104 protein-coding genes (2 of these 104 running past the window's edge) are annotated in these 112653 nt (G+C 65.6%); 54 read left to right on the top strand and 50 right to left on the bottom strand.

The genetic code is table 11. The annotated features are described in order from the left end of the window. On the top strand, positions 1–876 hold the 3' portion of the coding sequence (locus AC1RQK_RS05570; protein WP_174422956.1) for a response regulator. 132 nt of this gene lie to the left of the window's left edge; only the last 876 of its 1008 coding nucleotides appear in the window; its start codon lies beyond the left edge, outside the window; the stop codon is at positions 874–876. Between the two features lie 99 nt (positions 877–975). Here AC1RQK_RS05570 and secF read toward each other — a convergent pair whose 3' ends face one another. The 5 genes from secF to queA form a co-directional block, all read right to left on the bottom strand. Continuing rightward, on the bottom strand, positions 976–1947 hold the full coding sequence (gene secF / locus AC1RQK_RS05565) for a protein translocase subunit SecF (protein ID WP_459371956.1): 972 nt from the start codon (positions 1945–1947) through the stop codon (positions 976–978). 91 nt (positions 1948–2038) lie between these two features. Next, the gene (secD, locus tag AC1RQK_RS05560; RefSeq protein WP_492372952.1) at positions 2039–3910 is read right to left on the bottom strand and encodes a protein translocase subunit SecD; all 1872 of its coding nucleotides are present in this window, start codon (positions 3908–3910) and stop codon (positions 2039–2041) included. A 237-nt stretch (positions 3911–4147) separates the two neighbouring features. Continuing rightward, positions 4148–4477: a preprotein translocase subunit YajC gene (yajC, locus tag AC1RQK_RS05555; RefSeq protein ID WP_441636490.1), complete on the bottom strand. Its 330-nt coding sequence runs from the start codon at positions 4475–4477 to the stop codon at positions 4148–4150. A gap of 173 nt (positions 4478–4650) precedes the next feature. Next, on the bottom strand, positions 4651–5802 hold the full coding sequence (tgt, locus tag AC1RQK_RS05550; RefSeq protein WP_492807975.1) for a tRNA guanosine(34) transglycosylase Tgt: 1152 nt from the start codon (positions 5800–5802) through the stop codon (positions 4651–4653). A 40-nt stretch (positions 5803–5842) separates the two neighbouring features. After that, entirely contained in the window at positions 5843–6883 is a 1041-nt protein-coding gene (gene queA / locus AC1RQK_RS05545) for a tRNA preQ1(34) S-adenosylmethionine ribosyltransferase-isomerase QueA (protein WP_492808109.1), read from the bottom strand. A 184-nt stretch (positions 6884–7067) separates the two neighbouring features. Here queA and recG point away from each other — a divergent pair, with 184 nt between their 5' ends. From recG to ubiA, 6 genes are all read left to right on the top strand, one after another. Beyond that, positions 7068–9269 carry an ATP-dependent DNA helicase RecG gene (gene recG / locus AC1RQK_RS05540; protein ID WP_492372953.1) on the top strand — a complete coding sequence of 734 codons (2202 nt, stop codon included), beginning with the start codon at positions 7068–7070 and terminating at the stop codon, positions 9267–9269. A 122-nt stretch (positions 9270–9391) separates the two neighbouring features. After that, positions 9392–10345 (top strand): LysR substrate-binding domain-containing protein, encoded by a 954-nt coding sequence (locus AC1RQK_RS05535; protein ID WP_043349480.1) that lies wholly within the window; start codon positions 9392–9394, stop codon positions 10343–10345. Positions 10346–10757: 412 nt separating this feature from the next. Then, positions 10758–12203, top strand: a complete 1446-nt coding sequence (locus AC1RQK_RS05530) for a catalase (RefSeq protein ID WP_492807974.1) — start codon at positions 10758–10760, stop codon at positions 12201–12203. Between the two features lie 78 nt (positions 12204–12281). Then, on the top strand, positions 12282–12476 hold the full coding sequence (locus AC1RQK_RS05525; protein ID WP_150985960.1) for a hypothetical protein: 195 nt from the start codon (positions 12282–12284) through the stop codon (positions 12474–12476). 77 nt (positions 12477–12553) lie between these two features. After that, on the top strand, positions 12554–13039 hold the full coding sequence (locus tag AC1RQK_RS05520) for a Dps family protein (protein ID WP_035867478.1): 486 nt from the start codon (positions 12554–12556) through the stop codon (positions 13037–13039). A 129-nt stretch (positions 13040–13168) separates the two neighbouring features. Further along, complete coding sequence (gene ubiA, locus AC1RQK_RS05515; protein ID WP_150985961.1) at positions 13169–14026, top strand: 4-hydroxybenzoate octaprenyltransferase; 858 nt, start codon at positions 13169–13171, stop codon at positions 14024–14026. Between the two features lie 65 nt (positions 14027–14091). On the opposite strand, the gene proC is transcribed toward ubiA, so the two are convergent. Further along, positions 14092–14916 carry a pyrroline-5-carboxylate reductase gene (gene proC, locus AC1RQK_RS05510; RefSeq protein ID WP_492807972.1) on the bottom strand — a complete coding sequence of 275 codons (825 nt, stop codon included), beginning with the start codon at positions 14914–14916 and terminating at the stop codon, positions 14092–14094. 45 nt (positions 14917–14961) lie between these two features. Next, complete coding sequence (locus tag AC1RQK_RS05505) at positions 14962–15690, bottom strand: YggS family pyridoxal phosphate-dependent enzyme (protein WP_492807970.1); 729 nt, start codon at positions 15688–15690, stop codon at positions 14962–14964. A gap of 63 nt (positions 15691–15753) precedes the next feature. Here AC1RQK_RS05505 and AC1RQK_RS05500 point away from each other — a divergent pair, with 63 nt between their 5' ends. From AC1RQK_RS05500 to AC1RQK_RS05490, 3 genes are all read left to right on the top strand, one after another. Beyond that, positions 15754–16797, top strand: a complete 1044-nt coding sequence (locus AC1RQK_RS05500) for a type IV pilus twitching motility protein PilT (protein WP_150985964.1) — start codon at positions 15754–15756, stop codon at positions 16795–16797. A 34-nt stretch (positions 16798–16831) separates the two neighbouring features. Continuing rightward, positions 16832–17971 carry a PilT/PilU family type 4a pilus ATPase gene (locus tag AC1RQK_RS05495; protein ID WP_492372959.1) on the top strand — a complete coding sequence of 380 codons (1140 nt, stop codon included), beginning with the start codon at positions 16832–16834 and terminating at the stop codon, positions 17969–17971. An 81-nt stretch (positions 17972–18052) separates the two neighbouring features. Continuing rightward, entirely contained in the window at positions 18053–18544 is a 492-nt protein-coding gene (locus tag AC1RQK_RS05490; RefSeq protein WP_492372960.1) for a glutathione peroxidase, read from the top strand. A gap of 37 nt (positions 18545–18581) precedes the next feature. Here the strand turns inward: AC1RQK_RS05490 and AC1RQK_RS05485 are convergent, their stop codons facing one another. The 11 genes from AC1RQK_RS05485 to AC1RQK_RS05435 all read right to left on the bottom strand — a co-directional run bounded on the left by AC1RQK_RS05485 (position 18582) and on the right by AC1RQK_RS05435 (position 29035). Further along, positions 18582–19271 (bottom strand): helix-turn-helix transcriptional regulator, encoded by a 690-nt coding sequence (locus tag AC1RQK_RS05485; RefSeq protein WP_492372961.1) that lies wholly within the window; start codon positions 19269–19271, stop codon positions 18582–18584. A 54-nt stretch (positions 19272–19325) separates the two neighbouring features. Further along, complete coding sequence (locus tag AC1RQK_RS05480) at positions 19326–19691, bottom strand: VOC family protein (protein ID WP_492372962.1); 366 nt, start codon at positions 19689–19691, stop codon at positions 19326–19328. Between the two features lie 80 nt (positions 19692–19771). Further along, on the bottom strand, positions 19772–20494 hold the full coding sequence (locus AC1RQK_RS05475; protein ID WP_043349437.1) for an LrgB family protein: 723 nt from the start codon (positions 20492–20494) through the stop codon (positions 19772–19774). Beyond that, on the bottom strand, positions 20491–20877 hold the full coding sequence (locus AC1RQK_RS05470) for a CidA/LrgA family protein (protein ID WP_492372963.1): 387 nt from the start codon (positions 20875–20877) through the stop codon (positions 20491–20493). Before AC1RQK_RS05470 ends, AC1RQK_RS05475 begins: the two co-directional genes overlap by 4 nt. A gap of 77 nt (positions 20878–20954) precedes the next feature. Continuing rightward, entirely contained in the window at positions 20955–22220 is a 1266-nt protein-coding gene (gene glcF, locus AC1RQK_RS05465; protein WP_492372964.1) for a glycolate oxidase subunit GlcF, read from the bottom strand. A gap of 65 nt (positions 22221–22285) precedes the next feature. Beyond that, positions 22286–23401, bottom strand: a complete 1116-nt coding sequence (gene glcE / locus AC1RQK_RS05460; protein WP_492807967.1) for a glycolate oxidase subunit GlcE — start codon at positions 23399–23401, stop codon at positions 22286–22288. A 30-nt stretch (positions 23402–23431) separates the two neighbouring features. After that, a complete protein-coding gene (locus AC1RQK_RS05455; protein ID WP_492372966.1) occupies positions 23432–24391 on the bottom strand; it encodes an ion transporter in 960 nt (319 codons plus the stop codon). A 2-nt stretch (positions 24392–24393) separates the two neighbouring features. Beyond that, positions 24394–25887 carry an FAD-linked oxidase C-terminal domain-containing protein gene (locus AC1RQK_RS05450; RefSeq protein ID WP_492807966.1) on the bottom strand — a complete coding sequence of 498 codons (1494 nt, stop codon included), beginning with the start codon at positions 25885–25887 and terminating at the stop codon, positions 24394–24396. Between the two features lie 253 nt (positions 25888–26140). Further along, entirely contained in the window at positions 26141–26668 is a 528-nt protein-coding gene (locus AC1RQK_RS05445) for a GNAT family N-acetyltransferase (RefSeq protein WP_492807964.1), read from the bottom strand. A gap of 44 nt (positions 26669–26712) precedes the next feature. Further along, entirely contained in the window at positions 26713–27603 is an 891-nt protein-coding gene (locus AC1RQK_RS05440) for a LysR substrate-binding domain-containing protein (protein ID WP_492807962.1), read from the bottom strand. Between the two features lie 13 nt (positions 27604–27616). After that, positions 27617–29035: an FAD-binding oxidoreductase gene (locus AC1RQK_RS05435; protein ID WP_492372970.1), complete on the bottom strand. Its 1419-nt coding sequence runs from the start codon at positions 29033–29035 to the stop codon at positions 27617–27619. 241 nt (positions 29036–29276) lie between these two features. Between AC1RQK_RS05435 and AC1RQK_RS05430 the strand changes: the two genes are divergently transcribed. The 4 genes from AC1RQK_RS05430 to pabB all read left to right on the top strand — a co-directional run bounded on the left by AC1RQK_RS05430 (position 29277) and on the right by pabB (position 35581). Then, on the top strand, positions 29277–29822 hold the full coding sequence (locus tag AC1RQK_RS05430; protein ID WP_492807959.1) for a cob(I)yrinic acid a,c-diamide adenosyltransferase: 546 nt from the start codon (positions 29277–29279) through the stop codon (positions 29820–29822). Between the two features lie 185 nt (positions 29823–30007). Next, complete coding sequence (gene dnaK, locus AC1RQK_RS05425; protein WP_367651384.1) at positions 30008–32014, top strand: molecular chaperone DnaK; 2007 nt, start codon at positions 30008–30010, stop codon at positions 32012–32014. 175 nt (positions 32015–32189) lie between these two features. After that, complete coding sequence (gene dnaJ, locus AC1RQK_RS05420; protein ID WP_150985979.1) at positions 32190–33338, top strand: molecular chaperone DnaJ; 1149 nt, start codon at positions 32190–32192, stop codon at positions 33336–33338. A gap of 320 nt (positions 33339–33658) precedes the next feature. Further along, positions 33659–35581 carry an aminodeoxychorismate synthase component I gene (pabB, locus tag AC1RQK_RS05415; RefSeq protein ID WP_492807957.1) on the top strand — a complete coding sequence of 641 codons (1923 nt, stop codon included), beginning with the start codon at positions 33659–33661 and terminating at the stop codon, positions 35579–35581. A gap of 9 nt (positions 35582–35590) precedes the next feature. On the opposite strand, the gene AC1RQK_RS05410 is transcribed toward pabB, so the two are convergent. The 8 genes from AC1RQK_RS05410 to hda form a co-directional block, all read right to left on the bottom strand. Then, positions 35591–36322 carry an ATP-binding cassette domain-containing protein gene (locus tag AC1RQK_RS05410; protein WP_492807956.1) on the bottom strand — a complete coding sequence of 244 codons (732 nt, stop codon included), beginning with the start codon at positions 36320–36322 and terminating at the stop codon, positions 35591–35593. After that, positions 36319–37017 carry an ABC transporter permease gene (locus AC1RQK_RS05405; protein WP_492372974.1) on the bottom strand — a complete coding sequence of 233 codons (699 nt, stop codon included), beginning with the start codon at positions 37015–37017 and terminating at the stop codon, positions 36319–36321. Before AC1RQK_RS05405 ends, AC1RQK_RS05410 begins: the two co-directional genes overlap by 4 nt. 13 nt (positions 37018–37030) lie before the next feature. Next, a complete protein-coding gene (gene panB / locus AC1RQK_RS05400; RefSeq protein WP_174422932.1) occupies positions 37031–37852 on the bottom strand; it encodes a 3-methyl-2-oxobutanoate hydroxymethyltransferase in 822 nt (273 codons plus the stop codon). Positions 37853–38063: 211 nt separating this feature from the next. Next, positions 38064–38705, bottom strand: coding sequence for a deoxynucleoside kinase (locus tag AC1RQK_RS05395; protein WP_492372975.1), 642 nt, complete (start codon positions 38703–38705; stop codon positions 38064–38066). Between the two features lie 81 nt (positions 38706–38786). Continuing rightward, complete coding sequence (gene folK, locus AC1RQK_RS05390) at positions 38787–39305, bottom strand: 2-amino-4-hydroxy-6-hydroxymethyldihydropteridine diphosphokinase (protein ID WP_492372976.1); 519 nt, start codon at positions 39303–39305, stop codon at positions 38787–38789. Next, positions 39305–40918 (bottom strand): polynucleotide adenylyltransferase PcnB, encoded by a 1614-nt coding sequence (pcnB, locus tag AC1RQK_RS05385; RefSeq protein ID WP_492807954.1) that lies wholly within the window; start codon positions 40916–40918, stop codon positions 39305–39307. Before pcnB ends, folK begins: the two co-directional genes overlap by 1 nt. A gap of 1 nt (position 40919) precedes the next feature. Next, positions 40920–41594: a histidinol-phosphatase gene (locus AC1RQK_RS05380; RefSeq protein ID WP_492372978.1), complete on the bottom strand. Its 675-nt coding sequence runs from the start codon at positions 41592–41594 to the stop codon at positions 40920–40922. 115 nt (positions 41595–41709) lie between these two features. Next, complete coding sequence (hda, locus tag AC1RQK_RS05375) at positions 41710–42417, bottom strand: DnaA regulatory inactivator Hda (protein WP_043349383.1); 708 nt, start codon at positions 42415–42417, stop codon at positions 41710–41712. A gap of 278 nt (positions 42418–42695) precedes the next feature. On the opposite strand from hda, the gene purM reads away from it, so the two are divergent. Then, positions 42696–43748, top strand: coding sequence for a phosphoribosylformylglycinamidine cyclo-ligase (gene purM, locus AC1RQK_RS05370; RefSeq protein WP_183035224.1), 1053 nt, complete (start codon positions 42696–42698; stop codon positions 43746–43748). Positions 43749–43873: 125 nt separating this feature from the next. On the opposite strand, the gene AC1RQK_RS05365 is transcribed toward purM, so the two are convergent. The 3 genes from AC1RQK_RS05365 to mutL form a co-directional block, all read right to left on the bottom strand. Beyond that, positions 43874–44377 carry a GNAT family N-acetyltransferase gene (locus AC1RQK_RS05365; protein ID WP_416049631.1) on the bottom strand — a complete coding sequence of 168 codons (504 nt, stop codon included), beginning with the start codon at positions 44375–44377 and terminating at the stop codon, positions 43874–43876. Positions 44378–44472: 95 nt separating this feature from the next. After that, positions 44473–45459: a tRNA (adenosine(37)-N6)-dimethylallyltransferase MiaA gene (gene miaA / locus AC1RQK_RS05360; protein WP_492807952.1), complete on the bottom strand. Its 987-nt coding sequence runs from the start codon at positions 45457–45459 to the stop codon at positions 44473–44475. A gap of 28 nt (positions 45460–45487) precedes the next feature. Next, the gene (gene mutL, locus AC1RQK_RS05355; protein WP_492807950.1) at positions 45488–47518 is read right to left on the bottom strand and encodes a DNA mismatch repair endonuclease MutL; all 2031 of its coding nucleotides are present in this window, start codon (positions 47516–47518) and stop codon (positions 45488–45490) included. 141 nt (positions 47519–47659) lie between these two features. Here mutL and AC1RQK_RS05350 point away from each other — a divergent pair, with 141 nt between their 5' ends. Beyond that, positions 47660–48301 carry a VTT domain-containing protein gene (locus AC1RQK_RS05350; protein ID WP_492808108.1) on the top strand — a complete coding sequence of 214 codons (642 nt, stop codon included), beginning with the start codon at positions 47660–47662 and terminating at the stop codon, positions 48299–48301. Between the two features lie 49 nt (positions 48302–48350). On the opposite strand, the gene AC1RQK_RS05345 is transcribed toward AC1RQK_RS05350, so the two are convergent. Continuing rightward, entirely contained in the window at positions 48351–49199 is an 849-nt protein-coding gene (locus tag AC1RQK_RS05345) for a SirB1 family protein (protein ID WP_150985991.1), read from the bottom strand. 236 nt (positions 49200–49435) lie between these two features. After that, on the bottom strand, positions 49436–50989 hold the full coding sequence (murJ, locus tag AC1RQK_RS05340; RefSeq protein WP_043349366.1) for a murein biosynthesis integral membrane protein MurJ: 1554 nt from the start codon (positions 50987–50989) through the stop codon (positions 49436–49438). 380 nt (positions 50990–51369) lie between these two features. Between murJ and rpsT the strand changes: the two genes are divergently transcribed. After that, positions 51370–51636 (top strand): 30S ribosomal protein S20, encoded by a 267-nt coding sequence (rpsT, locus tag AC1RQK_RS05335; protein ID WP_006157537.1) that lies wholly within the window; start codon positions 51370–51372, stop codon positions 51634–51636. A 256-nt stretch (positions 51637–51892) separates the two neighbouring features. On the opposite strand, the gene AC1RQK_RS05330 is transcribed toward rpsT, so the two are convergent. Beyond that, entirely contained in the window at positions 51893–52192 is a 300-nt protein-coding gene (locus AC1RQK_RS05330; RefSeq protein WP_043349364.1) for a DUF3579 domain-containing protein, read from the bottom strand. A 396-nt stretch (positions 52193–52588) separates the two neighbouring features. Between AC1RQK_RS05330 and argF the strand changes: the two genes are divergently transcribed. The 3 genes from argF (at position 52589) to ppnP (ending at position 55360) form a co-directional block, all read left to right on the top strand. Continuing rightward, a complete protein-coding gene (argF, locus tag AC1RQK_RS05325) occupies positions 52589–53512 on the top strand; it encodes an ornithine carbamoyltransferase (protein ID WP_043349360.1) in 924 nt (307 codons plus the stop codon). A gap of 189 nt (positions 53513–53701) precedes the next feature. Further along, positions 53702–54931, top strand: a complete 1230-nt coding sequence (locus tag AC1RQK_RS05320; RefSeq protein WP_035867543.1) for an argininosuccinate synthase — start codon at positions 53702–53704, stop codon at positions 54929–54931. Between the two features lie 117 nt (positions 54932–55048). Further along, positions 55049–55360: a pyrimidine/purine nucleoside phosphorylase gene (ppnP, locus tag AC1RQK_RS05315; protein ID WP_043349354.1), complete on the top strand. Its 312-nt coding sequence runs from the start codon at positions 55049–55051 to the stop codon at positions 55358–55360. Positions 55361–55379: 19 nt separating this feature from the next. Here the strand turns inward: ppnP and murB are convergent, their stop codons facing one another. After that, positions 55380–56396, bottom strand: coding sequence for a UDP-N-acetylmuramate dehydrogenase (gene murB / locus AC1RQK_RS05310; RefSeq protein ID WP_492373104.1), 1017 nt, complete (start codon positions 56394–56396; stop codon positions 55380–55382). A 140-nt stretch (positions 56397–56536) separates the two neighbouring features. Here murB and AC1RQK_RS05305 point away from each other — a divergent pair, with 140 nt between their 5' ends. Further along, positions 56537–57022 carry a YajQ family cyclic di-GMP-binding protein gene (locus AC1RQK_RS05305; protein ID WP_006157531.1) on the top strand — a complete coding sequence of 162 codons (486 nt, stop codon included), beginning with the start codon at positions 56537–56539 and terminating at the stop codon, positions 57020–57022. 58 nt (positions 57023–57080) lie between these two features. Here the strand turns inward: AC1RQK_RS05305 and AC1RQK_RS05300 are convergent, their stop codons facing one another. From AC1RQK_RS05300 to AC1RQK_RS05290, 3 genes are all read right to left on the bottom strand, one after another. Beyond that, complete coding sequence (locus tag AC1RQK_RS05300) at positions 57081–57530, bottom strand: DUF192 domain-containing protein (protein WP_492373103.1); 450 nt, start codon at positions 57528–57530, stop codon at positions 57081–57083. A gap of 187 nt (positions 57531–57717) precedes the next feature. Further along, positions 57718–57939 (bottom strand): hypothetical protein, encoded by a 222-nt coding sequence (locus AC1RQK_RS05295; protein WP_416049626.1) that lies wholly within the window; start codon positions 57937–57939, stop codon positions 57718–57720. A 103-nt stretch (positions 57940–58042) separates the two neighbouring features. Continuing rightward, positions 58043–58717 carry a pseudouridine synthase gene (locus AC1RQK_RS05290; protein ID WP_492373102.1) on the bottom strand — a complete coding sequence of 225 codons (675 nt, stop codon included), beginning with the start codon at positions 58715–58717 and terminating at the stop codon, positions 58043–58045. Between the two features lie 321 nt (positions 58718–59038). On the opposite strand from AC1RQK_RS05290, the gene icd reads away from it, so the two are divergent. The 4 genes from icd (at position 59039) to AC1RQK_RS05270 (ending at position 62764) form a co-directional block, all read left to right on the top strand. Next, positions 59039–60289 (top strand): NADP-dependent isocitrate dehydrogenase, encoded by a 1251-nt coding sequence (gene icd, locus AC1RQK_RS05285; protein WP_043349336.1) that lies wholly within the window; start codon positions 59039–59041, stop codon positions 60287–60289. A 291-nt stretch (positions 60290–60580) separates the two neighbouring features. Further along, entirely contained in the window at positions 60581–61150 is a 570-nt protein-coding gene (locus AC1RQK_RS05280) for a PAAR domain-containing protein (RefSeq protein ID WP_492373101.1), read from the top strand. After that, positions 61150–61845, top strand: coding sequence for a hypothetical protein (locus AC1RQK_RS05275; protein WP_492373100.1), 696 nt, complete (start codon positions 61150–61152; stop codon positions 61843–61845). The genes AC1RQK_RS05280 and AC1RQK_RS05275 overlap by 1 nt, the downstream gene beginning before the upstream one ends. A 229-nt stretch (positions 61846–62074) precedes the next feature. Then, entirely contained in the window at positions 62075–62764 is a 690-nt protein-coding gene (locus AC1RQK_RS05270) for a type II toxin-antitoxin system mRNA interferase toxin, RelE/StbE family (protein ID WP_492807946.1), read from the top strand. On the opposite strand, the gene AC1RQK_RS05265 is transcribed toward AC1RQK_RS05270, so the two are convergent. Beyond that, a complete protein-coding gene (locus AC1RQK_RS05265; RefSeq protein ID WP_150986000.1) occupies positions 62692–62898 on the bottom strand; it encodes a cold-shock protein in 207 nt (68 codons plus the stop codon). The genes AC1RQK_RS05270 and AC1RQK_RS05265 overlap by 73 nt on opposite strands. Before the next feature lie 513 nt (positions 62899–63411). Between AC1RQK_RS05265 and clpS the strand changes: the two genes are divergently transcribed. From clpS to AC1RQK_RS05245, 4 genes are all read left to right on the top strand, one after another. Then, positions 63412–63738 (top strand): ATP-dependent Clp protease adapter ClpS, encoded by a 327-nt coding sequence (gene clpS, locus AC1RQK_RS05260; protein ID WP_006157525.1) that lies wholly within the window; start codon positions 63412–63414, stop codon positions 63736–63738. After that, a complete protein-coding gene (gene clpA / locus AC1RQK_RS05255; RefSeq protein ID WP_043349328.1) occupies positions 63735–66029 on the top strand; it encodes an ATP-dependent Clp protease ATP-binding subunit ClpA in 2295 nt (764 codons plus the stop codon). The genes clpS and clpA overlap by 4 nt, the downstream gene beginning before the upstream one ends. Before the next feature lie 152 nt (positions 66030–66181). After that, positions 66182–67195: a Bug family tripartite tricarboxylate transporter substrate binding protein gene (locus AC1RQK_RS05250; protein WP_492373098.1), complete on the top strand. Its 1014-nt coding sequence runs from the start codon at positions 66182–66184 to the stop codon at positions 67193–67195. A 26-nt stretch (positions 67196–67221) separates the two neighbouring features. Next, positions 67222–68064 (top strand): VOC family protein, encoded by an 843-nt coding sequence (locus tag AC1RQK_RS05245; RefSeq protein ID WP_492807943.1) that lies wholly within the window; start codon positions 67222–67224, stop codon positions 68062–68064. A gap of 32 nt (positions 68065–68096) precedes the next feature. On the opposite strand, the gene dut is transcribed toward AC1RQK_RS05245, so the two are convergent. The 6 genes from dut to AC1RQK_RS05215 all read right to left on the bottom strand — a co-directional run bounded on the left by dut (position 68097) and on the right by AC1RQK_RS05215 (position 75778). Beyond that, on the bottom strand, positions 68097–68597 hold the full coding sequence (gene dut, locus AC1RQK_RS05240) for a dUTP diphosphatase (RefSeq protein WP_492807941.1): 501 nt from the start codon (positions 68595–68597) through the stop codon (positions 68097–68099). A gap of 106 nt (positions 68598–68703) precedes the next feature. Next, on the bottom strand, positions 68704–69726 hold the full coding sequence (locus tag AC1RQK_RS05235) for an LLM class flavin-dependent oxidoreductase (RefSeq protein WP_492807939.1): 1023 nt from the start codon (positions 69724–69726) through the stop codon (positions 68704–68706). A gap of 45 nt (positions 69727–69771) precedes the next feature. Further along, positions 69772–70968, bottom strand: a complete 1197-nt coding sequence (coaBC, locus tag AC1RQK_RS05230) for a bifunctional phosphopantothenoylcysteine decarboxylase/phosphopantothenate--cysteine ligase CoaBC (protein ID WP_492807937.1) — start codon at positions 70966–70968, stop codon at positions 69772–69774. Positions 70969–71182: 214 nt separating this feature from the next. After that, positions 71183–71731 (bottom strand): signal peptidase II, encoded by a 549-nt coding sequence (gene lspA, locus AC1RQK_RS05225; RefSeq protein WP_492807935.1) that lies wholly within the window; start codon positions 71729–71731, stop codon positions 71183–71185. Then, on the bottom strand, positions 71731–74622 hold the full coding sequence (gene ileS / locus AC1RQK_RS05220; protein ID WP_492373092.1) for an isoleucine--tRNA ligase: 2892 nt from the start codon (positions 74620–74622) through the stop codon (positions 71731–71733). Before ileS ends, lspA begins: the two co-directional genes overlap by 1 nt. Positions 74623–74770: 148 nt before the next feature. Then, a complete protein-coding gene (locus AC1RQK_RS05215) occupies positions 74771–75778 on the bottom strand; it encodes a bifunctional riboflavin kinase/FAD synthetase (RefSeq protein ID WP_492373091.1) in 1008 nt (335 codons plus the stop codon). A gap of 188 nt (positions 75779–75966) precedes the next feature. Between AC1RQK_RS05215 and AC1RQK_RS05210 the strand changes: the two genes are divergently transcribed. Continuing rightward, the gene (locus AC1RQK_RS05210) at positions 75967–77757 is read left to right on the top strand and encodes a hybrid sensor histidine kinase/response regulator (protein ID WP_309405990.1); all 1791 of its coding nucleotides are present in this window, start codon (positions 75967–75969) and stop codon (positions 77755–77757) included. Between the two features lie 98 nt (positions 77758–77855). Here AC1RQK_RS05210 and AC1RQK_RS05205 read toward each other — a convergent pair whose 3' ends face one another. Further along, positions 77856–78515, bottom strand: coding sequence for a response regulator (locus AC1RQK_RS05205; protein WP_043349302.1), 660 nt, complete (start codon positions 78513–78515; stop codon positions 77856–77858). Positions 78516–78756: 241 nt separating this feature from the next. Here AC1RQK_RS05205 and purN point away from each other — a divergent pair, with 241 nt between their 5' ends. From purN to nadC, 8 genes are all read left to right on the top strand, one after another. Further along, positions 78757–79413, top strand: a complete 657-nt coding sequence (purN, locus tag AC1RQK_RS05200; RefSeq protein WP_492373090.1) for a phosphoribosylglycinamide formyltransferase — start codon at positions 78757–78759, stop codon at positions 79411–79413. Then, complete coding sequence (locus AC1RQK_RS05195; RefSeq protein ID WP_043349297.1) at positions 79410–80816, top strand: RsmB/NOP family class I SAM-dependent RNA methyltransferase; 1407 nt, start codon at positions 79410–79412, stop codon at positions 80814–80816. Before purN ends, AC1RQK_RS05195 begins: the two co-directional genes overlap by 4 nt. Before the next feature lie 605 nt (positions 80817–81421). Beyond that, complete coding sequence (locus AC1RQK_RS05190; RefSeq protein ID WP_492807932.1) at positions 81422–83077, top strand: amino acid adenylation domain-containing protein; 1656 nt, start codon at positions 81422–81424, stop codon at positions 83075–83077. Next, on the top strand, positions 83074–84786 hold the full coding sequence (locus AC1RQK_RS05185; protein WP_492807931.1) for a serine aminopeptidase domain-containing protein: 1713 nt from the start codon (positions 83074–83076) through the stop codon (positions 84784–84786). The genes AC1RQK_RS05190 and AC1RQK_RS05185 overlap by 4 nt, the downstream gene beginning before the upstream one ends. A 169-nt stretch (positions 84787–84955) precedes the next feature. Continuing rightward, the gene (locus AC1RQK_RS05180; protein ID WP_492807930.1) at positions 84956–86359 is read left to right on the top strand and encodes a mechanosensitive ion channel family protein; all 1404 of its coding nucleotides are present in this window, start codon (positions 84956–84958) and stop codon (positions 86357–86359) included. Positions 86360–86757: 398 nt separating this feature from the next. Further along, the gene (locus tag AC1RQK_RS05175) at positions 86758–87948 is read left to right on the top strand and encodes a DesA family fatty acid desaturase (RefSeq protein WP_043349288.1); all 1191 of its coding nucleotides are present in this window, start codon (positions 86758–86760) and stop codon (positions 87946–87948) included. Between the two features lie 169 nt (positions 87949–88117). Then, a complete protein-coding gene (gene nadA / locus AC1RQK_RS05170) occupies positions 88118–89269 on the top strand; it encodes a quinolinate synthase NadA (RefSeq protein ID WP_492373086.1) in 1152 nt (383 codons plus the stop codon). Then, positions 89266–90162, top strand: coding sequence for a carboxylating nicotinate-nucleotide diphosphorylase (nadC, locus tag AC1RQK_RS05165; protein ID WP_492373085.1), 897 nt, complete (start codon positions 89266–89268; stop codon positions 90160–90162). The genes nadA and nadC overlap by 4 nt, the downstream gene beginning before the upstream one ends. A 73-nt stretch (positions 90163–90235) precedes the next feature. Here nadC and nadB read toward each other — a convergent pair whose 3' ends face one another. From nadB to radC, 4 genes are all read right to left on the bottom strand, one after another. Then, positions 90236–91834: an L-aspartate oxidase gene (gene nadB, locus AC1RQK_RS05160; RefSeq protein WP_183036764.1), complete on the bottom strand. Its 1599-nt coding sequence runs from the start codon at positions 91832–91834 to the stop codon at positions 90236–90238. A 218-nt stretch (positions 91835–92052) separates the two neighbouring features. Further along, positions 92053–92223 (bottom strand): 50S ribosomal protein L33, encoded by a 171-nt coding sequence (gene rpmG / locus AC1RQK_RS05155; RefSeq protein WP_006157508.1) that lies wholly within the window; start codon positions 92221–92223, stop codon positions 92053–92055. 13 nt (positions 92224–92236) lie between these two features. Further along, complete coding sequence (rpmB, locus tag AC1RQK_RS05150; RefSeq protein WP_006157507.1) at positions 92237–92470, bottom strand: 50S ribosomal protein L28; 234 nt, start codon at positions 92468–92470, stop codon at positions 92237–92239. Positions 92471–92670: 200 nt separating this feature from the next. After that, positions 92671–93345 carry a RadC family protein gene (gene radC / locus AC1RQK_RS05145; protein ID WP_492373084.1) on the bottom strand — a complete coding sequence of 225 codons (675 nt, stop codon included), beginning with the start codon at positions 93343–93345 and terminating at the stop codon, positions 92671–92673. Positions 93346–93435: 90 nt separating this feature from the next. On the opposite strand from radC, the gene AC1RQK_RS05140 reads away from it, so the two are divergent. From AC1RQK_RS05140 to AC1RQK_RS05110, 7 genes are all read left to right on the top strand, one after another. Beyond that, positions 93436–93933, top strand: a complete 498-nt coding sequence (locus tag AC1RQK_RS05140; RefSeq protein ID WP_492373083.1) for an FKBP-type peptidyl-prolyl cis-trans isomerase — start codon at positions 93436–93438, stop codon at positions 93931–93933. 51 nt (positions 93934–93984) lie between these two features. Further along, a complete protein-coding gene (gene ispH, locus AC1RQK_RS05135) occupies positions 93985–94947 on the top strand; it encodes a 4-hydroxy-3-methylbut-2-enyl diphosphate reductase (protein WP_492373082.1) in 963 nt (320 codons plus the stop codon). 641 nt (positions 94948–95588) lie between these two features. After that, the gene (locus AC1RQK_RS05130; protein ID WP_441636623.1) at positions 95589–96794 is read left to right on the top strand and encodes a branched-chain amino acid ABC transporter substrate-binding protein; all 1206 of its coding nucleotides are present in this window, start codon (positions 95589–95591) and stop codon (positions 96792–96794) included. A gap of 208 nt (positions 96795–97002) precedes the next feature. Further along, positions 97003–97938 carry a branched-chain amino acid ABC transporter permease gene (locus AC1RQK_RS05125; protein WP_043349266.1) on the top strand — a complete coding sequence of 312 codons (936 nt, stop codon included), beginning with the start codon at positions 97003–97005 and terminating at the stop codon, positions 97936–97938. A 13-nt stretch (positions 97939–97951) separates the two neighbouring features. Further along, positions 97952–99112: an ABC transporter permease subunit gene (locus tag AC1RQK_RS05120; protein WP_441636626.1), complete on the top strand. Its 1161-nt coding sequence runs from the start codon at positions 97952–97954 to the stop codon at positions 99110–99112. Positions 99113–99125: 13 nt separating this feature from the next. Further along, the gene (locus AC1RQK_RS05115) at positions 99126–99902 is read left to right on the top strand and encodes an ABC transporter ATP-binding protein (protein ID WP_043349258.1); all 777 of its coding nucleotides are present in this window, start codon (positions 99126–99128) and stop codon (positions 99900–99902) included. 15 nt (positions 99903–99917) lie between these two features. Further along, positions 99918–100634, top strand: coding sequence for an ABC transporter ATP-binding protein (locus tag AC1RQK_RS05110; protein ID WP_400092785.1), 717 nt, complete (start codon positions 99918–99920; stop codon positions 100632–100634). A 108-nt stretch (positions 100635–100742) separates the two neighbouring features. Here the strand turns inward: AC1RQK_RS05110 and AC1RQK_RS05105 are convergent, their stop codons facing one another. Together AC1RQK_RS05105 and AC1RQK_RS05100 are read right to left on the bottom strand one after the other, a co-directional pair. Further along, entirely contained in the window at positions 100743–101930 is a 1188-nt protein-coding gene (locus AC1RQK_RS05105; RefSeq protein WP_492807928.1) for an acetylornithine transaminase, read from the bottom strand. A 266-nt stretch (positions 101931–102196) separates the two neighbouring features. Continuing rightward, on the bottom strand, positions 102197–103270 hold the full coding sequence (locus tag AC1RQK_RS05100) for a CDP-6-deoxy-delta-3,4-glucoseen reductase (RefSeq protein WP_150986027.1): 1074 nt from the start codon (positions 103268–103270) through the stop codon (positions 102197–102199). A gap of 9 nt (positions 103271–103279) precedes the next feature. On the opposite strand from AC1RQK_RS05100, the gene AC1RQK_RS05095 reads away from it, so the two are divergent. From AC1RQK_RS05095 to hutI, 9 genes are all read left to right on the top strand, one after another. After that, positions 103280–104260, top strand: coding sequence for an NAD-dependent epimerase/dehydratase family protein (locus tag AC1RQK_RS05095; protein WP_492373080.1), 981 nt, complete (start codon positions 103280–103282; stop codon positions 104258–104260). Between the two features lie 466 nt (positions 104261–104726). Continuing rightward, positions 104727–105698: an ABC transporter substrate-binding protein gene (locus tag AC1RQK_RS05090; RefSeq protein ID WP_492807926.1), complete on the top strand. Its 972-nt coding sequence runs from the start codon at positions 104727–104729 to the stop codon at positions 105696–105698. Between the two features lie 13 nt (positions 105699–105711). After that, positions 105712–106584 (top strand): ABC transporter permease, encoded by an 873-nt coding sequence (locus AC1RQK_RS05085; protein WP_492373078.1) that lies wholly within the window; start codon positions 105712–105714, stop codon positions 106582–106584. Then, complete coding sequence (locus tag AC1RQK_RS05080; protein WP_183036756.1) at positions 106581–107360, top strand: ABC transporter ATP-binding protein; 780 nt, start codon at positions 106581–106583, stop codon at positions 107358–107360. The genes AC1RQK_RS05085 and AC1RQK_RS05080 overlap by 4 nt, the downstream gene beginning before the upstream one ends. Positions 107361–107375: 15 nt before the next feature. After that, positions 107376–108149 carry a histidine utilization transcriptional repressor HutC gene (gene hutC, locus AC1RQK_RS05075; RefSeq protein ID WP_492373077.1) on the top strand — a complete coding sequence of 258 codons (774 nt, stop codon included), beginning with the start codon at positions 107376–107378 and terminating at the stop codon, positions 108147–108149. Positions 108150–108225: 76 nt separating this feature from the next. Then, positions 108226–109806 carry a histidine ammonia-lyase gene (gene hutH / locus AC1RQK_RS05070; protein ID WP_492373076.1) on the top strand — a complete coding sequence of 527 codons (1581 nt, stop codon included), beginning with the start codon at positions 108226–108228 and terminating at the stop codon, positions 109804–109806. A gap of 277 nt (positions 109807–110083) precedes the next feature. Continuing rightward, on the top strand, positions 110084–111805 hold the full coding sequence (gene hutU / locus AC1RQK_RS05065) for a urocanate hydratase (RefSeq protein WP_492373075.1): 1722 nt from the start codon (positions 110084–110086) through the stop codon (positions 111803–111805). Then, positions 111802–112413, top strand: a complete 612-nt coding sequence (locus tag AC1RQK_RS05060; protein ID WP_492373074.1) for a HutD/Ves family protein — start codon at positions 111802–111804, stop codon at positions 112411–112413. The genes hutU and AC1RQK_RS05060 overlap by 4 nt, the downstream gene beginning before the upstream one ends. After that, positions 112410–112653, top strand: the beginning of a protein-coding gene (gene hutI / locus AC1RQK_RS05055; RefSeq protein ID WP_492807923.1) for an imidazolonepropionase. 1049 nt of this gene lie beyond the right edge of the window; only the first 244 of its 1293 coding nucleotides appear in the window; it begins with the start codon at positions 112410–112412; its stop codon lies off the right edge, out of view. The genes AC1RQK_RS05060 and hutI overlap by 4 nt, the downstream gene beginning before the upstream one ends.

Below are 112653 nucleotides of genomic sequence, written 5' to 3'. Positions count from 1 at the left end.
GAGGGCAAGGCGCTGCTGGATGCGCACGCGGACAGCCTTGCGGTCCTGGTCTCCGACCAGCGCATGCCGGGCGAGTACGGCAACGAGCTGCTGCGCTACGCGCGCGAGCGCTATCCGCATATCGTGCGGATCCTGACCACCGCTTACTCGGAGATCGAGCATACGGTCGCGGCCGTCAACGAGGGGCAGATCCATCGCTATATCAAGAAGCCGTGGGACATCACCTCGCTGCGCATGGAGCTCAAGCAGGCGCTTGAGATGGCCGGCCTGCGCAAGGAGCGCGACCAGTTGCTGCGCGAGAAGCTGAGCGTGCTGCAGCGGCAGACCATTGCCGCGCGCATCGGCCTGATCCGCACGCTGTCGGCCAGCCTGATCGGCCCGGAGCGCTTCCAGCCGGTGGACACCTACCTGGCCTCGGCCGCGCTGGTCGGCGTGCAGAATCCCGAGCCGGACTGGCTGTTGATGGACTACGCCGACCTGGTGGCGGCGGAAAGCCGCCGCAGCGGCACCTTCGGCCACGCCGTGGCGGCCAAGCTCGCCGCGCTGCGCACGCAGCTCGCCGGCCGTGGAGCGGGCGATGCGGTGGCGGCACTGGCCGAGACGCTGGCCGCGACGCAAGGCGCAGCCAACGTGCGCCGCGATGGGGATGCCCTGGTGTGGATCCAGGGTGCCGCGCTTGCCGAGTACCTGGGCGAGCCGGTGGATAAGGAGGTGTCCGCGCAGCATGCCACCTGGCTGGCCGGGCTGCTGTGGCTGGATGAAACCGGCGGCGCACTCAAGGCAGTGCGGGAGGGCGACTCCATCGTTTACCGCCCCACCGATCGCACTGCGGAGTTCGCCGCGGATCGCCTGGCGGTGTGGATCGAGCAGTTCTGAGCAAGTTCCAAGCGCGTTCCGAGTAGCAACGGCATAACAAGAAAGGGCACCCGAAGGTGCCCTTTTTTGCTGCCTTTGAAACTATCCGCGGCAGGCCCGTCAGGCCTGGGCGCCGAAGTTCGGGTCGTCGCGGTCGACGTCGCCCGGCTTCTTCTCGCCCTTGACCAGGTCCTCGCGCTTGACGCCCAGCCACATGGCCAGCGCCGCGGCGACGAACACCGAGGAGTAGATGCCGAACAAGATACCGACGGTCAGCGCCAGCGCGAAGTAGTGCAGGGTGGGGCCGCCGAAGAAGAACATCGACAGCACCATCATTTCGGTCGAGCCGTGGGTGATGATGGTCCGCGAGATGGTGCTGGTGATCGCGTTATCGATGATCTCGTGCGTGGTCATCTTGCGGTACTTGCGGAAGTTTTCGCGAATCCGGTCGAAAATCACCACCGATTCGTTCACCGAGTAACCCAGCACCGCCAGGATTGCCGCCAGCACCGACAGCGAGAATTCCCACTGGAAGAAGGCGAAGAAGCCCAGGATGATCACCACGTCGTGCAGGTTGGCGATGATGCCGGCCACTGCGAACTTCCACTCGAAGCGGAACGACAGGTAGATCACGATGCCGGCCACCACGCACAGCAGCGCCAGCAGACCGTCGGTGGCTAGTTCCTTGCCCACCTGCGGGCCGACGAACTCGACACGCTGGAGCTTGACGTCAGGCGCGGCAGTCTGCAGCGCCGTCATGACCTGCTCGCTCTGCTGGGCCGAGGTGGCGGGCTTGCCGTCCGGACCCTTTTGCAGCGGCAGGCGGATCATCACGTCGCGCGAGGTGCCGAAATTCTGCACCTGCACGTCGGTGTAGCCAAGCTTGCTGACCTGGCCGCGGATGCGCTCCAGGTCGGCCGTCTGCTGGTAGTTGACCTCCATCACCGTGCCGCCGGTGAACTCGATCGACAGGTGCAGGCCCTTGTGTGCCAGGAAGAATACGGCGGCGGCAAACGTCAGGAAGGAAATCACGTTGAAGATCAACGCGTGCTTCATGAACGGAATATCGCGCCGGATGCGGAAGAATTCCATGTTGAATCCTGTTTTGTACGGCAGCGCCTGCTGCCGTTCTATGCTGGTTGGATGTCCATGCGCGTTCTGTGCGCGCGGACATCCATGATGCTTACTTGGCGACGGTGCCCTGGCTGTCCGAGCCCGGCTTCCAGATCTGGCCGATCGCTACGCTTTGCAGCTTCTTCTTGCGGCCGTACCAGAGGTTCACCAGGCCGCGGTTGAAGAACACCGCCGAGAACATCGAGGTCATGATGCCCAGGCAGTGCACCACGGCAAAGCCGCGCACCGGGCCGGAGCCGAAGGCCAGCAGCGCCAGGCCCGCGATCAGGGTGGTCACGTTGGAGTCCAGGATGGTGGCCCAGGCGCGGTCGAAGCCGACGGCGATCGCCATCTGCGGCGAAGCGCCGGCGCGCAGTTCCTCGCGGATCCGCTCGTTGATCAGCACGTTGGCGTCAATGGCCATGCCGAGCACCAGCGCGATAGCGGCGATGCCGGGCAGCGTCAGCGTAGCCTGCAGCATCGACAGCACCGCCACCAGCAGCAGCAGGTTGATGGCCAGCGCGGCCACCGAGAACACGCCGAACAGCATGTAGTACAGCATCATGAAGACGGCGATGGCGCCAAAGCCGTAGGCCACCGAGTCAAAGCCCTTCTTGATGTTGTCCGCGCCCAGCGACGGGCCGATGGTGCGTTCTTCGATGATTTCCATCGGCGCGGCCAGCGAGCCGGCGCGCAGCAGCAGGGCCAGGTCGTTGGCGGCTTCGGTGGAGTACGAACCGGTGATCTGGAAGCTGGAGCCCAGTTCGGACTGGATCGTTGCCACCGTCAGCACTTCGCCCTTGCCCTTCTCGAACAGCACGATGCCCATCGGCTTGCCGATGTTCTCGCGCGAGACGTCGCGCAGCACGCGGCCACCCTGAGCGTCGAGCTTGATGTTGACCGAGGCGCGCTGGTTCTGGTCGAAGCCGGCCGAAGCGCTTTCAATGCGGTCGCCGGTGAAGATCACCTGCTTCTTGAGCACCACCGGGGCGCCGTTGCCTTGCGTGAACAGCTCGCTGCCGAAGGGGATCGGGTCGCCCGGGCGCGGGTTGCGCGGCGCGTCGGGGTCGGCCAGGCGGGCTTCCAGCGTGGCGGTGCGGCCGATGATGTCCTTGGCCTTTGCGGTGTCCTGCACGCCAGGCAACTGCACCACGATGCGGTCGGCGCCTTGTTGCTGGATCACCGGCTCGGCCACGCCGAGCTCGTTGACCCGGTTGTGCAGGGTGGTGATGTTCTGCTTGACCGCCGCATCCTGCACCGCCTTGCGGGCCGCATCGGTGAACACGCCGGAGATGTTGTTGCCATCCGGGGTGAACGCCAGCTCGCGCAGGTTGTCGGCCAGGATGCCGCGCGCCTTGGCGGCGTCGTCGGCATTGTTGAAGCGCACCGTCAGGCGGTCGCCGTCACGGTCGATGCCGCCATGGCGGATGCCCTTGTCGCGCAGCAGGGTGCGCGCGTCGCCGGCCAGGCTGTCGAGCTTCTTGTCGACCGCGCCCTTCATGTCCACTTGCAGCAGGAAGTGCACGCCGCCGCGCAAGTCCAGCCCCAGGTACATCGGCAGCGCGTGCATGGCGGTGAGCCAGCGCGGCGAGCCCGACAGCAGGTTCAGCGCGACCACGTAGGTGGCGTCATTGGGGTCGGGGTTGAGCGCGCGGGTCAGCACGTCCTTGGCCTTGAGCTGCTCGTCGGGCGTCTTGAAGCGCGCCTTGACCGAGCCGGACTGGCCGTTCAGGTCAAAGAACATGCCGTCGGGCTGCAGGTTGTTCTGCGCCAGCACCTGCTCGATCTGCTTTTGCATGGCCAGGTCGACCTTGACCGTGGCCTTGGCGGAGGAGACCTGCACGGCAGGCGCCTCGCCGAAGAAGTTCGGCAGCGTATAGGTGATGCCGATGGCCAGAGCCACCAGGATCACGAGGTATTTCCAAAGCGGATAACGATTCATCTTTGGCCAGTCGTTCTTCGGTTGGTGGCGCCGACGAGACCGTCAGCGGGCAGTTGGCACCACCGCACCGGTTGGCAAACAGCCGCCTGGCATCCACGGATAACCCGTGCTGGATCAGGCGGCTGCAGGGGCACGCGCGCTAAAGGCGTGCCGGGAAGGGCGAAAAAGCAGGCAGGCGGTGCGGGAGAAGCTGGGCGGCGCCTGAGTCAAGCAACGCCACGCCCGCGGCCGCGGTGCTCAGAGCGACTTCAGCGAGCCCTTGGGCAGCACCGTGGTAACCGCGCTCTTTTGCACCGTGATTTCGGTGCCCGCGGCGATTTCGATGGTCACGTATTGTTCGTTGACCTTGGTGACACGGCCGAGAATGCCGCCGGCGGTCACGACTTCATCGTTCTTGGCCAGGGCTTCCAGCATTGCCTTCGATTCTTTCTGGCGCTTCATCTGCGGGCGGATCATGATGAACCACAGCACCGCGAACATCAGGATAATAGGCAGGAAACTCATCAGGCCACCCGCCGCGCCGCCGGTGGCACCGGCAGTCTGGGCAAATGCGTTAGAAATCAGCACGTTGCTTCTCCGTCACAAAGTCAATCAGTTAGTCGATCATTCTACCACCCGCTTGCAACCGCATTCCATGCCCGATCCGGGCATTTACGGTGCAGTACGGGTTTGTTCGGGGCGCCTTGCGAGCCGCTTGGCAGCTGCAGGCACCGCTATTCGACCGGAGCTGTGCAGAAAGTTCACGCCGGGGCGGGCGTGGCCGACTGCGCCCCGCGCGCGCGATCGGCGGCGAACTGAAGGCGGAAGGCCTCGAAGCGGTGTTCCTCGATGGCTTCGCGCATCTCGCTCATCAGTTCCAGGTAGTAATGCAGGTTATGGATGGTGTTAAGGCGCGCACCCAGAATCTCGCCAACCCGGTGCAGGTGGTGCAGGTAGGAGCGCGAGAAGTTGCGGCAGGTATAGCAGCCGCAGGACTCGTCCAGCGGGCGGGTGTCGTTGCGGTGGACGGCATTCTTGATCTTGACGTCGCCAAAGCGCGTGAACAGCCAGCCGTTGCGGGCATTGCGGGTCGGCATCACGCAGTCGAACATGTCCACACCCGACGCCACGCCGGCCACCAGGTCTTCGGGCGTGCCCACGCCCATCAGGTAGTGCGGCTTGTGCGCGGGCAGGCGCGGGCCCACGTGCTCCAGCACGCGCATCATGTCTTCCTTGGGCTCGCCGACCGACAGGCCGCCGATGGCGTAGCCGTGGAAGTCCAGCTCCGACAGGCCGGCCAGCGACTCGTCGCGCAGGTCCTCGAACATGCCGCCCTGGACAATGCCGAACAGCGCGTTGGGGTTGCCCAGGCTGTTGAACTCGTCGATCGAGCGCTTGGCCCAGCGCAGGCTCATGCGCATGGAGGCGGCCGCTTCCGCGTGGGTGGCGGGGCGGCCGTCGATTTCGTACGGCGTGCATTCGTCGAACTGCATCACGATGTCGGAGTTCAGCGTGCGCTGGATCTGCATCGAGATCTCGGGCGACAGGAACAGCTTGTCGCCGTTGACCGGCGAGGCAAAGGTCACGCCATCCTCGGTGATCTTGCGCAGCGCGCCCAGCGAAAACACCTGGAAACCGCCCGAATCGGTCAGGATCGGCTTGTCCCAGCCCATGAAGCGGTGCAGGCCACCGTGCTTTTCCACCACGTCCAGCCCGGGGCGCAGCCACAGGTGGAAGGTATTGCCCAGGATGATCTGGGCGTTGATCTCACCGAGCTCGAGTGGCGACATCGCCTTGACCGAGCCGTAGGTGCCGACCGGCATGAAGATCGGGGTCTCGACCACGCCGTGGTTGAGGGTGACGCGGCCGCGGCGGGCGTTGCCGTCGGTGGTGAGCAGTTCGAAGTTGAGCATGGCGGGATTCGGGATTCAGGTTCGGGCTGGCGCGGCGCGCTCAGGGCTGGCGCGTCAGCAGCATGGCGTCGCCGTAGCTGAAGAAGCGGTAGCGCTCGGCCACCGCATGGCGGTAGGCGGCGCGGATGGGCTCCACCCCGGCCAGCGCCGACACCAGCATCAGCAAGGTCGACTTGGGCAGGTGGAAATTGGTGATCAGCGCATCGACCACGCGGAAACGGTAGCCAGGCGTGATGAAGATCTCGGTGTCGCCACGGCCGGCGGCCAGCGTGCCATCGGTGGCGCCGGCGGACTCCAGCGCACGCAGGGACGTGGTGCCGACCGCGATCACCCGGCCCCCGGCGGCGCGCGTGTCGAGCACGGCCTGGGCCAGCGCATCCGACACCTCGTACCACTCGGCGTGCATCTTGTGCTCGGCCAGGTTCTCGGTGCGCACCGGCTGGAAGGTGCCGGCGCCCACGTGCAGGGTCAGGAAGCCGCGGCGCACGCCCAGTGCGTCGAGCCGGGCGAACAGGGCCTCGTCGAAATGCAGTCCGGCGGTGGGTGCGGCCACCGCGCCGGGGGCGCGGGCGTAGACCGTCTGGTACCGGGTTTCGTCGAAGGCGTCGGGATCGTGGGTGATGTATGGCGGCAACGGCAGGCGGCCGTGGCGCTCGATCAGGTCCAGCGCCGGCTCGGGGAAGGTGAGCGTGAAGAACTGGTCCACGCGCGGGCCCACAGTGACGTCGAAGGCATCCGCCAGGCGCAGCAGGCTGCCCACGGGCGGCGTCTTTGAGGCACGCACCTGGGCCAGCACGGTGTGGCTGTCCAATACCCGCTCGACCAGCACCTCGACCTTGCCGCCGCTGCCCTTTTGCCCGAAGAAGCGCGCCTTGATGACGCGGGTGTCATTGAACACCAGCAAATCGTTGGGTCGCAGGTAGTCGACGATGTCGGTAAACGCGCGGTCTGTGAGGCGGGTGGTGCCCACCCGGGCGTCCGTATCCACCACCAGCAGACGGCTCGCGCCGCGCTCCGGCAAGGCGGTCTGGGCGATCAGTTCGGGCGGGAGGGCAAAGTCAAAATCGGACAGCGTCAGCATCATGGGGGCAAAAACGGCCGCAGACCGCGCGGTGGCGCGGCCGGCATAGGTACAATCGGTGAATCCGATATTGTAAGGCTTGGGGCGGCTGCGCCGCCCGGGCGTGCGTGATATCGCCTATTTGCGCCAACCAGCGCGTGCCACCTGGCGCGCGCCCCGACCCGAATCGCCAGCCACGCCCCAGATGCCAGGAACCGCTCCCGACCGAACCCCGGAAACCAACGACAGCCCGCCCGCGGCGCGCGCCGGGGACAAGCCGGGCCGTGCGGGCAAGGCGGCGGCCAAGGGCGCTGCCGCCGGCAAGCCGTCCTCGGCCATGGCCCGGCTGCACAAGCTCGGGCTCAAGCGCGACGTCGACCTGGTGCTGCACCTGCCCATGCGCTACGAGGACGAGACCACGCTGCTGCCGATCGCCGATGCCATCGGGCGCGCGGGCATGGGGCTGACGGTGCAGGTCGAGGGCGTGGTCACCTCCAACGAGGTCAGCCTGCGCCCGCGCCGCCAGATGGTGGTCAAGATCGCCGACGATACCGGCGAGCTGACGCTGCGGTTCATTAATTTCTACGGCAGCCAGACCCAGTTGATGGCCGAAGGCGCCTGCCTGCGGGTGCGCGGCGAGCTGCGCGGCGGCTTCTTCGGCGCGGAGATGGTCCATCCCACGGTGCGCGCGGTGACGCCCGGCGAGGCGCTGCCCGAGCGGCTGACCCCGGTCTACCCGAGCACCGCCGGCATCCCGCAGAGCTACTTGCGCAAGGCCATCGGCGGCGCGCTGTCACGCACGCCGCTGCCCGAGACCCTGCCAGCGCCCGTGCTGCAAGGCCCGCTGGCCCAGCTCAAGCTGCAAGCCTTGCCGGAGTGCCTGCGCCTGCTGCACACACCGCCCCAGGATGTGGACGAGCATGCGCTGGTTGAGCGCTCGCACCCGGCCTGGCAACGTATCAAGCTCGATGAGCTGCTGGCGCAGCAGCTCTCCCTCAAGCGCTCCCAGGCGGCGCGGCGCGACAAGAGCGCGCCACCCATGCCACGCCGCGCGGGCGGCCTGCTGACCGCCTTCCTGGCCGCGCTGCCGTTCAAGCTGACCGGCGCGCAGCAGCGCGTGGTGGAAGAGATCGCCAAGGACATGGGCGCGCCCCACCCGATGCACCGCCTGCTGCAGGGCGACGTCGGCAGCGGCAAGACCATCGTGGCGGCGCTGGCCGCCTGCCAGGCCATTGATGCCGGCTACCAGGCCGCGCTGATGGCACCCACCGAAATCCTGGCCGAGCAGCATTACCGCAAGCTCTCCGCCTGGCTGGAGCCGCTGGGCGTGCCGGTGGTGTGGTTGGCCGGCAGCCTGAAGACGCGCGCCAAGCGCGAGGCCGCGGCCAAGGTCGAGTCCGGCGAGGCCAAGCTGGCCATCGGCACCCACGCGCTGATCCAGGACAGCGTCAAGTTTGCCCGCCTGGGCTTGTCCGTGGTCGATGAGCAGCATCGCTTCGGCGTGGCCCAGCGGCTGGCGCTGCGCGGCAAGGCGGACCCCGATGCCGCCGCCGCGCCGGGCAAGGCTGGCAAGGCCGCGGAAACCGTACCGCACCAGCTGATGATGTCGGCCACGCCGATCCCGCGCACGCTGGCCATGACCTACTACGCCGACCTCGACGTCTCGGTGATCGACGAATTGCCGCCTGGACGCACTCCGGTGGTGACCCGGCTGGTCAACGACGCGCGCCGCGACGAGGTGATCGAGCGTGTGCACCACGCCGCCGCCGATGGCCGCCAGGTCTACTGGGTCTGCCCGCTGATCGAAGAGAGCGAGGCGCTGCAACTGCAGACCGCGGTGGAAACCTATGAAACCCTGGTCGCCGCCTTGCCCGAGCTCAAGGTTGGACTGGTGCACGGGCGCCTGCCGCCGGCGGAGAAGGCTGCGGTGATGGAAGACTTCACTGCCAACCGGCTGCAGGTGCTGGTAGCCACCACCGTGATCGAGGTGGGAGTGGACGTGCCCAACGCCTCGTTGATGGTGATCGAGCATGCCGAGCGCTTTGGCCTGGCGCAGTTGCACCAGTTGCGCGGCCGGGTAGGGCGGGGCAGCGCGGAATCGGTCTGCCTGCTGATGTACCAGGCACCGCTGTCGCCCACCGGGCGCGAGCGCCTGGCGACCATGCGCGAGACCACCGACGGCTTCGAGATTGCCCGGCGCGATCTGCAGATACGCGGTCCCGGCGAGTTCCTCGGCGCGCGCCAGTCCGGCGAGGCAATGCTGCGTTTCGCCGATCTGAACACCGACGCCTGGCTGGTCGATTATGCCCAGGAGGCCGCCGAGCTGATGCTGGCGCGCTTTCCGGAGGCGGTTGAAGCGCACCTGCTGCGCTGGCTGGGTGGCAGGGAGCATTACCTGAAGGCCTGATGTGACGAAGGGGACTCACCTGGCGCAAGCGGTCAGGTATCGCCTGCGCCGCTTTGCTTGTCATGTCTGACAGAACGTCGAATCGAAGGTAAAATCTATCGCTTAACGGAAATTGATAAGTCATGACGCTCACCGAACTCAAGTACATCGTCGCCGTAGCGCGCGAGCGCCATTTCGGCCGGGCGGCCGAAGCTTGCTTCGTGTCGCAGCCGACGCTGTCGGTGGCGATCAAGAAGCTGGAAGACGAACTCAATGTGCAGATCTTCGAGCGCGGCACGTCCGAAGTCTCGGTGACGCCGATCGGCGAGCAGATCGTGGCGCAGGCCCAGCGCGTGCTGGAGCAGACCATGGCCATCCGCGAGATCGCCAAGCAGGGCAAGGACCCGCTGGCCGGGCCGCTGCGGCTTGGCGTGATCTACACCATCGGGCCCTACCTGCTGCCCACGCTGGTCAAGGAAATGATCCAGACCGTGCCGCAGATGCCGCTGATGCTGCAGGAGAACTACACGGTCAAGCTGATCGAGCTGCTCAAGCAGGGCGAGATCGATTGCGCCATCATGGCCGAGCCCTTTGCCGATTCCGGGCTGACCGTGCAGCCGCTGTATGACGAGCCTTTCGTCGTGGCGGTGCCGCGTGGCCACCATCTGGAACATGCCGGGAAGGTGGATCCCGACGAACTCAAGCAGCAAACCATGCTGCTGCTGGGCAGTGGGCATTGCTTCCGCGACCAGGTGCTGGGCGTATGCCCGGAGCTGTCGCGCTTCTCGCAGGCGGCCGACGGCATCCAGAAGACCTTCGAAGGCTCCTCGCTCGAAACCATCCGCCATATGGTCGCAAGTGGCGTTGGCATCACGGTGCTGCCGCGGACTTCGGTGCCGGACCTGAAGCCCAACAAGAACGACCTGCTGGCCTACGTGCCCTTTACCGATCCCGTGCCCGACCGGCGCGTGGTGCTGGCCTGGCGCAAGAGCTTTACCCGCCTGCCGGCCATGGAAGCGTTGCGCCGCGCGGTGGCTGCCTGCGACTTGCCCGGCGTCAGCATGCTGGCCGCCAAGGAACTGGCTGAAGCCGCCTGAGCGCGCCCTGCCTGCCGGCGCTTTGCGCCGGCAGCACGCTTTGCCCTGCCTTGTTTTTTCTCCTCCCTCGATTTTTCTAAATTCACTGTGTCTTTGCCCTATGCCATGCTGGCGCGCGGGCAGGAATAGGCATGTTCTATTTCATAGTTAGAAATAATTGAATTTGAAATTCAATAGCCTTTCCGTAGACTTCCTCCATCGACGCATTGCGCGCTGTCATCCACAAGGAGTCGCACATGAAAGGCGAAAAACCCAGCTTGACCGCCGCCGGCGAGCTTCTGAGCGCACTGGCCGGCCGCATGGCCGACTGCCTGGCCTGTTACGCCACGGTGTACTGACATTTTGCCGCGGCTTTGCCGCAACCCGCCCTAGCCAGACTCCCCGTTCCACCCCCACGAAAAATGAGGCCAAGATGAGCAAGAACAAGGACACTCTCACCACCGCCGCTGGCGCGCCGGTAGCCGACAACCAGAATTCGCAGACCGCCGGCCCGCGCGGCCCGATGCTGCTGCAAGACGTGTGGTTCCTGGAGAAGCTCGCTCACTTCGACCGTGAAGTCATCCCCGAGCGGCGCGTGCACGCCAAGGGCTCGGGCGCGCACGGCAAGTTCACGGTGACCCACGACATCACGCGCTTTTCCAAGGCCTCGATCTTTGCCAGCGTTGGCAAGGAGACGCCGATGTTCATGCGCTTCTCCACGGTGGCGGGCGAGCGCGGCGCGGCGGATGCCGAGCGCGATGTGCGCGGGTTCTCGGTCAAGTTCTATACCGATGAAGGCAACTGGGACGTGGTGGGCAACAACACGCCGGTGTTCTTCGTGCGCGACCCGCTGAAATTCCCGGATTTCATCCACACGCAAAAACGCAATCCGCGCACCAACCTGCGCGACCCGATTGCCGTCTGGGATTTCTGGTCGCGCCATCCGGAATCGCTGCACCAGGTCACCATCCTGATGAGCGACCGTGGCCTGCCGCAGAACTATCGCCGGATCCATGGTTTCGGCTCGCATACCTTCTCGTTCATCAATGCGGCCAACGAGCGTTTCTGGGTGAAGTTCCACTTCAAGTCGCAGCAGGGCATCGCCAACTGGACCAACGAGGAAGCGGCCAAGGTGGTGGCGGGCGACCGCGAGAGCGCGCAGCGCGACCTGTTCGAGAACATCGAGCGCGGCAACTTCCCGCGCTGGAACGTGCGCGTGCAGGTCATGCCCGAAGCCGATGCGGCCAAGTACCACATCAACCCGTTCGACCTCACCAAGGTGTGGCCGCACAAGGACTATCCGCTGATCGACGTCGGCGTGATGGAGCTCAACCGCAACCCGGACAACTACTTTGCCGAGGTGGAGCAGGTGGCGATGAACCCTTCCAACATCGTGCCGGGTATTGGCTTCTCGCCCGACAAGATGCTGCAGGGCCGGCTGTTCTCGTACGGCGACACGCAGCGCTACCGCCTGGGCGTGAACCACAACCAGATCCCGGTGAACGCGCCCAAGTGCCCCTTCCACAATACCTTCCACCGCGATGGCGCGATGCGCGTGGACGGCAACCAGGGCGGCAAGCTCAACTACGAGCCGAACCGCGAGGGCGCCTACGCCGCCAGCGAGCGCGCCATCGAGCCGCCCCTGGCCCTGGATGGCGCGGCCGACCGCTTCGACCACCGTGTCGACAGCGATTACTACAGCCAGCCCGGCGCGCTGTTCCGCCTGTTCGACGAGGCCCAGCGCCAGCGTCTTTACGCGAACATTGCGGCAGCCATGCAGGGCGTGCCGGAAAACATCGTGCGGATGCAGCTGGAGCACTTCACCAAGGCCGATCCGGCTTATGGCGAGGGCGTCAAGCGCGCACTCAACCTGAAGTAATGCGCAAGCAATGAAGCAGGGCAGTGCGGGTGGCCCCTAGCCGGGGGCCACCTTGAATGCCCGGCACGGAGAACCATCATGGCCATGTTCAGACTGTTCGTCAGCGAATTTCAGCAGTTGCAGCAAGTTGCCCACGACCGCCCCCGCCGCGCAGACGCGGCGCGCCTGCAGCGCAAGCTGTGGCGCACGGAGATCGGGCTGGCGGCGGTCGCGCTGGGCGCGGTCGCGATGTTCCTGGACGCGGCCAAGGGTTTGTCTGCCTTTACCGGGTGATGCCATAATGTGCGGGTTGTGCCGCGTCCCGTGGCGCGGCAGTTGTCAGAGCCACCCCAGACTGGAGCGTACCTATCATGGCAAAGAAGAATGAGATGAGCGTGAACATCGGCATTTCCGACAAAGAACGCAAGAAGATCGCGGAAGGCCTGTCCAAGTTGCTGGCGGATACCTACACGCTCTATCTCAAGACCCATAACTTCCACTGGAACGTCACGGGTCCGATGTTCAACACCTTGCACCTGATGTTCGAGACGCAATACACCGAGCTGGCGCTCGCCGTGGATTCGATCGCCGAGCGTATCCGCGCGCTGGGCTACCCGGCGCCGGGCACCTACAAGGAATACGCCCGCTTGTCGTCGATCCCGGAGGAAGAGGGCGTGCCCGAAGCCACCGAGATGATCCGCAAGCTGGTCGAAGGCCAGGAAGCCGTGGTGCGCACCGCGCGCTCGCTGTTCCCGGTCATCGACGCCGCGGGCGACGAACCCTCCGCCGACCTGCTGACCCAGCGCATGCAGACGCACGAAAAAACCGCGTGGATGCTGCGCTCGATGCTGGCCTGATGCCCTGAGTCGACACCACCGGCGGCCTTGGTGTGCTGCCGGCCATGCGCGCCGCGCCCTGACCGGGTCGCGGCGCGTTTTTCGTTGAATGCCATTGCCTTGCCCGACCCCGTGCCGCGGCCCCTTGCCATGCTTGAACGCTTAGCCCTGTACGCGCGCCTGGTGCGCATCGACAAGCCCATCGGCACGCTGCTGCTGTTGTGGCCCACGCTGTGGGCACTGTGGATGGCCTCGGGCGGCCAGCCGGTGTGGAGCCTGTTCTGGATCTTCGTCATCGGCACCTTCCTGATGCGCTCTGCCGGCTGCGCCATGAACGACTGGGCCGACCGCGATTTCGACAAACACGTCAAGCGCACCAAGGAGCGGCCGCTGACCGCGGGCAAGATTGCCGCGTGGGAGGCCGTGGCGGTGGCGGTGGTGCTGGCGCTGGCAGCCTTCGCGCTGATCACGCCGCTCAATGGGTTTACCAAGTGGCTGGCGGTGGTCGGCGCCGTGCTTGCCGCCACCTATCCCTTCTTCAAGCGGTTCTTTGCCATCCCGCAGGCCTACCTTGGCATTGCTTTCGGCTTTGGCATCCCGATGACGTTCGCCGCGGTGCAGGACCATGTGCCGGTGGTGGCGTGGGTGATGCTGCTGGCCAATGTGTTCTGGGCGGTGGCCTACGATACCGCCTACGCCATGGTGGACCGCGACGATGACTTGCTGCTCGGCATGAAGACTTCGGCCATTACGTTCGGGCGGTTCGATGTCGCCGCCATCATGATCTGCTATGCGGTGTTCCTGGGGCTGATGGCCTGGGCCGGTACGCAGTTCGGGCTGGGCTGGCCGTACTGGATCGGGCTGGCGGCGGCGGCGGGATGCGCGGTGTATCACTACACGTTGATCCGCGAGCGGGATCGCATGAAGTGCTTTGCCGCGTTCCGGCACAACAACTGGCTGGGCGCTTGTGTGTTTGCCGGGGTGGCTGCGGCCTACGCGTTGCGCTGAGGCTGCGCTCGAGCGTCCTGACGGTTTGCGTCCTTTCCCGTGAGGCGGGAAAGGACGTACCTAACTCAGTCCTTGCCAAACTCCGCGCCCATTTCCGTCGCGCGTTCAGCGGCGGCGTGCATGGCCTTGACGAAGGCTTCGCCGATATCGGCGGCTTGCATGGCGGTGAGCGCGGCGTAGGTGGTGCCGCCCTTTGAGGTCACGCGCTCGCGCAGCAGGCTGACCGGCTCTTCCGACTGGGCAGCCAGGGCCGCGGCGCCGCGGAAGGTTTCCACTGCCAGCGCGCGCCCTTGCTGGGCGTTCAGGCCGAGCTCCACGGCCGCTTTCTCCATGGCTTCGATGAAGTAGAAGACGTAGGCCGGGCCGCTGCCGGAGATGGCCGTGACTGCGTCGATCTGCGCGTCGCCTTCCACCCACTCGCACTTGCCCACGGCTTGGGCCAGCGCGCTGGCGATGTCACGGTCTTGCTGCGCCAGTCCGGCTACCGCTGCCAGGCCGGTCATGCCCATGCCGGCCAGCGCCGGGGTGTTGGGCATGGCGCGCACCAGGCGGGTGCGCCCGCCAAACCAGCGCCGCATGTCGGCCAGGCGGATGCCGGCGGCCACGCTCACGATCAGGCTGTCGCCCAGGTGCGGCAGCAGCGCTGCCGCCGCTTCGCGGAACTGCTGCGGCTTGACCGCCAGCACAAGCACATCGCTCTTGCCAAAGGCGGCGTCGGGCGCGCCTGCCGCATGCACCCCGAGGTCGCGCCGCAGGCGCGCCTGCGCTTCATCGAACGGATCGACCACGCGGATCGAGGTGGCTGGCACGCCCCGGGCGATCAGGCCGCCGATCAGGGCGGTGGCCATATTGCCGCCGCCGAGGAAACCAAAGGTGAGAGTCTTGAGCATATCGGTCTCTTGCTGGGAATCGTCTGGGAAGAAGGGAGCCGGCGTTCAGGCCGGCTTGGCCTGTGTCGCCTCGGGTGCCGTGGCATGGTCGCGCGCGCCGAAAATGGCGGTGCCGATGCGCACCACGGTAGCGCCCTCGGCAATGGCGGCCTCCATGTCGGCGGACATGCCCATCGAGAGCGTGTCCACATCCAGCCCGGCGGCGCGCAAGGTGTCGACCAGGGTGCGCAGCGCGGCAAACGGCCTGCGCTGGGCCGCCATATCGCTCTGCGGCTCCGGAATGGCCATCAGGCCGCGCAGCCGCAGCCCGGGCAGCGCCGCCACGGCGCGTGCCAGCGCGGGCACTTCGTCTGGCGCGACGCCGCTCTTGCTGGCTTCGCCGCTGATATTGACCTGCAGGCAGACCTGCAACGGCGCCATGCCGGCGGGCCGCTGCGCCGACAGCCGCTCGGCGATGCGCAGGCGGTCGATGGCATGGACCCAGTCGAACTGCTCGGCCACGGCACGCGTCTTGTTGCTTTGCAGGGGGCCGATAAAGTGCCAGCTTATCTGGCCGCGCAAATCGCCAAGTTGCGTAATCTTGTCCACGCCTTCCTGCACGTAGTTCTCGCCAAAGGCGCGCTGGCCGGCGTCGAACGCAGCCTGCACCGCGGCGGCGGGGAAGGTCTTCGAAACCGCCAGAAGCGTGACTTCACCGGCCGGTCGCCCGGCCTGTTGTGCGGCTGCCGCGACACGCCGGTTGACGGCTTGCAAGTTGGCGGCGATTACAGACATAATCCGGCGAACATATCAAGAAGTACAACAATAAGTACGACAAAAAGGGTGGGGTCATTATAGATGGACATCGCGCAGCTATTAGCTTTCGCCGTCAAGAACAAGGCGTCCGATCTCCATCTCTCGGCAGACATGCCGCCGATGGTGCGTATCCACGGCGATATGCGCCGCATCAATGTGGCCGCGATGGGCCACAAGGATGTCCACGCCATGGTGTACGACATCATGAGCGACACCCAGCGCAAGCAATATGAGGAACGGCTGGAAATCGACTTTTCTTTCGAGATCGCCAGCCTCTCGCGTTTCCGGGTCAACGCTTACAACACGCAGCGCGGCGCCGCCGCCGTGTTCCGGACCATTCCTTCCAAGGTACTGACGCTGGAAGACCTGCGCGCGCCGGCGGTATTCGCTGACCTGTGCATGAAGCCGCGCGGCCTGGTGCTGGTGACCGGCCCGACCGGCTCGGGCAAGTCCACCACGCTGGCGGCGATGGTGGACCACCGCAACGATCACGACATGGGCCACATCCTCACGGTGGAGGACCCGATCGAGTTCGTGCACACGTCCAAGAAGAGCCTGATCAACCAGCGCGAGCTGGGGCCGCACACGCATTCTTTCGCCAACGCGCTGCGCTCCGCGCTGCGCGAGGATCCCGACGTGGTGCTGGTGGGTGAGCTGCGCGACCTGGAAACCATCCGCCTGGCGCTGACCGCGGCCGAAACCGGCCACCTGGTGTTCGCCACGCTGCACACGAGCTCGGCGGCCAAGACCATCGACCGGGTTGTCGACGTGTTTCCGCCCGAAGAAAAAGACATGGTGCGCACCATGTTGTCGGAGTCGCTGGAAGCGGTGATTTCGCAAACGCTGCTCAAGACGCGCGACGGCAACGGCCGTACGGCGGCGCACGAGATCATGATCGCCACGCCGGCGATCCGCCACCTGATCCGCGAGAACAAGATCGCGCAGATGTACTCGATGATGCAGACCAGCAGCGGCCTTGGCATGCAGACGCTGGATCAGTGCCTGTCGGACCTGATCAAGCGCGGCATCATCAACTACAACGATGCCCGCGCCATTGCCAAGAACCCCGACTCATTCACGGGCTGAGGCGAGTCCGCCGCATCCGAACCAGGACACCGCCATGCTCGATCGCGAATCCGCCGCCAAGTACATCAACGACCTGCTCGAGCTGATGGTGGGCAACCGCGGCTCGGACCTGTTCATCACCGCGGATTTTCCGCCGGCCATCAAGGTCGACGGCAAGATCACGCCAGTCTCGCAGCAGCCGCTCAACCCCACCCAGGCGCTCGGCCTGGTGCGCTCCATCATGAATGAGCGGCAGGCGGGCGAGTTCGACGGCAGCCGCGAGTGCAACTTCGCCATCTCCGTGCCCAACGCCGGGCGCTTTCGCGTCTCCGCGTTCATCCAGCAGGGCAAGGCGGGCATGGTGGTGCGTACCATCAATACGCGCATTCCTTCGGTGGAAGACCTCGACCTGCCGCCAGCACTGCATGACATCGTGATGTCAAAGCGCGGACTGGTGATCGTTACCGGCGCCACCGGCTCGGGCAAGTCGACCTCGCTTGCGGCCATGCTCGATCATCGCAATGCGCATTCGTATGGGCACATCATCACCATCGAGGACCCGATCGAATACGTGCACGCGCACCAGAACTGCATCGTCACGCAGCGCGAGGTCGGCATCGATACCGACTCCTGGCACGTGGCGTTGAAGAACACGTTGCGCCAGGCGCCCGACGTGATCCTGATCGGCGAAATCCGCGATCGGGAAACCATGGAATACGCGATGCAGTACGCGGAGACGGGCCACCTGTGCCTGGCCACGCTGCACGCCAACAATGCCAACCAGGCCATCGACCGCGTGGTCAACTTCTTCCCCGAGGAAAAGCGCCAGCAGTTGCTGATCGACCTGTCGCTCAACCTGAAGGCGATGGTGTCGCAGCGCCTGTTGCCGCGCAAAGGGCAGAAGGGCCGGGTGCCGGCAGTGGAGATCATGCTCGGCACGCCGCTGGTGGCCGACCTGATCTTCAAGGGCGAGATCCATGCGCTCAAGGAAGTCATCAAGAAATCGCGCGAGCAGGGCATGGTGTCGTTCGACCAGGCGCTCTTCGATCTCTACGAGGCCGGCAAGATCACCTACGAAGACGCGCTGCGCAATGCCGACTCGCTCAACGACCTGCGGCTGATGATCAAGCTGCACGGCACCCTGGACCGCGAGCCCGACCTGGGCGCCGGCACCGAACACCTGAACGTGATCTGAGCACGCACCGCATCGCCTAGTACACTGACCGGTACAGGACGCGCATCGCCGTGCGCCGCCGTGCCACCCGAGGATTCCGTCATGAGCAATGTCTACCAGTTCGAAGCCAGCTCCCTGGCTGGCCAGCCGGTGCCGCTGTCGCAATTCAGCGGCAAGGTGCTGCTGATCGTGAACACCGCCAGCGAGTGCGGCTTCACGCCCCAATACGCCGGCCTGCAGGCGCTGCAGGACCAGTACACCGCCAGTGGCCTTGCCGTGCTGGGTTTTCCCTGCAACCAGTTCGGCAAGCAGGAGCCGGGCGACGCCGCGCAGATCGGCCAGTTCTGCGAGTCGCGCTTCCACGTCACTTTCCCGATGTTCGGCAAGATCGACGTCAAGGGCGATAACGCGCATCCGCTGTATCGCTGGCTGACCTCGGAGAAGCCGGGCGTGCTTGGCCTGGAAGCGATCAAGTGGAACTTCACCAAGTTTCTGCTGCGCCGCAACGGGACGGTGTTCAAGCGCTACGCGCCCACCACCAAGCCCGAGGATATCAAGCGCGACATCGAGACGCTGCTGGCCGAGCCGGCGTAGGATGCGTCCCGAATCAGCCGATCACCCGAGCGGCCGGCTAGCCGCTGGTGTGCTGCACCGCACGCAGGAAGCCGTTGAGCGAGCGGTCGGGCGTTTCGTGGAAGCGGTCTTCCAGCATGACGATGCCGCGGCAGCGGTCCAGGCGGAAGCTGCGATAGTCGGTGCGCGTGGTGCACCAGGCGGCCAGCAGCCAGCTATTGCCCCAGAAGAACAGGCCCAGCGGCTGCACGATGCGGTCGGTGGCGCGCTGCTGCGCGTCGGTGTAGTCCAGGCGCAGCAGGCGTTGCGCGTTCATGGCGCCATGCACCACGTCAAAGGCGTCGCGCACCTGCGGCAGGTTGACGAATTCGGGGGCGAACACGCGGCTTTGCTGCGCCGCATGACGCCGCGCGGGCGGTAGCGCCGCCACCAGCTTCTCCAACGCGGGATCGGCCGCGGCGGCCAGCGCCCCGCCGCCCCAGGCCTTGAGCAGCCGCAGCCCGGCCACCAGCGCTTCGACTTCGATCGCGGTGAACATCAGCGGAGGGACGTCATAGTCGGCCCGCAACCGGTAGCCGATGCCCGCTTCGCCCTCCACCGGCACGCCCGACAGCGACAGCGCCTGGATATCCCGGTACACCGTGCGTTCGGACACCCCGAGCCGCTGCGCCAGCAGCGCCGCCGTGGTGAGGCGGCGCCCGCGCAGTACCTGGACGATCTGGAAAAGGCGGTCGGCGCGGCGGCTCATCGAGGCTTCATCTTGGTGCTATGCGGATGTTGGTAAAACGGTCGCGGTGGCTGACTATCCTACCAGTGGCTGGTGCAGGCCGACGCGATTGCCTTCGCTGTCGATGATATGCGCGATATGGCCGATATCGCCAGGCAACTGCAGCGGGCCGAACACGGTCTTGCCGCCGGCCGCGGTGACACGCGCCAGCAGCGCCGTGAGCTGCGGCGTGTGCAGGTAAGGCAGGCAGCCGTCGGCCGAGGGGCGGAAGCCCTCGCCGGCTACCAGTGCGCCGCCAGGCTCACGGTTGGCAAAGACAGCCATGTCGATCTGCGCCATGGTTTCGCGCTTGAGGGTGGTCTCGAAGGCCTGCTCGTAGAACCGGATGGCACGGGTCATGTCCACGACAGGAATTTCAAGCCAGTTGATCAGTCCGCTCATGATGGTCTCTCTCAGGGGTGATGGAGAGACGGATCATGCGCGGGGGCTCCTGACAACGTCCTGTCAGCAGGGATCAGGGATCAGCGTGGCATCCATGCCGCCAGCATCGGCACCATCACGGCGGTCAGCACGCCGTTCAGGCCCATGCCGAGCGCGGCGAAGGCGCCGGCCTCCTGGTTGACCTGGAAGGCGCGCGCCGTGCCGATGCCGTGCGCTGCCACGCCGGTGGCGAAGCCGCGCACGGTGTAGTCGGAAATGCGCAGCAGGTTCAGCAGCTTGGTGGCGCTGACCGCGCCGATGATGCCGGTGGCCATCACCAGCACGGCGGTCAGCGAGGGCAGGCCGCCGATCTTCTCGGCCACGCCCATGGCGATCGGGATGGTGACCGACTTGGGCGCGAGCGAGCGCATGGTCTCGGGCGAAGCGCCCAGCAGCCAGGCGATGCCAACGGCCGATACCACCGCCACCAGCGATCCCGCCAGCAGCCCGCCCAGCAGCGGGAACACATGCTTGCGCAACTTGGGCAGCTGCATGTAGAGCGGCACCGCCAGCGCGACGGTAGCGGGCCCGAGCAGGAAGTGGACGAACTGCGCGCCATCGAAATAGGTCTTGTACGGCGTGCCGGTCACCGTCAGCAGCGTGACCAGGATCGCGACCGCAATCATCACGGGATTGGCTAGCGGCGAGAAGCGCGCGCGCTCATAGACGCGGAACGCGAAGACATAGGCCAGCAAGGTAGCGGTCAGGCCGAGCAGCGGGCTGGCCGCCAGATAGACCCAGATCTCGTTCAGGCGCGGCGTCATGCTTGATCTCCCGAACCGGCTTGCGCGCCGGCATCCTCAGGCGGCCGGGGCTTGCCCATCAGCGCGCGCGCCACCAGCGCGGTGGTGGCGATCGCCAGCCAGGTGGACACCACCAGCGCCACCACGATCGGCAGCCATTCCCCGCCGATGCGGTGCGCGTGCACCATGATGCCGACGCCCGCCGGCACGAACAGCAGCGACAAGTGCTTGAGCAGCTCGGACGTGGTCCCCTGGATCACCGGCAGCAGCCGGTCGTCGAAGGTGAGCCAGCCGAACAGCAGGATCATGCCGATCACCGGCCCGGGCACGGGCAGGCTCAGGGAATAACTGAGCGCTTCCCCGACGGATTGGAAAACCAGCAGGATGGCAAAGGTCTGGAGCATGCGCGGGCGGGGCGAAAGGAGCGAAAGGCGGCAAGGGTGAATGCCATCGCATGGTAACCCGGCACCACGCGTCCAGCCTACCCCAGCATGCGATCCACCAGCTCGATCCAGTGCATCACCGGCGTGCCGGTGCCGCTTTGCAGGTGCGTGATGCAGCCGATATTCGCCGAGACGATGGCCTCGGGCTTCGAGGCCTGCAGATTGGCGAGCTTCTCGTCGCGCAACCGATAGGACAATTCGGGCTGCAGCACCGAGTACGTGCCTGCGGAGCCACAGCACAGGTGGCTGTCGGCACAGAGCTTGACGTCCACGCCCAGGCCTGCCAGCAGGGCTTCCACCTTGCCGCGGATCTGCTGGCCGTGCTGCAGCGTGCAGGGCGGATGATAGGCCACGCGCTGGCCATTGGTGCCGTTGGAGCCTTTGCTGCTTCTTGCCTCGGCGGCCGCGTCTTGCAGGGCGTCGGCGAAGTTCGGCAGCAGCTCCGACAGATCCTTGGTCAGCGCCGAGATCTGGCGCGCGCGATCCGCATAGCGGGCATCGTTGCGCAGCAGGTGGCCGTATTCCTTGACCATCACGCCGCAGCCCGACGCCGTCATCACGATGGCCTCCGCGCCGGCTTGCACCGCCGGCCACCAGGCGTCGATATTGCGCCGCATATTGTCGAGGCCGCCATCGTGGTCGCCGGTGTGATAGCGCACGGCGCCGCAACAACCGGCCTCGCGCGCCACCACCAGCTGCACGCCAAGACGGTCGAATACGCGTGCCGTGGCGGCATTGATGTTGGGCGACATCGAGGGCTGCACGCAGCCGTCGAGCAACAACATCTTGCGCGCGTGCGTGGTGCGCGGCCATGCGCCGGCGTTGACCGCCTGCGGCACCTTGTTGCGCAGCGCCTGCGGCAACAGCGCTCGCACGCGCTGCCCCAGGCGCATGGCCGTGCCGAACAGCGCCGGGCGCGTCATGCTTTCGCGCAGCGCCCACCGCGCGAAACGCTCGCGCGCCGGGCGCTGGATGCCTTCGGCCGCAAGGCGGTCGTCCACCACCTTGCGGCCGATGTCGACCAGACGGCCGTACTTCACGCCCGAGGGGCAGGTGGATTCGCAGTTGCGGCAGGTCAGGCAGCGGTCCAGGTGCAGGCGTGTGCTTTCCGTGACGGGCTGGCCCTCCAGCACCTGCTTCATCAGGTAGATGCGGCCACGCGGGCCGTCCAGCTCGTCGCCGAGCAACTGGTAGGTGGGGCAGGTCGCGGTACAGAAGCCGCAATGCACGCATTTGCCGACGATGGACTTGGCTTCTTCGCCGTCGGGCGTGTCGCGCAGGAATTCGGCCAGTGTGGTTTGCATGGTTCGGGGACTCTCCGGTGCCTTGGCTGGGGATCGATGCGGTGTGGTGCGGTGCCGCCCGTGGCTCAGAGGCCGGCGTACATGCGCTGCGGGTTGAAGATGCCGGCGGGGTCGAACGTCGCCTTGAGCCGCTGATGGATGGCAGCCACCGGTGCGGACAGCGGCGTGAACACGCCCACGGCTTTGTCGCCGTTGCGGAACAGCGTGGCGTGGCCGCCGGCCGCCTTGGCCGCGGCGCGCACGATGGCGCTGTCGGCCGCGCTGTCGCTGCCGCCCAGCCACCAGCGCTGGCCGCCGCCCCATTCGATCAGCTGCCCGCCGGGCAGCGCCAGCGGCGCGGCGGTGGTTGGCACGGCAATGCGCCACAGTGCCCGGCCAGCTTGCACCGGGGCAAAGAAGGCGTGGCTCTGCTCGCGCAGCGCGCGCCACAATGCATCGGCTTGCGCGGCGTCCACGGCTTCGCCGCCAAGCCGCTCGCGCGCGGCGCGCAGCGCGGCCGCCGCGCCCGACAGGCGCAGGTGCAGCACGCCGTCGTGCCAGGCCGAAGCGGCAATCGGCAGGGGCTGGCCGCCCCAGTCGTTGAGGCGATCGAGCGCCGCGGCCTCGTCCAGCGCAAAACGCAGCGTGGCGTCGTCGAAGGGCACCGGCAGCACCTTGAGCGAGACTTCCAGGATCAGCCCCAGCGTGCCGAGCGACCCGGACATCAGCCGCGAGACGTCATAGCCGGCTACGTTCTTCATGACCTGGCCGCCAAAGCTCAGGACGTCGCCACGGCCATCCATCACGCGTGTGCCCAGCACAAAGTCACGCAACGCGCCCACCGCCTGCCGGCGCGGGCCGGACAGGCCAGCGGCCACGGCGCCGCCGATCGTGGCCACGTCGCTGGCATTGGCGCCGGTGCTGAAGTGCGGCGGCTCGAACGCCAGCATCTGGCGCCGCTCGGCCAGCGCCGCCTCGATCTGCGCCAGCGGCGTGCCGCAGCGCGCGGTGATCACCAGCTCGGGCGGGTCGTAGTCGACGATGCCGCTGTAGGCGCGCGTGTCGAGCAGTGCCCCTTGCGCATGCTGGCCGTAGAAATCCTTGCTGCCGCCGCCGCGCAGGCGCAGCGGCGCGCGCGTGTCGGTGGCATGCCGGATGGCATCGCGAAAGGCGGTGAGGGTGGCTTGCGGATCTGCTGGCATGGTGGCGGGCGGGTGTCGGCGTGAGCTAGGTCAGGCGGAAGAAGTGGGACGGTGAGGTGGCGTCTCGGCGCTTGCGCGGGAGCCTGCCGGCTCGCGTTCGCTCTCGCCCTGGTAAGGCGGCAGCTCGCTGCCGCAGTGCTTGCAGTAGCCGGCGTCGGGATCGTGGCCTTCCGTCAGGCAATGGTTGCAGGTGCGCGTGGTCAGCGGCCGCTTCATGATGCTGGCGGCCAGCTCCGCGCCCACGATGCCGGTGGGGAAGGCGATGATGCCGTAGCCCAGCAGGATGGTCAGCGAGGTGATGAACTGGCCCAGCGGCGTCTTGGGCACCATGTCGCCGAAGCCGGTGGTGGTGAGCGTCACCACCGCCCAGTACATGCTCACGGGGATGCTGGTAAAGCCGTGCTGCGGGCCTTCCACCACATACATCACGGTGCCGAGGATCACGGTGATGATGAACACCGTGCCAAGGAAGACGAAGATCTTGCGCCGGCTGTTGGCCAGCGCGTGGTACAGGATCTGCGCTTCCTCGAAATACACCGTCAGCTTGAGGATCCGGAACACGCGCAGCAGCCGCAGCAGGCGCACGTCGATCAGGAAGGCCAGCTCGGGCACGAAGAAGGCGAGCCACGTGGGGATGATCGACAGGAAATCGACCACGCCGAAGAAGCTGAACACATAGCGCAAGGGGCGGCGCACCACCACGATGCGCATCAGGTATTCGGCGGTGAACAGCAGCGTGAACAGCCACTCCAGCACCGTGAACACGCGGCCCAGCCGCAGGTTTACCGCCGGCAGGCTGTCAAACATCACAATCAGCACGCTGGCCACGATGGCCAGCAGCAGAGTGATGTCGAACAGCTGTCCGTTGCGCGTGTCGGCCTCGAAGATGATGGTGTACCAGCGCTCGCGCCAGCCGGATTCGGGCTTGCCCAGGCGCTGGCGGGTTTGCGCGCTGCTGCGGTTGCGTTGCGTGGCGTTTTGAGCGGCCATGTTCAGAATCGCGGCAGGTCAGGGTGTGGCAGCAGGCCGCGCTTCACATGCATGCGGCCGTACTCGGCGCAGCGCGCCAGCGTGGGGATGGCCTTGTCGGGGTTGAGCAGGCGCGCCGGGTCGAAGGCCGCCTTGACGCCAAAAAACAGCTCGCGCTCTTGCGCGGAGAACTGCACGCACATGGAATTGAGCTTCTCCACGCCCACGCCGTGCTCGCCGGTCACCGTGCCGCCCAGCTCCACGCAGCTTTCCAGGATGTCGGATCCGAACAGCTCGGCGCGGTGCCATTCGTCCTGGTCCGCACCATCGAACAGGATCAGCGGGTGCATATTGCCGTCACCCGCATGGAACACGTTCATGCAGCGCAGGCCGTACTTGCCTTCCATCTCCTCGATGCGCTTGAGCAGCGTGCCGATATGCTTGCGCGGGATGGTGCCGTCCATGCAGTAGTAGTCCGGCGAGATGCGCCCGGCGGCGGGGAAAGCGTTCTTGCGCCCGCTCCAGAAGCGCAGCCGTTCGGCCTCGCTTTGCGACACCTGGATGCGGCTGGCGCCGGAAGCGCGCAGCACCTCGCTCATGCGCTCCACTTCCTCGGCCACTTCTTCCGGCGTGCCGTCGGACTCGCACAGCAGGATGGCGGCGGCGTCCAGGTCGTAGCCGGCGCGCACGAATTCCTCGACCGCGGCGGTGGCGGGCTTGTCCATCATCTCCAGCCCGGCCGGGATGATGCCGGCGCCGATCACATCGGCCACCGCGTTGCCGCCCTTGGCCACGTCATCGAAGCTGGCCATGATCACCTGCGCCAGCTGCGGCTTGGGGATCAGCTTGACGGTCACCTCGGTGACCACCGCCAGCATGCCTTCGGAGCCGATCACGGCGGCCAGCAGGTCCAGCCCCGGCGCGTCAGGCGCTTCCGAGCCGAACTCCACCACTTCGCCCTCCATCGTCACGGCGCGCACGCGCAGCACGTTGTGTACCGTCAGGCCGTACTTCAGGCAATGCACGCCGCCCGAGTTCTCGCTGACGTTGCCGCCGATGGTGCAAGCGATTTGCGAGGAAGGATCGGGGGCGTAATAGAGGTTGTACTGCGCGGCGGCCTCGGAGATGGCGAGATTGCGCACGCCGGGCTGGACCACCGCGGTGCGCGAGCGCACGTCCACGCTGACGATGCGCTTGAACTTGGCCAGCGACAGCACCAGGCCGGTGGCGATCGGCATGGCCCCGCCGGACAGGCTGGTGCCGGCGCCGCGCGGCACCACGGGCACCTGCAGCGAGTGGCACAGGCGCAGGATGGCGCAGACCTGTTCCTCGTTGTCGGGCAGTGCCACGGCCATCGGCACCTGGCCGTAGGCTGCCAAGCCGTCGCACTCGTAGGGCACGGTGTCTTCGGGTTTCCACAACAACGCCGCATCGGGCAGGATTTTCGCCAGGCCGGCGAGCAACGCGCTGCGGCGTGCGTCGTCGGCGACCAGTGAGACTTCGTGCGGGGCGTTCATGGCAACTCCTGTTATGGCCGCCGGCGCCCGCCATGGCAGGGCGGACGCGGGTGGGGAGCAAGGACTATAGCGCAGCCAGGTGGCTGCGCAGCCTCGTGGCAACGTGAATTCCGCATGGCAGGCCGATCAAAATCGCTCATGACGGCGTGGGCGCGGAACGTGCCATGCGGGCGGTGGCGAGGAGGATCCTCGCAGGCTGGCCGGTACCAATCCAGCTTAGCACCGGCGCGGCGCAAGGCGGCAATAGGCCGCTTTATTGTCCGCGCGGCGCCAGCATGTGTACCATTTCCAGCTTGTCGTGATAGTCCGGTGCCACATAGAGCGCCTGCGGCTCCACGCCGTAGCGCACGAAGCCCATGGCCTCATAGAGCGCGATCGCTGGCGCATTGATGACGTTGACGCAGAGCGTGACCTGGCGCAGCCCGGGCATGTCGGTGGCCACCGCCAACGCCTGTTCCATCAGCTGTCGCCCGAGGCGCCGGTCGCGATAGCCCGGCGCCACATACATGCCCCAGATAAACGCCTTATGCCGCTGCTTGGCCTTGTCCTCGCGCATCAGCCCGACCACGCCGGCCAGCGCGGTGCCGCCCTCGGTGGCTTCAAAGGCGCCGATCACGGCCTTTTCGGGCGTTGCCTCAAGGCGGCCGGCGACGGTGGCCAGCGGCAGGTCACGCTCTTCCTCGAAGCTGGAACCGAAGGCGGCGGGCGCCTCCAGCAGGCCTTCGAGGCGCAGTGCCTGGAAGGCTCCAGCGTCGGTGGGGGTGAGCAGCCGGATCTGCATGGTGGGGGTGTCTCCGAAAGGGGCTGCCGGACAATTAGCCAGTCTTACCAGTCCAGGCTGAGCAGCCAGTCGACAAAATACCGGGCCTCCGGCTTGAGGGGCGCCTGTTCGCGCTCGACGATGTAGTAGCCGTGCGGCGACACCGATTCGATGTCCAGCAGCCGCACCATCTGGCCCAGCGACAGCCAGTGCCGGGCCATGCGCTGGCGCACCAGCGCGACGCCCTGGTTGGAGGCGATGGCTTCGAGCATCAGGCCGATGTCGTTGAACTGCGGGCCGATCTGGGGCTCGGGCCAGTCCAGGCCGGCGGTCTCGAACCAGGGCTTCCAGGGTTCCAGCGGGCTGCGCAGCAGCACCAGGTTGTGCAGGTGCTCGGGTTTGGTGATGGCGCGGCCGTCGATGCGCTCATAGTACTCGCGCCCGCAGGCCGGGAACACGGGCTCGACCAGCAGCTTGGTGGTCTTCAGGTCGGGGTAGCGCCCGGTGCCGTAGCGGATCTCCACATCGGTGTCTTCCGCCTTCACGTCCAGGAAGGGGATGGCCAGGTGCAGCTCGGTGTCGATGTGCGGGTACAGCGCCGTGAACTCGGGCAGGCGCGGCACCAGGTGCTGGCGGCCGAAGGTGGGTGGGATCGCCACGCGCAGGCGGGTGCGCAGCTTGTTGTACTCGGGCCGGGCCAGTTCGTTGAGCGCCTTGAGGGCATCCTGCACATTGCGCAGGTAGCGCGTGCCAGCGGCCGTCAGCCGCAGCGCGGCGTTGGCGCGCACGAAGAGGTCCTCGCCCCACAGCTCCTCCAGGTTCTTGATGCGGTGCGACACCGCGCTGGGCGTGACCGACAGCTCCTCGGCCGCGCGTGCGAAGCTGCCCAGCCGGGCGGCGGCTTCGAACGCGATCAGCAGGTGCAGCGGCGGGACGCGGTTGAACACGGATGCCATGCCGCGCGATCCCTTAGCGTACCGGGCGGAAGATCTTGCCCGGGTTGAGGATGTGGTTGGGATCGAGCGCGTTCTTGATGGCGCGCATCAGGTCGAGCGCGTCTTCGCCGTGCTCGCTGACCAGGAAATCCATCTTGTGCAGCCCCACGCCGTGCTCGCCGGTGCAGGTGCCGCCCATGGCCAGCGCGCGCTCCACGATGCGCCGGTTGATGGTCTCGGCCTCGGCGAGCTCTTCAGGCTTTTCAGGGTCGGTGAGGATCGCGACGTGGAAATTGCCGTCGCCCACATGGCCCACGATGGGGCAGGGCAGGCTGGACGCGTTGAGGTCACGCTCGGTCTCGGTCACGCAATCGGCCAGGCGGGAAATCGGCACGCACACGTCGGTGGTGACCGCCTTGCAGCCCGGCTTGAGCTGCAGCATGGCGAAGTAAGCGGTATGGCGCGCGTTCCACAGGCGGCTGCGGTCTTCCGGCCGCGTGGCCCACTCGAAGCCCTGGCCACCATTGTCGGCGGCGATCTGCTGCACGGTCTCGGCCTGCTCCTTGACGCCGGCCTCGGTGCCATGGAATTCGAAGAACAGGTGCGGCGCCTCCGGCATGGACAGGTTGTCGTGCCGGTTGATGGCGCGGATGGCCAGCGCGTCGACGAACTCCACGCGCGCGACGGGCACGCCCAGCTGGATGGTCTCGATGGTTGCCCGCACCGCGCTGCCCATGCTGGGGAAGCTGCAGATGGCCGCCGAGATGGCTTCGGGCTGCGGGTACAGCCGCACCGTCACCTCGGTGATGATGCCCAGCGTGCCTTCGCTGCCGATCATCAGGCGGGTCAGGTCGTAGCCGGCGGAGGACTTGCGAGCGTGGGTGCCGGTCTTGATGATGCGGCCGTCGGCGGTGACCACCGTCAGCGCCAGCACGTTCTCGCGCATGGTGCCGTAGCGCACCGCGTTGGTCCCGGAGGCGCGCGTGGCGCACATGCCGCCCAGCGAGGCATCGGCGCCGGGGTCGATCGGGAAGAACAGGCCGGAGTCCTTGATTTCCTGGTTCAGCTGCTTGCGGGTCACGCCCGGTTGCACCGTCACGTTCAGGTCTTCGGGTTGCACCGACAGCACCTTGTTCATCTGCGACAAGTCCAGGCTGATGCCGCCAGCCACCGCCAGCAGGTGGCCTTCGAGCGAGGAACCGGCGCCGTAGGCAATCAGCGGCACACGGTGCTCGTTGCACAGCCGGGCCACTTCGGCCACTTCCTCGGTGGTGTGGGCGAAGACCACGCCGTCCGGCGCTGCCGGCGGGAAGGGGGACTCGTCGCGGCCGTGGTGGTCGCAGACGCCGGGGGAGGTGGAGAAGCGCTCGCCGAAGCGGGCCTGCAAGGCGTCACGCACGGCGGCGGGCAGGGGTTGGCGCACCAGCGCGGCGTGGGCAAGGGGTTGGTTCATGGCGTCTCCGGCGGGTCTGTGGGGACCGGGGACGCGCAGCGTCGGCCATGGCAAAAGGCCGCGCTGAACGGCGCCGGCAATCGCACCCGGTAGCGTATCAAGCGAATCCCGTTATTCTACGCCGCGCCCGGGGCGGCTCGTTGGGCGGGCGCCGCAACCGACACCCGGCGCCGGGCAGCGCGCTAACGCGAAGGGGCGGATGCGCGCCATAATGCGGGATTCGCCAACGCAGGAGACCCGCATGGGCCATCGCCTCTCCAAGATCGCCACCCGCACCGGAGATGCCGGCACCACCGGGCTTGGCGATGGCAGCCGCACCAGCAAGGACAGCCTGCGCATTGCCGCCATCGGCGATGTGGACGAACTCAACTCGAACCTTGGCGTGCTGCTCACCGAGACGCTGCCCGACGACGTCCGCACGGCCTTGCTGCATATCCAGCACGACCTGTTCGACCTTGGCGGTGAGCTCTCCATCCCCGGCTACGTGCTGGTCAAGCCAGAGCAGGTGCTGCAGCTGGACGCATGGCTGGATCACTACAATGCCAACCTGCCGCGCCTGGCCGAGTTCATCCTGCCGGGCGGCAGCCGGGCCGCGGCGGTGGCGCATGTGTGCCGCACGGTGTGCCGGCGCGCCGAGCGCGCGCTGGTGGCGCTGGGCGCGCAGGAAGCCCTGAACGAGGCGCCCCGCCAGTACCTGAACCGCCTGTCCGACCTGCTGTTCGTGTTGTCGCGCGTGCTCAACCGGGCCGGCGGGGGCAGTGATGTCCTGTGGCAGCGAGGCCGTTAGCCGATCCAGTTTTAAATGATGTAAGCAGCACAAAAACCACGCTTGGCGCGCAACGTCTCCTAACACCCTGCAACTTGGCCAGCCAGCCTGCCGTTGATCAGAAGGAGAAGCCGAGAAATTTAGTCGGAATTGCACTTCCGGCCCTTGAAATGGCCCCGGACGGCCACATTTCGGCCTCAGGATGAATTGCAGTCCCCGCGGATAGCGGGGCTCAAGAGGAGAGAATAATGGGTAAGATCATCGGTATCGACCTCGGTACCACCAATAGCTGCGTCGCGATCATGGAAGGCAATACGCCCAAGGTGATCGAAAATGCCGAAGGCACGCGTACCACCCCTTCGATCATCGCCTACATGGAAGACGGCGAGATCCTGGTGGGCGCGCCTGCCAAGCGCCAGGCGGTGACCAATCCGCGCAACACCCTGTATGCGGTGAAGCGCCTGATCGGCCGCAAGTTCGAAGAAAAGGAAGTGCAGAAGGACATCGGCCTGATGCCGTACACCATCGTCAAGGCCGACAACGGCGACGCATGGGTGTCCGTGCGCGACCAGAAGCTGGCACCGCCGCAGGTGTCCGCCGAAGTGCTGCGCAAGATGAAGAAGACCGCCGAAGACTACCTCGGCGAGCCGGTGACCGAAGCCGTGATCACCGTGCCGGCTTACTTCAACGACTCGCAGCGCCAGGCCACCAAGGACGCTGGCCGCATCGCAGGCCTGGACGTCAAGCGCATCATCAACGAGCCGACCGCGGCCGCGCTGGCCTTCGGCCTGGACAAGAACGAAAAGGGCGACCGCAAGATCGCCGTGTATGACCTGGGTGGCGGCACGTTCGACATCTCGATCATCGAGATCGCCGACGTTGACGGCGAGAAGCAGTTCGAAGTGCTGTCGACCAATGGCGACACCTTCCTGGGCGGCGAAGACTTCGACCAGCGCATCATCGACTACATCATCGGTGAGTTCAAGAAGGACCAGGGCGTCGACCTGTCCAAGGACGTACTCGCGCTGCAACGCCTGAAGGAAGCCGCTGAAAAGGCCAAGATCGAACTGTCGAGCTCGCAGCAGACCGAAATCAACCTGCCGTACATCACGGCGGATGCCTCCGGTCCGAAGCACTTGAACCTGAAGATGACCCGCGCCAAGCTGGAATCGCTGGTCGAGGAACTGATCCTGCGCACCATCGAGCCGTGCCGCATCGCCATCAAGGACGCCGGCGTCAAGGTCAGCGAAATCGATGACGTGATCCTGGTCGGCGGCATGACCCGCATGCCCAAGGTGCAGGAACAGGTCAAGGAATTCTTCGGCAAGGAAGCGCGCAAGGACGTGAACCCGGACGAAGCCGTCGCCGTTGGCGCCGCGATCCAGGGCTCCGTGCTGTCGGGCGACCGCAAGGACCTGCTGCTGCTGGACGTGACGCCGCTGTCGCTGGGCATCGAAACGCTGGGTGGCGTGATGACCAAGATGATCACCAAGAACACCACCATCCCGACCAAGCATGCGCAGGTGTTCTCGACCGCTGACGACAACCAGCCGGCCGTGACCATCAAGGTGTTCCAGGGCGAGCGTGAAATGGCCACCGGCAACAAGCTGCTGGGTGAGTTCAACCTCGAAGGCATCGCGCCGGCCGCACGCGGCACGCCGCAGATCGAAGTCTCGTTCGACATCGACGCCAATGGCATCTTGCACGTGGGCGCCAAGGACAAGGCGACCGGCAAGGAAAACCGCATCACCATCAAGGCGAACTCGGGCCTGTCGGAAGACGAGATCCAGCGCATGGTGAAGGACGCCGAGGCCAACGCCGAGGAAGACAAGAAGGCCCGTGAGCTGGCGGATGCCCGCAACCAGGCCGACGCGCTGATTCACTCGACCAAGAAGGCTGTCACCGAATACGGCGACAAGCTGGAAGCGGGCGAGAAGGAAAAGATCGAAGCCGCGATCAAGGAACTGGAAGACGCCGCACGCGGCGGCGACAAGGCCGAGATCGATGCCAAGGTCAGCGCGCTGTCCGAAGCCAGCCAGAAGCTGGGCGAGCGTGTCTATGCGGACATGCAGGCCCAGGCCGGCGAAGCAGGTGCGGCGGGCGCCGCGGGCGCGGCCGGTGCCGGTGCTGCCGGCGCGGGCCATCAGCAAGCCCATCCGCAGGACGATAACGTCGTGGACGCCGAGTTCAAGGAAGTCAACGACAAGAAGTAATGGAAGAGCGGGGCGGGGGCGCGGTGCGCAACACCAGCGCCAGCCCCCATCCCGACGCCGGGCGACGGACATTGGACCAAGCGGGTTACCGCCGTCGAATGCCTCGCTCGGCTTTTTTGCTATTTCGCCCGGGCGGGCTTTGGACGCTTCCGGGCCCATCAGGTAAGCAGCCACCATGGCAAAACGTGACTTTTACGAAGTGCTCGGGGTGGGCAAGAACGCCGGCGACGACGAGATCAAGAAGGCCTATCGCAAGCTGGCGATGAAGCACCACCCGGACCGCAATCCGGACAGCAAGGATTCCGAAGAGAAGTTCAAGGAGGTCAAAGAGGCCTACGAGATGCTTTCGGACCCTGAGAAGAAGGCAGCCTACGACCAGTACGGCCACGCCGGTGTCGACCCCAACATGGCGGGCGGCTTCGGCGGCGGCGGCCAGGCCTACGGCGGTTTCGCCGAAGCCTTCGGCGACATCTTCGGCGATATTTTTGGCCAGCAAGGCGGCCAGGCTGGCGGCGGACGCCGTGGCGGCGGCCCGCAGGTGTACCGCGGTGCTGACCTGCGCTACAGCATGGAAATCACGCTGGAGCAGGCCGCCCACGGCCACGACGCGCAGATCCGGGTGCCCCACTGGGACGAGTGCGAGCATTGCCACGGCAATGGCGCCGAGCCCGGCACCAACGTCGAAACCTGCCCGACCTGCCATGGCGCGGGCCAGGTGCGCGTGTCGCAAGGCTTCTTCTCGATGCAGCAGACTTGCCCCAAGTGCCACGGCACCGGCAAGCACATCCCCAAGCCGTGCACCAAGTGCCACGGTCAGGGCAAGCTGAAGTCGCAGAAGACGCTGGAAGTGAAGATTCCCGCCGGCATCGACGAGGGCATGCGCATCCGCTCCTCGGGCAATGGCGAGCCGGGCATCAACGGTGGCCCCCCGGGCGACCTGTATGTGGAAGTCCACATCAAGCAGCACGCGGTGTTCGAGCGCGACGGCGACGACCTGCACTGCCAGATGCCGATTTCCTTCGCCACCGCGGCGCTGGGCGGCGACCTGGAAGTGCCCACGCTGGGCGGCAAGGCCAGCTTCCCGGTGCCGGAAGGCACCCAGCCCGGCAAGACCTTCCGCCTGCGCGGCAAGGGCATCAAGGGCGTGCGCTCGGGCTACCCCGGCGACCTCTACGTGCACGTGAACGTGGAAACGCCGGTCAAGCTGACCGAGGCGCAGAAGGACATCCTGCGCCAGTTCGACCGCTCGGTGCATGAAGGCGGCTCGCGCCACAGCCCGCAGGAGCAATCCTGGCTCGACAAGGTGAAGAGCTTCTTCAGTTGATCCGGCTTGGGGCATGCGGCCGGCCACGCGTTGATGCGTGGCCGGCTTTTTTGTTTTGAGGGCGCCGAAAAAACCGTGGGCTTCGCTTGAACTGGCTCCTAGCTAAGCCACCCCTCTCCCCAGCCCTCTCCCCCTGAGGGGAGAGGGAGCGAAAGCCGTCGTCAGGGCGGGCGGTTTTGGCCCGCTCCGCGACTTCGGCCGGTGCCTCAGGTTTGCTCCCCTCTCCCACTTGTGGGAGAGGGGCCGGGGGAGAGGGCGGGCGCGCGATAATGCAATGTCGCCCGCTTTATGGCGACCTCAATTTATGCTGGTGATTTCCCGTGGCAGTCTCCCTGACCCGCTCGTCTTCTTCCTCAATCTCACAAGCGCCCGAATCCGGCTCTGCCGGCGCCGCCGAGCCCTTCGTCCTGCTTGACGACGCCACCGCCGCCCCCGGCGAGGCATCTTCGCGCCTGTACACCGGCTTCGCCCGTGAAGATGCGCTGCCCGACGCCTCCGAGCTCGGCGCGCTCGACGCCATGCTGGCCGAAGGCTGGCGCCAGGGCTGGCATGCCACGCTGTTCGCCCCCTACGAATTCGGCGGCCCGCTGGTCGGCGTGCCGGTCCATGTCGACCACGCGCTGCCTTTCCATGACGGCGCGCTGCGCCTGCTGTGGTTCCGGCAGATGCGCCGGCTGGACACGCGGGAGGTCGCGCAGTGGCTGGCGCCGTCCTCGGGCGAACCGGCCGGCGTGATGGACGTCACGGCCGACACGCCGGAAGCCGCCTTCCACGCGGCCATTGCCCGGATCCACCAGTGGATCGAGGCTGGCGATACCTACCAGGTCAACTTCACGCAGCGGCTGCGCTTTGCCGCTTTCGGCGATCCGCTGGCGCTGTATGCCGCGCTGCGCGCCGCTCAGCCGGTGCCCTACGCCGCGCTGGCGCGGCTGCCGGGCGATGGCTGGGTGCTGTCGCTGTCGCCGGAATTGTTCGTCCGGCATGACGGCCAGGGCCAGTTGCTCACCCGCCCGATGAAGGGCACGGCGCCGCGCACGGGTGACGACGCGCGCGATGCCGAGGCCGCGCTGGCGCTGGCGGCCGACCCGAAGAACCGCGCCGAGAACGTGATGATCGTCGACCTGCTGCGCAACGACCTGGGCCGCGTCGCGGTGCCGGGTACGGTGGCCGTGCCCGATCGCTTCGTGGTGCAGCCCTTCGGCCAGGTGCTGCAGATGACCTCCACCGTGACTGCCAAGGCGCGCGCCGGCACCAGCCTGGCGGATCTGATGCGCGCGCTGTTTCCCTGCGGCTCCATCACCGGCGCGCCCAAGCGGCGCACCATGGAGATCATCAGCGAGCTGGAGCGCGCGCCGCGCGGCCTTTACACCGGCTCGCTCGGCTGGATCGATGCGCCCGGCGAAGGGCAAGCGCAGGCATGGCCGGGTGCCTTTGCGCTGTCGGTCGCCATCCGCACGCTGGTATTAGGCGCGCAGGGCGCCGACGGACTGCGCGCGGGCGAGATGGGCGTGGGCGGTGGCATCGTGCATGACAGCGACGCCGCGGGCGAATTTGCCGAGTGCGGCTGGAAGGCGCGCTTCCTGACCGCGCACGATCCGGGCTTTACCTTGTTCGAAACCATGCGGGTGGAAGACGGGGCGTGCCAGCGCCTGGATCAGCATCTGGCGCGGCTGGCGGCTTCCGCTGCGTGCTTCGGCTTCGGGTTTGAGCGCGCTCGCGCGTTGGCGTTGGTGCAGGCGGCCGTGGCGGATCTCGGGGCCGGCACCTGGCGCCTGCGGCTGGCGCTGGACAAGGCAGGCAGCTTCACCGTTGCCCACGGCCCGATGGCGCCGCTCTCCGCGGCCCCGGTGCGCGTGGTGCTGGCCGCGCAGGCGCTGCCGGTCGCGGACGCGTTGCGCCGCCACAAGACCAGCGCGCGCGCCATCTATGACGCCGGCTGGCAAGCGGCCGAGCGCGCCGGCGCCTTCGACAGCCTGTTCTTCAACGCCCGCGGCGAGCTGCTCGAAGGCGGCCGCAGCTCGGTATTCGTCAAGGTGCAAGGCGAGTGGCTGACGCCGCCGCTGGCCGCCGATATCCTGCCCGGCGTGATGCGCGCTGCGGTGCTGGGCGATGGTGCACACCACCTCGGCGGGACGGTGCGCGAGGCGGTTGTCACGCGGGCCATGCTGCTGAGCGCGGAGGCACTAGCGCTGGCGAACTCGCTGCGGGGCGTGCTATTGGCGGAGTTACCGGCAACTGCCTGATCCAGGCGTTCAGGGGTGGCGCGTATCCAGCCGCCCGTCGCCAAGCTTCCAGCGCACCACGCCCGGCAGGTTGATCAGCTCGCGATCGTGGCAGACCATCACCACGCTGCGGCCTTCGGCGGCCAGCTCCTTCACCAGGCCGATCACCTGTTCGCGAGCGTGGCCGTCCAGGCTGGAGGTGGGCTCGTCCAGCAGCAGCAAATCGGGCTCCAGCACCTTGGCGCGGGCCAGTGCCACGCGCTGCACCTCGCCGCCGGACAGGCATTCGGGGGCGGTGTCCTGCACGTGCGTGATGCCGGCCCAGCCCAGCGCGGCTCCCACGCGCCGCCTGACTTCGTCGTCGGGCATGCCACGCGCCTTCAGGCCATAGGCGATGTTCTCGCGCACCGAGGTGCGAAACAGGTAGGGATGCTGGTGCAGGTAGGCAATGCGCTGGCGCAGCGCGGCGGGCAGCGGATCGAGTGCGGCGTTGTGCGGCGTGCCGTCCGCGCTGGTCCAGGCCACGGTCGCGCCGGGTGCGCGCTCCAGCCCCGCCACCATGCGCAGCAGCGTGCTCTTGCCCGCGCCATTGACACCGGTCAGCACCACCACAGCGGCGCGCGGGAAGGCAAGCTCGGCAATATCGAACAGCCCCCGCGCGCCTACCTGGCGCTGCAAGCCGCGCACCGTCAGCAGCGGCGGCAGCTGGGAGGGCGGCAACGCCTGCCCGTCAGGCGTGCGGCGCGCGGGCAGGGTGCTCATCGGCGAAATCCTCCCGCGCCTTGCAGCCACGCCAGCATCACATTGACGAGCACTGCCAGTGCGATCAGCACAACGCCCAGCGCAATACCCTGGGCGAATTCTCCTTTGCTGGTTTCCAGCGCGATGGCGGTGGTGATGGTCCGGGTGGCGCCTTCGATATTGCCGCCGATCATCAATGCCGAGCCGACTTCGGCGATGACCCGCCCAAAGCCCGCCACCAGTGCGGCCATCAGGCCGAAGCGCATCTCGCGCAGGACGGTGAAAAAGGTTCGCCAGCGCCCGGCACCCAGTACCCAGGCGGTTTCACGCAGCCGCGCATCCGCCCCCTGCAAGGTGGACAGGGCAAACGCCAGCACCACCGGGAAGCCGATCACCGCCTGCCCTAGCACCATGCCGCTGCGGGTAAACAGCAAGGAGAAGTTGCCCAGCGGCCCGTGGCGGGTGAACAGCAGGTAGAGGACCAGCCCGACCAGCACGGTCGGGAAGGAGAGGAAGGCCTGCGCCATCACCACCACCACACGCCGCCCGGGAAAATCGTGGGTGGCGATCAGGTAGGCCGCGCCGATGGCCGGCACGGCGGCCATCGCCAGCCCGAGCACGGCCACCACCAGCGAGGTCCAGACGATGAACCAGATGGCGCCGTCACCGCTGGCCAGAAGCGCAAAGGCCGCGGCGGTGGCGGCACCGATCTCCATTGCCGGCGCGCGCTCAGGCCGAGAAGGTGTGCTCGACGGCCGGGAAGCTGCCGTCCTTCACGGCCGCCACGTAGGCGCGCACGGCGGCCTCGATCGAGCCGGCGCCTTCCATGAAGTTGCGCACGAACTTGGCCTTGCGGCCCGGGTAGACGTTGATCATGTCCTGCAGCACCAGTACCTGGCCGGAGCAATCCGCGCCAGCGCCGATGCCGATGGTCGGGATCGTCAGCAGGCCGGTGACCACGCCGGCCACAGCCGCCGGCACCGCTTCCATCACGATCAGCTGGGCGCCCGCGGCTTGCAGTGCAAGCGCGTCGCGCTTGAGCTGCGCCGCGCTTTCGTCGGTCTTGCCCTGCACCTTGAAGCCGCCCAGCGCGTGCACCGACTGCGGCGTCAGGCCAATGTGGCCGCACACCGGAATGCTGCGCTCGACCAGGAACTTGACGGTGGGCGCGAGCCAGTCGCCGCCCTCCAGCTTGACCATTTGCGCGCCGGCCCGCATCAACGCCACGGCGCTGGTGAAGGTGGCTTCCGGGGTGGGATAGGTGCCGAATGGCAGGTCCGCCACCAGCAGCGCGCTCTGGTTGCCGCGTGCCACGCATTCGGTGTGATAGACAACCTGTTCGAGCGTCACGGGCAGCGTGGTCTGCTGGCCTTGCATGACATTGCCAAGGGAGTCGCCGACCAGCAGCACCTCGACCCCGCAGTAGTCGAGCAGCGCGGCGAAGCTGGAGTCGTAGGCGGTCAGCATGGCGATTTTTTCGCCGGCGGCGCGCATGGCTTGCAGCTTGGGGATGGTGACGGTCTTGCGGGAGGGGTCGAGGAGGTAACTCATGACGTTGGGCCGGTAGAGAGACGGGAGACGGGCCGGCCGCAATGCGGCAGTGCATTCATGATCGGTGCATCAACGCATCTGCATCCGTGCGGCAAGGCCTTTGCCCCTTTCAGTTCGTACTGCGCGAGGCGCTCGGCCCCAGGATGGGGCCACGGGATTCGCGGCAGCGACTGCTGTCGTTATGGTGAAGGCTGGCAGGCGGGAGAGCCTGTCAGGGCGCAGCGAGATTGAGAAAGGCCTTGCGGCCACGCATGTTTTCGATGCGCGACAGTAGTGTACGGAAATCGGCGTCGTTGTCTACCGGGCTGAAGTGGGCGGTGTCGACGATCATGACCGGTGCTTCATCGTAGCGATGGAACAGCTCGCCGTAGGCATCCGACAATCGCTCCAGATAGGCATCGTCGATGCTGGACTCGCCAGGCGCGTTGCGCCGGGCGATGCGCTCGCGCAGCAGGGCGGGTGAGGCCTGCAGCACGATGACGAGGTCTACACGCTGGCCTTGGGCCGGCAGGCGCGCGGCGAGGGCGTCGTACAGCGCCAGTTCGTCCTCGGGCAGGGTCAGCCCGGCGTAGAGGCGGTCCCGGGTGTGCAAGAAATCGCCTACCACGCGCTGGCCCGCCAGCAGTGCCGCCTGCCAGGCCTTGAGCTGCTGCGCGCGCTGGTTCATCAGCGACAGCTGCAGCGGCAGCGCGTATCGCGCGGGCTCGCGATAGTAGCGTTCCAGGAAGGGGTTTTCACGTGCGGCATCAAGCAATTCGCCGGTGCGCAGGGTTTGCGCCAGGCGTTGCGCGAGCGCGGTCTTGCCGGCTCCGATGGGGCCTTCCACCACAATGCGGCGCAGGTGTTCGAGCATGGGCGGGTCCGGTCGGCTAGGGGGGACTACACGGTACAGGGCGGACAAAGCGGGGCCGGCTTGCCGCTGCCGGCCATGGCTTCAGGAATCGCTGCGCGCGTCCAGTTGCCGCGTGCACTTGCAAAAGGAGACCTTCTCGACGCGCTGCGTGCTGACCGCGGCCAGGTAATCCGCCGCGCGGCCAAGGCCGGGGACAACCAGTTCGGCATCCAGCTCAAGCAGCGGCACCAGCGTGAAGGCGCGTTCGGCCAGGCGTGGATGCGGCACCACCAGCTTTTCGTCCTGGTGGATTTCGTCGCCAAAGACCAGCAGGTCCAGGTCGAGGGTGCGTGGTGCGTTGCGGAAAGGCCGCTCGCGGCCAAACTGATCCTCGATGTGGTGACAGATGCGCAATAGCTGGGCGGCGGTGAACGAGGTCTCCACCTTGACCACCGCGTTGTAATAGTCGTTGCCCGTCGCATCGACCGGGGCCGTGCGATAGAGCGACGATCTCGCCAGCACCGTGATGCCGACCTGCTGGGCCAGGCACACGATGGCATCTTTCAGAGCCTGCCGGGCGTCACCCAGGTTGGCTCCGATGCCGATAAAGGCAAGTGTCATTACGATTCCTCCGGCTGGACGCGTACCTTGCCGGTTTTCCGGTCTGCAGTGGAGCCGGATTCCTGGCTCGCGTCCATATCACTCCGCGGAGAAACTTTATCCGATTTCCGCGGACTGCGCCGGCGGCGCTTCTTGCGTGCCGGGCCGCCACTGTCGCCGCTATCGCCATCTCCGGCGGGCTCAAAGCCTTCGGCATCGCCCGCGCCGCCGCTGCCGCCGCCGCCTTGCTTGCCGGCGCCGCGCACCGGGCGCACTGCCTCGATCAGGTCCTCGCGGCCGTGGCTATCGGCATCCTGGAAGTCCTGCCACCATTTCGCCAGCTCGGCCGGCTGCTCGCCAGATTCGCAGCGCAGGTAGAGGAAATCGAAGCCGGCACGGAAGCGCGGCGATTCGATCAGGCGGAACGGCATGCGGCCCACGCGCTTCTCGAAGCGCGGCTGCATGCCCCAGATGTCCCGCATGTCGGTGACAAAGCGGCGCTGGATGGCGAGCTGGCCGGTCTGGCGTTCCAGCACGTCGTCCATGGCGATATTGAGCGCGGCGATGGCGTGTTCGCCTTGCTCGCGCAGCGTGGTCCAACGCTGCAGCACGTGGTGCCAAAGCAGCGCGGCAAACAGGAAGCCCGGCGAGACCGGCTTGCCTACCTGCACACGCTGGTCCGTGTTGTCCAGCGCCAGTTGCACGAAGCGCTGGCCCATCGGCTGCTCCAGCGCGACATCCAGCAGCGGCAGCAGGCCGCGGTGCAGGCCAGCCTTGCGCAGCTCCTGCAGCGACGCCCAGGCATGGCCTGACATCAGCAGCTTGAGCATCTCGTCGAACAGGCGCGCGCTGGGCACATTGTGGATCAGCGAGGCCAGGTCGGCGATCGGCTGGCGGGTGTCCTCGTCGATCGTGAACCCGGTCTTGGCGGCGAAGCGCACCACGCGCAGCATGCGGATGGGGTCTTCGCGGTAGCGTGTGACCGGATCGCCGATCATGCGCAGCGTGCGTGCGCGGATGTCCTCCATGCCCTGGTGGTAGTCGTACACCAGTTGCTGGGCGGGGTCGTAGTACATCGCGTTGATGGTGAAGTCGCGGCGTTCCGCGTCTTCGGCCTGCGAGCCCCACACGTTGTCGCGCAGCACGCGGCCAGAGGCATCGATCGCGTGGGTCTTGCTGTCGAGCTCGGAGCGCTTGAGGCGGCGCCCTTCGGGCAAGGTCTCGCTGGCGACCGCGTCGACCAGCGCGCGGAAGGTGGAGACTTCAATGATTTCCTGCTCGCGCCCGCCATAGAACGTCACGTGCACGATCTGGAAGCGCCGGCCGATGATGCGCGAGCGGCGGAACAGCGCCTGCACCTGGTCAGGCGTGGCGTTGGTGGCGACGTCGAAGTCCTTGGGCTTGATGCCCAGCAGCAGGTCGCGCACCGCGCCGCCGACGATAAACGCCTCGTAGCCCGCCTGCTGCAGCGTGGAGGTGACCTTGATGGCGTTGCGCGAGATCAGCGACTGGTCGATCTGGTGCTCGGCATGCGCAACGATATTCGGCGCATGGGCGCGCTGGCCGCGGCGTTTGACGGGGCGCTGCTGGGTGCCCGGCTTGCCTAGCAGCCGGTTGATTAGCTTTTTGATCACGTCAGAACAGGTCCATGATGCGCCAGCCTGACGCGGCGGCGTGGTGACGCAGGCGATCGTCCGGGTTGGCGGCGATCGGCTCGCTGACCTTCTCCAGCAGCGGCAGGTCGTTGGCCGAGTCGCTGTAGAAGGTGGTGTTTTCGAAGGCATCCCAATGGGTGCCCATGCTCTTTAGCCAGGCTTCCACCCGGGTTATCTTGCCCTCGCGGAAGCTGGGGATGCCATCCACTTCGCCGGTGAAGGCGCCGTCGGGCTTGCCGTTGGCGGTGGCCGGCTCGGTGGCGATCAGGTGCTTGATACCGAAAGCCGCCGTGATCGGGGCGGTGACGAAACTATTGGTAGCGGTGACCACGGCGCACAGGTCGCCGGCGTCGAGGTGCTTGTAGACCAGTGCGCGCGCCTGCGGCGTGATGACCGGATCGATCACTTCACGCATGAACTGGCTGCGCAACGCTTCCAGGCGGTCGCGCGGATTGGCCGCCAGCGGCGCCAGCGCGAAACGCAGGAAAGCCTGGATATCCAGGGTGCCAGCCTTGTAATGGCCGAAGAACTCGTCGTTCCTGCGGCGGTAGAATTCCTCGTCGACAACGCCCAGGCGCACCAGGAAGCGGCCCCATTCGTGGTCGCTGTCGGTCGGGAGCAAGGTGTGGTCGAGGTCGAACAATGCCAGATTCATGGGCGGCGATTTTACATTAACGTGACTGTGAGAGCTTTCTTAACGTCTCTGGATGCCAACAAAGGCAAGCACGGTGCATGCCATGGGTCACGCGCGCTGGCGCGCAGGCCCTGGCTCACTCGCGCAACTCGGCAAACATTTCCCGCAACAGGGGCAGCGTGACGGCGCGCTTGCGCTCCAGCGAATAGGTGTCCAGCGCGTCCAGCAGTGCCATCAGGCTGGGCATGTCGCGGTATTTGCGCGTGACCAGCCAGTGCGGGATTTCCGGCGAAAGCTGCAGCCCGCGCTCGCGCGCGGCCTGCACCAGCGCCGCCATCTTGTCCTCGTCCGACAGCGGTGCCAGCTGATAGACCAGGCCCCAGCCCAGCCGCGTGCGCAGGTCCTCGCGCACCGGCATGGCCAGCGGCGCCTGGCTGCCGGCCACCACGATGGCGGTGCGCACGTGAGCCCGGACCTCGTTGTACAGCGAGAACACGGCGATCTGGCGCGCTTCGTCGAGCAGTTCCACATCGTCCACGGTGTAGAGCTGGCAACTCGGGTCGAAGATGAAGTCCGACAAGGCGTGATGCGGGCTCAGGTAGCGGCAACGGATGCCGGCCTGGTAGCCACTGTCGCAGACCGCATGCAGCAGGTGGGTGCGGCCCGAGCCCACTTCGCCCCACAGGTAGATCAGGCGGTCGGCGGCCCGCTCCTGCGCTACTGCCGTGGCCAGGTCGCGCAGGCGCTGCACCGGCTCGCGGTTGACCGCAACGAAAAAATTCTCGAAGGTCGAGGGCGGCGGACTGCCAAGTTCAAGCGATAGCTGCTTGGGACGCTGAAACATGACTTATCGGTTACTTGTTGTGCGAATCATCTGTCAGGTAAACGCGTCGCGGCTGGCAGGCGCTGACCGCCTGTAGGGCGCGGGCAGAACGGCCGGTGGCTGCCGGAATCATCTTCATCGGGAATGGCTGCGGACAATACTTCATGACACGGAACACCGGAAACTGGAAGCCGGAAGCCCGTATCCGTTAAAATTGCAATTCTACTGGACTCGCGGCCGCAAATCGCCGTCGTGAGCGCCGCATTCCTCACTTCATACTCCAGGAAAAGCAGGTTCCCATGAGCGCATCCCCCACTTCCGGCCAGGCAGGCCTCTCCTACCGCGATGCCGGCGTCGATATCGACGCGGGCGACGCGCTCGTCGACCGCATCAAGCCGTTCGCCAAGCGCACCATGCGCGAAGGCGTGATGGCCGGCATCGGGGGCTTCGGCGCACTGTTCGAGTTGTCCAAGAAATACAAGGAACCGGTGCTCGTTTCCGGCACCGACGGCGTGGGCACCAAGCTCAAGCTGGCCTTCCAGCTGAACCGCCACGACACCGTGGGTCAGGACCTGGTCGCCATGAGCGTCAACGACATCCTGGTGCAGGGTGCTGAGCCGCTGTTCTTCCTCGACTACTTCGCCTGCGGCAAGCTCGACGTGGAAACCGCGGCGACCGTGATCAAGGGCATCGCCCATGGCTGCGAGCTGTCCGGCTGCGCGCTGATCGGTGGCGAAACCGCCGAAATGCCCAGCATGTACCCCGATGGCGAGTACGACCTGGCCGGCTTCGCGGTCGGCGCCGTGGAGAAGAGCCGCATCATCGACGGTACCACCATCGTGCCGGGCGACGTGGTGCTGGGCCTGGCTTCGTCGGGCGCGCACTCCAACGGCTACTCGCTGGTGCGCAAGATCATCGAAGTGGCCAAGCCGGACCTGAACGCAGACTTCCACGGCCAGCGCCTGCAGGACGCCATCATGGCGCCCACCCGCATCTACGTGAAGCCGCTGCTGTCGCTGATCGAGACCCTGCCGGTCAAGGGCATGGCCCACATCACCGGCGGCGGCCTGACCGAGAACGTGCCGCGCGTACTGGCGCAGAACGTGACCGCCGTGCTGCAGCGCGACGCCTGGACCCTGCCGCCGCTGTTCCAGTGGCTGCAAGCCCAGGGCAACGTTGCCGACGACGAAATGCACCGCGTGTTCAACTGCGGCATCGGCATGGTGGTGATCGTCGCCAAGGAAGACGCCGACCGCGCCATTCGCCATCTGCAAGCCGCTGGCGAAGCCGTCTGGCAGATCGGCGAGATCCGCGAGCGTGAAGAAGGCCAGGCGCAGACCATCGTGGTCTGAGCGGTCCCGCTCCAATAAAAAAACGGCGCATGCTCAGGCATGCGCCGTTTTTTTATGCCCGCCGGGCGCTGAACGAAGCCTGTGGGACAGGCCAAGACCGTTTGCAATGGCGACGGTCTGCGGAGTTACTCCGTCGCGCCCAGCTTCGCCAGCGCGTCCCCGGTCACCCGGCAAATTCGCCAGTCCGGCATCACGTCCGCACCCATTGCCCGGTAGAAATCAATGGAAGGCGTGTTCCAGTCCAGCACGCTCCATTCGAAGCGGCCGCAGCCGCGCTCCACCGCCAGCGCCGCAAGATGCTTGAGCAGGACCTTGCCCAGCCCATGGCCGCGCCAGGCGGGGTCGACATAGAGATCTTCCAGATACAGCCCGGGCTTGGCCAGGAAGGTCGAGAAATTGTGGAAGAACAAGGCGAACCCGACGGCCTGCGGACCCTGAGCGCCGGGGACCTCCACCAGCACAGCCTCGGCATGCGGGCGCGGGCCAAACAGTGCCTCGCGCAGTTTTTCCGGCGTGGCTTCGACCAGGTGGGTGAGTTTCTCGTATTCGGCCAGTCCCGTGATCAGCGCGAGCAAGGTTTCGCAATCGTCGGAAGTGGCGGGGCGCAGTACGAAATCGGTGGCAGGCATGGCGGGATTTGACGTCATCGGCAAGATATAAACGACGATTATCGCTTATCCGTCACACTCGTTCCCCATTCCCCATTCCCCATTCCCCATTGACGCTACGCTTGCCCGATCCGCGCCAGCCGCGCCACTTGTGCGACGTAGTCCGGCGCCAGGCAGTCCACAACCTCCCGCTCGGGCGTGCTGCGCAGCCAGGTCAGCTGGCGCTTGCAGAGCTGCCGGGTGGCGGCCAGGCCGCGCTCGCGCATGGTGTCGAAATCGGTCTCGCCGTCGAGGTATTCCCACACCTGCCGGTAGCCGACGCAGCGGATCGCGGGCAGCGCAGGCTGCAGGTCGCCGCGCGCGCGCAACCGTTGCACTTCCTCGATAAAGCCGCCGGCCAGCATGGCGTCATAGCGGGTGGCGATGCGCGCGTGCAGCACGGCGCGGTCCGACGGCTCCAGCGCGATCACGCGGTAGCGTCGGTCGGCCGCGCCGGCAAAGGCGCGCTCGTCGGCCTGCCGCGCCAGCAGCGCCGACATGGGCTGGCCGGACAGGCGGTGGATCTCCAGTGCGCGCTGGATGCGCTGGGCATCGTTGGGCGCGAGGCGCGCCGCGGTGACCGGGTCCACCTCGGCCAGCATGGCGTGCAGCGCCGGCCAGCCGCGCTCGGCGGCCAGCGCGTCCAGCTCGGCACGCAGGGCCGGATCGGCTTGTGGGAGGTCGTTCAGGCCCTGCGTTAGCGCCTTGTAGTACAGCATGGTGCCGCCGACGATCAGCGGTTCGCGGCCGCGCGCGCGGATCGCCACGATCAGCCGCTCGGCGTCGGTGACGAACTGGGCGGCCGAGTAGCTATCGGCCGGATCGATGATGTCGATCAGGTGGTGCGGCACCGTGGCCAGTTCGGCGGGCGAGGGCTTGGCGGTGCCGATGTCCATCTCGCGGTAGACCAGGGCCGAGTCCAGGCTGATGATCTCGATCGGCGTCTGCGCGGCCAGCGCCAGTGCCGCGGCGGTCTTGCCGGAGGCGGTGGGGCCGAGCAGGCAGACCACCGGCGCGTGGCCTGATGCGGGCGCGGCGGTGCCGCTGGGTGAGGCGGTTGTCATCGAGTCATCGAGTCGTCGGGCACGCGGCTTACTGCCCGCGCAGGAACAGGCGATCGAGTTCCGCCACGGTCAGCTGCACCCAGGTGGGCCGGCCGTGGTTGCACTGGTCGGCGCGCTCGGTCTGCTCCATCTGGCGCAGCAGCGCGTTCATTTCTTCCAGCGTGAGCTTGCGGTTGGCGCGCACCGCGCTGTGGCAAGCCAGCGTGGCCAGCAGTTCGTTCTGGCGCTCGACCAGCACGCGCGAGCCGCCGAAGGCTTGCAGGTCGCGCAGCACGTCGCGCGCCAGGGCTTCGGTGTCGGCCTGCTTGAGCAGAGCGGGAATCGCGCGGATTGCCAGCGTGGTGGGCGAGACCTGCGCGATGTCGAAGCCGAGCAAGGTGAGGGTTTCCTGATGCTCCTCGGCCGTGCCGATTTCCACGGGGCTGGCTGTGAGCGTGACCGGGATCAGCAGCGACTGCACCGCGAGCTCGCGCGCTTCGAGCGCGGTCTTGATCTGCTCGTAGAGGATGCGCTCGTGGGCGGCGTGCATATCCACCAGCACCAGGCCGCGCGCGTTCTGCGCCAGCACATAGATGCCGTGCAGCTGCGCGATGGCATAGCCCAGCGGGCTGGCCTCGTCTTCGGGAAGTTCCTGGCGGGCCAACTGGTCCAGCAGGCCGGGCGGGTCGTTCTCGCGCGCGGCTTGCGCATCGGCCAGCCAGGCCGGGGGTGTGGCGCCCGGGCCGGCCGGCGCGACATAGGTGGCCTGGCCGCGGGAAAACCCGCCGCCCGGCTGGATTGCGTCGCGCACCATGCCGAGGTAGGCCTGCCGGGGCTGGGCCACGCCGAGCTCGGTCTGCCGTGCGGCGGCCGTGTAGTCGACCCATGGGCGCGGGCTGGCGCCGCCGCCCATGCCGCCGCTTCTGCCCGATCCGGCGAAGCCACCGGAGCCGCTGGAGCCGCTGCCAAAGCTTCGCGCGCCCGGGAATCCGCCGGCGCCACCAATCGGCTCGGCCGCCGCCGGATCGGCTGCGTCGACCGACGTATGCAGGCTGTCACCCTGCTCGCCGGCCTGCCGCGCCAGGCAACGCTGCACGGCGTGGTAGACAAACTGGTGCACCGAGCGCGATTCGCGGAAACGCACTTCGATCTTGGACGGGTGCACGTTCACGTCCACCATCTCGGGCGGCAGGTCCATGCACAGCACGTAGGAGGGGAAGCGGTCGCCGTGCAGCACGTCCTGGTAAGCACTGCGCACCGCGTGGGTAAGCAGCTTGTCACGCACGTAGCGGCCGTTGACGAAGAAGAACTGCTGGTCCGGGCGCCCGCGCGAGGCGGTGGGCAGCCCGGCAAAGCCATACAGGTGCAAGCTGCCGGCCTCTTCGTCCAGTGGCAACCGGGCATTGGCGAAGTCGGCGCCCAGCACCTGGGCGGTGCGCGTGGCGACGTCGCCGGCGTTCCAGTGCTCCATCGGCTTGCCATTGTGATGGACCGAGATGGCCACGTCCGGGCGCGCTAGCGCCGCGCGCCGCACCATCTCCAGGCAGTGGCCAAACTCGGTTTGTTCGGATTTCAGGAACTTTCTGCGCGCTGGCGTGTTGAAGTAAAGGTGCTGCACGTCGACGGTGGTGCCCACGCCGCCGGATGCGGGCTGTACCACACCGGTGTCGGCGATCACCTGCATCGCGTGGGTATCGCTGGCGGTGCGGCTGGTCAGGGTCAGCTCGGACACCGAGGCGATCGAGGCCAGTGCTTCGCCGCGAAAACCGAGCGTCAGTACCGCTTCAAGCTCGTCCAGCGAGGCGATCTTGCTGGTGGCGTGGCGCTTGAGCGCGACCGGCAGCTCATCGGCGGGAATACCGCAGCCGTTGTCGGCAATCACGATGCGGCGCACGCCACCTTCCTCCAGGCGGAGGTTGAGCTGGGTGGCGCCGGCGTCCAGCGCGTTCTCCAGCAGTTCCTTGACCACGGAGGCGGGGCGCTCCACCACCTCGCCGGCCGCGATCTGGCTGATCAGCTGGTCGGGCAGGGGGCGGATGGGACGGAGCGGCTGGGCTGGGTGCGGGGCTTGGGCAGGCATGGGCGGAATTATACGTGGGTGCGCCGCCTGGCCCATGGGCGCGCGATGGATGAAAAGTGGCTGGGCAAGGTGACTTCGGCGCCTGTCCGGTCTTGTATGATGTCGGCAAATTATCGAACGGGGATCGAATTGGATATCGCATTGCAGTTCATCGACATGCTGCTGCACGTCGACAAATACCTAGGCACCGTCATCCAGAACTACGGTGCGTGGGTCTACGCCATCCTCTTTGCCATCGTGTTCGCGGAGACCGGGCTTGTGGTGCTGCCTTTTCTCCCGGGCGATTCCCTGTTGTTTATCGCCGGCGCCTTCTGCGCCACGCACGCCATGAACGAATGGGCGCTGGTCGGCCTGCTGCTGGTGGCGGCGATCGGCGGCAATACGGTCAACTACTTTGTCGGCAGCTGGGTCGGGCCGAAAGTGTTCGACGGCCATTGGCGCTTCCTGGACCAGCAGGCGCTGCGCAAGACGCACGATTTCTACGAGCGCCACGGCGGCAAGATGCTGGTGATGGCCCGTTTCCTGCCGATCGTGCGTACCTTCGCGCCGTTCGTGGCCGGCGTGTCGCAGATGACGTTCGCCAAGTTCCAGCTGTTCAACGTGATCGGCGCGGCGGCCTGGGTGCTGGGCCTGGTGTTTGCCGGCTACTTCTTCGGCAACCTGCCGTTCATCAAGCAGTACCTGAACCTGATCGTGCTGGCGGGCATCGGCGCGGCTGTGGTACCGCTGGTGCTGGGTGGCCTGTGGAAGCTCGTGCGGGGCGGCAAGCGCCGTCCTTCCTGAGCCAGCGGGGCAGGCCCCGGCCTGCCCCCGCCTGAGTCTCAGGTGACTTTCAGCTTACGCTGCGGCTCATCATGCGCAGCGCCGGCATGCGGTCGCGGATCTGCGTGGTGTCGGCCGCATCCGGGCGCGCCATCACATAGGCTTCCAGGTCGGCCAGCGCCGGGCGGAAGCACTCCAGGTTGGCATACGCAAGCCCGCGGTCGCGGACCTCCTCGATCGAGCCGGGCAGCAGGATCACCAGGCGGTTCTGCACCGCCAGCAAGCGCTGCCAGCGCGACTCCTGCAGATAAATCGACTTGAGATTGCGCAGCATGCGCGCCACGATCTCGCGGTGGCTGGCCACTTGCAGGAACAGGCCCAGCGGCACCTCGTTGGGATCCGCGATGCCCTCGCGCTCCAGGTGCGGGTCGAGCATCTCCTGCAACTGTTCCTTTGACAAGGTCTCGCCGGTGAGCGGGTCCACCACCACCTCACCGGCCGGGATCGACATCCGCACCAGGAAATGGTTAGGGAAGGACACGCCCTTGAGCGGCAGCCCAATGTGCTGGCCCAGTTCCATATAGAGTACCGCCAGCGAAATCGGGATGCCGCGCCGCTGCTTGAGCACGACGTTCAGGTACGAGTTGTCGGGGTCGTAGTAATCGTTCGCGTTGGCGCCGAAGCCCAGGTCGCGGTAGAAGAAATGATTGAGCAGACGCATGCGCTGGATGGCCGGCGTACCTTCGGCGACGCGGCGTTTCAGGCGTACCGCGAGCATGTCGAGCGCTGCGAGCTCGGCCTGCAGGTCCAGGTCCGGATAGGCATCCTGGGCGATCGAGAGCACGGTCTCTGTCAGCGGGATACCGTTCTCGTCTGCCACGAGACTGGCAAAGTATTCCAGGACTTTCGTGGTTGTCATTGCGGCGTTCCTGAATGCGGCCTGGCGGCTGTTCCAGATGAATGCTGGCGGCGTGGCGTGCGTTCCCGAACGGTAGGGTGTTGGTACCGTCCGCGGTCGCGCGCCTTGGCAGAACCGCTTCGTCTCATTCTGACACAACCTCAGTAGCCTTGACCCTGCACCGCGCGCTGCCGCGACCCCTGGCCCGGTGCCGTCTGGCACTGGCGACAAGGGCAGGTTTGGCAGGCGGGGGCTTGTTAGCCGGCTCTCCGCTTGAAAGCGGAGTATCTCAGCCCCATGAGCCACAGTGTACCGAAGTAGACGACTGCCGCAAGTACCAGGCACGAGGCCAGCAGGGCGATACGCAACAATGGCGTGGCACCCAGGGCGACCCAGTCGAAGTTGCGGGCGAACCACAACAGCATGCCCGCCAGCAGCGTTACGGCGGTCAGCAACTGGGCCAGGAACAACCACCAGCCCTTGGCCGGCGAGTAGAAGCCGCGCTTGCGCAGGCCCAGGAACAGCAGCAGCGCGTTGACGGTGGCGCCGAAGCTGATCGACAACGCCAGGCCCGCATGGCCAAAGCGCGGCACGAACACGTAGTTGGACAACTGCGTGATCACCAGCACCAGCAGGGCGATCTTGACCGGTGTGCGGATGTCCTGGCGGGCATAGAAGCCCGGCGCCAGGATCTTGATCAGGATCAGTCCCAGCAGGCCGATGCCGTAGGAGACCAGCGCCTGGCGGGTCATTTCCACCGCATGGGCGTCGAACTTGCCATAGTTGAACAGCACCGCCGTGAGCGGCGCGCCGAACACGAACAGCCCCACCGCGCATGGCACGGCCAGCAGGAAGGTCAGGCGCAGGCCCCAATCCAGCAGGCCGGAGTATTCGGCCCGGTTTTCCTCGGCGCTGGCTTTCGACAGGCTCGGCAGCAAGATGGTGCCCAGCGCCACGCCCAGCAGCGCGGTTGGGAATTCCATCAGGCGGTCGGCATAGGTCAGGTAAGACACACTGCCGGCGGCCAGGCGCGAGGCAATATTGGTATTGATGATCAGGCTGATCTGGGCCACCGAGACCGCCAGCAGCGCCGGCGCCATTTGCCGCATGACGCGGCGCACGCCGGGCTCTGCCCAGGCCGCGCGCAGGTTCAAGCGCAGGCGCGGCATCACGCCCAGGCGCCGGAGCGCCGGAATCTGCACCGCCAGCTGCAGGATGCCGCCCACCAGCACGCCCCAGGCCTGCGCGTAGATCGGCTGCGCCATATGGGGGCCGACAAACAGCGCGGCGATGATCAGGCAGATATTGAGCAGTACCGGGGTGAAGGCCGGCATGGCAAAGCGGCGCCAGGTGTTCAGGATGCCGGAGGCCAGCGCCACCAGTGAGATCAAGCCGATGTAGGGAAACATCACGCGTGTCATGAAGACCGCGGCGTCATAGGTTTCACCGCCATGCTGGCGAAAGCCCGTGGCGACGACCATCATGACCACCGGCGCGCCAATCACGCCAAGCAGCGAGACGCCCATCAGGACCCAGGTCATGACCGTGGCAACGGCATCGATCAGCGCGCGGGTATCGGTTTCGCCACGCTTGCTGTGGTATTCACCCAGGATCGGCACGAAGGCTTGCGAGAACGCGCCCTCGCCGAAGATCCGGCGCAGCAGGTTGGGGATGCGGAACGCCACGTTGAAGGCGTCGGTCATGTCCGAGGCGCCGAAGGCACGCGCGATCAGGATCTCGCGGATGAGGCCTGTGATGCGCGACAGCATCGTCAGGCTGCTGATGGTGGCGAGCGCTTTGAGCAGGTTCAAGATGGTTCGGCGGCAAGGGGTGGCGGCGGCAGCGTGGGTCGGACCGCCGGTGCGAACCGGGTTCAGACGCCGGGCGCGCGCCAAAGTTGCATCGAGGCCACGCGAGGGCGGGGCCGGTGTGGCGCGTATTATACGGTTTGGCCCCGCAGGCGCCCGGATATGCACGTATATCGGCCTTTGCTTCGCCCTGCTCGAGATGAGGTGCGGCTCGGCTTGCCAGCCGCTTTTTCTTGTGTGTATAATTGCCGATTCACAAGGCTAGTTGCGTTCCGGATTCGTGTGCCAGTGCATCCCGGGTCGCTTGATGTGCACTTAATTGTGTCCGCGGTTTGCTCCGTCCTCCCGTCGGGCACGCATCTGAATTCAGGAAATCTACTTAAATGGCAAATTCCGCACAAGCTCGCAAGCGCGCGCGCCAGGCCGTCGCCCAGAACGCCCACAACTCCAGCCTGCGTTCGCGTCTGCGTACCGCAGTGAAGGCTGTTCGCAAGGCGATCGAAGCCGGCGACAAGGCTGCTGCTGCCGAGATCTTCAAGAACTCGCAATCGATCATCGACGCTATTGCCGACAAGAAGATCGTGCACAAGAACAAGGCTGCGCGCCACAAGTCGCGCCTGTCGTCAGCTATCAAGTCGATGGCTGCCTGATATAGGCAATGGTGCCGGGCGCAAGCCAGGCACCTTCCGGCTGTTCGCCGGCCATTGCGTTGACCGCGCCGTTTCGGCGGCGTGTCACGGTCCTGGTCAGGTTGTCAGTCGGCAGGGTGGGTCTCCTACGGGGTATCCAGCCGATAAAAAAGCTCGTCATTTGACGAGCTTTTTTTGCTTTGTACTTTGGGCTGGCGCCGGTCCTGAGGGTGCGTGCGGCTAGCTGCGGCCATGCCGCAGCTTCTTCGGTGTGGACTCACTCCAGCGAGCAGGCCTCGACCAGCTGCAGGTTGTTGTCGCGCGCGAAGTTGAGCACGAAGTCGAGCGCCTTGGGCTCAATGTCGCGCAGCCGCGCATCGACCACCACGCTCTTCAGCCCGCCGGCTATCACTGGCCGCACGTAAGGTGAGTAAGTGATGCGGGGGTCGCCGGTGTCGCCCTCGGGGCGGAATTGCGCCATCACGCCACACAGTCGTTCAGCCCAGTCGCTTGGGCGGAAGGTCTTGCCTTCCTTGGTGATGCCTTGGATGAAGTATTCGCGAACTGTGGGATTCATGGGACTGCGGGGATAAGACGGGTGACTCGACGGTAAACCCGCCAGACTGACCAAACGGAAGCCCGTTTGACGCGGCCAGGAAACGATTAGTTCGTTTCATTCCGGCCGTGGCGGCGGGGGCGTCGGTGTCGGCGGGGGCACTTTTGATGCCGGCAGCGGGCGGTGGCATGGGTATGCCGGGCCCCGCGTGAATCAGCCAGTATTATATCTTATATAAGACTCGCGCATAAGCCTCCGTACCGAGCGAGGTGCCGTGCGTGCTCGCCAAAGCCACAATAATCCCTTATGATTCTTACAGTTAAATTGCGTAAGCGACGCGAAAGGCGGCTCCGCGGCATGGCCAGGTCATGAACCCTTCATGGCGGCGTGCCACCACCGAGCCGCCTTCTTTGTTTTATGAGCCCAACTTCGATCAAGCATTACCTCCAGTTCAGCGACCTGACTCCCGACGAGTACGAGTACCTGCTGGACCGCGCACGGATTCTGAAGACCAAGTTCAAGAACTACGAGACATGGCATCCGCTGCACGACCGCACGCTGTCCATGATCTTCGAGAAAAACTCGACTCGTACGCGCTTGTCGTTCGAGGCCGGCATCCACCAGCTCGGTGGCCATGCCGTCTTCCTCAACACCCGCGACTCCCAGCTGGGGCGCGGCGAGCCGATCGAGGATGCGGCGCAGGTGATCTCGCGCATGGTTGACATCATCATGATCCGCACCTTCGGCCAGGAAATCATCGAGCGTTTCGCCGCGCATTCGCGCGTGCCGGTGATCAACGGGCTGACCAACGAATACCATCCTTGCCAGGTGCTGGCCGATGTCTTCACGTACATCGAGCAGCGTGGCAGCATCCGCGGCAAGACCGTCGCATGGATCGGTGACGCCAACAATATGGCCTACACCTGGATCCAGGCGGCTGAGCGCCTCGGCTTCACGTTCCATTTCTCCGCGCCTCCCGGCTATCAGCTCGATCCGGCCATGGTGCCGGCAACGGCTGCTCATCTGGTCAAGGTGTTCGACGATCCGCTGACCGCCTGCCAGGGTGCCGACCTGGTCACCACCGACGTGTGGACCAGCATGGGCTACGAGGCCGAGAACGACGCGCGCAAGCGCGCCTTCCAGAACTGGATGGTGACTACCGCCATGATGGATCGCGCTGGAGACGATGCCCTGTTCATGCACTGCCTGCCTGCCCATCGCGGCGAGGAAGTTGAGGCCGCCGTGATCGACGGCCCCAAGAGTGTGGTCTGGGAAGAGGCTGAGAACCGCCTGCATGTGCAGAAGGCGCTGATGGAATACCTGCTCTGCGGGCGTTACTGACCGCTGGCGGGCCGGCGCCACGATTGACGCACATGCGGTGCGCCAATCCGGTGCCCGCATGCTCGCCCGGCTCGCCAAGTGCCGCCCAAGCCGGGGCGGACGTGTCAAAATAGCGGTTTTTCCGCATCCCTTTTTCTCGCGTGACTGGCTTTGTGGCCGGCCGCGCTTACTTTTCGCATCGAGTCGAACATGAGCGATATCAAGAAAGTCGTGCTCGCCTACTCCGGCGGGCTGGACACTTCGGTGATCCTGAAGTGGCTGCAAGACACCTATCAGTGCGAGGTGGTCACCTTTACCGCCGACATCGGCCAGGGTGAGGAACTCGAACCTGCACGCCAGAAGGCGCTCAAGTTCGGCATCAAGCCGGAAAACATCTTCATCGACGACCTGCGTGAAGAGTTCGTGCGCGATTTCGTCTTCCCGATGTTCCGCGCCAACGCCGTCTATGAAGGCGAGTACCTGCTCGGCACCTCGATCGCGCGTCCGCTGATCGCCAAGCGCCAGATCGAGATCCTGCGCAGCACTGGCGCCGACGCCGTGTCGCACGGCGCTACCGGCAAGGGCAACGACCAGGTTCGCTTCGAGCTGGGCTACTACGGCCTCGAGCCGGGCGTGAAGGTCATCGCCCCATGGCGCGAATGGGACCTGTTGTCGCGCGAGAAGCTGCTGGCCTACGCTGAAAAGGCCGGCATCGAAATCGACATGAAGCACAAGAAGGGCGGCGCCCCGTACTCGATGGACGCCAACCTGCTGCACATCTCCTTCGAAGGCCGCCACCTGGAAGACCCCAAGGCCGAGGCCGAGGAAGACATGTGGCGCTGGACCGTGTCGCCGGAGAACGCACCGGACGCGGCCGAGTACCTGGACGTCGAGTTCGAGGGCGGCGACATCGTTGGCCTGAACGGCAAGCGCATGACCCCGGCTGAAGTGCTGACCGAGCTGAACCGCCTGGGCGGCAAGCACGGCATCGGCCGCCTTGACCTGGTGGAAAACCGCTACGTCGGCATGAAGAGCCGTGGCTGCTACGAAACCCCTGGCGGCACCATCATCCTGAAGGCCCACCGCGCTATCGAGTCGATCACGCTCGACCGCGAAGTGGCTCACCTGAAGGACGACCTGATGCCGCGCTACGCCAGCCTGATCTACAACGGCTACTGGTGGAGCCCGGAGCGCCGCGCGCTGCAAGTGCTGATCGACCACACCCAGGCCAAGGTCAATGGCTGGGTCCGCGTCAAGCTGTACAAGGGCAATGTGATCGTGGTCGCCCGCGACTCCAAGGACACGCTGTTCGACAAGACCATCGCGACCTTCGACGATGACGGCGGCGCCTACAACCAGGCCGACGCCGGCGGCTTCATCAAGCTGAACGCGCTGCGCATGCGCATCGCCGAAAACGCTCGCCGCCAGCGCGGCGAGTAAGCCAGACCGCAGGCATGCAACAGAAGAGGGGCCGTCATGGCCCCTTTTTTGCGCCGCCTTGCCCTCCGGTATTCCCGATTCAGTCATCCAGAACCAAGAGCATCAAGGAGAAATAGCGTGAGCCAGTTCGACAACGTATCCGTCGTCAAGAAAGCCAACCTGTACTTCGACGGCAAGTGCGTGAGCCACACCGTGCTGTTCCCGGACGGCACCCGCAAGACGCTGGGCGTGATCTTCCCCGCCGCGCTGACCTTCAACACCGGCGCCCCGGAGATCATGGAAATCAATGGTGGCGTGTGCCGCGTCAAGCTGGCTGGCGAAGACCAGTGGCAAACCTATGGCGCTGGCCAGCAGTTCAATGTGCCCGGCGACAGCAGCTTCGATATCGAAGTGACCGAAACGCTGGACTACGTCTGCCACTTCGGTTGAGCACGGCAGCCCGGACGGGTTAAAGCACCACCGGCTCGGGTTCGATTCGCACGCCGAAGCGGGCTTGTACCGCATCGGCGATGCGGTGCGCCAGCGCCAGCAGCGCCTGCCCGGTGCCGCCGCCGTGGTGCACCAGCACCAGCGCCTGCTTGCCATAGACGCCCACCGGGCCGTCGCTGACCCCCTTGAATCCACACTGGTCGATCAGCCAGCCGGCTGCCAGCTTGTAGCTGCCGTCTGGCTGGGCGTGGCTGACCAGGTTGGGATACCGCACCAGCAGCGCGTCGCGCTGCTCGGCGCCCACCACCGGGTTCTTGAAGAAGCTGCCGGCATTGCCGACCTGGGCCGGATCGGGTAGCTTGCGCGCGCGGATCGCGATCACCGCGTCGCGGATGCGGTCTGCCGTGGGATGCGCCGCAGGATCTTGCGCCAGCTCGCGCGCCAGTTCCGCATAGCCCAGCACTGGCTGCCACGGCAGCGGCAGGCGCAGGGTGACGGCGGTGATGATGTAGCGGTCCCGACCCTCACGCTTGAACAGGCTGTCCCGGTAGGCGAACTGGCACTGCTCCAGCGTCAGATGGACGAATTCGCCGCTATGGCGGTCGAGCGCGCGCAGGCTGTCGAAGCGCTCGCGCAGCTCCACGCCGTAGGCGCCGATGTTCTGGATCGGCGCCGCGCCCGCGGTGCCGGGGATCAGGGCCAGGTTTTCCAGGCCCGGAAGGCCGTCGGCGATCGTGCGGCAGACCAGCGCATGCCAGTTCTCGCCGGCACCTGCCGTCACAAGCTGGGCGGCATCCGCCGAGGCCACCGCGTAGCCGGGAATCTCCATCAGCAGCACGAGCGCGTCAAGGTCCTGCGTAAGGACCACATTGCTGCCGCCGCCGAGCACCACCAGCGGCAGGTCTTGCGCGCGGGGATCGGCCAGGGCGGCCAGCAGGTCGGCTTCGCTGCGCACGTGCACCGCAAAGCGCGCGCGCACGTCGAATCCGAATGTATTGTGGCGGCGCAGGGGATAAAATTCGAGGAAATCTGCCATGCAAGGGAAAGGTGAAGCGGCCCGCCGGGGTCGACGGCACCGGACTGCAGGGTAGGCTGGATTATACGTAAGCGCCGCCGCCAGCCGGCGCGCGCCCGGTACAAGCAATAAGCAACACGCAGCAAGACAAGGAGAATGCAATGCCGTCGTTTGACGTAGTGTGCGAAGCGAACATGATCGAGGTGAAGAACTCGGTCGAGCAGGCCAACAAGGAAATCACGAACCGCTTCGACTTCAAGGGTTCGGATTCGCGGGTCGAGCACAAGGAGAACGAGCTCACCGCGTTCGCCGATGACGATTTCAAGCTCGGCCAAGTCAAGGACGTGCTGATCAGCAAGATGGCCAAGCGCAATGTCGACGTGCGCTTCCTCGACTACGGCAAGACCGAGCGCATCGGCGGCGACAAGGTCAAGCAGGTCATCACCATCAAGAAGGGCGTCACCGGCGACCTGTCGAAGAAGATCGTCAAGATGATCAAGGACAGCAAGATCAAGGTGCAGGCCAGCATCCAGGGTGACGCGGTGCGCGTCACGGGCACCAAGCGCGACGATCTGCAGAGCGTGATCGCGCTGCTGCGCAAGGATGTCCCCGAAGCGCCGCTGGACTTCAACAACTTCCGCGACTGATCCTGTCGCCGGCAGGCGTGGCAGCCATGCTGCCGCGCGCCCGCTTTTTCCTTTTTCTTTAGCGCGCCTGCGGCAGGCCGCCGATCTTCGCGCCGGCCTTCAGGCCCTTCTGCGCAAACCAGCCCTTGTTCATCTCCAGCGCGTAGCGCACGGCCGCGCGCGGGCAGTGGTTGTCCTCGGTCTGGGGCGCCATGTCTTCGATATTGACGATGGACCCGTCATCGGCCAGGAAGGCGATCGACAGGGGCAGGTCGGTATTCTTCATCCAGAAGCAGTGTCCGGCTTTCTCTTCGAACACAAACAGCATGCCCTCGTTGGCGGGCATGGTCTTGCGGTACATCAGGCCGAGCTCGCGGGCTTCCGGCGTGGCGGCGATTTCCGCCTTGATCGCGTACATGCCAGCGGTGAGTTGCCTGACCGGCAAGCTGGCCGGGGACTGGGCACAGGCGGCGGCCATGGCGGCGAGGGCGCAGCCGCTGACGAGCAGGTTCTTGAGCAAAGGGCGCATGAGTTGGAGCGGCAAATGACGGGTTCGGGACAGCCGCCAGCATAGCGCAGCTACCGCGCGAGCGGCACGGACAAATATTCCACTTCGTTGCGGCAGGCCTGATTGTCGCGGGCAAGAAAAAAGGCAGGCGCCTTGCGGGCAACCTGCCTTGCTTGCCGGGCGCTAAGCCCGGCCTGCCTGCAAACTCTTACTTCGTTGCAGCAGCGTCAGCCTTGGCAACCGGAGCAGCCTTGGTCTTGCTGTGAGCGTGCTTCTTGGACTTCTTGGTGCTCTTCGTCGCGGGCTTTGCAGCCGGTGCTTCGGCGGCAGGCGCTGCAGCAGCCGGGGCTGCCGGTGCGGGTGCGGCGGCTTGGGCGAAAACGCCGGTGGCGAACAGGCCGGCAACCAGAGCAGCGATCAGTTTGTTCATGCTTAACAACCTCGAAGGTAAATCGATTCGGAAGAGTTGACTCGTATGCGACGCGTCAGTGTCAAAAACGAAACGAGGCGGTGAGCCGTTGACTCGCGACTTGTTAATATTTGTAACTTTTTGCGCGAGGGCGTGCGTGGCGCCGCTCCGCCGGGCTGGTCGCCGCCCCCGATCCACGCCCGCGCACGATCTCGCGGGGACGTGGCGCGGCTACGGCTTCCAGGCCGAGCGCGCTCGGGTCGATCTCGCACCATTGCCCTGGCGCGAGTCCGAGCGTACGCAGGTCGAGCCTGCCAATTTGCACGCGCACCAGGCGCAAGGTCGGAAATCCCACCGCCGCGGTCATTCGGCGCACCTGGCGGTTCTTGCCCTCGCGGATCTCGAGTTCGAGCCATTGGGTCGGGATGGCGGCGCGAAATCGCACCGGCGGATTGCGTGGCCACAGAAAGCCTGGCTCGTCGATGCAGCGCGCTCGCGCCGGCAGCGTGCGGAAGTCTCCGAGGTCGACGCCATTGCGCAGGTGCGCCAGGGCGGCTTCGCCGGGCACGTTTTCGACCTGGGCCAGATATGTCTTGGGCAGTTTGTGATGCGGATCGGCAATGCGCGCCTGCAAGATGCCGTCATCGGTCAGCAGCAGCAAGCCTTCGCTGTCGGCATCGAGCCTTCCCGCCGGATACACGCCGGGCCGCTGCACGCAGTCGCCGAGAGTCGGGCGCGACGGGTGCGCGGAGAACTGGCTCATGGTGCCGAAGGGTTTGTTCAGTGCGATCAGCGTCATCGAGAGTATTGGGGCCTGGCGCGCGGATAGGCGCATGAATGGCGTCAGTATGGGGCGTCAGTATGCCGTAGCCCACGCCGGGCGGCGCGGGGCCGGCCAGGATGGCGGATCATGAAATTTTGCTGCATAATACGAAACGGTCTTATGTCTTATATAAGACTTGTATGCGTGTGACGCATAGCCGGGCAGTCCGCGTGTGGTGCGCAACGGCATCGCCTGCGCGCCAATCGCCGTTAAAATGCCCGCGCGCCACCCAAATCTCGCCGTCTGGTCACGAATCCGGCGGCTCGTTGCAACCCCCCGTTCCGTACTGGAGACGTCATGTATCAACACATCAAGGTTCCGGCCGGCGAAAAGATCACGGTCAACCAGGATTTTTCGCTGAATGTTCCGGACAATCCGATCATTCCGTTCATCGAAGGCGACGGTACGGGCCTGGATATCACCCCGGTGATGATCAAGGTGGTCGATGCAGCCGTGGCCAAGGCCTACGGTGGCAAGCGCAAGATCTCCTGGATGGAGATCTACGCCGGCGAGAAGTCGACCAAGGTGTATGGCCCTGACGTGTGGCTGCCTGAAGAAACCCTGGAAGTCCTCAAGGACTACGTGGTGTCCATCAAGGGCCCGCTGACCACGCCGGTTGGCGGCGGCATCCGCTCGCTCAACGTGGCGCTGCGCCAGCAACTGGACCTGTACGTCTGCCTGCGCCCGGTGGCGTACTTCAAGGGCGTGCCCTCGCCGGTGCGCGAGCCGCAAAAGATCGACATGGTGATCTTCCGCGAGAACTCGGAAGACATCTACGCCGGGATCGAATGGGAAGCGGAAAGCGACCAGGCCAAGAAACTGATCGCCTTCCTGCAGAACGAAATGGGCGTGAAGAAGATCCGTTTCCCGGATACCTCGGGCATTGGCGTCAAGCCGGTCTCCAAGCAAGGCACCAAGCGCCTGGTGCGCAAGGCCATCCAGTACGCGATCGACAACGACAAGCCGTCGGTGACCATCGTGCACAAGGGCAACATCATGAAGTTCACCGAAGGTGGCTTCCGTGACTGGGCCTACGAGCTGGCACAGCAGGAATTCGGCGCCGAGCTGATCGACGGCGGCCCGTGGTGCAAGTTCAAGAACCCAAAGACCGGCCGCGAAATCGTCATCAAGGACGCCATCGCCGACGCCTTCCTGCAGCAGATCCTGCTGCGCCCGGCCGAATATTCGGTGATCGCCACGCTGAACCTGAACGGCGACTACATCTCCGACGCGCTGGCGGCCCAGGTTGGCGGCATTGGCATTGCCCCGGGCGCCAACCTGTCGGATTCCGTGGCCATGTTCGAAGCCACCCACGGCACCGCACCAAAGTACGCCGGCAAGGACTATGTGAACCCGGGTTCCGAAATCCTCTCCGCGGAAATGATGCTGCGCCACATGGGCTGGACCGAAGCCGCCGACCTGATCATCTCCTCGATGGAGAAGTCCATCCTGTCGAAGAAGGTCACCTATGACTTCGCCCGCTTGCTCGAAGGCGCGACGCAAGTGTCGTGCTCGGGCTTTGGGCAGGTGATGATCGACAATATGTAATCCTAGTTCGGGCCATCTCAGCCTGAACCGAAACCCCGGCGACTCAACGGTCGCCGGGGTTTTTTCATCCCGTCGTATCAAGAGGTACTACCCGGCAAGTGTGCAGCCAGGTCGACATAATAAAGACCGAATAGGACACATAAGGAAAATGCTCTCCGCACTTGCAGAAATGTCTGATTGATTTTAGTGCTGTATCGCGCATAAATAGGGGCGCGAAACGCCTATCAATCAATCCATGGGAGAACGCATGCACAACGTGAGGCAGTTGACCGCAACTTGGGAGGCCAAACCATGATGCGCAGAGTTGCGTGTGTGGGCGACAGGCTTTCACCAGATGGCGTCATTCTCCCGTATGACGGTCCAGTTTTCACTATCGGTGACGGTGCCGGCCACCAGGTAGCGCTTATCGGTGGGCAAGCCTACTGCGAAGCCTGCAAGAGCACCGGCATCATTGCAAAGGCTGGCGGACCGAGCCGTATTAGCTTCATGGGCGAGACGGCGGCTGATGGCGATATCGTGCTCTGCAAGTGCCCGACACATCCGAGCATTATCGCCACTCTCGCCGGCGAGACTTGGTGCGACGACGAAGCCGAGAGTGCTGGAATGGCGAGCGTGCAGGAAGCGATCGCAGGCACATCGGATTTCATAGCGGCACCCTTCCTGGCCTCTAATCCCCGTTACGACCAACAGGTGCAACTCCTGGACGAAAAATCCGGCCAACCCCTGGCACGCCGGCGCTACCGCCTTACAGGCGATGGCGGATCGATTGAGGCGCGAACGGACGACAGCGGTATGACCGAGCGTATTTCGAGCGATACCGCAGCGACCATGACGCTGGAGATTTTTGGGGAGGATGCCTGATGCAACCAATCAAGACGATACAAATTCCATTGACGCCGATTGAGAAGCGCGCGCCCGTGAAGGTCTATCTGCTGCGGCCTCGCGGGACTCTGTATTGGGGTGGGGCCGGACTGGATGGCGACTACGTGCGGCCGCAGATCGAGGCGTTCCGGAGGGCAGGGATTGCCCACTGCTTTGCAGGCATCACAAACTCAGCGACTATCGATCTTCCCAAGGACTATGAGTTCGTAGGCACGCTGATCGATGCCATCCGATCCGGCCTGACCATCCGCTCGCGCGATGACGGGGAATGGACAATCACAAGCGGCATGGCGGCAGAGGCTCCCCAATTCAATCTGATAGGTTACAGCTATGGGTCACTGCTAGCGGCTCAGACGGCATGGTCATATGCTCGTGCCGGGCACGTGATTGATCATCTCGTATTGGTGGGGTCACCTATTGAGGCAGGATTCCTCGCCGATCTGCGTGGCCACAAGGGTGTTCGCAAGACCACCGTGATCAATCTGACCGAACATGGAGATCCGATCTACGCCGGGATGCCATGGGCCGAGCTTGCCTTGGCGGCACCGCTGCTCGGCAAGCAAATGATTGCAGACAAAGGGGAAGGGCATTTTTACTATGCGCATGTGGTGCCAGACAGTTTGCGCCGTTGGGCCGCCTTGGCGCAGCGAGTGGCCGCCGAGGGGCTCAGATGATACGAACTAGGAGCAGGGTTGGGAGTGCGGTGGATCGCGTCGCCATTGGCCTTGCGCTCTTGGGTTTGGCCTTTGCAGTCTTTACCTTTCTCACTCCTATCACTCGCGCGCAGGTCACTACCGGCTCATTGGTTGTTGTTACAGCTGTTGTGCTTGCAACTGCGTGTCTGCTGACGCTGATTGGCTTGATTCTGGTACTGCTAGCGCTCATGCGGCGGTCTCCTGACCGTTGGCGAAGCCTTGCGGCCTATTGCATCGGGCTTGCGCTGTTCGTGGGGGCATTTGTGCTAGCTGGTTCCTGGGTTGGGCATCACCTACCCCCACGGCAGACGAGCGCTGCCGCCATAATCAGCAATCTCGATGTAAGTGCTTAGCCATCTTTCCACAGGCCGACGGCGCGCCGTTCGGGCCTGAGTGGCCGGACCATGCGCTCATGGGCGGCTGGGCCGACCATCGCGAATGCCACGTTGGCGGCGACTTCCTGTTGATCTACTGGCTGGATAGTGCCGGCACTGGAGGGCAAGATATTTTGCGCCTAATGACGTGCATTTCGGGGTGTTTGAATGTGCGGAAACAGCCAAAATTGTGCAAAAAGCCACCAAAGCGCTGCAAAAACGACCGGAAATCAATGAGGAATCGAAGTGGCAGGCTAAAAGGCGCGACCAGCGAGCCAAACAAAAAGCCCGGCATTGACCTGGCCGGGCTTTTTGTCGGATGCGTTACGTGCTGCTGTCCAGCCTGCGTGCTTTGGGGCGGGGCAGGCCGATCCCGTTCCGGGGGTGATCCCCCGCATCCTGTCGTGGCCGCCTCAAGCTCTACCGGCTGGTGCGGCCGCGCACCGAATCTTCAGGCGTTATCCTGGATATTGGTGGCTTGTTTGCCCTTGGGGCCCTGGATGATTTCGAAGGATACGCGCTGACCCTCTTTCAGGGTCTTGAAGCCATTCATCTGGATGGCCGAAAAGTGCGCAAACAGTTCTTCTTCGCCGTCGTCCGGCTTGATGAACCCAAAGCCCTTGGCGTCATTGAACCATTTGACGATACCGCTTGCCATAAACTCCCCCAACAAAAAAAGCAGGATACGAGCGGGGGAAAGCGCCGCGGCCAGTGGGCGCCCGGCTAGTGTTCTTGCGCGCTGCCCGGATGGAACCGGGTCGGGCGCAAAGGCACGACTGTGCGGGCACCGCGTGGCGGCCAGTTTGATGTGCTGACTCGCCGCCGCTGGATTCGTGGGCCTCCCTGCTCACGGATCACTCAGTCCGGATGATTGCTTGGCTCGCGTAACCAGACGTGAATGTGCGAACGATTCTTCTGTCAAACCTGCGCACTGTCAAGTTGGCAGATTCCCCACTCCCGGTAGGGTGTGGCGGGAAAGGAACGGCTGTAGATGGTATTTTGGAGGGAAAGGGCGCACCGCGAAGGCGTGCGCCCTCCCGTCCAAGTGACCCACGAGTGAACCCGGATGCCTTCGGCGTCCACGGAATCTGGATGGCCGCTGCATCGGCCTCTTGAATCCGGTGTCTTTTCCCCAAATTGCAGAGTTGTGCGTAAGGGTTAGAATAAAGCCATGGCTACACGGCTGGCAAATGTCCCACAACGCGAAGCAGGCACCGTACTGGAGCGGAAAGAGCAGGCGCTCAAACCACCCGCCATGTACAAGGTGTTGCTGCTGAATGACGACTTCACCCCGATGGAGTTCGTCGTGATGATCCTGCAGCAGTATTTCAGCAGGGACCGGGAGACGGCAACGCAGATCATGTTGACCGTCCACCGGGAGGGTAAGGGGGTCTGCGGCATCTATACCAGGGATATCGCGGCAACGAAGGTCGAGCTGGTGTCAACCCACGCACGGCAGGCGGGTCATCCGTTGCAGTGCGTGATGGAGGAAGCATGATTGCGCAAGAATTGGAAGTCAGCCTGCACATGGCGTTTGTTGAAGCCCGGCAGGCACGCCACGAGTTTATAACCGTGGAGCACCTGCTACTGGCGTTGCTTGACAACCCCACGGCAGCGGAAGTCTTGCGCGCCTGCGCAGCCAATATTGAGGATTTGCGCACCAGTCTGAAGAACTTCATCGCGGACAACACGCCCGTGGTGCCTGGTACCGACGAGGTGGATACCCAGCCTACGCTGGGCTTCCAGCGCGTCATCCAGCGCGCCATCATGCATGTCCAGTCCACTTCCAACGGCAAGAAGGAAGTGACCGGGGCCAATGTCCTGGTGGCGATCTTTGGCGAGAAGGACTCGCACGCGGTGTACTACCTCCAGCAGCAGGGCGTGACCCGGCTGGATGTGGTCAATTTCATCAGCCATGGCATCCGCAAGGACCAGGCCGAGCCCGCCAAGCATGGCGACGGCACGGCCGAGGGCGAAGGCGGTGATGGCAAGGAGAGCCCGCTCGAGCAGTTCACCCAGAACCTGAACACGCTGGCCAAGGCCGGCAAGATCGATCCGCTGATCGGCCGCGAGAGCGAAGTCGAGCGGGTGGTCCAGGTGCTGTGCCGCCGGCGCAAGAACAACCCGCTGCTAGTGGGCGAGGCGGGTGTCGGCAAGACCGCGATCGCCGAAGGCCTGGCTTGGCGCATCACCAAGAACGAAGTGCCCGACATCCTTGAAAAGGCAGTCGTGTACTCGCTCGACATGGGCGCCCTGCTGGCCGGCACCAAGTACCGCGGGGACTTCGAGCAGCGCCTCAAGGGCGTGCTCAAGTCGCTCAAGGACAATCCGAACGCGATCCTGTTCATCGACGAGATCCACACGCTGATCGGCGCGGGCGCCGCTTCGGGCGGGACGCTGGACGCCAGCAACCTGCTCAAGCCGGCACTGTCGTCAGGCCAGCTCAAGTGCATCGGCGCGACCACCTTCACCGAGTACCGAGGCATCTTCGAGAAGGACGCGGCCCTGTCGCGCCGTTTCCAGAAGATCGACGTGGTGGAGCCGTCGGTCGACCAGACCGTGCAGATCCTGCGCGGCCTGAAGTCGCGCTTCGAAGAGCACCATGGCGTCAAGTACGCGGCAGCGGCGCTGACTGCGGCGGCCGAGTTGTCGGCGCGCTTCATCACCGACCGCCACCTGCCGGACAAGGCCATCGATGTGATCGATGAGGCCGGTGCAGCCCAGCGCATCCTGCCCAAGTCCAAGCAGAAAAAGACCATCGGCAAGGGCGAGATCGAAGACATCGTTTCGCGCATCGCGCGCATCCCGCCGCAGAGCGTCAACCAGGATGACCGCAGCAAGCTGCAGACCCTGGATCGCGACCTGAAATCGGTGGTGTTCGGCCAGGAACCGGCCATCGAGGCGCTGGCTTCGGCCATCAAGATGTCGCGCGCGGGCCTTGGCAAGACGGACAAGCCGATCGGCTCCTTCCTGTTCTCCGGCCCGACCGGGGTGGGCAAGACCGAAGTGGCCAAGCAGCTTGCCTTCATCATGGGCATCGAGCTGCTGCGCTTCGACATGTCCGAATACATGGAACGCCACGCGGTGAGCCGGCTGATTGGCGCGCCGCCGGGATATGTGGGCTTTGACCAGGGCGGCCTGCTGACCGAGGCCGTCACCAAGAAGCCGCACTGCGTGCTGCTGCTGGACGAAATCGAGAAGGCGCATCCGGATATCTTCAATATCCTGCTGCAGGTGATGGATCATGGCGCGCTGACCGATAACAATGGCCGCCGCGCCGACTTCCGCAACGTGATCATCATCATGACCACCAACGCGGGAGCGGAAACCATGAACCGCGCCACCATCGGCTTCACGTCCTCGCGCGAGCAGGGCGACGAGATGGTCGACATCAAGCGCATGTTCACGCCGGAGTTCCGCAACCGGCTGGATGCCATCATCAGCTTCCGTTCGCTTGACGAGGAAATCATCCTCCGCGTGGTCGACAAGTTCCTGATGCAGCTTGAGGAGCAGCTTCACGAGAAGAAGGTGGAAGCCAGCTTCAGCGACCACCTGCGCAAGTTCCTCGCCAAGAAGGGTTTCGACCCGCTAATGGGCGCGCGGCCGATGCAGCGCCTGATCCAGGACCTGATCCGCAAGGCGCTGGCTGACGAACTCCTGTTCGGCAAGCTGGTGTCCGGTGGCCGGGTGGTGGTGGATCTCGACGAGCAGGACCAGATCAAGCTGGACTTTGCCGAGGCTGCCGCAGAACCGCCGGAAGCGCCGGAAAACGAGAAAGCGGAAGTCTAGGACAAAGCGCGAAGGGCAGGCAGAGCGGACCTTGCCTGCAATTCGTGCTATCCTCGGGCAAAATACAGGGCGGCAGCGATGCCGCCCTTTTTGTTTTGGCCGGGTGCGGCTGCGCACCGCAGCTGTGTGCCCGCCATCCGTCTGAGTACCCGATGTCCCAATCCCAACGCTCGCGGCTGCGCCGCCTGCTGCTCAAATCGTTGCCATTTGGCGCGATGCCCCTGATTCCCGTGCCTGGCCTGGCTGCCTTGGGTGGCGAGGCCACGACAGGCGCGTCCGGTCGTCCGATCGCCATGGTGTTGCCGTTTCCTCCGGGAGGCAGCGTCGATATCGTCGCACGCCAGCTGCAGCCCGGCCTGAAGAGCGGGCTCGGCCAGACGGTGGTGATCGACAACAAGCCCGGCGCCGGTGGCCTGATTGCTTCGAGTACCGTGGCCCGGGCCAAGCCTGACGGCAGCACGCTGTTGATGGCGTTCGACACCCATGCCATCAACCCGTTTGCGTACAAGAACCTGCCCTACGATACCTTCCGCGACTTCACGCCGATCTCGCAACTGGTGCGTTTTCCGCTGGTGATCGCGGCCAACCCGTCGTTGCCCGCGTCCAACGTGAAGGAGTTGGTCGCCATGGCGCGGCAGAAGCCGGAGAGCATCCACTACGCGTCTTCCGGCATCGGCAGCCTTAACCAGCTCGCCGCCGAGGCGCTGGCGACCGAGGCCGGCGTGCGCTTTCTCCACGTGCCGTACAAAGGTGGCGGCCCGGCGGTGCAGGCTGTTCTGTCCAATGAAGTCGATGTATTTTTTTCCAGTTATGCGGCGGTGCAGGCGCATGTGGCTGCCAAGACGATCAAGCTGCTTGGCGTGACCGGTACCACCCGCCTGCGCCAGTTCCCGCAGTTGCCAACCGTGGCCGAGCAAGGCTATCGCGGTTTCGAGGCCTATTCATGGATCGGCGTGTTTGGCCCGGCCGGGTTGCCGGAGCCGACCGTGGCGCGCCTGCACGATGCCCTGGTTCAGTCGTTGCGGCAGCAACGCGTGGTGGATGCGCTGGCCATGCAGGGCTTCGAGATCGTGGGCGGCAGCCCCACCGAGCTGGCCAGCCTGGTGCGCCACGAGCACGACAAATGGCAGGCGGTGGCGCGCAAGGCCAATATCCAGTTCGATTGAAGCGAGAATTGAAGCGAGAGGGTGCGATGACGATGGAACCGCTAGACCACGCCGTGATGGTGTGTCCCGACCTTGACGCTGCGGCGCAAGCCTGGCGCGGGTTTGGCTTCACGCTGACGCCGCGCGGTTACCACACGCTCGGCTCGCAGAACCATTGCGTCATGCTGACGCGCGACTATCTTGAGCTGCTGCATGTCACCGCGCCAAGCCCGACGCGGCAGTATTACTGGGATGCGCAGGAGGCCGGGGGCGGCTGCGCCGGGCTGTCCTGCAAGAGCAGCGATACCTTCACCGCCGCGGCACAGTTGCGCGGTGGCGGCTGGCACACTTCGGACCCGATCGAGTTCTCGCGGCCGGTGCGGCTGGACGATGGCACGGAGCATCCCGCGACCTTCCGCGTTGCCGCAATCGATGATGCGCCGGGCGCGCGCTTTTTCATCTGCGAACACCGGACGCCGCAGCTGCTGTGGCGTCCGGAATGGACCACGCATGCCAACGGTGCCGTGGGCATCGCTACGATGTTCCTGGTGGTGGCGCCGTCACTGGTGGAGGCTGCCGGGCGTGCCTACGCCGAACTGACCGGCGGCGAGATGACGCAACTGAGCGATCACATCTGCAGCCTGGCGCTGGATGGCGCCACGCTGGTGGTGACCACGCCGCAGGCGCTTGCCGCCGCGACCGGCACCGAGCATGTGCGCCGCGCCGTGCCGGGGTACGCCGCCATCCGCCTGCGTACCAGCGACCTGGTCGCGGCCCGCCGCGGCTGGCGCGAGGCGCGCGTCGGGGCGCTCGACCTGGGGCCCGATGAGAGCCTGATTCCTGCTTCTCTGGCCGGCGGCGTGGCGCTGCTGTTCGAGCAGGCGCGCTAACGTAGTAGCGTCGAGCGCGCCGTCTTTCCCGCTTAGCTGCCGCTCTTGGCGTGATTCACGCCGGTTGAGCCGAAGCCGCCCGCGCCCCGTACCGTGTCTTCGGAGAACACTTCCACGGTCTTGAACACGGGCCGCAGCACCGGCACGAACATCATCTGCGCGATGCGCTCGCCCGGCTGGATCACGATCGGCTCGGTGCCGGGCGCATTGCGGTTCCACACGCTCACCATGATCGGGCCCTGGTAGTCGGCGTCGATCACGCCGATCGAGTTGCCCAGCACCAGGCCTTTCTTGTGGCCCAGGCCCGAGCGCGGCGCGATGGTGGCCGCCATGTAGGGGTTGCCCATATGCACGGAGATGCCGGCAGGCACCAGTTGCGCCGGCGTGCCCGGCTCGATGGTGAGCGCGGCGTCCAGGCAAGCGTGCAGGTCGATCGCCGCCGCCATATCGCTCTGGTAAGCCGGCAGGCCCCATTCATGCAGGCGTGCGTCAAGCACCTTGATTTCGACAGTGGGGTTGGCTTCGAATGTCATGGCTGGTCGGTCCCGGGAAAACTAAAACGTTGGCAACCCGAGATGATAGCCGAGCTTGGTCGCCCCCTAGCCGCCCCTAGCCTCCCTTAGTGGCCCTTAGTCGCCCTTAGTCGCCCGAAAGGTCGAACGCCTGCGCCAGCAGTTCGTAGGTGCGCAGCCGCGCCGCGTAGCTGGCGGCCACGCTCAGCACCACCAGTTCGTCGGCAAGGAAGCGCTCGCGCAGGGCCAGCATGCGCTGCGCCACCTGCTCAGGCGTGCCGCAGATGGTGCGGGGGCGCTCGCGCTCGACGATCAGCCGGTCGCGCTCGCTGAGCTCGTGCTGCGCGGCCTGCGCGAGCGAGGGGATCGGCGCGTTGACGCCATAGGCCATCTGCAGCCGGCGCAGGTCCACGGCACGCTCCAGCTCCGCCGCCTCGGCCTCGGTGTCGGCACAGATCACGAAGATCGCCGCCGCGCTATAAGGCTGCGCGTCATAGCCCGCTTCGAAATCGCGGCGGTACTGCTGCGCGACAGCGTGTCCCGCATGCGGATTGATAAAGTGGGCAAAGGCAAAGCGCAGCCCCAGGCGCGCCGCCAGGGCGCCGCCGAAGTCGCTGGATCCCAGCACCCACAGCTGCGGCCGCGTATCGATCTCGGGCTGCAGCACCACGCCCTCGGCGATATGGCCGGGCGGCATCTCGCCACGGAACAGCCAGGACAGGTCCCGCACCTGCTCCTCGAACTGGTCGCCCCGGTTGTACTGGCCCATGGCCACCGCCTGCGCGGTCCGCATGTCGCCGCCCGGCGCGCGCCCCACGCCAAGATCGATGCGGCCCGGGAACAGGGCCTCCAGCATGCGGAACTGCTCCGCCACCTTGAAGGGGCTGTAGTAAGGCAGCATGACGCCGCCCGAGCCCAGCCGGATGCGCTTGGTTACGCTGCCCAGGCGCGCCAGCATGACTTCCGGCGCCGGATTGCACACGCCGCGCAGCCCGTGGTGCTCGGCGCACCAGTAGCGGGTGTAGCCCAGCGCGTCGGCGGCCTGCGCCAGCTCCACGGTGGCGGCCAGCGCATCGCGCGCGTTATGGCCGGCGATGACCGGGCTCTGGTCGAGCACCGAGAGGCGCAGTTTGGGTTTGCTTGCGGACATGTCGAGGGTCGGGCCGGGTGATGTTCGGGGGCTGGGCGCGCGGATTCAACGGCGCGCGGGCAGGCGCTGGGCGATGGCCGCGACCAGGTCGCGCGCCAGCGTCAGCTTGTCGGCGCGCGGCAGGCGGGTCATGCCTTGGGCATCGAACAGCACGATCTCGTTGTCGTCCATGCCGAAAGTGTGGTGGCCGATATTGCCCACCAGCAGCGGCACGTTCTTGCGCTGGCGTTTTTGCTCGCCATATTGCTCGAGGTTTTCGCTCTCGGCGGCAAAGCCCACGCAATAGGGCGCGTTCGGCTTTGCGGCCACGGCAGCGAGGATGTCGGGGTTCTGCACGAAGTGCAGCGTCGGCGTGTCGCTATCGTTGGCCTTCTTCAGCTTCTGGCTGGCGACTTCGGCGGGCCGCCAGTCGGCCACGGCCGCAACCGCGATAAACACATCGGCGCCTGGCAAGCCCGCCATCACCGCATCGTGCATCTGCTGCGCGCTTTCCACGTCGGTGCGGGCCACGCCGCGCGGCGTGGGCTGGCCCGTCGGGCCGGCCACCAGCACTACGTCGGCGCCGGCCTCGCGGGCCGCGCGCGCGATGGCAAAGCCCATCTTGCCCGAGGAACGGTTGGTAATGCCGCGCACCGGGTCGATGGCTTCAAAGGTAGGCCCGGCCGTGATGACCACGCGCCGCCCGGCCAGCGGCTTGGGCTGGAAGAACGCGATGATGTCGGCAAGCAATTCCGATGGTTCCAGCATGCGGCCGTCACCGACTTCGCCGCACGCTTGGTCGCCGCTGCCGGGGCCCAGCAGGGTTACGCCGTCCTTGCGCAACTGCGCGGCGTTGCGCTGGGTGGCGGGGGCCTGCCACATCTGCAGGTTCATCGCCGGTGCCACCAGCAACGGACAGTTGCGGGCGATGCACAGGGTGGTCAGCAGGTCGTCGCACAGGCCGTGCGTCAGCTTGGCGAGGAAGTCGGTGGAGGCGGGCGCGACCAAGATGGCGTCGGCTTCGCGCGAGAGATCGATATGGGCCATGTTGTTGCCCACGCGCGCGTCCCATTGGGAGGTGAAGACCGTGCGCCCGGAGAGTGCCTGCATGGTCACCGGCGTGATGAACTGGGTGGCGCCTTCGGTCATGACCACCTGCACGGTGGCGCCGGCCTTGGTCAGCAGCCGGACCAGTTCGGCCGATTTATAGCAGGCGATGCCGCCGGTCAGGCCAAGGACGAGATGCTTGCCTCGCAGATCCATGGATATGCTCTTCGCTTGAAGTGGTTGTCCGGTTGTCGCGGCAGGCGGCAGCGCTTGCCGCCCCCCGTGCCGGAGAAACGTCAATAATACCGGCTTGCCCGCGCGCGCGTTGGCGGTGCTGCCGGTGCGCCTTGCGCGCCGCCATCCTGCCAGTCAGGCAGCACCATGAAAAACGCCCGCATGATGCGGGCGCGGTTGGCGTGCCGTTGTGGCCTCAGTGCCGGCGAACGCGGCGCAGTTCGTCCACGATCAGCAGCACAGCGCCCACCGTGATGGCGCAGTCCGCCACGTTGAAGGCCGGCCAGTGGTAGTTGCGCACATAGAAGTCGAGGAAGTCGACCACGTGGCCGTACACCACGCGGTCCACCACATTGCCGATGGCGCCGCCAAGGATCAGCGAGATCGCGAAGCAGAACAGGCGTTGGCCGGTATGGCGGTACAGCATCCAGACGATGAACAGCCCCACCACCACGCCAAGGCCGGTGAAGAACCAGCGCTGCCAGCCGCCGGCATCCGCCAGGAAGCTGAAGGCGGCGCCCTTGTTATAGACCAGCACCAAGTTGAAGAAGTGCGTCACCGGACGGGATTCGCCATAGGCGAAGGTCCGCACGATGACGATCTTGAAGAACTGGTCCAGCACGATCACCAGCAGGGCGAACGCCATCCACAGTAGCGGGGTAGTGTTGCTGCCCTTGGTGCCCTTGGTGCCCTTGCTGCTGGCGCGTTTGGTGCCGCGCGCGGTGCGCGTGGTGGTGGCGGCCATCAGGCGTGGCTCCTGTGTTCACCGGCGCCGAACAGGTTGCTGTCACAGCGGCCGCAAAGGGTGGGGTGGGCCGGGTCGCGGCCGACGTCGGCACGGTAGTGCCAGCAGCGCTCGCACTTGGCGTGCACCGACGGCGTCACGGTGACCAGCAGGTCGCCGGCTTCCGGCGCCGGGGCTACCTTGGCGGCGGAGGTCAGCAGCACGAAGCGCAGGTCGTCGGACAGGCTCTGCAGCGCGGCCAGCACGGGGCCACCGGCCTGGATGGTGACTTCGGCTTGCAGCGAGGAACCGATCTCGCCGTCCACGCGCACCGCTTCGAGCTGCTTGGTGACTTCGGCGCGGGCTTCGCGGATCACATGCCACTTCTGCAGCAGGTCGTCGGCCTGGTCGATCGCCGGCACGTCGTAGTAGGTGCTGGTGAAGATGGTGTCGGTGTGCTCGGTGCCATGGCCGAAGATCTGCCAGGCCTCCTCCGCCGTGAACGACAGGAACGGTGCCATCCAGTGCAGCATCGCCTGGGTGATGTGGTACACGGCGTTCTGCGCGGCGCGGCGTTCCTTCGAGTTGGCCGCGGTGGTGTAGAGGCGGTCCTTCAGCACGTCCAGGTAGAAGCCGCCCAGGTCTTCCGAGCAGAAGGTCTGCAGCTTGGCGACCACCGGGTGGAACTCGTAGCCGTCGTAGTGCGACAGGATTTCCTGTTGCAGGCGCCCGGTCAGGGCGACGGCGTAGCGGTCGATTTCCAGCCATTCCGACGCCGGCAGCGCGTGCTGCGCGTGGTCGTAGTCGGCCAGGTTGGCCAGCAGGAAGCGCAGTGTGTTGCGGATGCGGCGATAGCCTTCCACCACGCGCTTCAGGATTTCGTCGGAGATCGACAGCTCGCCGGAGTAGTCGGTCGAGGCCACCCACAGGCGGATGATCTCGGCGCCCATCTTGTTCGACACGTCCTGCGGCGACACCGTGTTGCCGACCGACTTCGACATCTTGCGGCCTTCGCCGTCCACCGTGAAGCCGTGGGTCAGCAGCGCCTTGTAGGGCGGCTTGCCATACAGCATCGAGGCGGTCAGCAGCGACGAATGGAACCAGCCGCGATGCTGGTCCGAGCCTTCCAGGTACAGGTCAGCCAGGCGGCCGTCGGGCAGGTCGGCCGATGCGTCGTACAGGTCTTCGCGGTGGGAGCCGCGGATCACGGTCCAGTGCGTGGTGCCGGAGTCGAACCAGACGTCGAGCGTGTCGCGGTTCTTCTCGTACATGGCGGCTTCTTCGCCCAGTAGTTCCTTGGGGTCGAGCGTCTGCCAGGCCTCGATGCCGTGCACTTCCACGCGCTTGGCGATTGCCTCGAGCAGCTCCGGCGTGCGCGGGTGCAGTGCGCCGGTTTCCTTGTGCAGGAAGAAGGCCATCGGCACGCCCCACTGGCGCTGGCGCGACAGGGTCCAGTCGGGCCGGTTGGCGATCATGTTGTGCAGGCGCTGCTTGCCCCACGCCGGGTAGAACTCGGTTGCCTCGATGCCGGCCAGCGCCGTTTCGCGCAGGGTCGGGCCGTTGGTGCCGTCCTCATTGACCGGATCCACGTCCATGCCCGCGAACCACTGCGAGGTGGCGCGGTAGATGATCGGCGTCTTGTGGCGCCAGCAGTGCATGTAGCTATGGGTGTACTTGTGCGAATTGAACAGGTTGCCCGAGGCCTTCAGCACTTCGACGATCTTGGGGTTGGCGTCCCAGATCTTCTGGCCGCCGAACAGCGGCAGCGTACTGGCATAGACGCCGTCGCCCATGACCGGGCTGATGATGTCCTTGTCGTTCATGCCGTGCGCCTTGCACGACTGGAAATCCTCCACGCCGTAGGCCGGCGCCGAGTGCACGATGCCGGTGCCGGTATCGGTGGTGACGTAGTCGCCCAGGTAGATCGGCGACAGGCGGTCGTAGCCCGCGTCCATCTTGGACAGCGGGTGGTGGAAGCGGATCTCCGACAGCGCTGCGCCGGTGGTGGTGGCCAGCACCTTGCCTTCCAGCTCGTAGACCTTGAGCTGCTCTTCGACGCGCTCGGTGGCCAGGATCAGGAAGCCGCGCGCGGTATCGACCAGCGCGTACTCGACTTCCGGATGCATGTTCAGCGCCTGGTTGGACGGGATGGTCCACGGCGTGGTGGTCCAGATCACGACCCAGCCCGGCTTGGCGGCGAGCTGCTCGGCCGGCAGCTTGAAGGCATGGGCCAGCTTGTCGGTCTCGGCGAAGGGGAAGCCCACGTCGATGGACAGATCGGTCTTGTCCTTGTACTCGACCTCGGCCTCGGCCAGCGCCGAGCCGCAGTCGAAGCACCAGTTCACTGGCTTCAGGCCGCGGAACACGTAGCCCTTTTCCATGATTTTGCTCAGCGCGCGCAGCTCGTCGGCTTCGTTGCTGTAGTTCATGGTCAGGTAGGGATGTTCCCAGTCACCCAGCACGCCCAGGCGCTCGAAGTCCAGCTTCTGGCGGGCGATCTGCTCGGTGGCATAGGTTCGGGCGCGCGATTGCACTTCCTGCACCGGCAGGCCCTTGCCGAACTGCTTTTCGATCTGGATCTCGATCGGCATGCCGTGGCAGTCCCAGCCCGGCACATAGACGGCGTCCAGCCCGGTCAGGCCGCGCGCCTTGACGATCATGTCCTTGAGGACCTTGTTGACCGCATGGCCGATGTGGATGTCACCGTTGGCGTACGGGGGGCCGTCGTGCAGGATGAACTTCTTGGCGCCCTTGCGAGCGGCCCGGATCTTCTTGTAGAGCTGCTTGTCCTGCCATTGCTTGACCCACAGCGGCTCGCGCTTGGGCAGGTCGCCGCGCATCGGGAAGGGCGTCTCGAGCAGGTTGACCGGGTACTTGCTTTTTTCGGGCTTGGCGCGTTTGTCGTTGGACATGTCGATTCTCGGGGCAATTCGGTTGGCGCGCGGCACTAGCTCGGCTGGGTGCGGGCGCGCGGTACGGCGTGGACCGGCTGCGGAGGGTGCCGCGGGCTGGCTTCGGGTTGGGGTAGCGACCCGGGTCCCGCCGCGCGGGAACGGGGCGCTAGCTAATTCGGTCGGTGGCGGAGGTGGCGAAGTCACGGCTGCCCGCGGCCGGGGGCGTGCCCTCGGGCGAGCCAGGCACGGTCAGGCCGAAGAAGGCGCGCGCGTCCGCGCTGTCCTTGGCAATGGCGGCGGTCAGCGCCTCCAGGCCATCGAAACGGGCTTCGTCGCGCAGCTTCTTCATGAACTCGACCCGCACCAGCTTGCCGTAGACGTTCTGACTGAAGTCGAACAGGTGCACTTCCAGCAGCACCCGGCCGGCATCTTCGATGGTCGGGCGCACGCCGATGCTGGCCACGCCCGGTATGGCGTGCTCCGCCAGCCCGTGTACCTGCACCACGAAGATGCCGCTGACTGCCGGCCGCTTGTGGGAAATACGCAGGTTGATGGTGGGGAAGCCCAGGTCGCGCCCGAGTTTGCGGCCGTGCACCACATGCCCGCTGATGGCATAGCCATGGCCAAGCAGGCGGCGCGCGTGTTCGAGATCACCATCGCCCAGCGCCTGCCGCACGGCGGAACTGGAGATGCGTACGCCGCCTTCGGAGACCGAGCCCATCTGCTCCACGTCGAAGCCGAATTGTGCGCCGGCCTGTTGCAGATAGGCGAAATCGCCGGCGCGCCTGGCACCAAAGCGGAAGTCGTCGCCGACCAGCAGCCAGCGCGTGTGCAAGCCGTGCCAGAGCACGTTCTCGACGAATGCTTGCGGGGACTGCGCGGCGAAGTGTGCGTTGAAGTGCTCAACGACGACACGGTCGACACCGTTGCGGCGCAGGCTTTCCAGCTTGTCGCGCAGCAGCGCAATGCGCGTTGGCGCCTTTTCCGGCGTGAAGAATTCGCGCGGATGCGGCTCGAATGTCATCACGCATAGCGGTAGCCCGCGTGCATCCGCCGCGGCGCGCGCGCGGGCGAGCAGCGACTGGTGGCCGCGGTGCACACCGTCAAAATTGCCGATGGTGAGGGCGCAAGGCGCCCGGCTTTCGGCGTTGGGCAGGCCACGGAAGACTTTCACGAGGACGGCAACAAGCGTTTGGGTAAAGCGAGCATTATAAGGCGAATGGTGGACAAGTTTGGCCTGGCGGCGGTGGCCGGCATGCCCGGACTGGCGTTTTTGTGCACGGATCGACCCATCGCCGTGGCGTTGCGCCCCAAAAGGCGGCATGATACGGCGGATCGCACTCGCTGCCCCCCAGCCCTCCTTTGAACGCGCTGCTAAACCGAATCCTGCCGCCGCCAGGGCCTCCGCTCGATACCGAAACGCGGGCCAAGCTGCTGGCGACCATCCATCGCGTCTCCCCCACCGCCATCGTCGCCTCGGTGGTGCTTCCGGCTTTGACCGCGATCGCCTTCTGGTCGGCCGCCGACCATAGTGCCCTGGTGGGCTGGTGCGGCGTCATGCTGGTGTTGACCGCGGCCACCAGCTGGTTCTACTTCGGCTACCTGCGCGATTGCGCCACCATGAGCCGCTCTGCGCACACGCGCAAATGGTGGGCCAATATGCGCGCGATGGCCTTCCTGACCGGCCTGACCTGGGGCAGCTCCGCGCTGCTGCATCTCTATACCGGCTCCACCGTCTTTTCCAGCGTGCTGTACCTGCTGGCGCTTGGCGTGCTGGCGGGCGGCGTTACCGCGCAGTCGCCGGTGCCCTCCAACCTGGTCTACGCCGGTATCCCGATCCTGGTACCCAATATCCTGCTGGCCGAGTACGCTTTCCCGGGCCATGGCACTTATGTGCAATTGCTGCTGGTGGTCTACGCCATCATGCTCACGCGCCATGCGCTGAACCTGCAGCGCACGCTGGTGCGGGCCATCCAGCTGGAAAGCGACAGCCGCAGGCTGGCCAAGCAATTCCAGGAGGAGAAGGAGAGGGCGCTGCATGCCAGCGAGGAAAAGTCGCGCTTCCTGGCCGCCGCAAGCCATGACCTGCGCCAGCCGGTGCACGCGCTGGTGATGCTGGTGGAGGCGCTGCGCGCCCGCAACAAATCATCCTCGCTCCATCCGCTGGTCGAGCAGGTGGCCGCCGGCACCCAGACCATCGACCTGCTGTTCCGCTCGCTGCTGGACCTGTCCAAGCTCGAGGGCCGCAAGGTGCTGCCCACGCTGGAGCCGTGCGAGCTCAGCCACCTGATCAGCGAGGTCATGAGCCAATTCGCCGCCGACGCGCGAGAAAGCGGCCTGACCCTGACCCCGCGCGTGCCCGAAGAGCTGTACGCCATGGCTGAGCCGGTGCTGCTGCGCCGCGCGCTGTTCAACCTTGTGCAGAACGCCCTGCGCTATACCCGGCGCGGCGGCGTGCTGGTGACCGCGCGCGAGCGCCGCAAGCATATCCGCGTGGAGGTGTGGGACACCGGGGCCGGGATTACGCCCGAGCATCTGCCGGACATCTTCTCGCCGTATTACCAGGTGCACAACCCGCAGCGCGACCCGTCCCAGGGCCTGGGGCTCGGGCTGGCGATCTTCAAGGAATGCGTGCGGCTGATGCGCGGTACCTACGGCGTGCGCTCCGTGCCCGGCCGGGGATCGGTGTTCTGGTTCTCGCTGGCGCCGGTGGCGGCCGAGACCGTGGCGACCATCCGTACCGTGCGGGCCAACGCGCAGGCCGAGGATGCCAAGCCCGACCACCTGCGCGGCACCGTGCTGGTGGTCGACGACGACACCCAGATCCGCAAGGCATGGATTGCGCTAATGGAGGCGTGGGGCATCCAGGTTGCCTGCGCCGCGCACGGTGCGGATGCCGACCGCCTGTTCCTCCAGGGACTCAAGCCGGACATCATCTTCTGCGACCTGCGCCTGCCTGGCAGCGAAAACGGACTGGACCTGCTGGAGCGCTGGCAGAACACGCAGCCGCAGGCGCGCAGCGCGCTCTTGTCGGGCGACCTGAAATCCGCCGCGCTGGCAGCTGCCGAGGAGGCAGGCTACTTCGTGCTGCCCAAGCCGGTCGACCCGGCTGCACTGAGACTGTTGCTGCGGCGCTGGCTGCGGCCCGCCTGAGCGGCGAAGGCATAAAAAATGGGCCGGCGCATGACGCGCTGGCCCATTTTTTTGCCGCCTGCCCAATCAGAGTGAGCAGCTGGCGTCGCCAGCGCGCGTTACTGGCGCAGGCGGAATCGCTCCATGCGCGACATGACCTGCATGCGGGTGCGCACGCCGAGCCGCTGCAGGATGGCCGAGACGTGTTCCTTGACGGTGTTTTCCGTCAGGCCGAGCCGCCGCGCGATGACCTTGTTGGGCAGGCCCTCCAGCACCAGCGCCAGCACCGAGCCCTGGCGCGGGGTCAGGCCAAGTTCCGCCGGCGTGACCGGAATGCCGTGCGCCGGCCCGAAGGATTGAGCACGGCCATTGAGCGCTTCGTCCGACGGGAAGGAGGTGTCGCCTGCCAGCACCTTGCGCACGGCGGCGGTGAATGCGTTGGCGTCCAGGTGCTTGCCGACGAAGCCACAGGCGGCGAGCGCGCGCGCGCGGCCCACGATTTCAGGCGTGGCCTCGGCCGACATAAAAATAAAGCGAGCGGAAGGTACCAGTGTCTTGAGCGCCTGCATGGCGTCGAAGCCGGTACCATCGGTCAGCCAGATATCCAGCAGCACGATGTCAGGCCTGAGTCCTTGCTGCAAGGTATTCAACGCTTCTTTGGCGCTTCCGGCAGCATGGACGGCAACGTCGGGCATCACTTCCGCCAAAAACGCGGTAGTGCCAGACAAGGCCATAGGATGATCATCGACCACCAACAAGGTCGGTGCAGCGTTCGACATGCGATTTCCCGTCTAATTTCCCAGTTCGTCCTTGTTGTCACTTGAAGCCGTGTTAACGGACTGCGCGTGGACGATAGCAGCCACTCTAGCAGAGCGGGCGAGGCGTCACAATCCATCGGACGCGAGTTCACGTTGCGTATAGGCCATGCGAAATGGCGCTGCGGCGAGGGTTTCGCGTGTTTTAAGTGCCTAATGCGCTCGCTTTGGTCGTGTACTGGCCCCGGCTTGGTAGAATTGCGCGATGAAAAATATCGTTATCCTGATTTCCGGGCGAGGCTCCAACATGGAAGCCATCGTCAGCGCCTGCGCCGCCGAAGGCTGGCCGGCGCGCGTAGCGGCGGTCTTGTCCAACCGGCCAGACGCCGAAGGTCTGAAATTTGCCGCCGACCACGGCGTGGCTACCGGCGTGGTGGACCACACGCTATATGATGATCGCGCCACTTTTGACGCCGCGCTCGCCGCTGCCATCGACGCTTTCGCGCCGGACCTGGTGGTCCTGGCCGGTTTCATGCGCATCCTGACGCCGGGCTTCGTCGACAAGTACGCCGGGCGCATGCTGAATATCCATCCGTCGCTGCTGCCGTGCTTTCCGGGGCTGCATACGCACCGGCAAGCCATTGAGGCCGGCGTCAAGGTCCACGGCGCCAGCGTGCATTTCGTCACGCCCGAGCTCGATCACGGCCCGGTTATCGTCCAGGCTGCGCTTGACGTGCTGCCGGACGACACGCCCGAGAGCCTGGCCACGCGCCTGTTGCCGTGCGAACACGTTATCTACCCGCGCGCTGTGCGCTGGTTTGTCGAAGACCGGCTGCAAGTGCATGCCGGCGTAGTCCGGGTCGAACCACCCGAATCCCAGCTGTTTACGGCCTTTGCTGCCGCTACGGAGGTGCAGTCATGAGCCGCAATACCGCAGGGGCCCGCCAGCCCGTCCGCAACAAGAACAAAGACCACAAGGGCACGCCCATCCGCCTGTCGCGCTCGCGCGATGCGAACGACGGCCAGGCCCCGCAGCAAGGCCGCGGGCCGCATGGCGGGCTGCATGCCGTCCATATCCAGCATATCGACCGCCTGCTGGGCAAGGTGCTGATGTTCACGCGCCCGTCCGACGTGGTGGTGAGCTACTACTTCCGCGAAAACCCCAAGCTGGGCCATCGCGAGCGCGGCATCATCGCCGAAGCCGTGTTTGCCGTGCTGCGCCGCCGCGTGGAGTTTGCGCAGTTCGCCGCCAGCGGCACGGGTGCTTCGCAGCGCCGCCTGGCTCTGCTGGGCCTGGCCGCCACGCTGGGCCGCGACGTACTGACGCCGTTCTTGCTGCCGGAAGAGGGCGAATGGCTCGATCGCCTGACCACGATCGAGCGCTCCAGCCTGGCGCCGCGCGTGCGCGCCAACCTGCCCGAATGGCTGTTCGACCAACTGGCCGCGCGCCACGACGAAGCCTTTGTCGAAGCGCTGGGCGATGCCTGGCTGCGCCCGGCGCCGCTGGACCTGCGCGCCAACCTGGTCAAGACCACGCAGGAGGCCGCGCTGGCCGAACTGACCGCCGCGGGGCTGAAGGCCGAGTTGACGCCGATGGCGCCGTCCGGCATCCGCCTGGCCGGCAAGCCGGCGCTCAACCAGCTGCCGCTGTTCGTCAACGGCCTGGTCGAAGTGCAGGATGAAGGCAGCCAGCTGCTGTGCAACCTGGTCGCGCCCAAGCGCGGCGAGATGGTGGTCGATTTCTGCGCGGGCGCGGGCGGCAAGACGCTCGCCCTGGGTGCGCTGATGCGCTCCACCGGCCGCCTCTACGCATTCGACGTGTCCGAGAAGCGCCTGTCCAACCTCAAGCCGCGCCTGGCGCGCAGCGGGTTGTCCAACGTGCACCCCGTGCTGATCGACTCCGAGCACGACGCCAAGATCAAGCGCCTGGCTGGCAAGATCGACCGCGTGCTGGTGGATGCGCCTTGCAGCGGCCTGGGCACGCTGCGGCGCAATCCGGACCTGAAGTGGCGCCAGTCGCCGCAATCGGTGCTGGAGCTGACCGTCAAGCAGGCGGCCATTCTCGAATCCGCCGCACGCTTGGTGAAGGTGGGCGGACGCGTGGTCTACGCAACCTGCAGCGTGCTGGAGGCCGAGAACGAAGGCATCGTGCGCGGTTTCCTGGCCTCGCACCCGGCCTTCCGCCTGGTGCCCGCCGCACAAGTGCTGGCCGAGCAAAAGATCACGGTGCCCGGCTTGCCGGAAGATGCCGAGATGCTGGCGCTTTACCCGCACCTGCACCAGACCGACGGCTTCTTCGCCGCCGTGCTGGAGCGCGTCAGCTAACGCCGGATCCGTCAGGCGGCTGCGCCGGGGAAGCATCCCCGTGGTGCCGGCCGACTGGCGGCTTTTTCGCGCCGGGGCCGTTCGGCCCCAGCCGCCTTTCCCGTTATCTCTTTCTCCCTTTCTTTTTCCATCCACGAGCCCCTGCCGTCACGCAATGCGCCTGCGCCGCTCTGCCTGCACGCACGCCGCCAGTGTGTCCGGTGTGTGTCGATACGCAGGTCTTGATGGACTAAGCCTTCTGGGCGGCTCCTCATCCTTTGTGGCGCGCGTCGGCGCGGGGAAACCGGCCATGCATGCTGCAAGCGCGAGGCTGGCCGGCGCATACCCGCTCCCGGCTACGTGAAGGCCGCCATCGTAGAGCGCAGTCCGCCTCCATTCGCATCCCCCATTCGCACGAATGGAAAAAGATCTTAAGTTCAATACATTTAAGGCAGTGCAACTTGTCTTGTTGGGCAATGCAGCCTAAGTTGGCAAGACAACGTGCGCCAGGCAAGTACAACGGCGCGCGACCGTGCAGGGTGGGTCGGCGCCGGCACAACTTTCGGGCGGGGTTTCAGAACGCGCCGGTCCCGCAACGGGGGCGGCGCGCTCGGTTGGGAGGCGGGATGTTGCATTCATTCTTCTTCGATACGGCTGCACGGCAGCCCGGCGACCACGCCTTGTGGGTCGACGGACGCTTTTACACTTACGAGCAACTGCGCGCACGCGCGTGCTGCGTGAGTGGTGCGCTGGCGGCGTATGCAGGGGGCGGGAGCCGCAACTGCGTCCTGTTTGCGCACCGCAGCGTCTCAGCGTACGCCGGCCTGCTCGGCGTGCTTGCGGCGGGCATGGCCTATGTGCCGTTGCACCCCAGATTCCCGTCGGCACGCAACGCCGCCATCGTCGGGCGCTCGGGCGCGCGGGTGATGCTGGTCGATCGTGCATGCGCACCGCAGCTTGAGGCGTTGATGCCGTTGTTGCCCCCGGATTTGCACATCGTCATGCTGGATCCGGAGTCGTTGCCGGCAACCGGATGTCCGGGCGGCAGCGCGCGCTTCGCCCCGCTGCCGCCCGCGCCTTTCGTGCATGACCCGCCTGGCCAGCTTGCCGTCGTCTCGGGAGACGACCTTGCCTACCTGATCTTCACCTCCGGCACCAGCGGGCCGCCCAAGGGCGTGATGATCCCGCATGCCAGCGCCGTGGCTTATGTCAGCGCGCAGATGCAGCGCTTTCCATGCGAGCCCGGTGCGCGCTTCAGCCAGTTCGCCGATCTCACCTTCGATTTCTCGGTGCACGACATGCACGTCTGCTGGGCAAACGGGGGCTGCCTTTATGTGCCCGCGCTCCAAGACCCGCTTTACCTGGACGGTTTTATCCAGGAGCACAGGATTACCCATTGGGCCAGCGTGCCCTCCGTGCTGGCGCTGATGCAGCAGTTTCGCAAGCTCACGCCCTGCGCGTTTCCCAGCGTACGAATGACCTTGATGGGGGGCGAGGCCTTGCCCAAGACGCTGGCGCGGGCGTGGTCGCGGGCGGCGCCGAACACCCGCATCGTCAACGGGTATGGACCCACCGAGGCGACGGTGATCATGCTCACCTTCGAGCTGAGCGATGCGTTTCTTGCCGATGCGTCGCGCCCTGCGGTGCCGCTCGGAAAGCCATATCCCGGCGTCGAGCTGATGGTCGTCGACGATGCGCTTGCGCCGGTGCCGCCCGGCGCGCAGGGTGAACTGCTGATCGGCGGCGCGCAGCTTGCCAAGGGCTATCTCGGTGCCAACCCGCTCGACGCGCAGCGCTTCTTTACCCGCGCCTATCCCGAGCGGGCGTGCAGCCGTTGGTACCGCACCGGCGATGCTGTGGCCGAATCCCCCGACGGCTTGCTCTATCACGGCCGCATCGACATGCAGGTGAAGATTCGCGGCAACCGCGTGGAATTGCAGGAGATCGAGCAGGTGGTGCAGGCTGCCAGCGGCAGCGCGCAGTGCGCCGTGCTGGCGTGGCCACTGGATAGCGCCGGCAAGCCGATGGGGCTGGTCGCCTTTGTGCAGGCATCGGGCGACGCCTCGCTGGGCGAACTCGGTGCGCGCATGGCGCGGATCCGGCAGGCGTGCAGGCAGAGCCTGCCGGTCTACGCGCAGCCGGATCGCATTGTCTGCCTCGAGGGCCTTCCCGTGAACGTGAACGGCAAGATCGATCGCGGCCAGTTGCAGGCGCGCTGCGAGTACCTGGCCGTTGGTGCTGGGGGCGCACGGCAGGCGAGCCGCAAGGCGTTTGCGCCATGACGCCGCTGCATTTCGACGGATGTTTTGGCTGGTACCACCCGGCCCAGGGTCAGCGCGCGGTGCTGCTGTGCAATGCGATCGGGCATGAAGCCCTGTGGACGCATGCCGGCCTGGCGCGGCTGGCGGAGCGGCTCGCGGCCCAGGGCGTGTCCGTGCTCAGGTTCGACTATCCCGGCACCGGTGACTCCGCCGACCTCGAACATGCCGACGTGCCGGGTGCGTCCTGTGTCGACGCCTGGCTTGCCGGGATCGATGCCGCTGGCAAGTTGCTCAGGCGCTTGTCCGGTGCCCGGGAGCTCGTGCTGCTGGGCGTGCGCGGGGGCGCCTCGCTGGCGGCACTGGCCGCCGGGCGCGGCGTGGCCGGGCGGCGCGTCGATGCGCTGGTGCTGCTTGCGCCCGTGGCGAGCGGCAGGATGCTGGTGCGGGAGATGAAGATGATCGCGCAGACCTGGCGCTCGCTTGCTTGCCGCGCTGTGGAGCCGGAGCCGGGGCCGGCGCCTGGTGCTGGCCAGCAATCGGGCATGGACATCCTGGGCATCCATTTCACCGATGCCGCGATCGATGGCCTTGGCGGCATCGACCTGCTCAATGCGCCTTGCGCCCCCGCCCCGCAAATCCTGATCGCGGGCGGTGAGCCTCAGATGGCCCCGCTGGCGCGCCACTACGGCACGCTGGGCGCGCAGGTGCGGGTGGTGCCTTTCCCTGACCTGATCGACTGGCTGCAGGATCCGTTGCATGGCACGCCACCGGATGCGACCTTCGCGGAGGTGGCCGGCTGGATTGCCGATCTGGGGTCAGCGGCGCCAGTTGGCGAGCCAGCCCCGGGCGGCCGCGCGATGGCGGCAGGGACTGCTTCGTGCCTGCGCGCCGGCGAGTGGGTGGAAATGCCGGTGCGCTTTGGCCAGGGCCTGTTCGGCATGTTGTGCGAGCCGCTCGGGCCGCGCATCGAGCGGCCGGCTGTGCTGATCAACAACTCCGGCGGCACGCATCACGTCGGTGCTGGCCGTTGCGGGGTCATGCTGGCGCGCCGGCTGGCGGCACGCGGTGTTGCCTCGTTTCGCATCGATGTGCGGGGCATCGGGGATGCTTCCGTTGGCGCGCAGGCCATCGCCGGGGTGCCGGCCGATCCGGAGGGGTACCGCGATGCCGTCGCCGCTTGCGACTGGCTGCTTGCCCACGGTCATCGCGAGGTGGTGGCCTTCGGCGTGAGCTACGGCGCCAATGTGAGTCTGCACGCCGCTGGCGCGCACCCGGGCCTGGTGGGCGCCGTGCTGGTCAACCTGCAGCGCTTGTTGCGCCGGGAGACCTTCACCCGGCCCCGGTGGCTGATCCATGGCCGCAGCGCACCCACGGCAGAAGAGGGCGTGCCTGGCATCAACGCGGCATCGGTCCTGCCCAAGCCTGCCGTGCACGAGCAGCGGGAGATCGAGGGCTTGCTCCAGTCGCTCGACGCACGCGGCACGGCCCTGCGCCTGCTGTTCGGCCCGGACGATCCCGGGCCTTTCGAACTGGCGCGGTTCTTCGGGCCGACGCTGGCCGGCCTCGCCGGCTTCTCGCAGTTACAGATCGAGACCATCGATGGCCTGGACCACGGCATGCTGAACCCGCCCGGGCGGGCGCGGGTGATCGACTATTGCGTCGACCTGCTATGCGGCCCCTTGCATCCCGGGGCGGACCTGCGGCTGACCGTGCTCGGCCTCGGCGTATAGGCCCGCTTGCCCGGCAAGCCCGGCGCCAATCCTGCGCCGTGCGGAGCAGGGCGGCTAGAATGGCTGACTTTTTGGCCGCGGGGCATGCAGAAACGTCATGCAGTGTCCCGCTTACCTTGCCAGGGGCCGCCGATCCTGACCGGATGGACCCTGCCAGCCACGGCAGAGCATGAACCCCATTTCCCTGAACGAACTCCATGTTGCGCATCCGGCCTTTGGCAAGATGCTCGATGATCTGATCCGCGACGCGGGTGGCCCTGGCTTCATCTGGCAGTTGGCGGTGCTTGCCGCTTGCCTGGCGGTGGCCTGGCCATTGGCCAGGTTGATCGTCAAGCGCCTCGAAGCCCGCTACGCCGGATCCAGCTTCTCCCTGCGTTTCGCCGCCGCCAGCCTGGAACGCGCCATGTTCCCGTTGTTCGGCTGGCTGCTGGTGATGGGTGCGCGCTTCGGGCTGGAGCCGATGATGTCCATCAGCGTGCTACGGCTCGCATTGGTACCCCTTTCGGGCATTACCTTCCTGTATTTCGCCTTCTACATCCTGCGCCGGGTTATGTCGGGCAATGGCCAGTTGCAGGGCATGCTGCTACTGGTCGAAAAAGTGCTGACGACCCTGGTTTGGGCGGCGATGGCGCTTTATGTGCTGGGTTTGCTGTGGGATGTGGTGCAATGGATGGACGACGTCCGCTTTTCGCTGGGCGGCAAGCAGAAGATCAGCCTGGCGGACACGCTGGTGGCCATCGTCTGGATCCTGGTCACCGTGCTGGTGGCGATGTGGTTCGGCTCATGGCTGGAAGAGCGCCTGATGCGGTCGACCGGGCTGGACAGCAACCTGAAGGTGGTTCTGAGCCGGATTTCAAAGGCGCTGCTGCTGCTCGTGTCCCTGTTGCTGAGCCTGTCGCTGGTCGGCATCGACCTCACCGTGCTGTCCGTGTTCGGCGGCGCGCTGGGCGTTGGCCTGGGGCTGGGCTTGCAAAAGATCGCCAGCAACTACATCTCCGGATTCATCATCCTGCTGGACCGCTCGGTCAAGCTGGGCGACCAGATCACAGTCGACAAGTACACGGGGATCGTTTCGCAGATCCGGACGCGGTACACCGTGGTGCGCAACGGCGATGGCGAAACCCTGGTGCCGAACGAGCAACTGGTGGCGCAGGCGGTGCAGAACCATTCATTCTCCAATACCCATGTGCGCGTGGCGACACGTGTGCAGGCCGATTACGCGGCGGACCCCGAAGTGGTGCTCGCCCTGCTCGTAGAGGCCGCCCAGGATATCCCGCGCTTGATGCCACAGCCGGGTCCGTCGGCATTTCTGGTGTTGTTCGGCGACAATGGCATCGAATACGAGCTTGCCGGCTATATCGCCGATCCTCAGAATGGTAAGCTGGGCGTGCAATCAGCGATGAACCGCGCGATATGGCGGAAGTTCAAGGAGCATGGCATCTCGATCCCGTATCCGCAGCGAGAGGTGCGAGTGCTGGGGAAAGTGGAAGTCGACGGCCATGGTGGGCCCGTGAAAGAAGTACAAGAGGCACTTATCAATTTGCCGGGCGTCCCCGGCGCATCGGCATCCTGAACGTTCACGGGGCGTTTAGGCCACCTTATGGAACAATCCGTGTTGCTTAGCGTCAAACTGAGGGAAAAAGCGGATGTCCGTGCGATGCGGTTCCGGTAGAATCCAGGGTAGTTGCGGGTTCATTCGAAAAGCACGTCTCGTTCGGGTGAGTTTGTTCGACCTCCCGCCCCACACCAGACAGCCGCCAGATTGCAGCGGCTCGTGTCCAGTCCGCCGGCAGGCAGCAGTTTTGCCCATGGCGCCAGGCGCGCGTGCCTTGGGGGCTCCGGCGAATGCCGGGGTTTCAGGCAGGCGCCGTATGACGCAATCATTGAATTTGCAGTCCTTTTTCTGCACCTTGTTTGCGGCTCGCCCGGCGCGCCGCACTGAATGCCCCTGTTTAATCGACGGAGAACAGTTTGTTCGACACTATTCTTGACTGGGCCGCTAATGGCCTCGCCAACTGGTCCTGGTGGGAGATTGTGATCTACACCCTCGTGGTGACGCACATCACCATTGCGGGCGTAACCATCTACCTGCACCGCTGCATGGCGCACCGGTCGCTGGACCTGCACCCTATCGTTTCGCATTTCTTCCGTGGCTGGCTGTGGCTGACCACCGGCATGGTCACCAAAGAGTGGACTGCCATTCACCGCAAGCACCACGCCAAGTGCGAGACCGAAGACGATCCCCACAGCCCGCAGACCCGCGGCATCCGCAAGGTGCTGCTGGAAGGCGCGGAGCTGTATCGCGCCGAGTCCAAGAACAAGGAAACCATCACCAAGTTCGGTCATGGCACGCCTGACGACTGGGTCGAGCGCAATGTCTACTCGCGCTTTGGCTGGCAAGGCGTTGGCCTGATGCTGATCATCGACGTCGCCCTGTTCGGCGTGATCGGCCTGAGCGTGTGGGCCGTGCAGATGCTGTGGATCCCGATCCACGCCGCCGGCATCATCAATGGCCTGGGCCACTGGTGGGGCTATCGCAATTACGATTGCGAGGACGCTTCGACCAATGTCTCGCCGTGGGGCATCATCATCGGCGGCGAAGAACTGCACAACAACCACCACACCTACCCGACGTCGGCCAAGTTCTCGATCAAGTGGTACGAGTTCGACATCGGCTGGGGCTACATCCGCGCCATGCAGGCTGTTGGCCTGGCCAAGGTCAAGAAGACCCCGCCGAAGGCGCGCCTGGTGGATGCCCGCCCGGTTGACCACAACACGCTGGAAGCCATCATTGCCAATCGCTATGATGTGATGGCGCGCTATGCCAAGGCGGTCAAGAGCGCCTACAAGCAGGAACTGGAAAAGCTGAAGGAAGCCCGCGTGGCCGAGTACAGCAGCTTCAAGCCGGCGCGCAAGTGGTTCCACCGCGAAGAAGCCAAGCTGGCCGATCCGCAGCGCCAGCAACTGGCCAGCATCGTGGAGCAGAACAAGTCGCTGCATACCTTCGTGGAAATGCGCCGCGAGCTGGCCGCGATCTGGGGCCGCTCCAACCTGACGCGCGAACAGCTGCTGGCGCAGCTGCAGGCCTGGTGCCACCGCGCCGAGGCTAGCGGCATCCAGGCACTGCACGATTTCTCGCTGCGCCTGCGCCGTTATGCCTGATGCGGGCTGATGCCCGAGCTGGCGTGGCCTGATACAATTTAGATCGCCCAAAAGCCCCGCCTCTGGCGGGGCTTTTGTTTTCGCTAAACTCCCCCAATGTCAGGGCCAGCAGCGACAAGCGGATACCAAGCGGAATTCCGAGGCATGCTGTCCAAGAGGAGTATCGGAGATGACCCCCCAAACGATCAAAGCCGTCGAGTTCGAAAAGCCGAACCTCTCGATGGAGTCCCCCGAAGGCGGCAGCTGTGTCGCCCACGCCTGGGCCAAAGTGCCTCCTGTGCTGTCGGCACAGGAGCGCACGGCACTCAAAGCGCGCATCAAGACCCTGCTGAAAGAACGCAATGCGGTGCTTGTCGCGCACTATTACGTTGATTCCGACCTGCAGGACCTGGCCGAGGAAACTGGCGGCTGCGTGTCGGACTCGCTGGAGATGGCGCGCTTTGGCCGCGATCATCCGGCCAAGACGCTGGTGGTGGCGGGGGTCCGCTTCATGGGCGAGACCGCAAAGATCCTCAGCCCGGAAAAGACCGTGCTGATGCCCGACCTGGACGCAACCTGCTCGCTCGACCTGGGCTGCCCGTCCGACGAATTCGCCGCGTTCTGCGACGCGCATCCCGATCGCACGGTGGTGGTCTATGCCAACACCAGCGCCGCCGTGAAGGCGCGCGCCGACTGGATGGTGACCTCGAGCATTGGCCTGAAGATTGTCGAGCACCTGCACGCGCGCGGCGAAAAGATCCTGTGGGCCCCGGACAAGCACCTGGGCGGCTATATCCAGAAGCAGACCGGCGCCGACATGCTCTTGTGGCAGGGTTCCTGCCTGGTGCATGACGAGTTCAAGGGCATCGAGCTTGACCTGCTGCGCCGGGAGTTTCCCAATGCCAAGATTCTGGTGCATCCGGAGTCGCCGGCCAATGTGGTCGAGCAGGCCGATGTGGTGGGCTCGACTTCGCAGCTGATCGCGGCGGTAAAGGAGTTGGACGCGCGCGAGTTCATCGTCGCGACCGACAACGGCATCCTGCACAAGATGCGCCTGGCCGCGCCCGACAAACATTTCATCGAAGCCCCCACTGCCGGCAACAGCGCGACCTGCAAGAGTTGCGCGCACTGCCCCTGGATGGCGATGAACGCACTGACCAATCTGGCTGAAGTGCTGGAGAAGGGTCATAACGAAATCCATGTCGATGCGGATATCGGCCGCCAGGCCGTGACCTGCATCGACCGCATGCTCGACTTCGCCGCGCAGCAGAAGGCCAATGTGCGGCCCAAGGCCGACCTGGCCAGCGAGCAGGCCTTGTTCAAGGGAATCGGCCCGGCATGAGCAGCAATCCAAATGTGAATTCCGTGAATTCGAACGTCAACGCTATTTTCGACAGCTATGGCCCGGCGCTCGCCGAGGCGCTCCAGGCCAATGTCAGCACCGCCATTGCCGAAGATGTCGGCGGCGGCGACCTGACCGGCATGCTGGTGCCTGCCGGCAAGCCGGCGCGGGCACGCGTGATCGTGCGCGAGCAAGCTGTGCTGTGCGGCCAGCCGTGGTTCGAGGCGTGCATGCGCGCGGTCGATCCCACGCTGCAGGTTGTCTGGAAGCAGGCCGAGGGTGCCCGCATGGCGCCGGACTCGGTGGTCTGCGAGATCACCGGTCCGGCTCGTTCGCTGCTGACCGCGGAGCGGCCGTCGCTGAATTTCCTGCAGTTGTTGTCCGGCGTGGCGACCGCCACGCGCCGCTATGCCGACCTGGTCGACGGTACCCGGGCGCGCGTGCTCGATACCCGCAAGACGTTGCCGGGCCTGCGCCTGGCGCAGAAGTACGCGGTCAGGGTCGGTGGTGGCGACAACCAGCGCCTGGCGTTGTACGACGGCATCCTGATCAAGGAAAACCACATCGCCGCCGCCGGCAGCATCACCGCCGCCATGCAGGCAGCGGCCGCGCTGGATGCTGGTGTGTCGGTCCAGGTCGAGGTGGAAAGTCTGGCCGAGTTGGAAGAGGCATTGGCGGCTGGCGCGAAATCGATCCTGATCGATAATTTTACCGAGACGATGATGCGCGATGCCGTGCGTATCAATGCCGGGCGTGCGTTGCTGGAAGTCTCGGGTGGGGTCAATGCCGATACGATCCGTGCTTTCGCCGAGACGGGCGTAGACCGGATCTCGGTGGGGGCGCTGACCAAGGATGTGCGCGCGACGGACTATTCGTTGCGCATCATCGAATAAGCGGGGTTGGTCAGAGCATGAAAAAAGCGCGCCTTGGGCGCGCTTTTTTCATGGCGATGATCCAGGTGCAGGCTTATTTCGCCCGTTCCCGCTTGAACACCGGCTGCATCACCGTGGGCAGCGCCTTCGGCAACGTCTCGGGATAGTCGCGGCTGAAGTGCAAACCACGGCTTTCATGGCGCGAATACGCGCTATCCACGATCAACGAGGCGACTTCCACCAGGTTACGCAGCTCCAGCAGGTCGCGCGTGACGCGGAAGTTGGCGTAGTACTCCGCGATCTCCTCGCGCAGCAGGGTGATGCGGTGCTGGGCGCGCTCGAGCCGCTTGCTGGTGCGCACGATGCCCACGTAATTCCACATCATGCGGCGCAGTTCGTCCCAGTTGTGTGAGACCACGACTTCCTCGTCGGCATCCGCAACCCGGCTTTCATCCCACTGGGGCAGGGCGATGTCCGGTTGGCCGGCCTTGTCCTGTCCGGCAATGTCGAGGGCTGCCGCGCGCCCGATCACCATGCATTCGAGCAGCGAATTGGAGGCCAGGCGGTTGGCGCCGTGCAGGCCCGTGCAGCCGGTCTCGCCCACGGCGTAGAGATTGGCCAGATCGGTGCGGCCCGCGGTGTCTGTGACCACGCCGCCGCAGGTATAGTGCGCGGCCGGTACCACTGGGATGGGCTCGCGGGCGATATCGATGCCAAGTTCCAGGCACCTTGCATGAATGGTCGGGAAGTGCTCGCGCAGGAAGGATTCGGGTTGGTGGCTGATGTCCAGGTGCACGTAGTCCAGGCCGCGCTTCTTCATCTCAAAGTCGATCGCGCGCGCCACCACGTCGCGCGGAGCCAGTTCGGCGCGTTCGTCGTGCTCTGGCATGAAGCGGGTGCCGTCGGGCAGCTTCAGCAGGCCGCCTTCGCCACGTACCGCTTCCGAAATCAGGAAAGACTTGGCGTAGGGGTGATACAGGCAGGTCGGGTGGAACTGGATGAACTCCATGTTCGACACCCGGCAGCCCGCGCGCCAGGCCATGGCGATGCCGTCGCCGGTGGCGGTGTCGGGGTTGGTGGTGTAGAGATAGACCTTGCCTGCGCCGCCTGTCGCCAGCACGGTGTGGGTGGCGGTAATGGTCTGCACTTCGCCACTGGCGTCGTCCAGCACGTAGAGGCCGTAACAGCGGTTGCCCGGCAGGCCAAGCTTGCGCGAAGTGATCAGGTCCACCGCGAAGTGGTCCTCGATGATCGTGATATTGGGGTGCTGGCGCGCCTGCTCGCTCAACGTGGACACAACGGCATGGCCGGTGGCGTCCGCCGCGTGGATGATGCGCCGACGGCTATGGCCGCCTTCCCGCGTGAGGTGGTAGCCGAGTTCCGCCTGGTCATCGCGGGTGAACGGCACGCCGCGGTCGATCAGCCACTGGATCGCTTCGCGCCCGTGCTCGACGATATAGCGCGTAGCGCTATCATCGCAAAGGCCGGCGCCTGCCACCAAGGTGTCCTGCGTGTGCTCATCGTGGCTGTCGCCTGAGTCCAGGACCGCGGCAATGCCGCCTTGGGCCCAGTCACTGGCGCCTTGCGTCATGGCACGTTTGCAAATGATGACAACCCGATGGGTGTCGGCCAGTTGCAGCGCGACCGTCAGACCGGCCAGTCCGCTGCCGACAATGGCGACATCGAAGTTCATGGTGCTAGAGACGCGCGCGGCACGCGGTCGGGAGGCAGGAAAGCTGGAAAGTGTACACCGCCAGCGGGCTTGCGTGGGCAGGCAAGCCGCGCGTGAGCCGGGCGTTGAGAGACGTTGGCTGCGCAATGCGGCGTATGCTGCCCGGAAAAGCAAAAACCCCGCGTGAGCGGGGTTTCTACAGACATGCCGCGCGATCGGCATGCGGAAGACAGGATCAATTACTTGATCTTGGTTTCCTTGTACGACACGTGCTTGCGGGCGACGGGATCGAACTTCATGATCTCCATCTTTTCCGGCATCGTGCGCTTGTTCTTGGTGGTCGTGTAGAAGTGACCCGTACCTGCAGTCGACTCCAACTTGATTTTATCGCGTCCGCCCTTGCTGGCCATGATGTGCTCCTAATTAGACTTCGCCACGTGCGCGCAGATCCACGAGCACGGTGTCGATGCCTTTCTTGTCGATCAGGCGCAGGCCGGCGTTCGAGACGCGCAGGCTCACCCAGCGGTTTTCCGATTCAACAAAGAAACGACGATTCTGCAGGTTGGGCAGAAAACGACGCTTGGTCTTGTTGTTTGCGTGGGAAACGTTGTTGCCGACCATCGGCGCTTTCCCGGTCACTTGACAGACGCGTGCCATGAAGCACTCCTAACTCTTCTACGTGGACAATGTTCGCAACAGATCAACAAAAGGCGCGCTGGCCCGGACTGCAGCGGTTGAGACTTCAGCAAACGAGCATTATAGACCGGAAAGCACTGGTGAATCAATGCCTTCTCTCGTTTACCGTTCAGGGGTGTGCATCCGTGCGGTGCGCATCACAACACGCATCGCATCTTGCATCACAGCTGGCCGTGTTCGGCGAAGGAGTGGATGTTACTACCTGCGACGATGAAGTGGTCAAGAACTTGCACATCGATCAGGCCCAGCGAACGTGACAGCGCGCGGGTCATGGTGAGGTCGGCGGCGCTGGGCGTGGTATTCCCCGACGGGTGGTTGTGCGCCACGATGACCGCCGCGGCGTTATACGCAAGTGCCTTGCGAGCAACTTCACGCGGATAGACGCTGGTTTGGGTCAGCGTGCCGCGAAACAGCTCCTCGCTGGCGAGCAGGCGGTTGCGCGCGTCCAGGAACAGGCACAGGAATGCTTCGTAGGCCAGTCCCGCCAGCGACAGGCGCAGGTAGTCGCGCACCGCCGTGGGGGAATCCAGCGCCCCGGGCAGTTGCAGCTGCTCGCCCAGCGCGCGCCGGGTCAGCTCGCGGGCCGCCTGCAACTGCGCGTACTTGGCGCTGCCAACGCCCTTGACGCGTGCCAGTTGCCCGGCGTCTGCCGCAAACAGGCTGCTGAGCGTGCCGAAATCGTTCAGCAGCTCCCGGGCGATGTCAACTGCACTTTTTCCCGCCACACCCACGCGCAGGAACACGGCGAGCAGTTCGGCGTCTGAGAGCGTCGCCGCCCCGCTGCTCAGCAGTTTTTCGCGTGGCCGCTCGCTGCTGGGCCAATCGGTAATGCGCATGGCACGATCCCCTCGGAACAATGGCACCGCGGACAAGGCGGCGCTCGGTCGAGTCGCTTACAATACGGGTTGTTGACTGGTTGAGCACCTATGACTTTGCAAACTTTTGCTTCCGGCCCGAAGGATGGGGACGGCACCGTGGATGGCCGCAAGACCGTGCAGGCGGACTCCTTCCTGACCCTTCACTACAGCATCTCCATGGAGAACGGCACTGAGATCGTCAGTACCTTCGCGGAGAAGCCCGCCACGCTGCTGCTTGGGCAAGGCCAATTCGCGCCTACACTGGAGCAGGCGCTGCTGGGCATGCCGGAGGGCGAGCGCATGACTTACCGGCTGGCGCCGGAGCACGCCTTTGGCCCGCGCAACCCCGATCTGCTGCAACGGGTTTCGCTGGCGACGCTGCGCGAGAACTCCTCGTTTGAAGAGGACTACGCGCCGGGCGACCTGGTTGAGTTCAATGCGCCCGGCGGCGGTAAGTACGCCGGTGTGCTCAAGGAGATCGGCACGACGTCGGCGCTGTTCGATTTCAACCACCCGCTGGCCGGACAGACCATTCTGTTCGATGTCCAGCTGATCGGCATTCTCTAAGCAGACCACCGGCCGGGCCGTCGTGCCGGCACCCTTGAGTCGAATCCTTGCATGTCTGAACCCACCACAGCCCCCGATGCCGAGATCCTGATGGCGCAGCCGCGCGGCTTTTGCGCTGGCGTGGATCGCGCCATCGAGATCGTCGAGCGCGCCCTTGCACGCTACGGCGCGCCGATTTACGTGCGCCACGAAATCGTCCACAACGCCTATGTGGTGGAGGACCTGCGCCGCAAGGGCGCGGTCTTCGTGCAGGAGCTCGAGGAAGTGCCGCCCGGCTCGACCGTGATCTTCAGCGCCCACGGCGTATCCAAGGAAGTGCGCGCCGACGCCACCGTGCGCGGCCTGAACGTATTCGATGCTACCTGCCCGCTGGTGACCAAGGTGCACGTGGAAGTCGGCAAGATGCGCACCGAGGGCTGCGAGATCATCATGATCGGCCACAAGGGCCATCCTGAAGTCGAGGGCACCATGGGGCAGGCCGAAGGCGGCATGCTGCTGGTCGAGTCTTCCGAGGATGTCGCCAAGCTGCAAGTAGCGGATCCCGAGCGCCTGGCATTCGTGACCCAGACCACGCTGTCGGTGGACGAAACGCTGGAGATCGTCGCCGCGCTCAAGGCGCGCTTCCCGCTGATCCGCGAGCCCAAGAAGCAGGACATCTGCTATGCCACCCAGAACCGCCAGGATGCCGTGAAGTTCATGGCGCCCCAGGTGGAGGTGGTGATCGTGGTGGGCAGCCCCAACAGCTCCAACTCCAACCGCTTGCGCGAGCTCGCGGAGCGTCTGGGCGTGCCGGCCTACATGATCGATTCGCCCGATCAGCTCCAGCCGGAATGGATCGCGGGCAAGCGCCGCATCGGCCTGACCGCCGGCGCCTCCGCCCCTGAGGCGCTGGCGCAGGCCATTGTCGCGCGCCTGCACCTTCTGGGTGCGCGCAACGTGCGCGCGCTGGACGGGATCGAGGAGAAGATGTCGTTCCCCTTGCCGCGCGGCCTGCAACAGGTCACGTCCGCCTGACCAGCCTGCTTTACCTGACTGTCTGGCAAAACGGCCCGCTCTAGCGGGCCGTTGCTTTTTGCGCAGCCGCTTCCGCCCGGCAGGCGCACTTCGCGCGCGCCGGTTGCACGCCTTTGCGCACCATTCTCTCGCCAGGGTTGCACCAATATATAGCACTCTATATTGCCTGCTATCCCTTGGATAATGCACAAGGCTGCCGCGAACGGCCATATACCTGTCTGTCTGAAAAGACAAATAAGGGAAATCCCTGTAATTGGGGATTTCCCTATTATGGTGCCGGCGCACTCGTTCCTTGTATTTGAATGAGACTGTTGATATTAAATGAAACACCTATTTAATACGCGCCCCCACGAAGTGACTTAAAGGCTGCAAAGCCAACCTGTGGCAAGCGGCAGGCACGAATCTTGTTAGTATCAACGGCTAGCCTCCATGTAGGTGGGAATTGCCCCAATGTGTGCATTGGGGAAATTCCCTAGCTCATTTGGTGGGTTAATCCTTCAGGTTGTTGCGTCGCATATTGCATCCGTATAAAAAGGGAATACAATTCGCGCGTTTCAAATTGAAACTAAACTAAGGCGGTTCAGGGAAACGTCCGGGGGGCGTTGGTTTACCCTGATCATGTGAATCCTAGGAGATCACTCATGCAAATCACGTTTGCCAAGATTCTGCCGATCGCAGCCGCAGTGGCGCTGGTTACTGCTTGTGGCAAGAAAGAAGAAAAGCCCGCTGATGCGGCAGCATCGGCTCCTGCGGCGGCTACCGCGCCGGCAGCAGGCAGTGGCGATGTCGTAGTAAAGATCGGCCATGCGGCACCGCTCACCGGCGGCATCGCTCACCTTGGCAAGGACAACGAAAACGGCGCCCGCCTGGCCGTGGAAGAAGTCAACAAGACCGGCCTGGAGATCAACGGCAAGAAGATCAAGCTCGAACTGGTCGGCGAAGACGACGCAGGCGACCCGAAGACGGGCACGGCTGTGGCGCAGAAGCTGGTGGACGCCAAGGTCGTGGCCGTGGTTGGCCACCTGAACTCGGGCGTATCGATTCCGGCCTCCAAGATCTATAGCGATGCTGGCATCGTGCAGATCTCGCCGTCGTCGACCAACCCCGACTACACCAAGCAAGGCTTCAAGACCACGTTCCGCGTGGTGGCCACCGACGCCCAGCAAGGCCCGGCACTGGCCAACTACGCCACCAAGAGCCTGCACGCCAAGACCGTGGCCATCGTCGACGATGCCACTGCCTACGGCAAGGGCCTGGCCGACGAGTTCGAGAAGACCGCCAAGGCTTCGGGCGTGAACGTGGTGGCACGTGAAGCCACCAACGACAAGGCTACCGACTTCAAGGCCATTCTGACCAAGATCAAGGGCAAGAAGCCCGACGTGATCATGTACGGCGGCATGGACGCCACCGGCGGCCCGTTCGCCAAGCAGGCCAAGGAACTCGGCATCAGCTCCAAGATCGTTGGCGGCGATGGCGTCTGTACCGACAAGGTGGCTGAGCTGGCCGGCGATGCCGTGTCCAACATCATCTGCTCGGAAGCCGGTCTGGCGCTGTCCAAGATGGAACAGGGCGCGGATTTCGACAAGCGCTACCAGGCTCGCTTCAATGCGCCGGTGCAGATCTACGCACCGTTCACCTATGACGCCGTCATGGTCATCGTTGACGCCATGAAGCGCGCCAACTCGACCGAGCCGGCGGCCATCCTGGCCGAGATGCCCAAGACCAACTACAAGGGCCTGATCGGCAACATCGCCTTCGATGAAAAGGGCGACATGAAGGAAGGCACCATCACGTTGTATGAGTACAAGGACAAGAAGAAGACCGTCCTTGACGTCGTGAAGATGTAAACCGGGCTTACCGGCCCATCCGAACGGCACCGCGAGTATGTTGCGGTGCCGTTTTTTTAGCCTTGCCATACGTGCAGCATCCTTACCATGGGTGGAGTAGGCAGGCCGCTTACCAGCAAATATCGACACTACCAAACCACCCACATATCAACGTCCCCCCGACATCCACACCATGTCGAGGGAAATTGGACGGAAGCAAGGAGTTTTCATGGATATCTTTATCCAGCAGATCGTGAACGGTCTGGTGCTCGGCAGCATCTATGCGCTGATCGCACTCGGCTACACCATGGTCTACGGCATTCTCGGGATCATCAACTTCGCCCACGGCGACGTGCTGATGATCGGCGCGCTGACCGCCCTGTCAGCCATACTTGGCTTGCAGAAATTCTTCCCCGGCTTGCCGGAGTGGCTCACGCTGGTGATTGCCACGCTGATCGCCATGCCGGTTTGCGCCGCGCTGGCCTACACCATCGAGCGGGTCGCCTACCGGCCGTTGCGCAACGCGCCCCGGCTAGCCCCGCTGATTACCGCCATCGGCGTGTCCATCATCCTGCAGACCCTGGCGATGATGATCTGGTCGCGTAACCCGCTGACCTTCCCGCAGCTGCTGCCCTCGTCGCCGATCGATATCGGTTCGACCGGCGCCACCATCACGGGCAAGGAAATCGTCATCATCGGCATGGCGCTGATGGTCATGGCGGGCCTGCTGACGCTCGTCAACCGCACCAAGCTGGGCCGCGCGATGCGCGCCACCGCCGAGAACCAGAAGGTGGCGGGGCTGATGGGCGTGAACCCGAACTTCGTTATCTCGGCCACTTTCATGATCGGTGCGGCGCTGGCCGCGCTGGCGGGCGTGATGATGGCGACCAACTACGGCAATGCGCACTTCTACATGGGTTTCATCCCGGGCCTGAAGGCGTTCACCGCCGCGGTGCTGGGCGGCATCGGCAACCTTGCGGGCGCCATGGTTGGCGGCATGTTGCTGGGCCTGATCGAAGCGCTGGGCGCCGGCTATATCGGCGATCTCACCAATGGGGTGTTTGGCTCCAACTACCAGGACGTGTTCGCCTTCATCGTGCTGATCATCGTCCTTGTATTCCGTCCGTCCGGCATCATGGGCGAGCGGGTTTCCGAACGCGCCTAAGGAGAGAGAATCCATGAATACCCCGATTCCATCCCCGGCGGCGCAGGCTGCGCCGCTGACCAAGACGCCGGCCAAGACCATGGCCGCGTTGCTTGGCTTCCTGGTCATCGCCTTGTGCGCCCCGTTCCTGGTGCAGACGCTGGGCGGCAACTACTGGGTGCGCGTGCTCGACTTCGCGCTGATCTACATCATGCTGGCGCTCGGCCTGAACATCGTGGTGGGCTTTGCCGGCCTGCTCGACCTCGGCTACATTGCCTTCTATGCCGTCGGCGCATACATGATGGCCTTGCTGGGCTCGCCCCACCTGGCCAACCAGTTCGAGTGGATCCACCAGCTCTTCCCGCATGGCTTTCACGTCTCCATGTGGTTCGTGCTGCCGCTGGCCGTGCTGGTGGCGGCAACATTCGGCGTGCTGCTCGGCGCGCCAACGCTCAAGCTGCGCGGCGACTACCTCGCTATCGTGACCCTGGGCTTTGGCGAGATCATCCGCATCTTCCTGAACAACCTCGACCGGCCGCTCAACATCACCAATGGCCCGAAGGGGATCACCGCGGTGGACCCGGTCCACATCTTCGGCTTCGATTTCTCCAAGTCGCACGAGATCTTCGGGCTGAAGTTCACGCCAGTGTTCATGTACTACTACCTGCTGGTCGTGCTGGTGATCGCCATCGTGTTCATCTGCCTGCGCTTGCAGAACTCGCGTATTGGCCGCGCCTTCGTGGCCATCCGCGAAGACGAGATCGCCGCCAAGGCAATGGGCATCAACACCCGCAACATCAAGCTGCTGGCCTTTGCCATGGGCGCGTCGTTCGGCGGCGCGTCGGGCGCGGTGTTCGGCGCCTTCCAGGGCTTCGTGTCGCCTGAGTCGTTTGTGCTGTGGGAGTCCATCTACATCCTGGCCATCGTGGTGCTGGGCGGCATGGGCCACATTCCTGGCGTGATCCTGGGCGGTATCCTGCTGGTGGGTTTCCAGGAACTGCTGCGCGCCGTGGCGGAGCCGGCGCAGAACATGCTCTTCGGCCATACCATCGTCGACGCCGAAGTGCTGCGTCAGCTGTTGTTCGGGCTGGCCCTGGTTGGTGTGATGCTGTATCGCCCGGCGGGCCTGTGGCCGTCGCCGCGCAAGGAAGACCGGCCGGTGATCCGCCGCCCGGGCAGCGTTGGCCGTTTCTGACCAGGAGGACATCATGAGCAACGAGAATCTCCTCCTGTCCGTACAGGGGGTCAACAAGCGATTCGGCGGCCTGCAGGCATTGTCCGATGTGGGCCTGCAGATCAAGCCGGGCGAAATCTACGGCCTGATCGGTCCCAACGGGGCCGGCAAGACCACCTTCTTCAACGTGATTACCGGCCTGTACACACCGGACTCCGGCGAGTTCGTGCTGGGCGGCAAGGCCTACCAGCCGACCGCCGTGCACGAAGTCGCCAAGGCCGGGATTGCCCGCACCTTCCAGAACATCCGCCTGTTCGGCGAGATGACCGCGCTGGAAAACGTGATGGTGGGCCGCCACGTGCGTACCAAGGCTGGCCTCTTTGGCGCGGTGTTCCGCCCGCCTTCGGTCCGGCGCGAGGAGCACTCGGTGGAAGACTGGGCGCATGACCTGCTGGAGTATGTCGGCATCGGCAAGTACGCGCACTTCACCTCGCGCAATCTGTCCTACGGCCACCAGCGTCGCCTGGAGATCGCGCGGGCGCTGGCCACCGAGCCCAAGCTGCTGGCGCTCGATGAGCCCGCCGCTGGCATGAACGCCACCGAGAAGGTGGAACTGCGCGGCCTGCTCGACAAGATCCGCAGCGATGGCAAGACCATCCTGCTGATCGAGCACGACGTGAAGCTGGTGATGGGCCTGTGCAATCGCCTGACCGTGCTCGACTACGGCAAGGTCATCGCGCAGGGCCTGCCGCACGAAGTTCAGAGCAATCCAGCGGTGATCGAGGCTTACCTCGGTACCCCGGCGCACTGACGGGGGAAATACACAATGAAAGAAACACTACTCAAGATATCCGGCCTGAAGGTCGCGTACGGCGGCATCCAGGCGGTCAAGGGCATCGACCTCGAGATCAAAGAAGGCGAACTGGTCACGCTGATCGGCGCCAACGGCGCCGGCAAGACCACCACCATGAAGGCCATCACCGGCCTGCAGGGATGGGCCGGCGGCGATGTGGAGTACATGGGCAAGTCCATCAAGGGGGTGCCAAGCTACACGCTGCTCAAGCAAGGGCTGGCGATGGTGCCGGAAGGGCGCGGGGTATTTGCGCGCATGACCATTACCGAGAACCTGCAGATGGGCGCCTACACGCGCATCGACGAGGCCGGCATCAAGGCCGACATCGACCGCATGTTCGGCATCTTCCCGCGCCTGAAGGAGCGCGCCAACCAGCTGGCCGGCACCATGTCCGGCGGCGAGCAGCAGATGCTGGCCATGGCGCGCGCGCTGATGAGCCAGCCCAAGCTGCTGCTGCTGGACGAGCCCTCGATGGGCTTGTCGCCGATCATGGTCGCGAAGATCTTCGAGGTGGTGCGCGACGTCTCCGCGCTGGGCGTGACCGTGCTGCTGGTGGAGCAGAATGCGCGGCTGGCGCTGCAGGCCGCCCACCGCGGCTATGTGATGGAGTCGGGCCTGGTCACCATGAGCGGCGACGCCAAGCAGATGCTGGACGATCCGAAGGTCCGCGCGGCGTATCTGGGCGAGTGATGTCGCCTCTGTGACGCTGCGGTTTGCTGCAAAGAAAAAGCCCCGCAAGCGATTTGCGGGGCTTTTTCATTGTGCCTGGCCGGCGGCGCGCCGGCTTCAAGACGAGGCTCAGGCCAGCTTTTTCAGCAGCGTGCGCAGCATGCCGATCATCTGGTCGATTTCCTCGATGGTCACGTTCAGCGCGGGCATGAAGCGCAGCAGGTTGGGGCGCGGCGAATTCAGCAGCAGGCCTTGCGGCTGCATGTCGCGCGCTTCTTCCACCAGTTGCGGGCCGATGTCCTTGTTCAGCACCAGTGCGCGCAGCAGGCCTTCGCCGCGTTCGCCGCCCAGGCCGAACTCGGACGTCAGCGCCAGCAGCTGCTCGCGCAGGTAGGCGCCTTTTTCTTGCACGCTTTGCAGGAAGCCGGGCGCGGTCAGCTGCGAGATCACGGCGCTGCCAACGGCCGTCATCACCGGGTTGCCGTTGTAGGTGCCGCCCTGGTCGCCGGCTTCGAAGCTCGCGACCTCGGCCTTGCACAGCAGGGCTGCCAGCGGCACGCCGCCGCCAATGCCCTTGCCCAGCGTCATGATGTCCGGCTCCACGCCCGACAGTTCATAGGCGAACATGGTGCCGCAACGGCCGCAGCCGGTCTGCACTTCGTCGACGATGAACAGCAGCTTGTGCTGGTCGGCCAGCTTGCGCAGGCCCTGCATGAATTCGCGCGAGGCGGGGATCACGCCGCCTTCGCCCTGCACCGGCTCCAGCATGATGGCCACGGTCTTGTCGTTGATCAGCTTTTCGACCGAGGCCAGGTCGTTCAGGTCAGCCTTGGGGAAGCCTGGCACCTGCGGCGCGAAGATGGTGTCCCAGCCGGCCTTGCCCGACGCGCTCATGGTGGCGAGCGTGCGGCCATGGAAGCTGTGGTCCATGGTGATGATCTCGAACGCGCCGTTCTTGTGCTTGCGGCCCCATTTGCGCGCCAGCTTGATCGCGCCCTCGTTGGCTTCCGCGCCGCTGTTGGCGAAGAACACCTTGTCGAAGCAGCTGGCATCGGTGAGCTGCCTGGCCAGCTTGAGCATGGGTTCGTTGTAGAACGCCGGGCTGGGGTTGAACAGCTTCTTCGACTGGTCGACCAGCGCGTCGATCATGGCCTGGTTGGAGTGTCCCAGGCAGTTGACCGCCCAGCCCTGCACGAAGTCCAGGTATCGCTTGCCGTTATGGTCCGTGAGCCACGAGCCCTTGCCTTCGGTAAAGACGAGCTCGGGCCGGTTGGTGATGTACATCAGGGATTGGATGGGGTACTCAGCAAATGCCATGGCGGACTCCAGGGGTCGGCGTGAAACAGGGGAGAGGAGAGCAGAAAAACAAAAAGCCACGGGGATTGCCCGTGGCTTGTTGACCTGAACAGAAGCTATGGACGGTCAGCCGCGAGGCACCCCGGTGGGGAGCGACGTACGGTAGCTGCGTCGGTTGTTGATAGCGTAGTTCATGGCGGCCAATATAAGGCCCATGCGCCCGGCTGTCAAAACGAATTTTGGCGGAGCCGGGCATTGTTGTCGCTTGGAAACGGGCAGCGGGGCGCTCAGGCCGCCGGTGCCGGCGGTACCGAACCTGCCGGATGCATGTCCGCTTCCGACGTGAACGAGTCGGCGAAGAAGGCATCCTCGTGCAGGTCGCAGCGCAGGGAAAAGTCCTTGCGCGCAGCATTGATCATCACCGGCGCGCCGCAGGCGTAGACCTCGAAGCCGGACAGGTCGGGATGGTCTTCCATCACGGCCTCGTGGACAAAGCCGGTGCGGCCGTCCCAGTCGTCGCTGTCCTGGGCGTTGGAGATCACCGGCACGTAGCGGAAGTTGGGCAGCTCGCGCGCCCATTGCTCGCACAGCGCGTGCATATAGAGATCGCGCGGGCGGCGGCCGCCCCAGTACAGCGTCATCGGGCGGGTGATGCCGGTGTAGACCGCGTGCTCGACGATGGCCTTGATCGGCGCGAAGCCGGTGCCGGAGGCCAGCAGGATGATGGGCTTGTCGGAGTCTTCACGCAGGAAGAAGCTGCCGAGCGGGCCTTCGAAGCGCAGGATGTCGCGCTCCTTCATGGCCGGCTGGCCTTCCCTGGCGCCGAACACGTAGTCGGTGAAGGTGCCGCCGGGCATATGGCGGATGTGCAGCTCGATCGGGCCTTCCTGGTGCGGCGGCGTGGCGATGGAGTAGCTGCGGCGCTTGCCGTCGCGCAGCAGGAACTCGACATACTGGCCGGCCAGGAACTGCATGCGCTCGGTGGCGGGCAGTTGCAGGCGGGTCACGATCACGTCGTCGGCCACGCGTTCCAGCGTGGCGACGCGGCACGGCACCTTCTTGATGGGGATGTCGCCGGCGCCTTGCACCTCGCGGCATTCGATGGTGATGTCCGAGGTGGGCTTGGCGCAGCAGAACAGCGCGCGGCCCTCGGTCTTTTCCTGCGCGGACAGCGCGGAAGCGGCATGATCGCCCTGCTCGATGCCGCCAGCGGTGACACGGCCCTTGCAGGATCCGCATGCGCCGTTCTTGCAGCCGTAGGGCAGGCCGATGCTGTGGCGCAGGGCCGCGGTAAGGATGGTTTCATCCGCGGCCGCTTCGAACGTGCGGCCGCTGGGCATGACGGTAACTTGATAAGCCATAATCACTCAATGAGCAAAAATCTGTCGCGACGCCGCCTGGGTCGCCCGCGCCTACTCATCGTTGGCTGTGGGGATGTGGGCACGCGTTGCCTGCGTATTCTATCGACGCGCTGGCGCGTCTTTGCCATCACTTCGCAGCCGTCCCGCCGCACCGAGCTGCGGGACAACGGCGCCGTGCCGCTGGTAGCCGACCTGGACCGGCCCGCCACGCTGGCGCGCCTGGCCGGGCTGGCCGACAGGGTGCTGCACCTGGCGCCGCCGCCGTCCCGCGGCGAGGGCGATCCCCGCACGCTGGCGCTGCTGCGCGCCTTGCGGCGCGGTGCCTGGCGACGGTCCGCCGCACGGCCTGGCGGATGGTCTGCCAAGCCCGCTATTCTACCCGACCGAGGCTACGGCAGGTCTGGCCGACGCGCCGCGCCGCCAGCGTTCGTCTACGCCAGCACCTCGGGCGTGTATGGCGACCGGGGCGGCGCCAGGCTGGCGGAATCGCAGGCGGTGCGCCCGCAAACCGCGCGCGCCCGGCGCCGCGTGGCGGCCGAGCAGTCCGTGCGGGACTTCGGCCGCCATGCCGGCTGGCGTGCTTCCATCGTGCGCATCCCCGGCATCTATGCCGAGGACCGGCTGCCGCTGGCCCGCCTGGCCAAAGGCACGCCGGCGCTGGCGCCGCAGGACGACGTCTATACCAACCACATCCATGCCCTGGACCTGGCCCGCACCATGGTGGCGTCGCTGTTCCGCGGCCGCGCGCAGCGGGTGGTGCATGCCAGCGACGATTCGGAAATGCGCATGGCCGATTACTTCGACCTGGTAGCCGACCGCCGCGGCCTGCCGCGCCCGCCGCGCCTGGCTCGCGCGCAACTGCGCGAAGCCGTGGAGCCAACCTTGCTCAGCTTCATGAGCGAATCGCGCCGGCTGGAAAACGCGCGTCTCAAACGCGAGCTGCGCCTGCGGCTGCGCTATCCCACCGTGGCTTCTTTTTTCGACGCCTGAACTCAGGTGCTCTCGGCATTGCCCGGGAGCGCTGTCCTTTCGCATCCCTGCGGCGCCCGGTGGCACGCCGTTTGCATTGGTGTTGCCGCTCGATCCTGTATAGACAGCCAGTGATGCATTCAGCGTAAGCGTGCGCGGAGCTGGTGCGCGGAGGCGAAAGTGGCAAGGGCCGGATGCCCCGTCAACGGGCATTGGCGTGCACCCGGCCTGATCCCGTAACGTTGCCGTTTTGTGCCCGTCTTGTACCCATTTCGTGCCGTTCCAGGCCCGGCGGCATGTAAGTGCTGGCCACGCCAGTTCTGCGTTTCGCCTCGGGTTAACTACTGCATTGACTTGTATATACAGGGTTGCTAAATTGCCTGGCAAATGACCGGCGCCGCAAGTACGGCGCCGCCCGAGCCGGGCGGTCCGGCCGCCGCCAACGCTGGCGCGGCCCCGTTCGCATCACACCAAAGGAGCCAGGAAGATGGGATTTCGTATCCGTAGCGGTAAGTCGCTAGCCGTCGCCGTTGCAGCAGTCGTCGCCACGCTGGGTACCGCGGGCACCGCGCAAGCGCAAGCCACGCAGGTCACGCTGGGCATGAGCGGCTGGACCGGCTTCGCGCCGCTGACGCTGGCTGACAAGGCCGGCATCTTCAAGAAGCACGGTGTCGACGTCGACATCAAGATGATTCCGCAGAAGGACCGCCACCTGGCACTCGCCTCGGGCGCCATCCAGTGCGCCGCCACCACGGTCGAGACCCATGTGGCCTGGAACGCCAACGGCGTGCCCATCACCCAAATCGTGCAGCTCGATAAGTCCTACGGCGCCGACGGCCTGGCCGTGCGCGGCGACGTCAAAGGCTTTGCCGACCTCAAGGGCAAGACCATCGGCGTGGACGCGCCAGGCACCGCGCCTTACTTCGGCCTGGCCTGGATGCTCAAGAAGAACGGCATGAGCCTGAAGGATGTGAAGACCACCACGCTGTCGCCGCAAGCCGCCGCGCAGGCCTTCGTCTCGGGCCAGAACGATGCTGCCATGACGTATGAACCGTACCTGTCGTCGGTGCGCCAGAACCCGGACAAGGGCAAGATCCTAGCCACCACGCTGGACTACCCGATGGTGATGGACACGCTGGGCTGCGCGCCCAAGTGGCTCAAGGACAATCCCAAGGCCGCGCAAGCGCTGGTGGACAGCTACTTCGAAGCGCTCGACATGATCAAGCAGGACCCGGCCAAGGCGAACGACATCATGGGCGCGGCGGTCAAGCAAAGCGGCGAGCAGTTCGCCAAGTCATCCGCCTACCTGCGCTGGCAGGATCGTGACGCCAACCGCAAATTCTTCGGCGCAGAGCTGGCCAGCTTCAGCAAGGAAGCGGCGCAGGTGCTGCTGGAGATCGGCGTGATTCGCCAGGTGCCGGACGTCACCGCGCTGTACGACGCGCGCTTCATCAAGTAACGAGGTCGGTGCCATGACGCAGGTTCACATTGGTTCGCCCGCCGCCGGTGCGGCTACAACGCCCGCTCCCGCCGCGGTGACTCCGGCGGCCACGCGCCGGCATCCCTGGCTGGCGCCGCTGGCGCCGGTCACCCAGCGCGCGCGCTGGGTCCTGGGCTTGTCGTTCTTCGTGGCGTTTTTTGCCGTGTGGGCGGCGGTGACCCTGGGCGGCATGGTGCCGCGCACCTTCCTGGCCGATCCGATGACCATGGCCCATGAAGGTGTGCTGCTGTTTACCGAGTACAACTTCATCGGTGACATCGGCATGACGGTATGGCGCGTGCTGGGCGGCTTCGTGCTGGCCGCCGCGCTGGCCGTGCCGCTGGGCATCTTCATGGGCGCGTACAAGGCGGCGGAGGCATTCTTCGAGCCCTTCGTCTCGTTTTGCCGCTATCTGCCCGCGTCGGCCTTCATCCCGCTGCTGATCCTGTGGGCCGGCATCGGCGAGGCGCAGAAGGTGCTGGTGATCTTTATCGGTTCCTTCTTCCAGATCGTGCTGATGGTGGCGGTGACGGTGGGCGGCGCGCGGCGCGACCTGGTGGAGGCGGCCTACACGCTGGGCGCCAACAGCAGCGGCATCGTGCGGCGCGTGCTGATCCCGGGCGCCGCGCCTGAGATCGCCGAGATCCTGCGCCTGGTGCTGGGCTGGGCCTGGACCTATGTCATCGTGGCCGAGCTGATCGGCTCGTCCTCCGGCATCGGCCATATGATCACCGACAGCCAGGCGCTGCTCAACACCGGGCAGATCATCTTCGGCATCATCGTGATCGGTTGCATCGGCCTGGTCTCCGACCTGGCTTTCAAGCTGGCCAACCAGCGCCTGTTTCCGTGGAGTTCGATCAAATGAGCGCGCTGTCCATCCAGCAGGTCTCGCGTACCTTCGTCAATCCGCGCGGCGGCCAGACCCTGGCGTTGCAGCCGACCGATTTCGAAGTGGCGGACAACGACTTCGTCACCATCCTCGGCCCCTCGGGCTGCGGCAAGTCCACGCTGCTGCGCATCGTCGCCGGGCTGGATACGCCCACCACCGGGCGCGTGCTGCTCGACGGGCAGGAAGTCACCGGCCCGGGCGCGGAGCGCGGCATGGTGTTCCAGTCGTACACGTTGTTCCCGTGGCTGACCATCGAGCAGAATGTGCGCTTTGGCCTGCGCGAGCGCGGCATGAGCGAGGCCGACCAGCGCGAGCGCAGCGACTTCTTTATCCAGCGCGTGGGCCTGCGCGGCTTCGAGCATCACTTCCCCAAGCAGCTCTCGGGCGGCATGCAGCAGCGCACGGCCATTGCCCGGGCGCTGGCCAACGACCCCAAGATCCTGCTGCTGGACGAGCCCTTCGGCGCGCTGGACAACCAGACCCGCGTGCTGATGCAGGAACTGCTGCTGGGCATCTGGGAAGCCTCGCGCAAGACGGTGCTGTTCGTCACGCACGATATCGACGAGGCCATCTTCATGGCCAACCGCGTGGCGGTGTTCTCGGCGCGGCCTGGCCGCATCAAGCGCACCATCGATGTGGACTTCCCGCATCCGCGCCACTATACGATCAAGACCTCGCCGGCGTTCTCGGAACTCAAGGCGGTACTGACCGAGGAAATCCGCGCCGAGGCCATGGCCAGCGCCGAGCACTGAGTTGCCAACCAAGCCATGAAAGCTGCCACCGCCAACCGCCGGGGTGTTCCCGATTCCCCTCCCGCCGCGCTTTACCAGCAGGTGAAGGAGTACATCGCGCGCCATATCCAGAGCCGCGCGTGGCAGCCTGGCGATCGCGTGCCGTCCGAGCAGGAACTGGTGACCCGCTTCGGCGTGTCGCGCATGACGGTGAACCGCGCGCTGCGCGAGCTGGCCGAGCAGGGCCGGGTGGTGCGCGTGGCTGGCGTGGGCACCTTCGTGGCGGAGCACAAGCCGCAGTCGACGCTGCTCAACGTGGTCAACCTGCAGGACGAGATCCGCATGCGCGGACATGACTACGCTTGCGACGTCATGGTGGTGGAACGCGTGGCTGCCTCCATCGAGGTTGCGGCCGCACTGGATCTGCGCACCGGTGAATCGGTGTTCCACTCCGTGTGCGTGCACCGCGAGGACGGCGTGCCGGTGCAGCTCGAAGACCGCTATGTGAACCCGCGCGTCGCGCCGGACTTTATCAACCAGGATTTCGCCGCCGCCGATGCGGTGAAGCCCGGCGAATACCTGCTGCGCCACGTGCCCTATGATCAGATCGAGCACGTGGTCGATGCCATCTCCGCCACGGCGGAGCAAGCCACCCAACTGGAAATGCCGGCTACCCAGCCGTGCCTGCTGCTGACCCGCCGCACCTGGACGGGCGGCACCCCCGTGACCTTTGTACGTTGCCTGCACCCAGGCAACCGTTACCGCCTAGGCAGCCGATTCCGCGCCGATGGCAACCCGGCCTTCGGCTGAACCCGCCGTGGGCCGTTAATTTTTTCAGATCCACCAGCCAACGCACGAACCCGGCTGTATAGACAGGGACATACAAATGAGCGCCACCCAAGCCAACCAAACTTCCCGCCCGCTGCTGACCTTGCAGCCCGGCTCCGTCACGCTGGCCGACCTGCGCCGCATCCATCGCGGCGAAGTGAGCCTGGTGATGGATGCATCCGCATGGGCTGGCGTGCGTGCGTCCCAGGCCACCGTGCAGGACATCATCGACGCCGATGCCGTGGTCTACGGCATCAACACCGGCTTCGGCAAGCTGGCGCAAACGCGCATTCCGCATGACAAGCTGGCGGAGCTGCAGCGCAACCTGGTGTTGTCGCACAGCGTGGGCACCGGCGCGGACCTGAACAGCGACACCGTGCGGCTGATCCTGGCGATCAAGGCCGTGAGCCTGGCGCGCGGCCATTCCGGCATCCGTCCCGAAATCATCGAGGCGCTGCTGGCGCTGGCCAACTCGGGCGTCACGCCGTGCATTCCGGCCAAGGGCTCGGTGGGCGCGTCGGGCGATCTCGCGCCGCTGGCGCATATGTCGTGCACGCTGATCGGCGTGGGCGAGGTGATGATCGACGGCGTGCGCCGCCCGGCCGCCGAAGGGCTGGCCCACGCGGGCCTGGCGCCCTTCACGCTGGGCCCCAAGGAGGGATTGGCGCTGCTCAACGGCACGCAGGTTTCCACCGCGCTGGCGCTGGCGGGCCTGTTTGCCGCCGAAGACATCTTCGCTGCCGGGCTGGTGGCGGGCGCGCTGTCGCTCGAAGCCATCAAGGGCTCGGTCAAGCCGTTCGACGCCCGCATCCACGCCGCGCGCGGCCAGGCCGGGCAGATCGCCGTGGCCGGCGCCGTGCGCGCGCTGCTCGATGGAAGCAAGATCGTGGACTCGCACGTGAGCTGCGGGCGCGTGCAGGACCCGTACTCCATCCGCTGCCAGCCGCAGGTGATGGGCGCCTGCCTGGACAACCTGCAGCACGCCGCGCGCGTGCTGCAGATCGAAGCCAACGCCGCGTCCGACAATCCGCTGGTGTTCCCGGAGCAGGGCGACGTGATCTCGGGCGGCAACTTCCACGCCGAGCCGGTGGCGTTTGCCGCCGACATCATCGCGCTGGCCATCGCCGAGATCGGCGCGATCTCCGAGCGCCGCCTCGCGCTGCTGCTCGATTCCGGCCTGTCCGGCCTGCCACCGTTCCTGGTGCGCGACGGTGGCCTGCATTCGGGCTTCATGATCGCGCAGGTCACTGCCGCCGCGCTGGCGTCCGAGAACAAGTCGCTGGCGCATCCTGCCAGCGTGGACAGCTTGCCGACGTCGGCAAACCAGGAGGACCATGTGTCGATGGCCACCTACGGCGCGCGCCGCCTGGGCGATATGGCGGAGAACACCGCCGTGGTGGTCGGCATCGAAGCCATGGCCGCCGCGCAGGGCATCGAGTTCCACCGCCCGCTGGAATCCTCGCCGCTGATCGAGACCGAGATCGCACGCATCCGCGAGCGCGTGGCCTTTGTGGAAGGCGACCGCTACTTCGCACCGGATATCGAGGCAATGAAGCAGTGGGTGCAGCAGGGTGACGCGGGTGCGGGCTGGCCCGAGTCCGTGCGGCAGGTGCTGCCGTCGCAGGTGGGCGTGGCGTAAGCCGCCGTGCCGAAGAAAACAATTGGCTTCGCTTCAAGTGGCTCCTAGCCAAACCGCCCCTCTCCCCAACCCTCTCCCCGTGAGGGGAGAGGGAGCGACAACCGTCGTCATTCCAGATGGCTTTGGCGCATCGTGCCGGCTTCGGGCAATGCCGCCGGGTTGCTCCCCTCTCCCGCTTGTGGGAGAGGGGCTGGGGGAGAGGGCGGGCGCCCCCGAATGCGACGCCCCACAAATCACCGCAGCGCAGGGTTGAACCCAACACGCAGGAGAACCAGACATGAACGCCAACGAACACCAATTCACCAAAGCGGCCCCCCTGCGTGGCCAGCGCGAGATCCGCGCGCCGCGCGGCACCGAGCTGCACTGCAAGAACTGGCTGATCGAAGCCGCCTACCGCATGCTCCAGAACAACCTGGATCCCGATGTGGCCGAGCGCCCGCAGGACCTGGTGGTGTACGGCGGCATCGGCAAGGCGGCGCGCAACTGGGAGTGCTTTGACGCCATTCTCGACAGCCTGCGCAACCTGGGCGAGGAAGAATCGCTGCTGGTGCAATCCGGCAAGCCGGTGGGCGTGTTCCGCACCCATGCCGACGCGCCGCGCGTGCTGATTGCCAACTCCAACCTGGTGCCGCACTGGGCCACCTGGGACAAGTTCAACGAGCTGGACCGCGCCGGCCTGATGATGTACGGCCAGATGACTGCCGGCTCGTGGATCTATATCGGCACGCAGGGCATCGTGCAGGGCACCTTCGAAACCTTTGTCGAAGCCGGCCGCCAGCATTACAACAACGATCTCACCGGCAAGTGGATCCTCACCGCCGGCCTCGGCGGCATGGGCGGCGCGCAGACGCTGGCCGGCGTGCTGGCCGGCGCATGCGTGCTGGCGATCGAGTGCCAGGAGTCGCGCATCGACTTCCGCCTGCGCACGCGCTATGTCGACAAGAAGGCCACCAGCATCGACGAAGCGCTGGCCATGATCGAAGAAGCCACGCGCAACAAGCAGGCCATCTCCGTCGGCCTGCTCGGCAACGCTGCCGAGATCATGCCGGAGCTGGTCAAACGCGCGCAGGCCGGCGGCATGCGCCCGGACATCGTCACCGACCAGACCTCGGCGCACGACCTGGTCAACGGCTACCTGCCGGCGGGCTGGACCGTCGGGCAATGGGAAGCCGCGCGCACGACCGATCCCAAATCGGTCGAGGCCGCTGCCAAGACTTCCATCGTCAAGCACGTGCAGGCCATGCTGGCCTTCCAGCAAATGGGCGTGCCCACGCTGGACTACGGCAACAACATCCGTCAGGTCGCCTTTGACGAAGGCGTGGCCAATGCCTTCGATTTCCCGGGGTTCGTGCCGGCGTATATCCGCCCGCTGTTTTGCCGAGGCAAGGGCCCGTTCCGCTGGGTTGCGCTATCGGGCGACCCCGAGGACATCTACAAGACCGATGCCAAGATGAAGGAGCTGTTCCCCGAAGACGCGCACCTGCACCGCTGGCTGGACATGGCGCGCGACCGCATCGCCTTCCAGGGCCTGCCCGCGCGCATCTGCTGGGTGGGACTGGACGAGCGCCACCGCGCGGGCCTGGCCTTCAACGAGATGGTGAAGAACGGCGAGCTGAAGGCGCCGATCGTGATCGGCCGCGACCACCTGGATTGCGGCTCGGTTGCCAGCCCCAACCGCGAGACCGAAGCCATGCGCGACGGCTCCGACGCCGTGTCCGACTGGCCGCTGCTCAACGCGCTGCTCAACACCGCGGGCGGTGCCACGTGGGTCAGCCTGCATCACGGCGGCGGCGTGGGCATGGGCTTCTCGCAGCATTCGGGCGTGGTGATCGTCTGCGACGGCACTGACGCCGCGGCCAAGCGCATCGAACGCGTGTTGTGGAACGACCCGGCCACCGGCGTGATGCGCCACGCCGACGCCGGCTACGAAAGCGCGATCGACTGCGCCCATGAGAAGGGCCTGAACCTGCCGATGGTGCCGAAGGCGGCAGGCGCATGAACGGCGTCGAACGTTTCTCGCTCGGCGCGCTGGCCGCGCAGCCCTGGAAGAACGGCGGCGGCGTCACCCGCGAGATCGCGGCGTGGCCGCCGGGCGCCGGCATGGACGCATTCCTGTGGCGCGTGAGCGTGGCCGACATCGCCGCCGATGGGCCGTTCTCCGCCTTTCCCGGCATCGATCGCCAGATCGTGCTGCTGGACGGCGAGGGCGTACGCCTGCTGGCTGACGATGGCAGCTTCGATCATCGCCTCGATACCGTTGGCGAGCCCTTTGCCTTTGCCGGCGAGCGCGGCGTGCAAGCCACGCTGCTGGATGGCGCCACGCGCGACTTCAATGTGATGACGCGGCGCGGCCAGTGCCGCGCGAGCGTGGTCGCGGCGCGCGACGAATTCACGATCGCGCCCGGCGCGCATGTGGTGTTGTTGTTTGTGGTTGAGGGGGCATGGCGCCACGGCGTTGCCGGCCAGGGCGGGCAAGCCGTGCTGGCCAGCGACGACGGCATGCTGTTTGCCGAAGGCGTAGCGGTGCCATATCGCCTGCAGGCGATGTCGGAGCCCGCGCTTTGCCTGTGCGTCACCCTGGAACTGGAGTTGGAGAACCCGCAATGAACCTGAACCCGGCGCAGGCCGCCGTTACCTCTTCGTCCACTGAATCTACCAAGTCCGCCGATGGCGTCTGGCATCGCTGCCACCTGCTGCCCGACGGCGATCCCGCCAAGGCCATCCGTGACGCCGCGCTGGTCGTGCAGCAGGGCCGCATCGTGTGGCTCGGCGCGCAGGCAGAGATGCCGCAGGCATACGCAGCGCTGCCGCGCCATGACGCGGGCAACGCCTGGATCACGCCGGGCC

The organism is Cupriavidus sp. GW822-FHT02D05, from assembly GCF_058802485.1.
This window is presented reverse-complemented; position numbering and strand designations above follow the sequence as displayed.

Excerpts from the sequence above, each read along its gene's own strand:
- AC1RQK_RS05485 (WP_492372961.1), bottom strand. The coding sequence starts at position 19,271 with ATGAGCCGCCGCGCCGACCGCCTTTTCCAGATCGTCCAGGTACTGCGC.
- AC1RQK_RS05290 (WP_492373102.1), bottom strand. The coding sequence starts at position 58,717 with ATGACGCTGATCGCACTGAACAAACCCTTCGGCACCATGAGCCAGTTC.
- AC1RQK_RS05305 (WP_006157531.1), top strand. The coding sequence starts at position 56,537 with ATGCCGTCGTTTGACGTAGTGTGCGAAGCGAACATGATCGAGGTGAAG.
- AC1RQK_RS05140 (WP_492373083.1), top strand. The coding sequence starts at position 93,436 with ATGACTTTGCAAACTTTTGCTTCCGGCCCGAAGGATGGGGACGGCACC.
- AC1RQK_RS05535 (WP_043349480.1), top strand. The coding sequence starts at position 9,392 with ATGACGCTCACCGAACTCAAGTACATCGTCGCCGTAGCGCGCGAGCGC.
- dnaJ (WP_150985979.1), top strand. The coding sequence starts at position 32,190 with ATGGCAAAACGTGACTTTTACGAAGTGCTCGGGGTGGGCAAGAACGCC.
- hda (WP_043349383.1), bottom strand. The coding sequence starts at position 42,417 with ATGTTTCAGCGTCCCAAGCAGCTATCGCTTGAACTTGGCAGTCCGCCG.
- glcE (WP_492807967.1), bottom strand. The coding sequence starts at position 23,401 with ATGCCAGCAGATCCGCAAGCCACCCTCACCGCCTTTCGCGATGCCATC.
- AC1RQK_RS05250 (WP_492373098.1), top strand. The coding sequence starts at position 66,182 with ATGTCCCAATCCCAACGCTCGCGGCTGCGCCGCCTGCTGCTCAAATCG.
- nadB (WP_183036764.1), bottom strand. The coding sequence starts at position 91,834 with ATGAACTTCGATGTCGCCATTGTCGGCAGCGGACTGGCCGGTCTGACG.
- hutC (WP_492373077.1), top strand. The coding sequence starts at position 107,376 with ATGAAAGCTGCCACCGCCAACCGCCGGGGTGTTCCCGATTCCCCTCCC.
- AC1RQK_RS05450 (WP_492807966.1), bottom strand. The coding sequence starts at position 25,887 with ATGAACGCCCCGCACGAAGTCTCACTGGTCGCCGACGACGCACGCCGC.
- AC1RQK_RS05280 (WP_492373101.1), top strand. The coding sequence starts at position 60,581 with ATGATGCGCAGAGTTGCGTGTGTGGGCGACAGGCTTTCACCAGATGGC.
- AC1RQK_RS05120 (WP_441636626.1), top strand. The coding sequence starts at position 97,952 with ATGAATACCCCGATTCCATCCCCGGCGGCGCAGGCTGCGCCGCTGACC.
- AC1RQK_RS05365 (WP_416049631.1), bottom strand. The coding sequence starts at position 44,377 with ATGCCTGCCACCGATTTCGTACTGCGCCCCGCCACTTCCGACGATTGC.
- nadC (WP_492373085.1), top strand. The coding sequence starts at position 89,266 with ATGAGCAGCAATCCAAATGTGAATTCCGTGAATTCGAACGTCAACGCT.
- recG (WP_492372953.1), top strand. The coding sequence starts at position 7,068 with ATGCCAGGAACCGCTCCCGACCGAACCCCGGAAACCAACGACAGCCCG.
- AC1RQK_RS05330 (WP_043349364.1), bottom strand. The coding sequence starts at position 52,192 with ATGAATCCCACAGTTCGCGAATACTTCATCCAAGGCATCACCAAGGAA.
- mutL (WP_492807950.1), bottom strand. The coding sequence starts at position 47,518 with ATGCCTGCCCAAGCCCCGCACCCAGCCCAGCCGCTCCGTCCCATCCGC.
- AC1RQK_RS05380 (WP_492372978.1), bottom strand. The coding sequence starts at position 41,594 with ATGAATCTGGCATTGTTCGACCTCGACCACACCTTGCTCCCGACCGAC.
- AC1RQK_RS05235 (WP_492807939.1), bottom strand. The coding sequence starts at position 69,726 with ATGTCCGCAAGCAAACCCAAACTGCGCCTCTCGGTGCTCGACCAGAGC.
- AC1RQK_RS05205 (WP_043349302.1), bottom strand. The coding sequence starts at position 78,515 with ATGTCGAACGCTGCACCGACCTTGTTGGTGGTCGATGATCATCCTATG.
- lspA (WP_492807935.1), bottom strand. The coding sequence starts at position 71,731 with ATGGCCGCCACCACCACGCGCACCGCGCGCGGCACCAAACGCGCCAGC.
- AC1RQK_RS05265 (WP_150986000.1), bottom strand. The coding sequence starts at position 62,898 with ATGGCAAGCGGTATCGTCAAATGGTTCAATGACGCCAAGGGCTTTGGG.
- AC1RQK_RS05085 (WP_492373078.1), top strand. The coding sequence starts at position 105,712 with ATGACGCAGGTTCACATTGGTTCGCCCGCCGCCGGTGCGGCTACAACG.
- AC1RQK_RS05445 (WP_492807964.1), bottom strand. The coding sequence starts at position 26,668 with ATGCAGATCCGGCTGCTCACCCCCACCGACGCTGGAGCCTTCCAGGCA.
- AC1RQK_RS05440 (WP_492807962.1), bottom strand. The coding sequence starts at position 27,603 with ATGGCATCCGTGTTCAACCGCGTCCCGCCGCTGCACCTGCTGATCGCG.
- murB (WP_492373104.1), bottom strand. The coding sequence starts at position 56,396 with ATGGCAGATTTCCTCGAATTTTATCCCCTGCGCCGCCACAATACATTC.
- AC1RQK_RS05195 (WP_043349297.1), top strand. The coding sequence starts at position 79,410 with ATGAGCCGCAATACCGCAGGGGCCCGCCAGCCCGTCCGCAACAAGAAC.
- rpmB (WP_006157507.1), bottom strand. The coding sequence starts at position 92,470 with ATGGCACGCGTCTGTCAAGTGACCGGGAAAGCGCCGATGGTCGGCAAC.
- AC1RQK_RS05115 (WP_043349258.1), top strand. The coding sequence starts at position 99,126 with ATGAGCAACGAGAATCTCCTCCTGTCCGTACAGGGGGTCAACAAGCGA.
- rpmG (WP_006157508.1), bottom strand. The coding sequence starts at position 92,223 with ATGGCCAGCAAGGGCGGACGCGATAAAATCAAGTTGGAGTCGACTGCA.
- radC (WP_492373084.1), bottom strand. The coding sequence starts at position 93,345 with ATGCGCATTACCGATTGGCCCAGCAGCGAGCGGCCACGCGAAAAACTG.
- AC1RQK_RS05405 (WP_492372974.1), bottom strand. The coding sequence starts at position 37,017 with ATGGAGATCGGTGCCGCCACCGCCGCGGCCTTTGCGCTTCTGGCCAGC.
- panB (WP_174422932.1), bottom strand. The coding sequence starts at position 37,852 with ATGAGTTACCTCCTCGACCCCTCCCGCAAGACCGTCACCATCCCCAAG.
- AC1RQK_RS05435 (WP_492372970.1), bottom strand. The coding sequence starts at position 29,035 with ATGAACCAACCCCTTGCCCACGCCGCGCTGGTGCGCCAACCCCTGCCC.
- AC1RQK_RS05190 (WP_492807932.1), top strand. The coding sequence starts at position 81,422 with ATGTTGCATTCATTCTTCTTCGATACGGCTGCACGGCAGCCCGGCGAC.
- hutU (WP_492373075.1), top strand. The coding sequence starts at position 110,084 with ATGAACGCCAACGAACACCAATTCACCAAAGCGGCCCCCCTGCGTGGC.
- AC1RQK_RS05295 (WP_416049626.1), bottom strand. The coding sequence starts at position 57,939 with ATGAACAAACTGATCGCTGCTCTGGTTGCCGGCCTGTTCGCCACCGGC.
- AC1RQK_RS05455 (WP_492372966.1), bottom strand. The coding sequence starts at position 24,391 with ATGGCCGCTCAAAACGCCACGCAACGCAACCGCAGCAGCGCGCAAACC.
- AC1RQK_RS05505 (WP_492807970.1), bottom strand. The coding sequence starts at position 15,690 with ATGTCTGTAATCGCCGCCAACTTGCAAGCCGTCAACCGGCGTGTCGCG.
- AC1RQK_RS05095 (WP_492373080.1), top strand. The coding sequence starts at position 103,280 with ATGAGCAAAAATCTGTCGCGACGCCGCCTGGGTCGCCCGCGCCTACTC.
- AC1RQK_RS05130 (WP_441636623.1), top strand. The coding sequence starts at position 95,589 with ATGCAAATCACGTTTGCCAAGATTCTGCCGATCGCAGCCGCAGTGGCG.
- ileS (WP_492373092.1), bottom strand. The coding sequence starts at position 74,622 with ATGTCCAACGACAAACGCGCCAAGCCCGAAAAAAGCAAGTACCCGGTC.
- AC1RQK_RS05275 (WP_492373100.1), top strand. The coding sequence starts at position 61,150 with ATGCAACCAATCAAGACGATACAAATTCCATTGACGCCGATTGAGAAG.
- coaBC (WP_492807937.1), bottom strand. The coding sequence starts at position 70,968 with ATGGATCTGCGAGGCAAGCATCTCGTCCTTGGCCTGACCGGCGGCATC.
- AC1RQK_RS05495 (WP_492372959.1), top strand. The coding sequence starts at position 16,832 with ATGCTCGATCGCGAATCCGCCGCCAAGTACATCAACGACCTGCTCGAG.
- clpA (WP_043349328.1), top strand. The coding sequence starts at position 63,735 with ATGATTGCGCAAGAATTGGAAGTCAGCCTGCACATGGCGTTTGTTGAA.
- tgt (WP_492807975.1), bottom strand. The coding sequence starts at position 5,802 with ATGCTCAACTTCGAACTGCTCACCACCGACGGCAACGCCCGCCGCGGC.
- purN (WP_492373090.1), top strand. The coding sequence starts at position 78,757 with ATGAAAAATATCGTTATCCTGATTTCCGGGCGAGGCTCCAACATGGAA.
- AC1RQK_RS05530 (WP_492807974.1), top strand. The coding sequence starts at position 10,758 with ATGAGCAAGAACAAGGACACTCTCACCACCGCCGCTGGCGCGCCGGTA.
- AC1RQK_RS05470 (WP_492372963.1), bottom strand. The coding sequence starts at position 20,877 with ATGCTCCAGACCTTTGCCATCCTGCTGGTTTTCCAATCCGTCGGGGAA.
- AC1RQK_RS05480 (WP_492372962.1), bottom strand. The coding sequence starts at position 19,691 with ATGAGCGGACTGATCAACTGGCTTGAAATTCCTGTCGTGGACATGACC.
- icd (WP_043349336.1), top strand. The coding sequence starts at position 59,039 with ATGTATCAACACATCAAGGTTCCGGCCGGCGAAAAGATCACGGTCAAC.
- AC1RQK_RS05490 (WP_492372960.1), top strand. The coding sequence starts at position 18,053 with ATGAGCAATGTCTACCAGTTCGAAGCCAGCTCCCTGGCTGGCCAGCCG.
- AC1RQK_RS05520 (WP_035867478.1), top strand. The coding sequence starts at position 12,554 with ATGGCAAAGAAGAATGAGATGAGCGTGAACATCGGCATTTCCGACAAA.
- AC1RQK_RS05110 (WP_400092785.1), top strand. The coding sequence starts at position 99,918 with ATGAAAGAAACACTACTCAAGATATCCGGCCTGAAGGTCGCGTACGGC.
- AC1RQK_RS05090 (WP_492807926.1), top strand. The coding sequence starts at position 104,727 with ATGGGATTTCGTATCCGTAGCGGTAAGTCGCTAGCCGTCGCCGTTGCA.
- AC1RQK_RS05060 (WP_492373074.1), top strand. The coding sequence starts at position 111,802 with ATGAACGGCGTCGAACGTTTCTCGCTCGGCGCGCTGGCCGCGCAGCCC.
- AC1RQK_RS05105 (WP_492807928.1), bottom strand. The coding sequence starts at position 101,930 with ATGGCATTTGCTGAGTACCCCATCCAATCCCTGATGTACATCACCAAC.
- AC1RQK_RS05185 (WP_492807931.1), top strand. The coding sequence starts at position 83,074 with ATGACGCCGCTGCATTTCGACGGATGTTTTGGCTGGTACCACCCGGCC.
- purM (WP_183035224.1), top strand. The coding sequence starts at position 42,696 with ATGAGCGCATCCCCCACTTCCGGCCAGGCAGGCCTCTCCTACCGCGAT.
- AC1RQK_RS05430 (WP_492807959.1), top strand. The coding sequence starts at position 29,277 with ATGGGCCATCGCCTCTCCAAGATCGCCACCCGCACCGGAGATGCCGGC.
- miaA (WP_492807952.1), bottom strand. The coding sequence starts at position 45,459 with ATGACAACCGCCTCACCCAGCGGCACCGCCGCGCCCGCATCAGGCCAC.
- clpS (WP_006157525.1), top strand. The coding sequence starts at position 63,412 with ATGGCTACACGGCTGGCAAATGTCCCACAACGCGAAGCAGGCACCGTA.
- secF (WP_459371956.1), bottom strand. The coding sequence starts at position 1,947 with ATGGAATTCTTCCGCATCCGGCGCGATATTCCGTTCATGAAGCACGCG.
- AC1RQK_RS05125 (WP_043349266.1), top strand. The coding sequence starts at position 97,003 with ATGGATATCTTTATCCAGCAGATCGTGAACGGTCTGGTGCTCGGCAGC.
- AC1RQK_RS05395 (WP_492372975.1), bottom strand. The coding sequence starts at position 38,705 with ATGCTCGAACACCTGCGCCGCATTGTGGTGGAAGGCCCCATCGGAGCC.
- AC1RQK_RS05500 (WP_150985964.1), top strand. The coding sequence starts at position 15,754 with ATGGACATCGCGCAGCTATTAGCTTTCGCCGTCAAGAACAAGGCGTCC.
- AC1RQK_RS05180 (WP_492807930.1), top strand. The coding sequence starts at position 84,956 with ATGAACCCCATTTCCCTGAACGAACTCCATGTTGCGCATCCGGCCTTT.
- AC1RQK_RS05410 (WP_492807956.1), bottom strand. The coding sequence starts at position 36,322 with ATGAGCACCCTGCCCGCGCGCCGCACGCCTGACGGGCAGGCGTTGCCG.
- ispH (WP_492373082.1), top strand. The coding sequence starts at position 93,985 with ATGTCTGAACCCACCACAGCCCCCGATGCCGAGATCCTGATGGCGCAG.
- queA (WP_492808109.1), bottom strand. The coding sequence starts at position 6,883 with ATGCTGACGCTGTCCGATTTTGACTTTGCCCTCCCGCCCGAACTGATC.
- ubiA (WP_150985961.1), top strand. The coding sequence starts at position 13,169 with ATGCTTGAACGCTTAGCCCTGTACGCGCGCCTGGTGCGCATCGACAAG.
- glcF (WP_492372964.1), bottom strand. The coding sequence starts at position 22,220 with ATGCAAACCACACTGGCCGAATTCCTGCGCGACACGCCCGACGGCGAA.
- dut (WP_492807941.1), bottom strand. The coding sequence starts at position 68,597 with ATGACATTCGAAGCCAACCCCACTGTCGAAATCAAGGTGCTTGACGCA.
- rpsT (WP_006157537.1), top strand. The coding sequence starts at position 51,370 with ATGGCAAATTCCGCACAAGCTCGCAAGCGCGCGCGCCAGGCCGTCGCC.
- secD (WP_492372952.1), bottom strand. The coding sequence starts at position 3,910 with ATGAATCGTTATCCGCTTTGGAAATACCTCGTGATCCTGGTGGCTCTG.
- proC (WP_492807972.1), bottom strand. The coding sequence starts at position 14,916 with ATGCTCAAGACTCTCACCTTTGGTTTCCTCGGCGGCGGCAATATGGCC.
- AC1RQK_RS05245 (WP_492807943.1), top strand. The coding sequence starts at position 67,222 with ATGACGATGGAACCGCTAGACCACGCCGTGATGGTGTGTCCCGACCTT.
- AC1RQK_RS05525 (WP_150985960.1), top strand. The coding sequence starts at position 12,282 with ATGGCCATGTTCAGACTGTTCGTCAGCGAATTTCAGCAGTTGCAGCAA.
- AC1RQK_RS05320 (WP_035867543.1), top strand. The coding sequence starts at position 53,702 with ATGAGCGATATCAAGAAAGTCGTGCTCGCCTACTCCGGCGGGCTGGAC.
- argF (WP_043349360.1), top strand. The coding sequence starts at position 52,589 with ATGAGCCCAACTTCGATCAAGCATTACCTCCAGTTCAGCGACCTGACT.
- AC1RQK_RS05345 (WP_150985991.1), bottom strand. The coding sequence starts at position 49,199 with ATGACAACCACGAAAGTCCTGGAATACTTTGCCAGTCTCGTGGCAGAC.
- nadA (WP_492373086.1), top strand. The coding sequence starts at position 88,118 with ATGACCCCCCAAACGATCAAAGCCGTCGAGTTCGAAAAGCCGAACCTC.
- AC1RQK_RS05100 (WP_150986027.1), bottom strand. The coding sequence starts at position 103,270 with ATGGCTTATCAAGTTACCGTCATGCCCAGCGGCCGCACGTTCGAAGCG.
- folK (WP_492372976.1), bottom strand. The coding sequence starts at position 39,305 with ATGACACTTGCCTTTATCGGCATCGGAGCCAACCTGGGTGACGCCCGG.
- AC1RQK_RS05475 (WP_043349437.1), bottom strand. The coding sequence starts at position 20,494 with ATGACGCCGCGCCTGAACGAGATCTGGGTCTATCTGGCGGCCAGCCCG.
- AC1RQK_RS05080 (WP_183036756.1), top strand. The coding sequence starts at position 106,581 with ATGAGCGCGCTGTCCATCCAGCAGGTCTCGCGTACCTTCGTCAATCCG.
- hutH (WP_492373076.1), top strand. The coding sequence starts at position 108,226 with ATGAGCGCCACCCAAGCCAACCAAACTTCCCGCCCGCTGCTGACCTTG.
- AC1RQK_RS05300 (WP_492373103.1), bottom strand. The coding sequence starts at position 57,530 with ATGCGCCCTTTGCTCAAGAACCTGCTCGTCAGCGGCTGCGCCCTCGCC.